This window comes from Actinomadura macra NBRC 14102 (assembly GCF_001552215.1).
GTDB lineage: Bacteria > Actinomycetota > Actinomycetes > Streptosporangiales > Streptosporangiaceae > Spirillospora > Spirillospora macra.
Genome location: NZ_BCQT01000019.1, coordinates 1 through 111809, shown reverse-complemented (window position 1 = coordinate 111809; position 111809 = coordinate 1). Strand labels below are relative to the sequence as shown.

The following is a 111809-nucleotide window of genomic DNA, read 5'->3' as shown; positions in this document are numbered from 1 at the left end:
TACCTGCGTGTCGGAGGTGATCGGTTGGGGGGTGTGTTCGGAGGGTTATACGGGCGGGGGCGGGGTGGGGTTCCGGGTGTGGTCGGGTGGGGGTTTGCGGGCCGTCGGGGCGGGGGCGGGTTGTTAGTGTGGCGGCATGTCGAGGCCGTTGCCCCCGGGTGATCCCGCGCAGTTGGGGCCGTATCGCTTGTCGGCGCGGTTGTCGGAGACGCCGGCGGGGATCGTGTTCCTGGGGGTGGACGGGGAGGGGCGGCGCGCGAGCGTGGCGGTTCTGAACCGGGGCGCGGCGGGGGATGCGGCGGCGCGGGACCGGTTCCGGGCGGCGATCAACGCGGCGGTGCCGGGGCGGGGTGGGGTGCCGGGGCTGGTGCCGGGTGGGCCGGCGCCGGTGGTGGCGGCGCAGCCGGATGGTCCGGCGCCGTGGGTGGCGACGGCGTATGAGGCGGAGCGGGCGGGCGCGGAGCGGTTCTTGGAGCCGGTGTTGTTGGAGGGGTCGTTCCGGGGCCGGTGGGGGCGGCGGGGGCCGGGGTTTCAGCCGTACTGGTTGGGGTCGGGGGAGCCGGCGTTGGATCGTCCGCTGGAGCGGCCGGTTCCGGGGCCGGAGGTGGTGGGGGAGCGGCCGCCGGAGCGGAACTTGGTGGCGGCGGTGCTGTCGTTGGCGGCGGCGTTGGTGGTGCTGGCGTTGCTGATGGGGGTGTTGTTCGCGTGCCAGCCGAAGGCGAAGGAGCCGCCGCCGTTGCCGCCGGAGCCGACGCCGACGGCGCAGGTGCCCTCACCGTCGCGGAAGCCGTCGTCGCCGCGGCCGTCGCCGTCTCCGCCGCCGGTGAGCCCGTCGGCTCCGACGACGCCGGGTCCGTCGCCGTCGGGTGGCGGCGGAGACGACGGTGGTCCGGTCTGACCTGGTTGGCGGCGTTCTGTGGGGTTTGGTGCTGGGTTTTTGCGTTGCGTGGTGGCGTGGGGGTGGGCAGCATGAGGGGATGCTGGAAAGTCTGATCGCTTTCACGGGCGCGGCCGTGCTGATCGCGGTGGCGCCGGGCCCGAGCACAGTCGTGATCATGCGTCAGTCGTTGCGGACGGGGCGCCGCGGCGGGCTGGCGACGGTCCTGGGGAACGAGGCCGGGGTGCTGGTGTGGGGGCTGGCGGCGGCGGTGGGACTGTCGGCGCTGCTGGCGGCGTCGCGGCTGGCCTATGACGGGCTCCGGGTCGCGGGCGCGGCGGTGCTGGTGTGGTTCGGCGTGCGGGCGTTGTGGCGGGCGCGGCGCGGCGCGTCCGGTGACGGGGCGCAGGACCCCGGCATCATGGACGGGATGGACGCGGGCGGCGCCGGTGAGGACCGCGTGTCGGGGTGGCGGTGTTTCCGGCTGGGCCTGGTCACCAATGTCGCGAACCCGAAGGCGGGGGTGTTCGCGGTGTCGTTCCTGCCGCAGTTCGTCCCGGACGGATGGTCGGTGCCGGTGACGCTGGCGGGGTTCTCGGTGCTGTGGGCCCTGATCGACCTGGCGTGGTACGCGGCGGTGGTGTGGCTGGTCGGCTCGGCGCGGCGGGTGCTGGGCCGTCCGGTGGTACGGCGGCGGCTGGAACAGCTGTCGGGCGTGGTGCTGGTGGGGCTGGGAGTGCGGCTGGCCGCCGAGGCCCGGTAGAGCCCACCTGCACGTCCGGCCGCCGGGACGGGTACCCGGCGGGGGAGGAAGCTCATCGAGTCAGGGCACCGGAGGGGGTGGCGGTGGGCAGGCCGCGCGATCGGGGGCGCCGCACCGAACTGCTCGACCAGGTGATCGACTATCTGGCCGCGCACGGCCTGGCGGGGCTGTCGATGCGGCCCCTGGCCGGGCATCTGGGGCAGAGCACGCGGGTGCTGACGCATCATTTCGCCGACAAGGCCGAGCTGGTGGGGGCGGTGCTGGCGCGGCTGGACGAGCTGCAGCGCGAACGGCTGCGGGCGCTGCCGGGCTGGGACGGCGAGCGCCCGATGGGCGAGATCGTCCAGGCGGCGTGGGAGCGGCAGCTGGCCGAGGAGAACCTGCCGTTCACACGACTCGTCCACGAGATCGAGGGTCTGGCGGCGGGCGGGCGGCTGGCGGGTCAGGTGACGCGGCTGCTGGCCGACCGCGTCGAGTTCGTTGCCGCCTCGTTTCGGACACGGGGGGTTACGGACCCGGACGCACGGCATTATGCGACGGTTCAGAACGCGGTGTTCGCGGGTCTGCAACTGGACGTCCTGAACACCGGCGACCGGGCACGCGCAGACGCGGGCATCGCGTGGCTGGCCGCCACCGCCGACGGCTGGGTCGCCGCCGCGCACCCCCGGCGGCCCTCACCGTCCCGGCGGCCCCGGCGGTCCACGCAGGTCACAGCCCCAGGCGACTCGGCTGCCGAGACGGGTGGGGACGGTGGTGCCGAACGTGACGGCGACGGGCGGATGGCGCCCGGGTGACACACCGGTGAAGATCGTGGCCCGCGGGGCGGGTGGTTCCCCGGGAACGCTCACGGACACATGATCGCCCTACCGGGGCGGCGCGCCGTAGCCTTGGGCGATGACCGCACTGGATGACCTCGTCGACCGTTACATGGACGAGCTCGCCGTCCTGGACCCGTGCCAGGCGGCGATCATGGGGATCGCCGGGCAGGACTCCCGTCTGACCGACTACGGCCCCGACGGGCTGGCGGCCCGCGCCGACCTGGCACGCGCCACCCTCGCCCGCCTGGACGCCCTGGCTCCCGCCGCGCCCCCCGCTTCCGCTTCCGCCGCCGGTTCCGGCGGCACCGCGCCGGACTCCCCGCCAAGCACCACCCCCCGAACCGTTCCCGGCACCGCCGCGGGCACCGCGCCAGGGACGGAGGCCGACTGCGACCGGATCGCCGCGGCCGTGCTGCGAGAACGGCTGGAGACCGACCTGGCCCTGCACGACGCCCGTGTCCACGACACGGCCCTGAACACGCTGGAGGGGCCACTACAGCGGCTCCGCATCGCGATCGAGCTGCTGGACCGCGGCCCTGACACCGATTGGGACGCCGTCCGGGGCCGGCTGAGGGCGCTGCCGGGCGCCCTGGACGCGCTGCGCACCGGCCTGGTCGCGGCCTGCCAGAACGGGCGGGTCATCGCGCGCCGCCAGGTTGCCCGCAATGTCCAGGGCTGCCTGGAGACCCCCGGCTGCCTGGCCGAACTCGCCGCCCGGCACGGCGCCGGCCCGCTACGCGCCGAACTGGACGACGCCGTCGCCGACGCGTCCCGGGCGCTCACCGAGTTCGCGGAGTTCCTGTCCGGGGAGCTCGCCGCCCGCGCGCCCGAACGGGACGCGTTGGGCGCCGACCGGTACCAGCTGGGCGTCCGCGACCTGCTCGGCACCACCCTGGACCTGGAGGAGACCTACGCGTGGGGCTGGGAGGAACTGGCCCGGATCGAGACCGAGATGGACGAGGCGGGGGAGCGGATCCTGCCGGGCGAACCGCTGCCGGCGGTGCGCGCCGCGCTGGACGCCGACCCCGCCTACCGCATCCGCGGCGCGGACGCGTTCCGGGCCTGGATCCAGGAACTGGCCGACCGTGCCATCGGCGACCTGGACGGCGTCCACTTCGACATCCCCGAGCCGCTGCGGCGGATCGAGTGCCGGATCCCGCCGGTGGAGTCGGGCGTCTACTACCTGGCGCCCTCGGAGGACCTGTCGCGTCCGGGCAGGGTGTGGTGGACGGTCAAGGACCGTGACCAGGACATCGTGACGTGGACGGTGCCGGGCATCATGTTCCACGAGGGTGTCCCCGGGCATCACCTGCAGCTCGGCGTGACCATCCTGAACACCGGCCTGAACCGGTTCCAGCGGCTGTCCAGCGAGCTGTACCCCGGGTACTGCGAGGGGTGGGGCCTGTACGCCGAACGGCTCATGGGAGAGCTCGGCTACTACCACGATCCGGCGCACCGGCTGGGGATGCTCGCGGGCGGGCAGCAGTTCCGCGCGGCCCGGGTCATCCTGGACATCGGGATGCACCTGGAACTGAAGATCCCCGCAGGCGCCGGCTTTCACGAGGGCGAGCGGTGGACGCCGCAGCTCGGGCTGGAGTTCCTGCGGGCCCACGCGGGCCCCCAGCCGGAGGCGGCGATCAACTTCGAGATCGACCGGTATCTGGGACTTCCGGCGCAGGCCATCGCCTACAAGGTGGGGGAGAAGGTGTGGCTGGAAGCCCGGGAGGTGGCACGCGCCCGCGCGGGCGCGTCGTTCGACCTCAAGGACTTCCACCGCCGCGCACTGGCGCTGGGGCCGATGGGCCTGGACCGGATGCGCGCCGAACTCACCCGCCCCTGACCCGTTTCCTCCGGTATCGGCGCCACCGGCACCGGCTCGCCCCGCAACGAGCCGGTGCCGCAGCGCCCCCGGCCGCCAGACGGCCGGGGGCGCTGCGGGACCCGGCGCCGACCCGCCCCTCCGGCCCCCGCAGCGAGCGGTGCACCGGCCAGGGCCGTCATCGCGGCCCGCCCCGGGAAGGCCCTCACGGGTTGACGGCCACACCCTTGACGAAGGTGTAGTGGAACGTCCCACCCTCACGGGCCGTGGCCTCCAGGTCGGCGATGCCCCGATCAAAGGACCCGGGATCGGTGAGCCCGGCGGCGACGGCCGCGTCACGGACGGCCGCGACCATCGCGATGAACGTGGCACGAGTGAAACCCTCCATCAGCGTCGGCCGCGTCCGGTCGGCGTAGACGGTGCGGGGACGGACCTCGACACGCTCGAACCCGGCGGCCGACAGCAGCGGCTGGAGGCGGCGGCCCAGCAGCGCGTCACCACCCGCGGCGCCCTGCAACCGCACCAGATGGCCGATCGCGGCGCGGGCGGCGGCGCTGTCGGGGTGGAAGAACGCCGACCCGTGGTCGCCCTCGATCACAGTGATCGTCCCGCCGGGCCGCAGGACCCGCCGCACCGCCGCCAGCGCCGCCGCCGGGTCGGGCAGGTGCTCCAGCACGAAACACACGAACACATGATCGAACTCGGCGTCGGCGAACGGCAGCGCGTGCAGGTCGGCGCGCACGAACTCCACCCGCCCGGCGCCCGCTGACAGCCCACCGGCGGCCGGGACGGGGGAGAGGGCCGTCAGACGGGCATGGGCCCGCGCCAACGACGCGGCCGACACATCCACCGCGACCACGTCCGCACCGGGACTGGACGCGGCCAGGTGCACCGTCTGGGCGCCCACACCACAACCGGCCTCCAACACGCGGCTGCCCGGGGGATAGGCGGTCCCGTCGTGCAGCAGCGCCGCAAGGGTGTCGGCCTGATCCCCGAGCCGGCGTGTCTCGTCCTCGGAGTAACCGTGGACATAGCGCCGCGCCGCCCCCGTATGCGTCCCGGTGCGTGTTCCCATGGAGCCCACCGTGGCGCCACAATGGCCTGATGAACAGGTCCAATGATGCGGGCGATGACCGGACCATAACGGGGACCGGCGCGGACTTCCTGCAACTGGACCCCGCCGACGCCCCGCCGGGTGGGCTCTCGGACTGGCTGGCGGGCCGGCTACGCGACGCGATCGGCGACGGCCGGCTCCCGCTGGGCGGCCGCCTGCCGGCCAGCCGCGTCCTGGCCGCGGACCTGGGCGTGTCACGGGGCGTGGTCACCGAGGCATACCAGCGGCTCGTCGACGACGGACACGTCGCCGGACGCGGACGCGGCGGCACCGTCGTCGTCGCCGCACCCCTCGCCCCACCCCCGCCTTCCTCGCCGACACCGCCGCACCCCGCCGCGCCGCCGGCACGAACCGAACTAGCCGACACCACCGACAGCGCCTTCCCCGGCGTTCCGGGCAGCGAGGTGTTCGACGCGCTCCGCGCCGCACCCGCCCGCGTCGACCTGTCACCCGGCGTACCCGACCTGGCGGCATTCCCCCGAGCGGCGTGGCTGCGCGCCGAACGGTCCGTCCTGGCCGAGCTGTCGGCACCCGCCCTCGGCTACGGCGACCCGCGCGGGACACCCGCACTGCGCACCGCCGTCGCGGCGTGGCTGGCCCGCAACCGAGGGATCCGCGCCGACCCCGACGACATCATCATCGTCGCGGGCACCGCACAGGCCCTCGGGCTCCTGGCCCGCGTCCTGACCGGCGACGGCATCCAGGACATCGCCGTCGAAGACCCCGGCTCCCTCGGCACCCGCCAGCACCTGGCGTACTGGGGGATGGGCACCCCACCGATCCCCGTCGACGCCGGCGGCGTCCGCGTCGACCGGCTCCGCGCCTCCGGCGCGCCGGCCGTGCTCCTGACCCCCGCCCACCAGTTCCCCACCGGCGTCGTCCTGGACGGACCCCGCCGCCGGGACCTGATGCACTGGAACGCGGCCGGCGGCATCGTCATCGAGGACGACTACGACGCCGAGCACCGCTACGACCGGCCGCCCGTCGCGGCACTGCGCTCCATGCTCACCGAACGCCTCTTCTACGCCGGAAGCGTGTCCAAACTGCTGGCACCCGCGCTGCGGATCGGCTGGGTCCTCGCGCCACCCGGTCACCGCGACGCGCTCGTGGACGCCAAACGATTCGCCGACCTCGGCAACGCGGCCCTGCCGCAACTGGTCTTGGCGCGGCTGATGGAATCGGGGGAGATGGAGCGGCACCTGCGGCTGCTGCGCCGCCGGCACCGCCGCCGCCGCGACACAATGATCACCGCGATCCGGGCGCACCTGCCCGGCGCGGTCGTCCACGGCGCCGCCGCCGGCTTGCACCTGACCGTCACCTTCCCCGGAACCTTCCCCGACACCGCCCTGGCCGCCGCCGCTCTGGCACGCGGCGTGAAAACCCAGCCACTGTCGTGGCACGGACAGCGCCGCCACCGCCCCGGACTGGTCCTCGGCTACGCCGCCGCGACGCCCTCGAGCATCACCGGGGGCATCGCCGCCATCGGCGACGCCCTCCACCACCTCACCTGACCCCGGCGGCCGACCCTCACCCCGCCGCGATCAACCGCCCCGGGGATCACCGCTACTTAACATAATGTTCATTATCGACCAACGATCAGACCCCGTGAGAAGGGGGCAAGTCGGTCACTTTCGTGCGCCGGTTACACCTGGAGCGTCCGGGAGCTATTTGAGTCGGCGACTCGTCCGGGCCCGGGGATCGGTGAGGTGGCCGGGCGGTTCGCGGCCATCAGCTCAATCGCCCGGATAATCTTGCGTCAAGGTCAAGATCATCAATGTGGGCGGGTCTGGTGGGCCGGCGTCGGCCCGCCTCGGCGGGCCGCGCGGACGGTTCGGACCCACGCCGCGCCGCGCCGACCGGCGCCGAGCATGTCAGAACCTTCGGGGGCGCCGGCTGCCGGATCTGGATGTGGTGGATAGGTGGTGGATGCGGCGCCGGTCAGGGCTTCGGGGTTCTGGTTCTGATACCGAACAGAATTCAGCTTCTGTCTGCTTTACATAGTTTGTTGTCTTTTGTCGGGTTAGGTGAGGGTGATGAAGCGGTGGGCGTTGCGGATGGCGGCGGCGCCCTGGTCGTTGTTGAAATAGACGTAGGCGTCGTCTGCGGGCGCGATACGATGGGCCCAGCTTCTCAGGGCGCGGTCCCCGTACAGCGGCCTCGGGGACGCGGCGCCCTCGTGGAGCCGCAGGTAGAGCCAGTCGGCCGTCCGCCACAGCGGGGTGATCGGCCTGCCGAGGCGGTCGGCCCAGCACAGAGCGGCCCCGCGGCGTTCCAGGACGCGACGGACCTCCCCCGTCCACCAGGACGGGTGCCGGGGCTCCACGGCCACGCGGACGCCGCGGGGGAAGCAGCGCAGGCAGGCATCGAGGCGCTCGGGGGCGCACCGCAGGGTCGGCGGCAGTTGCAGCAGGACGGGGCCGAGCTTGCCGCCCAGTCCCCCGGCGGCGTCCATGAGACGCGCGACGGGTTCCCGCGGGTCGTGCAGCCGTTTCATGTGGGTGAGATACCGGCTGGCCTTGACGGCCATGACGAACCCCGGCGGGGTGGCGTCGCGCCACCGCTCGAACGTGGCGTGGTCGGGCAGGCGGTAGAAGGCGTTGTTGTTCTCCACGGTGCGGAACTCTTGCGCGTAGTGGTGGAGCCAGCGGTGTTGCGGCAGGCCAGAGGGGTAGAGCACGCCGCGCCAGTCGGTGTACTGCCATCCGGACGTGCCGACCGCGACCACGGCTCTCCCTCCCCTCGTCCAGGGTGCTCTACCCGGTCCGTCCAGGATTGAGCGTCACCTCTCCCCCGGGCGTCTGGGCCCGGCGCGGCGGCCGCGGGTTCGTGGTGCCCGTGGCGGTCAGCGATGGGGTTCGAGGGCGCGCATGTAGTCGACGAGGCGGACACCGATCTCGAAGGGGACGTCGGCGGCGTCCAGGTCGGGGTCGGGCCAGGTCTCGGAGATGCGGCGCCAGATGCCGCGGCCGAGGAAGACACCGGTGTCGGGGTCGTCGCCGAGGTCGGGGCGCCAGGCGGCTTCGACGGCGAGGAGGCGGGTCAGGACGGCCTGGTTGTCGGGTTCGGCGGGGTGTTCGGCGTGGAAACCGATCTCCAGGGCGCGGGTGCGGGCGCCGGGGGCGATCTCGGCAGGGATGATCTGGGCCTCGTAGTGCTCGCGTTGCGTCCCGGGGTCGCCGAACCAGGCCTTGAGGCCGTTGTGGCGGACGTGCAGGTGCAGCCGGCCGAGGGCGGGCGGGGCCGCTCCCCGGACGACCTCGCCGACCTGGTCGAACAGATTCCGGTCGGTCACGTTCTGGATCTTATGGGTTTCGTCGGTGGGGAACGGTAGCGTCCGGCGGGTGCGTCCCAGTGATGTCCAGCGGCTGACGGTGACCGAGACGGTCGACCGTTATGTGGAGATGGTCCGAGCGAAGGCGTCGACGGGTGCGCTCGCGCCCGGGACGGCGGAGGTGTATGCGCGAGACGTGGTGACGTTCGCGGCGCTGGCGGGACCTGAACGGGTACTGGACGATCTGTCGGGTGAGGACGTCGACGCGGTGCTGCTGCGGTTCGCCCGCAAGCCGGACGGGCGGCGGTCCCGTCCCGCCAGACCGGAGGCCGAGGCGGCTGCGGTGCCCGGCGGTGAGCGCGCGGGGTCGGGTGCCGGCGCTCCGTCGCAGAGCGCGGCGTCGCAGGCGCGGTTCCGGCGTTCGGTGTCGGCGTTCTTCCAGTACGCGCTGGTCGCGGGCTGGGTGCAGCTGAACCCGATGCAGGCGGTGACGTTGCGTCCCCGGCATCGGGGCGGGCTGCGGGCCGAGCGGCGGGCGTTGACGGCCGAGCAGGCGGAGGGGCTGCTGGGGGCGGCGCGGGAGCTGGTGGAGGTGGCGCCCGCGGCGGGCGGGCGGCCCGATCAGCGGACGGAGTTGCGGGACGGGCTGATCGTGTTGTTGCTGGCGGCGGTGGGTCCGCGGGTGTCGGAGCTGACGCGGGCGAACTCCGAGGACTTCTTCGTGAACGCCGGGACGCGGTACTGGCGGATCTTCGGTAAGGGCGGGCGGACGCGGGACGTGCCGCTGCCCCGCCCGGTGGTGGAGGTGCTGGACGCCTACCTGCGTGATGGCCGCCGGGTGCTGGACCGGGGGCGCGAGCCGCGGGCGCTGCTGTTGTCGTGGCGGGGGCGGCGGTTGGCGCGCGGTGACGTGCAGGCGGTGATCGACCGGGTGCTGGCGCGGGTGGAGCCGGGCCGGCGGCGGGGGGTGACGCCGCACGGGCTGCGGCATACGACGGCGACGCATCTGCTGGCGGCGGCGACGGACATGGACGCGGTGCGGCGGGTGCTGGGGCATGCGGACCTGTCGACGCTGGCGCGTTACCGCGACGAGTTGCCGGGTGAGCTGGAGGCGGCGATGCGGGTGCATCCGCTGCTGGGGCCGGTCGAAGGGCGTCCGCGTCGCGGGTGAGTCGCGGTGAGGTGTGTCGCTGCCGCGGTGACGGCGGGGAGGCGGTGGGTCACCCGTCCGATCTGCGCGGGTCAGCGGTCGTCGTGGGAAGGCCAGATGGCGTAGGACAGGAGGATCGCGGCCCAGATACGGCGTCCCGGTCGCTGTCGGACGCGCGCACCGTCCCCGCAGCCGTGGGGGTCGCGGTGACGGGGGTGGTGGTGGACGCGGTGGTGTCGTCCTGCGGTTGCATGGCGGGCCTCCCTCCACATGTTCGTGTTCGTGCCTGCTTCCAGGGTCGCCGGTGGTGGGAGGCGATGTCGTCCTGCGGGGTGAGGATCCGCCGGTACATCGTTCGCAGGACCCGTGTCCGTCCTGGCGGTGTACTGCCGAAAGTGGGGGTCGGTCCTGGTCTTCCGTCCGATGCGCTCCCGGTGATCGTTTTCTAGCGTCGGGGAGATGGACGGTGTTGTGGAGTTCCTGCACACGGCGGTGACCTCGCCCTGGTTCTATCTGGCGTTGTTCGCGGTGGCCGCGATCGACGGGTTCTTTCCGGTGGTGCCGAGCGAGAGCATGGTGATCACCGCGGGGGTGTACGCAGCGTCGGGCCGTCCGGAGCCGGTGCTGGTGGTGGTGCTGGCGGCGCTCGGGGCGTTCGTGGGAGACCATGTGGCGTATCTGATCGGGCGGGGTTCGGGTGGGCGGTTGACGCGGGGGCTGCGGCCGGGGACGCGGCGGCACAAGGCGTTCGTGTGGGCGCGCCGCACGATGGACGAGCGCGGCGGGATGATCCTGGTCGTGGCGCGGTATGTGCCGGGTGGGCGGACGGCGGTGACCATGACGATGGGCGTGGTCGCGTATCGGCTGCGGTCGTTCTCGCTGTTCGCGGGGATCGCGGCGGTGTCGTGGGCGCTGTATGGGACGGTGCTGGGCTACGTCGGCGGGGTCGCGTTCGAGGACGATCCGATCAAGGGGGTCGCGGTGGGGCTGGGGCTGGCCCTTGCGGTGACCGCCGCGGTGGAGGTCACCCGTTTCCTTCTCCACCGTCGCCGTGCCGCCGCACCGGTGGAGGCCGCTCCCCCGCGCGACACCGCGTCGGAGGATGAGAAGGCCGTAACGAAGACGGGCGTCCGGTAGGGGGCCGCGTCCGGGGTTCTTGTGCGTGGGGAGCACAGGTGCGTGGCGGGCGAAATCGAAGTATCGGGGACGGTGGGGTGGATTCTCGGCGCGTGGGCGCCCTTACGTGACAGGCTTTACGTGTTCGTGAACGTAGAGTGAACTTTGGCGGTCTGTCCGGGATCTCATTTCCTGGAGAGGCCGCCTCGATCGTGAGGGAGAGTATGCGAGCGCCAGACTTCAGTGCCGACCTGTACCGGGACATCACCGGGTTCGCGCACGGCACGCCGTCGTGGGTGCATTCGTTGGCGGAGGTCGGCACGGACGCGGGGCTGCTGCTGTTCGCCGTGCTGTTCGTGGCGGGCTGGTGGCGGGCGCGCGGCGGGGACGCGCGGGCGATGGGGCTGGCGCTGTCGGCGCCGTTGGCGATGGTCGCGGCGTATCTGGTGAGCGAGGTCTCCAAGAGCTACCTGCGGGAGGAGCGTCCGTGCCGTGCGGTGGCGGGTGCGATGAACATCGCGGCGTGCCCGTCGCCGGGTGACTGGTCGTTCCCGAGCAACCACGCGACGATCGCGGCGGGGTCGGCGGCGGCGATCGTGGTGGCGTGGCGGGCGATGGCGCCGCTGGTGCTGCCGCTGGCGGCGCTGATGGCGTTCTCGCGGGTGTTCGTGGGGGTGCACTACCCGCATGACGTGGCGATGGGGTTCGTGGTCGGGGTCGTGGTGGCCCCGGTCATGGCGCTGGTGCTGGTGCGGGTCGCCGAGCCGCTGGTGGAGGTGCTGCGGGGGGTCCCGGCGGGGGTGGTGCTGCTGGGGGCGCGTCGGGTCCCGGTACCTCCGGTGGGGGTGCCGGAGGCAGCGACGGGGCGTCCGGTCGTGCCCGCGGGTGCGGTCGGTGCGCCGCAGGCTGCTCCGGCCGGTGCCCCCGCGGGTGCGGTCGCGGGTGGTGGGGAGGCGGCGGTCACGATGCCGGACGTGATGGGCGGTGTCGGAGGGGGACGTCCGCTCCGGTAGCGCGGGCGCGTTGGCGAGGCCGGGCCGGTCTCTGGGTGGTGCTGCGGCGCCGTCTGGAGGCCGGCCCGCTGGTGTGGTGGGGCCGGCGTGGCGGGTCAGGCATGGCTGTGGTGTGCCCGGGGTGGGCCCTGACGAAAGTGGGGGTCGGACGGCGACGTTCGCGCACTGCGGCGCCCCTCCCCCGCCTCCTAGCTTCGGATCCGTGACGGCACACCACGGACGGGAGGCTCGATGATCACGCTGCGGGGTCTGACGAAGCGGTACGGGGACAAGACCGCGGTGCGGGACCTGACCCTGGACATCGCGCCGGGGCGGGTCACCGGGTTCCTGGGACCCAACGGGGCCGGGAAGTCCACGACGATGCGGATGATCCTCGGTCTGGACCGCCCGTCCGCCGGTGAGGCGCTGGTCGGCGGCCGCCCGTATGGGCGGCTGCGGCACCCGCTGCGGGAGGTGGGGGCGCTGCTGGACGCCAAGGCGGTGCATCCGGGACGGTCGGCGCGCCGGCACCTGTTGGCGATGGCGCGCAGCAACGGGATCGCCGCGGGCCGGGTGGAGGAGGTGCTGGCCACGGTCGGGTTGCAGGCGGTCGCCGGGAAGCGCGCCGGGTCGTTCTCTCTGGGGATGGGGCAGCGGCTGGGGATCGCGGGGGCGCTGCTGGGGGATCCGGCGGTGGTGATGTTCGACGAGCCGGTGAATGGGCTGGACCCCGATGGGGTGCTGTGGGTGCGGCGGTTGATGCGGTCGTTGGCGGCCGAGGGGCGCACCGTGTTCGTCTCCAGCCACCTGATGAGCGAGATGCAGTTGACCGCCGACCAGCTGGTGGTGATCGGGAAGGGGCGGCTGATCGCGGATGCGCCGGTCGCGGAGGTCATCGCGGGCAGTTCCCGCAACGCGGTGCGGGTCCGCAGCCCGAGGTCGCGGGAGCTGGTGGCGCGGCTGGAGGCCGAGGGCGCCGAGGTGAGGCGGGCGGGCGAGGACGCGCTGATGGTGGCGGGCCTGCCGATGGAGCGGGTCGGGCTGATCGCCTACCAGGGCGGGGCGCCGCTGCTGGAGTTGAGTGCGGTGGCCGCCTCGCTGGAGGAGGCGTACATGGAGTTGACGGGCGCGAGCGTGGAGTACGCCGCGCCGCTGCCCGGCGCGGGGACGGGGGCCCGGTGATGACGACGGGGACGCCAGGGACGACGGGTGTGACCGGGGGCCGCGCCGCGGGAACGGGCGCGGGGACGCGGGAGGCGCGCGGCGGGCCGTCGGAGGTGACCGGGGGCGGCACCCGCGGGGCTGTCGCCGCCGAATGGACGAAGATGTGGTCGCTGCGCTCGACCGCGTGGGTGCTGGCCGGTGCGCTGGTGATGATGGCCCTGATCTGCCTGATCAAGGCGTCCTCGACGGTGGCGACCAACAATCACCCCGGTGTCGGGGACCATCCCGCGGGCGTGGTGTCGGCGAGCGGGGTCGCGGCCAGGGCGATGGACATGGTGCAGTTCGTGGTGCTGGCCCTGGCCATCTTGACGCTCACCGGGGAGTACGCGACCGGCAGCATCCGCACGACGCTGCAGTGCGTGCCGGTGCGGTGGCGGATGATGCTGGCCAAGGGGGCGGTGGTCGCGGGGGTGGTGTTCCCCGCGGGGATCGTGCTGACCCTGGTGGGGACGGCGACCGCGGATCCGGTCCTGAAGGAGTGGGGGCGGTTGAGCGGTGGTGATCTGGTGCGGGACGCGGTCGCGTCCGGTGTGTACCTGACGTTGGTGAGCCTGATGATCCTGGGGGTCGCGGCGGTGCTGCGCAGCACCGCCGCGACGCTGACCTCGGCGTTCCTGTTTCTGATGGTGGTGCCGGTCACGCTGGCCAACAGCCGTTCGGAGCTGCTGGTGCGGGTGTCGGACGGTCTGCCCAGCAGCGCGGGGCGGTACTTCCTGGCCGGCGGCGGAGGCCCCTACCCGGGGTCGGTGGGGCTGGTGATCCTGGTGGTGTGGGCGGGTGCCGCCTTGTGGGGCGGGGTGGTGGTCCTGCGCCGCCGCGACGGCTGACCACCTCGCCCCCGTCCCTTTTCGGCCGGGGGCGGGTGGTGCGTGTCAGGCGGTGCCGGGGGGTCAGGGGGTGCGGGGGGTCTCGTCGATGCCGTCGACGAGACCCGCCTCGTAGGCGATCACCGCGGCCTGGACGCGGTTGCGGACGTCCAGGCGGGTCAGGATGGCGCTCACGTACGCCTTGACGGTCCCCTCCACGACGTGCAGCCGCCCGGCGATCTCGGCGTTGGACAGGCCCGCGCCCAGCAGCGCGAGGACCTGCCGCTCGCGCGGGGTGAGGCCGTCGGTGCGTTCGCGGGCGCGGGCGCCGCTGGACATGCGGCCGCCGCTCAGATCCGTGATCACCCGGTGGGCGACCTTCGGGGACAGGTAGGCGGCGCCGTCGGCGACGGCCCGGACGCCGGCGATGAGCTCGCGGGGATCCCCGGACTTGAGCAGGAAACCGCTCGCGCCGCCCGACAGGGCCTGGGCGATGTACTCGTCCTCCCCGAACGTCGTCAGCATGATCACGCCGGTGGCGGGGGCGACGCGGCGCAGCTCGGCCGCGGCGGCCAGGCCGTCCAGCCGTGGCATCCGGATGTCCAGCAAGGTCACGTCCGGGCGGTGGCCGAGGGTCAGCTCGACCGCCTGGTGGCCGTCGGCGGCCTCGGCGACCACCTCGATCCCCGCGTCGGCGGACAGGATCGCCCGGACTCCCGCGCGGATCATCGCCTCGTCGTCGGCGAGCAGAACCCGGATCACTGGCCGTCCTTCCCGGTGGTGCCGCTGGGGTAGGTGTTCTTGCTGGTCAGGGTGCCGTTGGTGAAGCACAGCCGGTAGATGCGGCTGAGGCCCAGCACGTTGGCGTCCGGGCGGTAGTAGCGGCAGTCCGCGCCGGCCGGTTCGGGGTGTTGGAGCCGGATGTCGCCGACGCCGATCGCCTCCCGGGATGGCAGGACCCGCTCCACCCGGGCCTGCGGGTCCCCGACGCGCAGCGCGTCGTAGTCGGCGGGCCGCAGCACCGAGTCGAACGTGGCGGACACGAAGTAGACGACCATCACCGCCGCCAACACCATGATCAACCCGGCGGGGACGGCGATCGCCACGATCAGGCCGCGCCGCACCTGGCGGCGCTCGCGTTCCAGGTACCGCGCCGACTCCGACGCCCACTCCCCCGCGCCCGGGGCGGCGTCGGTGGAAGCGGGGTGGCCGGAGTGGGGGGCGCCGGCGGGTGCGCCGTGGTCGGACACCGCCCGCGGCGCGGCGTCCTGCACCGTCGCGGACGCGTCGGCGGAGGCGGGCGGTGTGGTGGGCAGGTCGGCGACGATCTCGAACCCGCCGCCGGCGGTGGGGCCTGCGCGCAGCGTCCCGCCGGTCAGGCGGACACGCTCGGCCAGGCCCGTCAGGCCGCTCCCGCCGCCGAGCGGCATCAACGGTGGCGCCTTGGGGGGCTCGTTGGTCACGGTCACCCGGACCACCCCGTCCCCGCCGGCGGTCCCGTCAGCGTCGGTGTCTGTTCCGGTTTCTCTGCCGGCGGCCGCGTGCACGGTGGGGCCCAAGGTCACGGTGACGGCGGCGCCCGGGGCGTGCTTGACGGCGTTGGTGATGCCTTCCTGAACGACACGGTGCGCCGCCAGGCCGACCAGCCCGGCCAGCGCCGGGAGCGGGTCGCCGTCCGCGCCGCCGCCGCTGCCCGGGCCGCTGGGCGTGCCGGTGAACGCCAGGCGCACCGGGATTCCCGAGGCGCGGGCACGCTCCACCAGATCGGGGATGCTCTCCCCGGTCGGGCGGATCCGCGGGCCGCCCCGGCCGTCGCCCTCGCCGGCCTCGGCCTCGCCGGCGGTGTCCACCCGCAGCACCCCGATGATCTCCCGCAGGTGCTCGGTCGCCTCGGCCGCGCCGGCGCGCAGTTGCGCCGCCGCGTGCCGGTGCCGCTCGTCCAGCCCGGACGCCACCTGCAGCGCCCCCGCCCGGACCGCGATCAGCGCCAGTTCGTGGCCGAGGGAGTCGTGCATGTCCTGGGCGATCCGGGCGCGCTCGCGCAGCCGCTCCCGGTCGGCGATGATGCGCTGCTCGCGCTCGAGCCGGTCCGCGCGCTCCCACCCGGCGCGCAGCAGTTCCTGGTACTGGCGCCAGTAGCGGCCCACCAGCCAGGGCAGGACGCCCAGCAGCACCAGCCAGATCGTCAGCGGGAACCAGGTCGTCACGTCGATGCCGCGGAGCAGGTTCAGCACCGTCCCGCCGACGAACACCCCGGTGAACACCCACAGCACCGGGCGCGCCCTGGCGGACCGTCGCCCCGCCAGGTAGGACAGGACCGGGATCGCGAACCCGTAGTTGCCGTTCAGCAGGAGCAGCGCCACGACCGCGATCAGCGCCGCCAGCGGCCAGATCCGCGACACCGTGATCGCGGCGAGCAGGATCACCAGGCCGGCGGCCTGGGCCCACCAGGCCCCGTCGGCCTCGATCGGGGTGAGCAGGCCGACCGCGACCGGGAACGCCAGCACCGTGTACAGCACGATGTCCTTGACGAGCATGGACCGGGTCGGGCGTCGTAGCCGTGCCCGCAGCGCGCCCGTGCGCACGTCCCGGGTGAACGTCCGTGCCGCGGTGCTGACGGCGGGTCTGGCCGCGCCGAGGCTCGCGCGTGCGGCCGCTGCCCGGCCGGCCAGGCCCCGCCCGGTGCGCTGGGAGGTGGTCGCCGAGTGGTTCACCCGTCCCACGCTACAAGCCGGTGATCTGCGCTGATACTGCCGAAAGTCAACCAGCCCGCAGCCGGCCCGGACGGTCGTGGCCGCCTGCGGCCGGTGACCGGCCGAGGGTGGGACGGGTGGGCCCGCTGGTACCGCTACGCTGATCATCGGTGCGGTCCCGGCCGGGGGTCGCTGAAGTGCTGAACTACGGTGGGGCCGTGACTGAGACCCGACCGCCCCGACCGGTGCGGGCACCCGGAACCGGCGGGACGGCCGAGCCGGGCGGGAGGGCCCGCCGGACGCGCCGGCAGCGCGTGCCGCTGCGGCCCGGCCCGCTGCTGCTCCGGCCGGGGGACGCTGTCCTCGCGGTGGGTGTTCTGCTGGTCACCCTGACCATGAGCACGATCGTCGAGCGGCCGGGTGGGTGGGCGCGGCCGCCGTTGTCCGGCCTCCACGAGCACAGGGAGGAGATCACGTGATCCGGGTGGCGCTGGCCGACGACCAGACACTGGTACGGGCGGGGTTCCGGTCGATCCTGGAGGGCGAGGACGACATCGAGATCGTCGCCGAGGCCGGGAACGGGGAACAGGCCGTGCGGATGTCCGCCGACCTGCGCCCCGACGTCGTGTTGATGGACATCCGCATGCCCGTCCTGGACGGGCTGGAGGCCACCCGCCGCATCATGACCGACCCGCGGCTGGAGGCCGTGCGCGTCGTCATCCTCACCACTTTCGACCTCGACGACTACGTGTACGGGGCGATCAAGGCCGGTGCCAGCGGGTTCCTGGTCAAGGACACCGAGCCGCCCGAGCTGATCCACGGCGTGCGGGTCGTGGCGCGCGGCGACGCGCTGCTGGCCCCGACCGTCACCCGCCGCCTCATCGCCGAGTTCGCGTCCCGGATCACCGCGCCGCCCCCCGCCACCGAACTGGCGGCGCTCACCGACCGTGAACGCGAGGTCCTGGAGCTGGTCGCGGCCGGGCTGTCCAACGAGGAGATCGCCGGGCGGCTCGTCCTCAGCCCCGCCACCGCCAAGACCCATGTCAGCCGTATCCTGGCCAAGGTGGGGGCGCGGGACCGGGCGCAGCTGGTCGTCCTGGCCTACGAGACCGGCATGATCCGCCCCGGCTGGCTCGGCTGACCCCCCTTCGCCCGGCGCCGCCTCGGCCGGCGGTCGCCCCGAACGGGAAGGGGCCGTGCAACCGGGCCGGTCACCGCGGTGTTGAACGGATGTGACGGTCACGGACGAAGCACTCCCCCACACGCCCGCTCCCGACCCCGATGCCGCCGGCGCGGGGCCGGGCCCGGCCGGCGAGACCACCGGCCCCGCCACCGACGTGGCGGGGCAGGTCACCGCGGCGCTTGCCCAGGATCTGGACGCCGGATTCGCCGTCCTGTACGAGGCGTACCGGGGTGCGGTGTTCTCCACCGCGTTGCGGCTGTGCGGGCGGTGGGCCGAGGCCGAGGACCTGGCCGCCGAGGCGTTCCTGCGCGCCTACCGCGCCCTGTGCGGGTACCCGCCCGAGCGGATCGCGGCGCTGCGGCCCCGCGCGTGGCTGCTGACGATCCTGACGAACCTGTGGCGCAACGGGCTGCGGGCTGCGGCGCGGCGGCCGCCGCCCACGCCGCTGGAGGACGCCCCCGACCCGCCCGACCCCGCCGAGCCCGTCGAGGACGCGGCCGCCCGCCACGAGACCGGACGCGAGCTGGCCGGGCTCCTGGACGCGTTGCCCGCCGCGCAGCGTGCCGCCATCGTCTTGCGGCACGTCACCGACCTGCCCGTCGCCGAGATCGCCGCCGTGCTGGGCCTGCCGGAGGGGACCGTCAAATCCCACATCTCCCGGGGCCTGGCCCGGCTCCGCACGCTCCATCACCCGCAAGGGGGCACCCCATGAACCGCACCGACCCCATCCCCACGATGTCCGCCACCCCGGCCGGTGGTCCGAGCGGCGGCACGGCCCCGCGGCACGGCCGCCCCGCCGACCCGCTGGTGGACGGCCTGGCCGGGCTGGTCGCCGACGCGCCCGACGGGCTGCTGGACCGCATCGCCGCGCGCCGCGTCCACGTTCCCGGCCCCCTGGAGGACCTGCAGGTGGCCTTCACCGACCACGGCATCGCCTACCTGCGCGCCGGGATGGACGAGCCCGCCTTCACCGCCGCGTTCCGCGCCCGGTTCGCCCGGCCGCTGCTGCCCGCCGCCCGCCCGCCCGCCGGGCTGGTCCCGGCGCTGCGCACCGGGCGCCTGGCCGGGCTGCGCCTGGATTTGCGCGGCCTCTCCGACTTCGAGGCCGCCGTGCTGCGCGCCGCCGCCGCCATCCCCCGCGGGCAGACCCGCCCCTACGCGTGGGTCGCCCGGCAGGCCGGACGGCCGAAGGCGGTGCGGGCCGTCGGGTCCGCGCTCGGCCGCAACCCCGTCCCGCTGCTGATCCCCTGCCACCGTGTCACCCGCTCCGACGGCGCCGTCGGCGGGTATGTGTTCGGTGCCGCCGCCAAGGAACGGCTGCTGCGCGCCGAGGACGTCGACCTTGAGGAGCTCGCCGGGCTCGCCGCGCGGGGCGTCCACCTGATCGGCAGCGACAGCACCGGCATCGTCTGCTACCCCACCTGTGCCGACGCCCGCCGCATCACCCCCGCGCACCGGCAGGGGTTCCGCGACCTCACCGCCGCGCGCGCCGCCGGCTACCGTCCCTGCCTGCACTGCCGCCCCGGCCAACCCGAACCCGCATGACCCCACCCCGGCCATGGCACCGACGCGATCCCGGGCACGCTCCACGGGACACGGTCACGGCGACCGCACGGCGCGGGGAACTCGCTGCGGGGTGCGGTCGGCCGATCACCGGCGCATAGATCGACGTCAGGCGGGAATGGGGCGGACTCGTCCACCTGACCGCTGGACGGCCGACGAGGGGGAGTTCACATGCGGGTCGTCGTCATCGGCGCCACCGGCAACATCGGCACCTGCACCGTCCGCGCGCTCGCCGCCGACCCGCGCGTCACCGCGATCACCGGACTGGCCCGCCGCCGGCCCGGCCGGCTGGCCCCCAAGACCGACTGGGTCCAGGCCGACGTCACCGACACCGACCTGGTCCCCCTGCTGCGCGGCGCCGACGTCGTCATCCACCTGGCCTGGCTGTTCCAACCCACCCACCGGCCCGCCGTCACCTGGGACACCAACGCCGTCGGCAGCGCCCGCGTGTTCGACGCCGCCGCCGAAGCCGACGTCCCCGCGCTGGTGTATTCCTCCTCCGTCGGCGCCTACTCCCCCGGCCCCAAGGACCGCGCTGTCGATGAGTCCTGGCCCACCCACGGCTGGCCCGGCGCCGCCTACAGCCGCGAGAAGTCCTACGTCGAACGGCTCCTGGACGCCCACGAGGCCCGCCACCCCGGCCGCCGCGTCGTGCGGATCCGGCCCGGGTTCATCTTCGAACGCCAGACCGCCGCCCAGCAGCGGCGCCTGTTCGCCGGGCCGCTGCTGCCCAGCAGGCTCGCCCGCCCCGGCCTCATCCCCATCGTCCCCGACCTGCCCGGCCTGCGCCTGCAGGCCCTGCACTCCGCCGACGCGGGACGCGCCTTCGCGCTCGCCGCGCTCGGCGAGGCCCGCGGCGCGTTCAACATCGCCGCCGACCCCGTCCTGGACGCCGCCGAACTCGCCGACCTCCTCCACGCCCGGCCCGTCCGCCTGCCCGCCCGCGGGATCCGCGCCGCGCTCGCCGTGGCCTGGACCCTGCACCTGGTCCCCGCCTCCCCCGGCCTGTTCGACCTGGCCCTGCGGGTCCCCCTCATGGACGTCTCCCGCGCCCGCGACGAACTCGGCTGGATCCCCGAACACACCTCCCGCGAGGCGATCGAGGAGTTCCTGGACGGACTGCGCACCGGAGCCGGCCGCGACACCCCGCCGCTGTCCCCCGGCACCGGCGGCCCCGCACGCGCCCGCGAGTTCACCACCGGTGTCGGCCGCGCACCCTGACCGCCCGCCGGCACCCGCACCCGCACCGATCAAGGAGGCCGCCCATGCCGACGATCACACCCGCCCACCTGCACGCCCTGCTGGCCTCCGCCGACCGCGACGCCGCGCTCGTCATCGTCGCGGGACAGGCCGCCGTCGTCCCCGGCGGAGCCGAGGACATGATGGTCATCACCACCCGCAACGCCGTCATCGCCGAACTCGACACCGGCGCCAACGAGGAACAACTCGAAAGCCTCGCCCAGCGCCTCGACGTCGCCCTCGACAGCCTCGGCGGCTGAACGCCCCCGCTCGTCACCGCTTCGTGTCGCCGCGCGGGGAGCGACGAGGCGCGGCCCGCACGTGCGAACGCACCCCGTGCAGGCCGAACAGGATGAGCAACTCGACCACGCCGCCGTCCGCGCTGCCCAGCCAGTGCGGCAGGGACGTGTCGAACTCGGCCGCCTCACCGGCCGACAACCTCAGGTCACGCTCGCCGAGCACCAGCCGCAGGCGCCCGTTGAGCACATACAGCCATTCGAACCCCTCGTGGGTCTGCGGGGTCGGTTCCCGGGGCGCCGGCCGAGCAGGGATGATCATCTTGAATGCCTGCGTGCCACCGGGCCGCCGCGACAGCGGGATGAACACCATCCCGAACCGCCGGATCGGCTTCAGATGGATCCGCGGGTCACCCGTGCGCGGAGCACCGACAAGATCGTCCAATGGGACGTCGTAGGTACGGGCCAGCGGCAGCAGCAACTCCAGGGTCGCCCGGCGCTGCCCGCTCTCCAACCGCGACAGCGTGCTCTCCGACACCCCGGTCGTCGCCGCGAGGCTGGCGAGGGTGATCCCCCGGTCGCGGCGCAGCGCACGCAGCCGCGGCCCCACCGCATCGAGCACGTCCTCTGTTTCGCCGTCCACGACACCACCTTGCCAGAACCGCAAGAATCCGTGCCAGATCGGGGCCGGTCTGGCAAGACTGAGGGCGTCCCGAGTGAGGAGCCCCGATGAACACCACCGACACGATCACCTTCTGGGACGGCGTCTACGCGGCCCGGCCGGCAGTCACCGATCCGCGGCCGAACGACCGTCTCACCGAAACGGTCACGGGCCTGCCGCCCGGCGAGGCGCTGGACCTCGGATGCGGTGACGGCGGCGACGCGCTGTGGCTCGCCCGCCGGGGATGGCACGTCACCGCCGTCGACATCTCGGCCGTGGCGGTCGGCCGGCTCACCGGCCTCGTCCGCTCCCGCGGCCTGCAGGCCCAGGTCGCCGCCCTGCGCCACGACCTGCATGACGCTTTCCCGCAGGGCCGATTCGACCTGATCTGCGCCCACTACCTGCACACCCCCTTCGAGCTGGACAGGGCGACCGTCCTGCGCGCGGCCGCCGACGCGCTGCGCCCGGGCGGGCGGCTCCTGGTCGTCGACCACGGCTCGACCGCACCGTGGTCATGGAACCAGGATCCCGACGCCCGGTATCCGACCCCGCGGCAGGTCGCGGCGGGACTGGACCTGGACCCGGCGACCTGGACGATCGAACGGGCCGACACACCCCGCCGGATCGCGACCGGGCCGGGCGGGCGCACCGCCGAGGTCACCGACCACGTCCTGCTCATCCGCCGCACCACCTGATCGCCGCACCACCTGAAGGAGACCACCATGACCGCCAAGCCCACGGCCCCCCGCCGCCGCGACGCCCCGCCGCCCCAGACCGCACCCAGCGAGGCCGACACCCTGCGCGGGTTCCTGGACTACCTGCGGGCCTGTATCGCCGCCAAGGTCGACGGCGCCCCCGAACCGCAGGTCCGCACGGCCGCGGTGCCATCGGGCACCAACCTGCTCGGCCTGCTCAACCACCTCACGTTCGTCGAAGGCGCCACGTTCCTCGGCGACAACGTCACCAACTGGAAAGCCACTTTCAACGCCGCACCGACCGACAGCGTCGCCGACGTCGTCGACCGTTACCGCACGACGGTCCAGCGCGCGAACAACGTTCTGGACGGATGCACCGACCTCGGCGCACCCGTCCCGCGGCCTCGGCCCGGCCGCCCCGCTCCCAGCGTGCGCTGGGCGCTCGCCCACATGATCGAGGAGACCGGCCGGCACGCCGGTCACGCCGACATCCTGCGCGAACTGATCGACGGAGCCACCGGCCGCTGACCCACAGCTCACCCGTCCCCGTCCCCCCTCCTCGCCCGGGGAGCGGGCCGCCGGCGGGCGCCGTGTGCACCACCACCAGCGACCACCACCCCCGGCAGCACCGGCACCACTCGCCCTGCGGCACCCCGCTCCACGATCATGGTTCCTCCGTGCCAAGACGGACGTCGTGACGCAGGACCCGCTCACGCCCGCTCCACAGCCCCCGCCGCTGCGCCCCTGCCTCCGCCCCTGCCTCCGCTCCCGCCTCTGGTCCGCCACCGGCGCCGGCAGCCGCCAGGCCCGGCAGCCGGCCCCCCTCGGTCTGCCGGGCCAGCATCTCCACCAGCGGCCGCATCCCCCCGCGCGCCGCGTGCCGCTGCCGCCGCGCCCCCGTCCCGGCCCGCCGGACGGCCTCCACCAGCGCGGTCACCTCCGCCAGGTCACCGGCCTCCGCCAGCGCCGGTGCGACCCGGGCGAGCAGGTCCTCCAGCAGGTGCCACGCCGGCACCACGCGCCCGGCACAGATGTCCACCGCCGGGCCGTCCATGCCATGGCGGGCCGCGCTCCACAGCCCCGCCGCGCACAGCTGATCGTCCACCCGCGGCGCCTCCCGCCCCGCCGCCAGCGACGCCAGGGCCGTGCGCACCAGTGCCCGGACCAGCGCCGCCTGCAACACGGCCTCGTCGGCGGTCGCCGCCGCGTCGGCCGCCCGCACCTCCACCGTCGGCCACCGCGGCGAGGGCCGCGCCAGCCAGAACGTCATCGAGGCGTCCACCAGCGTCCCCGACTCCACCAGCATCCCCACCCGGCGGTCGTGGTCGGCCGCCGAGGCCGACCACGGCGGCGTCCCCGCGCCGGGAAACCGCGACAGCTCCACCAGCCGCTGGCTGGCGTAGCCGGAGTCGCGGCCGTGATCGAAGGGGGAGTTGGCCGACAACGCCAGCAGCATCCCCAGCCACGGCCGCAGGTGGTTCACCACCGCCACCGCCGTGTCCCGGTCGGGAACCCCGACGTGCACATGGCAGCCGCATGCCTGGTAGTCCTGCATCACGTGGCCGTACAGGGCGGCGATCCGCCCGAACCGCTCCCCCCGCGCCGGTCGCGGGGGAGCGCCGTCCAGCACCGGCGTGCCCGAGGACACCAGCCGCAGCCCGCCCTCCCGCGCCGCCTCCGCCAGCCGGGCCCGCGCGAACCGCAACTGCGCCCGCAGCCCCGCCAGGTCCCCGCACACCCCCGTCGCCGCCTCCACCTGCGACGCCAGCAACTCCGTCTGGAACGACCCGTCCCACCGGTGTGCGCGTACCCGCGCCAGCACAGCCTCGGCCGCCGAGACGCACTCCCCCGAGCCGTCCACCAGCAGGAACTCCTCCTCCACCCCCAGCGTCACCCCGGGCGCGCCGGGACCCGCGACCACCGCGGTCTCGTCCATGGCCACCCCCCGTCCAACCGGACCCGTCCATTCCGGACATGCCCGATCACGGCCTGCCGTCCCACCACAAACCAAGATCCTTTTGTGGGGGGCGGCGGCCGCGCGGACGCCCACCCCCGGTTCCGATGACCGGATCGTTCCGCATCACGCCGCGATGATGCCTCCCGCGCACCCCCGCCGCGCCGCCATCATCGACCCCATGACCCGTGCGCTCCTCGTCATCGACGTCCAGGAATCCTTCCGCCGCATGCCGCTCTGGCCGGCCGTCTCCGCCCCCGACATCGCCGCCCGCACCGCCCGCCTCGCCGACGCCGCCCGCGCCGCCGGCGACCTGGTCGTGTGGATCCTGCACACCGAACCCGCCAGCGACACCCCCTTCGACCCCGCCTCCGGGCACGTCCGCCTCATCGAGGGCCTGCAGGCCCGCGACGGCGAACCCGTCCTGACCAAGACCTCCCGCAACGCCTTCACCACCACCAACCTGCAGCAACTGCTCACCTCACGCGGCATCCGCGAGGTGCTCGTCTGCGGCATCCAAACCGAACAGTGCTGCGAGACCACCGCCCGCCTGGCCGCCGACCTCGGCTTCACCGTCACCTTCGTCACCGACGCCACCGCCACCTTCCCCATCCCCCACCGCGACGCCCCCGCAGACCGGCCCCTGCCCGAAACGCTCGCCGACCCCGCCACCCTGCCCACCGACCAGATCATCGCCCGCACCGAGTACGCCCTCGCCGGACGGTTCGCCACCATCGCCACCCTCGACTCACTCACCGGGTAGGATGACCGGATCGTGAGCCAGATCGTCTTCCTGCTCGTCCCCGGACTGCACCTGCTCGACCTCGCCGGACCCGCGCAGGTGTTCTCCACCGCCGCCGAGAGCGGCCACCCCTACCGGCTCGCCTACGTCGCCGAACAGGAAGACCTCACCAGCGCCCAGGGCCTGCCCCTGCGGGCCACCACCACCTGGCCCGACCTCACCCCCGCCGACATCCTCATCGTCCCCGGCTGGCACCAGGACCCCACCGGCCCCCACACCGCCCCCATCACCGACGCCACCGCCGAGCGCCTCGCCCGCCACCACGCCGCCGGCGGCCTGGTCGCCAGCGTCTGTGCCGGCGCGTTCGCCCTCGGCCACGCCGGGCTGCTGGACGGCCGCCGCTGCACCACCCACCACCGCCTCCAGGACGCGCTGGCCCGCCGCCACCGCCGCGCCACCGTCGTCCGCGACGTCCTGTACGTCACCGACGACCGCGTCATCACCGCCGCCGGCATCGCCAGCGGCATCGACCTCGCCCTGCACCTGACCGCCACCCGCCACGGCCCCGGCGTCGCCGCCCGCATCGCCCGCGCCATGGTCGTCTACGCCCGCCGCAACGGCGACGAACCCCAGACCAGCGCCATGCTCCGGCACCGCGCCCACCTCAACGACGCCGTCCACCGCACCCAGGACCTCATCGACACCGGCTACACCCGCCCGCTGCCCCTGGCCGGCCTCGCCGCCGCCACCGGCGTCAGCGCACGCACCCTCACCCGCCGTTTCACCGCCGCCACCGGCCTCACCCCCCTGCGCTACCAGCAGGAACTCCGCCTCGAACACGCCGAACACCTCATCGGGCAAGGCGCCACCACCCAGGCCGCCGCCCACGCCGTCGGCTTCACCGACGCCCGCATGCTCCGTCGCCTGCGCGCCGCCACCTCGCCACCGGCCCCACCCCCTGCACCAAAGGCCACCGACACTCCCGTCCAGGCCCTAACCTGACCAGCAGACTCGCCCACCCGACCTGATCAGGGGACCGGTACCTCCACGAAACCCGCGGCGCCCCGCCGGACCCGCGCCCGGCCGCCGGTGACCTCCGCCGCCCACGCCTCGAACGCCGCCACCTCAGCCACCGGCACCACCACCTCCGCCTCCACCCCCGCGCCGTACCGCACAGCGGCCGGCGCCGGCCCCCGCCCATGCAGATCCCCCAGGAAACGCCCCGCCAGCGCGTACTCCACCCCCACCGTCATCCACACCACCGGACGCAACTCCACCAGCCCCACCGCCTCCAGCGCCCCGGCGACCGCCTGCCCGTAGGCGCGCACCAGCCCACCCGCGCCCAGCTTCACCCCACCGAAATAGCGCGTCACCACCGCCGCCGTCCCGGTCAGGCCCCGCCGCAGCAACACCTCCAGCATCGGGACCCCCGCCGTCCCCGCCGGCTCCCCGTCATCGCTGCTCTTGGCGATCTCACCGCGCTCCCCCACCACATAGGCGGTGCAGTTGTGCGTCGCGTCCCGATGCGCCCGCCGGTGCGCCACCAGGAACTCCACCGCCTCCGCCTCCCCGGCCACCCGCGCGAGCGTGCACACGAACCGGGACCGGCGAACCGCCAGCTCATGCGAACCACCACTCCTGATCATCCGCATGGTCACCTCCCGGGGGCCCTCGCGGGGCCGTTTGACATTCCCGCGGGCCGAACCCCAGCGTAGAGGGCATGAACACCCCGACCGATGCGCTGCAGGAGCTCTACCGGCGTTGGCTCTTCGAGGTCTGGACCGGCGCCTTCGACGTCGCCGAGGAGATCCTCACCGCCGACTTCACCGGCCACTGGCCCGGTCTGCGCGTGAACGGCCCCGGTCAGGCCGCCGACCAGGTCCGCCGCTCCCACGAGTACTTCACCGCCGTCCGCACCACCCTGGACGTCGGCCCCGTCATCAGCGACGGCATGATCGCCGCCGGATGGAGCTTCCACGGCACCTACCGCGGCGGCATCCCCGGCGCCACCGCCGCACCCGGCACCCCCATCGCCTTCGCCGGCCACGACATCTTCCGCGCGCGCGACGGCAGGCTCGCCGAATACTGGGTCGTCTCCGACACCCTCGGCATGATGACCGCCCTCGGCGCCTTCAGCTGACCCTGCCAGCACCCCGCCGGCCCCTGCCGCGACCGTCAGTCCCGCGGGAACGGCCACGGATTCGGACGGCACCCGCCCAGCGACTTGGTCTGCTGCACCATCACCGGCGCCCGCACCCCCGCCCCCGGGCACCGCTGGTGCCCATGCCCCAGCGCATGCCCCACCTCATGGTTGATGACGTACTCGCGGTAGGACGCCAGATCCCCGCCATAGGTGACCGCGCCCTCCCCGTACCGGCGCGCGTTGATCACCGAACGGCCCCCGCTGCTGCACGACAGTTCCCCGCCCGTCACCAGCGGCGCGCACATCCGGTCGGTCAGCGCCGGACTCGACAGCGCCACCCGGAACCGCACCGGCCCCCGATCCACCCGCTGGAACCGCAGCACACCGCCCCGCCCCCAGCCGCGCGGATCGTTCAACACCCGGTGCACCTCCGCCGCGAACCCCCCGCCGGCCACCGGCAGCCCCCGCTCCACCTCCACGGTGTACCGGAGGAGGGTCCCGCCCGACGCCCGCGCCGGGACCGCCGTCCCCGGCACCCGCTCGTACCGCCCGCCCGCCGACTCCGGGACCGGCACCCGCGCCGGCTGCCGCCGCCCGTTCACCACCGGACCGGCCGGCGCCGCCAACGCCGACGCCGCCCCCGGCCGTCCGCCCCCCAGACCCGGACGCCCACCGGCGCCGCCACCACCTTCGCCGAGGGCACCGCCCGGACCACCGCCGGAACCAGCGCGATCCCCACCCCCGGCCGCCAGCAGCGCGGCCGCCCCACCCGCCCCGAGCACCACCGCGGCCAGCGCGGCCGCCGCCCCGACCTTCCAGCCGCGCCACCACAGGCCACGCTGCCCCGGACATCGCACAGCGGACGGATCGGTGGGCTCGTGCACGATGCTCCGGTCGGCGTCGGGCACCACAACCGCGCAGCGGAGGCACGGCGCGGACACCCGCCGGCGCCCCGCGCCGCTCCGCCACGCCCCCCGGCCCCCGATGCGCCGCCGGTGCGATGGGATGAACTCCCGGGGATGTAGCCATCGCGGCACCGCCCAAACATGGCCGCCTCACCAGCCGGGCCAAGCGCCGCCGCGCAGGTCAGACCACCAGATCGAGCAGATCCGCGATCGAGGGCACCACCCGGGACGGACGGAACGGGAACCGCTCGATCTCCTCCTTGCGCGTCACCCCCGACAGCACCAGGATCGTCTCCAGCCCCGCCTCCACGCCCGCGACGATGTCGGTGTCCATCCGATCGCCGATCATCGCGGTGCGCTCACTGTGCCCGCCCACCACGTTCAGCGCCGTCCGCATCATCAGCGGGTTCGGCTTGCCGACGAAGTAGGGCTCCACCCCCGTCGCCCGGGTGATCATCGCCGCGACCGCGCCGCACGCCGGCAGCGACCCCTCCGGCGACGGGCCGACCGGGTCGGGATTGGTCGCCACGAACCGCGCGCCGCCCTCCACCAGCCGGATCGCCCGCGTGATCTGCGAGAAACTGTAGGTACGGGTCTCGCCCAGCACCACATAGTCGGGATCGATGTCGGTCAGCACGTAGTCGGCCTCGTGCAGCGCCGTCGTCAACCCCGCCTCACCGATCACATACGCCGCGCCCTCCGGCCGCTGATCGGCCAGGAACCGCGCCGTCGCCAGCGCCGACGTCCAGATCGACTCGGCCGGGACCTCCAGGCCAAGCGCCGCCAGCCGCGCCGACAGGTCGCGCCGCGTGTAGATCGAGTTGTTGGTCAGGATGAGGAACGGCTTACCCGACGCCGACAGCGCCCGCACGAAGTCCTCCGCGCCCGGAACGGGCCGGCCCTCGTGCACCAGGACCCCGTCCATGTCCGTCAGCCAGAACTCGATCGGCCCGCGCTCGGTCATACCCCCATTGTCGCAGGCAAGGATCATCACCGGCACCGGCGTCCCTCCGGGGGCGGGCCCCACCCGCACCGGTAGCGTGATCTTGTGACCGAACACACCACCCCGCGCGCCGGCACGGGCATCCGCGAGATCAACGCGCCCACCGTCCCGCCCGGCCCCGGATACAGCCACGCGGTCTGCATCGACCTGCCCGGACGGCTGATCGTCCTCAGCGGCCAGATCGCCCTGGACGCCGCCGGGAACCTCGTCGGTCCCGGCGACCTGGAGGCCCAGACCCGGCAGGTGTTCACCAACCTGCACGCCGCACTCACCGCCGCCGGCGCCGGCTGGGAACACCTCGTCCGGCTCGGCTACTTCCTGCGCGACGCCCGCCAGGTCGGCATCGTCCGCGCCGTCCGCACCCAGATGCTGCCCGCGGGCCTGTCCCCCGCCGCCTCCCTCATCGAGGTGCCCCGGCTCGTCCGCGACGACCTGCTCGTCGAGATCGAGGCCATGGCCGTCGTCCCCGCCTGACCCCGTCCCCGCCCGACCCCGGCCGGACGCGCGGCGGGGCGCCCCGGACCAGCAGGCCGGGACGCCCCGCACACGCCGGACCGGGACCCTCAGACGTTGACGCCAAAGTCGGAGGCGATGCCCGCAAGGCCCGAGGCATAGCCCTGACCCACCGCGCGGAACTTCCACTCCGCTCCGTTGCGGTACAGCTCACCGAAGACCATCGCCGTCTCGGTCGAGGCGTCCTCCGACAGGTCGTAACGCGCGATCTCGTTGCCGTCGGCCTGGTTCACCACGCGGATGAACGCGTTGCGGACCTGCCCGAAGCTCTGCTGGCGGCCGTCGGCGTCATAGATGGAGACCGGAAAAACGATCTTGGACACCTCGGCCGGGACGGTCGACAGGCCCACCTTGATCTGCTCGTCGTCACCCTCGCCCTCACCGGTGAGGTTGTCGCCGGTGTGCTCGACCGAGCCATCGGGGCTCTTGAGGTTGTTGAAGAACACAAAGTGCTGGTCCGAAAGGACCTTGTTCTCCGCCGAGCACAGCAGGGCACTGGCGTCGAGGTCGAAGTCGGTTCCGGTCGTGGTCCGCACGTCCCAGCCCAGACCCACCACGACGGCGGTCAGTCCGGGAGCCTCCTTCGTCAACGAGACGTTGCCGCCCTTGCTCAGACTGACTCCCACTGTGTCTACCTCCGTATCGGCCGGTGCGGGTGCCTGTCACCCGCGCGGTCTGTAACGAGAACGGTAGCCACCCGACGCGGGTTCCCCCGCATCCTTCGCGAACTCGCGGCGTGGCGTGGCCTTTTCCTCCGCTTCAGACCTCCGTGACCCGCCCACCGGACGAGCCGGAACCCGAACCGGGGCACGATCCGGTGAAGGACGCGGGCGGCGCGGTGACCGCGGCCGGCAACTCGAACGCCGCCACCAGCTCCGCCGCACGCGGCGCCAGCGCCTCGCACGCCCGGCGCCGCAACGCCCACACCTCGTCCAGGACCCCCGGCGCCACCACCCCCTCGTTCAGCAGCTCCCCGGCACGGCGGTCCAGCCAGTTCAGCGCATGCAGACCCAGCACCGGACGCAGCACTGCGGGACCCGACTGCACCGCCGCCGCCACGATCTCCAGGATCATCCGGTCCGCGCACGCTGTCGCCGTCCGCGCCGCCAGCACCAGGTTGTCGTTCCAGGCGGCGAAGGGGTCCCCGCCCGCCCGCAGCGCCGCCTCCACCCGCCCGGCGAGCCGGTCACGCATCCGCCGCTCGGCCTCACGCGCCACAAACAGCCACACCCGCGGGGACTCCAGATCCCCGCCGTCCGGCGGACCCGCCCCGCCGTCCGGTGGGGCGTCCGGTGGGGCGTAGCCGTCCAGGCCGGCCATCGCCCGCGCCGTGTCGTACAGGATCAGCTGGTTGTCCCCACCGGCGCTGGTGTAGGCGTGCGTCAAGCCCCGGTAGGCGTTCAACCGCTCCACCGCCGCGAACCCCGGCGCGCCGCTGTGCACCCGGCACAGCGACACCGTCTCCTGCGCCTGAGCGGTCGTGGCGGCCTTCAGCAACGCCAAGTCCCGGTCGACCGCCGACCAGGGCGCCCACGCCGCCCCTTGCCCAGCCCCCGCCCCGGCTGTCCCCGGCCCGGCCGCGGCCGGCCCTGGCGTCGGCTCTGGCCCCGGTCCGGGCGCCGCGCGCCGCGACGTGACGTGCCCGGCGACCGCCGTCAGCGCGTACGCCGACGCCAGCGCCCCCAGCATCGCCTCCTGCTGGTTGCGGTAGTCGGTCAGCAGCCGCCGCGGCGCCAGCCGCCCCAGCGTGCCGCGGCCCGCCGAGTGCGCCAGCAGCACCCCGGCCGACGCCCGGCACACCGCCGCCGACGCCGAGATCACCGCCCGCCACACCGGCGGCGCGATCCCCATCGACCGTGTCAGCCGCGCCGCCGCCGACCCCGCCGGATCGTGGAACGCTCCGGCGGCGTCGATACGGGCGCCGTCGCGCAGCCACGACTCGTACGGCACCCGCAGGTCCTCCAGCAGCACCGCCGCGTAGTCGACCGGCAGACCCGAGGTCTCCGGCGCCGCCACGACCCGTACCCCGTCCGCGACGGCGCCGCCACCGTCGCGCAGCGGCACCACGAACACGAACACCCCGCGTTCGACGCCCCCGTGCACCAGCGTCGCGTACACCGCGGCGGTCTTGGGGACCTGGGGATGCGCGGTGTTGGTGGGGAACTTGGCGGCCGCCGCGTCCGGGGTGGTCAGCACGAACCCGCCGCCGGAGGGGTCGTGGCGGGCCACGGTCCGCGGCGACAGGTGGCTGTTGCTGCGCCCGACCTCGGTCATCAGCAGCGTTCCGAACGTCTCCATCGACTCTAGCGCCGCGCGTTCGGCCCGCGGCCCCTCCTGCTCCGCGCCGAACCGCAGGATCGGCGCCAGCGCCAGGGTGTAGTGCAGCAGCATGACGTGGAAGAGCGCCGGATCGGCGGTCGCCGCGCGCTCCAGCAGCGCGCACAGCGCCGCGGGATCCTCCAGTAACGCCGCGGCGGGTGGCGCCGCCCGCCCGGCCCGCCGCAGCCGCGCGTAGGTGAGGGCCTGCCGCTCGCGGGCGGTCAGCCCGTCGGGATACTCGACGCAGTCCGGCGGGACGGCCTTCGCCAGCCACGCCCGCGCCCGGCCGTCCAGGGACGGGCCGTGCACGAACTCCAGCAGGCCCTCCGGCACCCTGCCGGCATGGGCGCCAGGATCGATGCCCGAGCCTGCGCCGAGGTCACCGCCGATGTCCGGGGCGGGATTCGAGGAAGGATCCGGGGCGGGGGCAGGTGCGGGATCACCGGTGGTGTCGCTGCCATCGGTGTCGCTGCCATCAGTGGCCATCGTGGTCCTCCTGTTCACGGTCACTGTCCGGGGCGATGCCCGCCGCGGACTTGCCGGGCCCGGGCGCGGCCAGCGCGTCCCCGTGCGCGTCTCCTGGGAGGCCTCCGGGAGCGTGGTGAGCCACCCGGCCCGACGTCCCGGACGGCTCCCGGCCCGCCGCCGTCTGGCGCGACCGGGAGCGCAGCGGCGCCAGCGTCCGCGCGCCGGGCACTGACAGCCGCGCGCACTCGCACAGCGCGCTGCCCGGGCCGGCCTCGGTGAACACCGTGGCGCCCGCGGCGTGCACGGCCCGCAGGGCCTCCGGCAGCCGTACCGGCCTGACGATGCAGTCGGCCAGTGCCCGGTGCAGGTCGTCGGCGTCGGTGTAGGCGCCACCGCGCACCGGGGAGTGCACCCGCACCTCCAGGGTCCGCTGCGGGAACCCGCGGATCATCTCGTACCACTCCTGGTCGGCGCCGGCCATCGCCGGATGGTGCGACAGGTAGGGCACCGCGAGCCGCACGGCCCGCACCCCCCGCCGCGCGGCGGCCGCCAGCACCGCCTCCAGCGGCCCGGCGGGGCCGCTGACCACCGTCACCGACGGCGCGTTCAGGCAGGCCACCACCACCTGCGGCGCGCCCGCCGCCCTGATGCAGTCGCGGGTGCCGTCCTCGCCGGCCTCCAGCAGCCCCATCCCGCCGCCCGCGCCGCGGCGCGCCAGCACCTCCACCAGCCCGGTGGCCATCCGGGCGCCGTCGGCGACGCCGAACGCCCCCGCGCACACCAGTGCGGCGATCTCCCCGAAACTCTGCCCGACCGCGTGGGCGGGCTGGATGCCGGCCGTCCGCAGCGCCCGGTCGACCGCGACCGACGCCGCGTACCCGCACAACTGCGCGACGCCCGGGACGCGGACCGCCGCGCGGTAGTGGGACGGGTCGTCCAGCAGGATCGTGCGCAGCGACGGCCAGCGGGGCGGCAGGCCTTCCTGTGCCGCGTCCAGGACGTCGGCGACGGCGCGGGCGGCGGCCGGTCCCCAGCGGGCCGCCGACAGCAGGTCGGGTACTCCCGTCGAGCCGGTGCCGGCGAACAGGAAGGCACAGACGTCGTCGGGCTTGAGCTCCTCGGCCGGACGGAAAGAGAAGAACATGCCGGGTCTCCTTACCTGAACGGAAGGCTCTCTTTTCTTTTCGGCTGAAGGCCGTTGAACAAGCAGTTATAGAACAAAAACCCCGAAATGGGATTATTCATTCAAGGGATCAGGCCGGCAACCGTCAGTTGTACGAACGCGTGGCGCCGTGCGGGGGGAGAGAGCGGACGGCCACCCGCCATGCGGGCGCGGCCGACGCGCCCGCTACCCGGCTCAGAGCGGACCACGACCCCGGCCCCGCGCCGGCGGAGGGAGCGACCCATGACCTGGCAACAGGCAGGCCGGCGGAGGGCTGACCAGCGGCGGGCGGTGCGACGGCGGGAAGTACGGCACCGGGCCCGCCCCCCGCAACCCGGCTGGGCGATCCGGGGCACCGGCTCCTACCTGCCCTCACAGCACGTGCCCAGCAGCGACCTCGCCCTCGCGATGGGCCTGGACCCCGACTGGATCGAACGCCGCACCGGCATCCGCCGACGGCACCTCGCCGCCGCCGGACAGGCCGCCTCCGACCTGGCCGCGGCGGCCGCCCGGCGTGCGCTGGAGCAGGCCGGGCTCACCCCCGCCGACCTCGGCCTTATCGTGCTCGGCACCTCCACCCCCGACGAACTCGGCCCCTCCACCGCCTGCCGCGTCCAGGCGCTGCTGGGCGCCCACCGCGCCGCCGCATTCGACGTCTCCGCCGCCTGCACCGGGTTCGTCTTCGGGCTGCAGGCCGCCGTGGGCTGGCTGTCCACCCAGCGCGGCGCCGCCCCCTACGCGCTGGTCATCGGGGTCGAGGTGTACTCCCGGTTCCTCGATCCGGCCGACCGCGCCACCACGGCCCTGTTCGGCGACGGCGCCGCCGCCGCGGTGGTCGGGCCCGTGCCCTGGCCCTACGGGATCGGCCCGATCACCCTCGGCTCGGACGGCGCGCACGCCGGTGACGTCCTCATCCCCGCCGGCGGCAGCCGCGCGCCCGCCAGCCCCGGCACCCTGTCGGCGCTCGGGCACACCATCCACATGGACGCGCGGGCCGTCCGCGACTTCATCGAGCGGATCTTCCCGCGGCTGGTCGCCGAAGCGTCCGAAGCCGCCGGGATCAAACCCGCGGACCTGGCCCTGGTCGTCCCGCACCAGCCCAACCCCCGGCTGGTCGCCTCGCTGGCCGCCCAGGCCGGCCTGGACCCCGGGCAACTGGCGATCGCAGGCCGCGACGTCGGTAACATCGGCGCCGCCAGCCTCCCCCACGCCCTGGACACCGCCGTGCGCACCCGCGGCATCCGACCCGGCGAACTGGTCCTGCTCGCCGGCTTCGGCGCCGGCCTGACCTGGGGGCACACCCTCATCACCTGGCCCCCGCCCGCAAACCCCGGCGGGAACTGAACGCACATGAACGCGGTGGACGGCCCGGGGCCGCGCGGGCCCGGGCCGTCCACCGCACCGGGGGCAGAGTCAGCGCCGCAGCGCGCGCAGCAGACCGCGGGTCTCGGGGCGGCGGTCCCAGGCGATCGCGGCGAACACCAGCGCCAGCACGGCCGGCATCACCGCCAGCGGCGGGTCCAGGGCCAGGATCTGGGCGAGCACGGCGCCGATCATCACGCCGATCAGCCCCGTCGCGGCGAGCCCGGCCAGCCGCGGTACCACCAGCCCGATCGCCCCGGCCGCCTCCACCACACCCGTCACGTACCGGAACCACTGACCCCAGCCGATCTTGGTGAAGCTCTCCACCGCGTCGGACTGGCCGGCGAGCTTCGGCATCGCCGACACAAAGAACAAGAACGCCGCCAGCAGGATCTGGGCGCCCCACAGCACCTTGCGGCGGGTACTGAGGCTCGTACTGCGGCTGGTGTTGCGGCGAGTACCGCGGTGGTCGGTGTCGGAGGTGGCGCTGACGCCGTGGTTCGTGGTCATGGCGGTGGTCCTTCCGGGCGGTACCTGTCCTCGGTGCCTGTCATCGGCCTTCACTAACGCGTCGCACGGCCGCCGCCCGGATCGACATCCGCCTCGATTTTTCTTCGAACTTTCTTTCCGCCCCGCTCACCACTCCGACAGCACCAGCGCCTGGACGGCCAGCGCCGTCACCGCCTGCGCCGCCAGCCACCACCGCGCCCACTGCCCGCCCGGCCAGGCCAGCGGCACCGCCGCCGGCAACCACGCCGCGAACGGCAACCAGATCCGCTCCACCTCCCCTTTGACCACCCCCGACACATCCAGCGCGAGCATCCCCACCAACGCCGCGCACACCGGCAAAGCCACCCCCACCCCCGGCGCGCACGCGCGCGTCCCGGACAAGAGCGCACGCGGCCCCCGCCGCAAGGCCACCCGGACCGCCCGCCCCACCACCGCGAACGTCCCGGGCAGCGCGTAGGCGACGGCGGGCCCGGCCAGCAGCCCCAGCACCGCCAGATCCGCGAACACGAAATAGGAGTAGGACCGCCGCGCCGACCCGCGGCTGATCAGGTAGGTGTCCAGGGTGGCGCGCACCCCCTCCGGCCACCAGAAACCCGCCGCGGTCAACGCCGCCGGAACCACCACCAGCCCCACCGAGAGCCCGACCAGCACGGCCGGCCGGGGACGGCACAGCACCAGCACCACCAGCGGCACCGCGAACAAGGGCAGCAGCCCGTAACTCAGATAGGGCAGGCAGCCCAACAGCAGCCCGCCCGCCGCCGCCACCCCCACCGCGCGCCACACCCCGCCGCGCCCGCGACGGCGCCGCCGGGCCGCCAGCGCCACCAGCGCCGTCCCCCACGCACCCACACCCAGGAACAACGCGTCCATCGCGGTCGCGATCCACAACGCCGGAGGCGCCAGCACCAGGAACGGCACCGCCGCACGCGCCGCCCCCTCACCCGCCACGCAGCGCAGCGTCACCGCGATGGCCGCCATCGCCGACGACCCCGCCGCCACCACGAACGCCGCCGCCCACCCCGTCCCCCCGAACCCCGCCTCCTCCAGCAGCCACAGCACCAGCGTCGGCAGCGGCGGATGCCCCCGCACATGCGTGGTGTAGCCGCCGAGCCGCTCGGTGAACGTCCGCACCCACGCCAGCGGATCCGGCCGCACCTGCGCCAGGCCCGCCGGATACTCCGTCGGCGCCTGCAACGGCCCGGCCAGCGCCCCCGGCCCGTCGCTCACCGCCAGCGCCACCGCCCACAGCGCCGACCCCGCCCACGCCACCGGCGGCAGCCACCGCCACGCCAGCCGCGCCGCCACCGGCGGCAGCACCGCCACCGCGACCGCCGCGACCGCCACGGCCGGGAGCATCGGCCACACCAGCGGCCGCTCCCGCGCCCGCGCGTGCAGCGGCGGCAGCGCGTCCTCGGTGGCCAGTCCCGCCCGCCGCAGATGCCAGCCCACCGTGAACGCCGCCGCGATCCCCGCCGCCCACACCGCCACCGCCACCCACCCCGGCCACCGGCCCCCCGCGGACGCCACGGCCCCGGCGACCGACCTGCGCGCGTCGGCGACCGTCACCGCCGCGGCCCCCCGTCCTCCCGCCGCGCACCGTCCCGCGCCCCAGCCCGCCGTGAAGCGGGGGGCCTGCGCCGGCGCCGCCCGGCCCACCACCGCGCCGCACCCGCCAGCACCGCGGCCGCCGCGATCAGCGACAGCACGACCGTAAGGTTGCGCCCATACGGCAAGGGCAACTGGGACGGGACGTCCGCGCGGCGGCCGTACCCGAGCACCAGCGGCAGCGCCACCGCGCTCACGCAGCCCGCCACGATGAGCGCCACCCGCACCGGAGGCCGCCACGCGGCCGGCAGCAGACCCGTCGCCGCCCCCGCGACCAGCACCGCCGGCACCAGGACACCGTCGTGCAGCACCGCCGCACCCACGAACCACACCGCCCAGCCCGCCACCCCGACATCGGCGACGACGCCGCGCAACCCCACCCCGATCAGCGCCAGGCCCGCCACGTACATCACGACCCGTCCCTTCACAGGACCACCACCCGGTGCACCCACTTGGTCTGCATGACGCCAGGACGGTCGGGCGCGATCAGCCGGCACGGATAGCCGTGATCCAGGTCCAGCGGCGCACCGTTCAGCCGCAACGCCAGCAGCGTGAGCGGGTCACGCCAGTGCGCCGGCGCGACCCGCGACGTCCGGTAGCGGCCGCCGCGCTCCAACGACTCCACCCGCACCTGCGCGTCACCGTCCACCCCCGCCAGTTCCAACACGTCACGGAGCCGGACACCCTCCCACATCGCCTCGGCGCTCCAGCCCTCCACGCACGCGATCGGCAGCCGCGCCGCGTGCGCCGGCAGCGCCCGCAGGTCCGCCAACGACAGCGTGACCTCCCGCGCGACGCGTCCGGTCACGATGAGCCGGTACTCCGGATCGCGCGCCGCGGCGCCCACCCCCGCGCCGAAGGCCGACTTGTTGACCGGCAGGCCCTGCGCCCCCACCCCCGGACGGCGCGGCGCCAGCACCGCCAGCCGCGCCAGCGGCGAGAACGCCTCCCCCACCGTGGTCAGCACGATCGCGCCGCTCGCCGCCGCCACCCCGAGCAGGAACCCGCGCCGCCCGACCGCGTCCCCCGGACGGGTCATCACCGTACGGCGCACCTTGTGCCACTCGTCGGCGACGTGGATCAGCAGAGCGCCGATCAGGATGTAGGCCGTCCAGTAGTGCGCGGTGGTGAAGAAGAACGGGAACGCATACCAGTAGGAGATGTTCAAGATGCCGGTGACGAGCTGGAACAGCGCCCCGCCCACCAGCAGGAACACCAGCAACCGCCGGACACCGTCGGCCGCCGAACGCGCCGGCGGCCATTGCAGCAGCTTGGGGTAGACCGTCCACAGCTTGGCCAGCAGCAACGGCACCGTCGCCAAGCCGCCGATCACGTGCAGGCCCTGGGTGACCCGGTACAGCCCCACCGGCCGCGACGGCCACTGCGCCCACCCCGGCGGATGCTGCATGAAATGGCTGACCAGCCCCGTCGCGAACGAGGTCAGCACGCTGACGCCGAGCGCGATGCCCAGCCACGCCGCGACCCGCTCGTCGTGCAGCCGGCTGCTGAACCGGGCCGGCAGCTCCGTCAGCGCCCGCACCGCCCTGCGTGCGGCGGGCGGCGGCGTGAACGCGGCCGCGGTCAGGAACGCAGGGCGACGAACCACCGGCCCGCCTCCTCCCAGAATCCCGTCACCGTCGCCGCGCACCCCGCGGCCAATCCGGCGACCGCGTCCGCGGGGACATGCGCCCAGGCGAACCATTCGCCGACCGACCGGTGTGAACGCAGCCGCAGCGGCTCCACGCGCGCACCACCGCCCGGTGGATCCACCTCCAGCAGCACCCGCCCACCCGGGACCGGCAGCGCCAGGACGCGCCGCAGCAACGCTTCGGGATCGCCGCCGATGCCGATGTTCCCGTCGGCCAGCAGCACCGTGTCCCACCGGCCCGCCCCCGGCACACGCCCGAACACATCCCGGCACAGCGCCGGCCCGCCCGCCGCGACCGTCAACGCCACCGCGGATGGGGCGACATCGATGCCCAGCACCGGGATCCCGCGGCGCGCCAGCGCCACCGTCAACCGGCCCGGCCCCGATCCCACGTCCAGCGTCGCGCCCGCGCACCGCGCCAGCAGCCCCCCGTCCCCCGGACGCAGCCGCAGCCAGTCCTGAACGGGCAGCGGCCGGCGGCGCCCGTCGGCGTGCTCGATCTCCACCGGCGGGCCGCCCCGCAGCGCCTCCTCGTACAGTGCGCCGATCATGCCGGGACCGTCCGTGGCCCCAGCGCCCGCACCGCCGCCGCGAACCGGCCGTCCCGCGCGCACGCGGCCACCGTCGCCGCGTCGGCCGCGGTGTCGACATCGATCAGCTCCGGCAGCGTGCCCACCCGCAGCCCCGCGGCCAGCAGGCGCCGCAACTGCGCCGCCCCCGTACCCGGCCGCGACATCGGCACTCCCCGCAGCAGCGCCGCATCCGGGCGGCGCAACCCCAGCAGCCAAAAGCCGCCGTCGGCCGCCGGGCCGAACATCGCGTCCCGGCGCGCCAGGCCCCGGCAGGCGCGCCCCAGCAGCGCCGGCGTCACCTGCGGGGTGTCCATCCCGATCAGGACCAGCGGGCGCCCGGCATAGGCGTCGGTGAACGCGTGCGCCAGCCGCTCGTCCAGCCCGCCGCCGCGCTGCGCCAGCACCACGAACCCCTCCGGCAGCCACGGACCCGGCGCGCCCTCCAGCACCAGCGTCCGCCGCACCGCCCGCGCCGCCGCGACCGCCGCCAAGGTGTCACGCAGACACGCCTCGGCCAGCGCCGCCGCCTCGACCGGCGTGTAGGCGGGGCTCAGGCGCGTCTTGACCCGCCCGGGGACCGGTTCCTTGGCGATGACGACCAGGTCGGCGGCCGGTCCGCCGGTCACGATGCGACCTGCCCCAGCACCCGCCGCATGTCGCGGACGGCGCGGACCGTCCCGCCCAGCGTCCCGGTCACCTTCGAGGACCCGACGCGGGGCCGGTAGGCCACGTCCACCTCCCCGATCCGCCACCCCGCCCCGGCGGCGCGCAGCACCATCTCCAGCGGATACCCGAACCGCCGGTCCGCAAGGTCCAGCGCGAGCAGGTCCGCCCGCCGCGCGGCGCGCATCGGCCCCAGATCGCGCAGCCGCGTCCCCGCCCGCCGGTTCAGCGACCGCACCAGGACCGCGTTGCCGAGCCGGGCATGCGGCGGCCACGCGCCCCGGCCCACCGGGCGCCGCCGCCCCAGCACCAGCGCCGCACCCGCGGTCCCCGCCGCGGCCTCCAGCCCGCCCAGCGCCGCCACCAGCCGCGAAAGCTCGGCCGGATCCAGCGAGGCGTCGGCGTCCATGACGCACACGACCTCGGTGCCGGCGGCCAGCAGCCCGGCATGGCAGGCGGCGCCGAACCCGCGCGCCGGCGCCGCGACGACACGCGCGCCATGCTCGGCGGCCACGCCCGCCGAGCCGTCGGTGGAGGCGTTGTCGACCACCAGAGCCCGGAAACCGTCCGGCATCCGCGACAGCACCCAGGGCAACGCCGCAGCCTCGTTCAGACACGGCAGAATCACATCGATCACGAATCCGACGCTACTTTCGGTGACGGGTGAACAACCCTTACGAACTGGTGACGGGCCGCCGCGCGAACTCGGCCATGCCGTCGGTGAACGCCACCGACGCGCTGAAGCCCAGCTCACGCCGGGCACGGTCGGGGCGGGCGACGATATGCCGCACGTCCCCGAGCCGGTAACCGCCGGTGACGCGCGGGTCCGGCCCGCCGAACGCGGCCGCCAGCGCCGCCGCCATCTCGCCGATGCTGCGGGGCTCACCGCTGGCGATGTTGTAGGCGCGCGACCCGCCGGGTCCCACCGGGCGGCCCGGACCGGCCGGGCCCGAAGACGGGGCGGTGACCCGCTCCAGCGCCAGCACGTTGGCGTGCGCGACGTCGCGCACGTGCACGAAATCGCGGCGCTGCGCCCCGTCTTCGAACACCAGCGGCGCCCGCCCGGCCAGCAACCGGGACCGAAACAGCGCCGCGACCCCCGCGTACGGGGTGTCACGCGGCATCCGCGGCCCGTACACGTTGTGGTACCGCAGCGCCGCCACCGACCCGCCGGTCATCCGCGCCCACGACGCGGCCAGATGCTCCTGCGCGAGCTTGGTGTCGGCGTAGACGTTGCGGGGATCGGCCACCGCCTCCTCGCCGACGACACCCGGCCGCAGCGGCTCACCACACTCAGGGCATTCCGGGTCGAACCGCCCCGCCCGCAGCGCCCCCTCCGGACGCGGGCCCGGACGGACCCCACCGTGCCGGACGCAGGTGTAGGCGCCCTCCCCGTACACCACCATCGAGGACGCCAGCACCAGCGCGCCCACCCCCGCACGGGCCATCTCCGCCAACAGCACCGCGGTGCCCTGCACATTCACCGCCGTGTACCGCGGCAGATCGGACACGTCCACGCCCAGCCCCACCACCGCGGCCTGATGGCACACCGCGTCCACGCCCTCCAGCCGACGCGCCACCGCCCCGGCGTCGCGGACGTCGGCGGGCTCCCCGCCCAGGCCGTCCGGCCGCGGGTCCAGCCCGCGGACCCGGTGCCCCGCAGCCGTCAACGCGGCGGCGATATGTGAACCGATGAACCCGGCCGACCCGGTGAGCAGCACGTCCATGGGGACGAACGTAGGCCGCCGGGCGCCCCCGCGAAGGCCCTGAACGGCCCGTCGGCGCTCCTTGTTCGAACCTTGTAAGAATGTCGACCCGCGGTAGGGACGGACGGCCGCGTCTTCGGCGTCCCCGGCGTCCCCTACCGGCTCCGCGTGCCTCCTGCCCGCCGTTACCGCCCTGACCCGCCGGACCCGACAGCCAGGTGCGCGGACAGCGCGGCGAGCGCACGATCCACGTCGTCTTCGGTGGTGGACAGGTGAAACGAGCACCGCAGCCGCCCCGCGCGCACCGAAGCGATCACCCCGTCGCGGCGCAGCGCGTCGGCGGTGCCGTCCGGGACCGGGACCGACACGATCGCCGAGTCGCCCGGCGGGAGCCCCAGCCCGGCCTGGAAACGGCGGGCCAGCGCCACATCGTGGTCGTGGACGGCCGCCACACCCACTCCGGCCAGCAGTTCCAGCGCGGGCGCGTGGCCCGCCCAGCACTGCCAGGCCGGGGAGATGTCGAACCGCCGGGCGTCCGCGGCCAGCCGTAGCGGCAGCCCGTAGATGGAGTCCCAGACATCCTCGCCCGCGTACCAGCCCGCCGCCAGCGCCGAAAGCCCGGCGAGCGCCTCCTCGGTACCGGTGAAAAAGCAGGTACCGCGCGGCCCCATCAGCCACTTGTAGCCGCTGCACACCAGCCAGTCCACGGCTGCGGCGGGCACCGGCAGCCACCCCGCCGCCTGCGTCACGTCCAGCAGGATCCGCGCCCCGTGCCCGCGCGCCGCCGCGATCAGCTCCTCCAGCGGCGCGATACGGCCGTCGGACGACTGCACCGCCGACACCGCCACCACGTCCACGTCCGCGCGTACCGCCTCGGCGATCCGCTCCAGCGGCACCGACCGCACCACCACTCCCCGCCGGGCCGCGAACGGGAACAGCAGCGAGGTGAAGTCCCCGTCGGCGACCAGCACGACCGCGCCGCGCGGCAACGACGCCGCCACCAGCCCCACGAAATAGGACGCCTGGGGTCCGCACGCCACCCGCGCGGCCGGCACCCCCAGCAGCCGGGCGAACGCCGCACGGGAGCGGGCCACCGCCTCGTCCAACTCGGTCGGGACCATCAGCCCCGCGGCCCGGTCCCGCTCGGCCGCCAGCATCGCCTCGTGGGCGGCGAGCGGCGGCAGGCCATAGGTGGCGGTGTTGAGGAAGGCGACGCCGGCACCGAACTGCCGCTGCGCCTCCCGGATCGAAATGCCCATGCCCCCGATCATCGACGACCAGCAGGCATAGGACAAAGTACGGTCTTCTTGGTGGCCCATCAATGGTGTCGATACCTTGCGGGCATGCTCGACCTGCATCGCGGCCGGATCCTGCGCGAGGTCGCCCGGCTCGGCTCCATGACCGCCGCCGCCCGATCCCTCGCCTACACCCAGCCCCCTGCGCGAGGACCCCATCCGGATCGCGATCCCCGCCGCTCGCCGCGGCCGGCCCCCTGCGGCTGGAGGACCTGGCCGGCGAGATCTGGGCGTCGGGCTGCGCACGCTGCCGCGACTACCTGCGCTGGGAATGCGGCAAGGCCGGATTCGTGCCCGACATCCGCTTCGCCACCGAGGACCACGTCGCCCTCCAGCGGCTCGTCGCGCGCGGCCTGGCGGTCACCGCCCTGCCCGCCATGGCCCTCGGCCTGCACAGCGAACCGGGCGTCGCGCTGCCGCCCGCACCCGGCCTCGGCAGCCGCCGCGTCAGCGCGCTGATCCCCGCCGGACCGCGACCACCCGCCGTGGTCGCGCTGCTGGACGAACCCGCCGCCCTCGCCCTGCCATCCGCCCTCTCCCCCGCACCTCCTACCGCAGCCCCTACCGCAGCCCCTGGCGCGGTCCCGGCGCGGCGGCGCGCGGCGCCGGTCAGCCGCCCGGCAGATGCCGGTGCAGAGCCGTGAGCCGGTCGGCGGCGGCCAGCACCGCCTCGGCCAGCGCCGGCATCCGGTCGGCGCCGAACCGCACCGCCGGGCCCTGCAACGCCACCGCCGCGAACACCCGCCCCGAGCCGTCGCGCACCGGCGCCGCCACCGCCCGGACCCCGACGATGCGCTCCTCCTCGTTGAGGGAGAACCCCCGCTGCCGGACGCGCGCCAAGTCGCCCTCCAACTCCGCCCGGGTGGTGAGGGTGGAGGGGGTGTAGCGGGGCAGCCGCTCCGGCAACGTGACCACGCCGTCCTCGAACGCCAGCAGCGCCTTGCCCATCGCGCACCCGTGGATCGGGTTGCGCGCCCCCGGCGGCTGGTCGTAGCGCAACGGATGCGCCGAGGGCAGGTGCAGCAGTACCGCGACCTCGTCACCGACCCGCACGCCCAGGCTCACCGCCTCACCCGTCCCATCGCGCAGCGCGCTCAGCTCCGGCTGCAGCAGCGTGGCGCCCATCCGCTCCAGCGCCAGCCGGCCCAGGATCGCGGCGGTCGGGCCAAGGTAATACCGGTCGCTCAGCGCGTCGCGCCCGAGCATCCCGGTGTCGTGCAGAGCGCGCACGATCCGGTGCGCCGTGCTGACCGACAGCCCGAGCCGGTGCGCGACCTCCGTCGGTGTCTGCCGCGCCACACCCTCGAACGACCGCAGGACCGCGATGGCGCGGTCCACCGACTGCGTCCCCGGCTTGGGCCGCTCCGCCGCCCCGTGCGCGCCGCTCTCCTCAGTCACGGCCCCCATCCTCGCACCGGAACCGGCAGGCCCGCCGCGGGGGGCTACTGCCGCAGGCAGGCACAGAACGGATGCCCGGCCGGGTCGGTGAGGACGATCCACCGGTCGCCGCCGGGCTGGAAGTCCGGCCTGCCCCCGCCGAGCTCCCGCACCGTCTCCTCGGCCTTGACGAGGTCGTCGACATAGAAGTCCAGATGGAACTGCTGCGGGCGCTCCTGGCCCGGCCACTGCGGCGCCCGGTGCTCGGCGACGCCCTGGAAGTACAGGTCCAGGCCGTTCGGCAGCTTCACCGCGGCGGCCTCGGCGGTGCTGTAGGTGACCTCCCCGCCGGTCAACGCGCCGTAGAACGCCGCCAGCGCCGGCGGCTCCGGGCAGTCGAGGTTGACAGCGATGAACTCCGCGATACCGGACATGGCACTCCTTCGCGTCCTGAAGATGATGCGTCCACGCTGCCAGCAGAAACTGACAACCCCTGTCAGGTACACGCCCCTCTCGGGCACATCACCCTCCGGCCCGCCGCCCGGTCACCGGCGGCCGGCGGCGCGCAGGAGACGACGGCCCACCTCGGCGAGGTGCTCGGCCAACTCCGGCGGCTCGCGGACCTCGAAATCCAGGTCCAGGAACGCGATGCGCAGCGCCGTCCACTCCAGCGAGTCGGGTGCGGTGCGCAGCGTGCAGGTGCGGTCGTCGACGGGCTCGACCTCCGCCCCGGTCACCCGGAACCGGTCGATCAGCTCCTCGGCGGAGGCGTGCACGGTCAGCACCGCCGGACGGACCGGCCGCGACCCCGCCAACGACCGGGTGACGAACGCCGCGGCATCGGCCGCGGGCAGCTCACGCGGCGGGCACCTCACACCGGTCGGGCGCGGGTCGCCGATCCGGTCGACGCGGAACGTCCGCCAGTCCCCGCGGCCGACGTCCCAGGCGACCAGGTACCAGCGGCGCCCCGCCGAGACCAGCCCGTAGGGCTCCACCAGGCGACCGGTCTCGGTGTCGTCGCGGTCCCGGTAACCAAACCGGAGCCGCTCGCGGTCACGGCAGGCGACGGCCAGCACGCTCAGCGCCGCCGGATCCACCGCCGGCCCGGCGGGCGCGCCGGTCAGCGGCGTGGTGGCGGCGTGCAGCGCGTTCACCCGGCGCCGCAACCGGTCGGGCAGCACCTGCTCCAGCTTGGCCAGGGCCCGCACGGAGGTCTCCTCGATTCCCGCCACCGCTCCCCCGGCCGCGCCCCGCAACCCGACCGCGATGGCGACGGCCTCCTCATCGTCCAGCAGCAGCGGCGGCATCGCGGTACCGGCCTCCAACCGGTAACCGCCGGTGGCGCCCAAGGCCGCGTGGACGGGATAACCGAGATCGCGCAGCCGCTCGACGTCACGTCGGACGGTGCGGGCGCTCACCCCGAGCCGCTCGCGCAACTCCGGGCCCGACCACTCACCGCGCGCCTGCAGCAGCGACAGCAACCGCAGTAGCCGGCCTGAAGTGGTGTCACTCACGCCCTCCAGCATGCCACCCAATGAGGCCAGAAATTGACCTCATTGGCTCCTAGCGTGGACGCATGAGCACAGCCCACACCCGCGCCGGCAGCATCGTTGTCACCGGCGCCAGACAGAACAACCTCAAGGACGTCTCCCTGCGCATCCCCAAGGAGCAGATCGTCGTCTTCACCGGGGTCTCGGGCTCGGGCAAGTCCTCGATGGTGTTCGGCACCGTCGCGGTGGAGTCCCAACGGCAGCTCAACGAGACGTTCACCTGGTACGTCCGCGACCGGCTGCCCAAGCACGAACGGCCCGACGCCGACGTCATCGACCACCTCGCCCCCGCCGTCGTCGTCGACCAAAGGCCCATCGGCGGCAACGCCCGCTCGACCGTCGGCACCATCACCGACATCTACTCGATCATGCGGGTGCTGTTCTCCCGGCACGGGACGCCCAGCGCCGGCGAGGCCGGCGCCTACTCCTTCAACGACCCGCAGGGCATGTGCCCCCACTGCGACGGCCTCGGCCGCGTCGTGCGCGTCGACCTCGACCGGTTCCTCGACACCGCCAAGACCCTCAACGAGGGAGCGGTGAACTTCCCGCCGTTCGGCGTCGGGACGTTCGTATGGCAGCTGTACGCCGAATCCGGGCTGTTCGACCCCGACAAGCCGCTGCGCGACTTCACCACCGAGGAATGGGACACGCTGCTGCACGGCAAGGGGTTCCGCGTCCCCCGCCTCAACCGGACCGGGTCGATGGGCCACAACGCCTACGAGGGCCTGGTCGAGCGGTTCGCCCGCCTCTACATCAAGCGCGACCTCAACACCCTGACGGGCCGCAACGGCCAGGCGGCCCGCGCCGTCGTCCGCGAGGACACCTGCCCCCAGTGCCACGGCGCCCGGCTCAACCGCGCCGCGCTCGCCACCCGGATCGGCGGCCACAGCATCGCCGACCTGAGCCGGATGGAGATCGGTGACCTGACCGCGGCGCTCTGCGAGATCACCGACCCGATCGCCGCGCCGATCGCCCGCGCCGCGGTGACGCGGCTGCGGCGGCTGCACGACATCGGCCTCGGCCACCTCAGCCTGCACCGCGAGACCCGCACCCTGTCGGGCGGCGAGGCACAGCGGCTCAAGGTCGTCCGGCACCTGGGCTCCAGCCTCACCGGGATGACCTACATCTTCGACGAGCCCAGCGCAGGACTGCACCCCCGCGACGTGGACCGCCTCAACCGCCTGCTGATCCAGCTGCGCGACAAGGGCAACACGGTGCTGGTGGTCGAGCACGACCCCGGCGTCATCCAGATCGCCGACTATGTGATCGACATGGGACCGGGCGCCGGTGCCCACGGCGGTGAGGTCGTCTACACCGGCACGGTCGACGGCCTGCGCGCCGCCGACACCCCCACCGGCCGATGCCTGCGCCGCACCACCCCGGTCAAGGACACCGTCCGGGAACCCGACGGCTGGATGACCGTCACCGGCGCCCGCACCCACAACCTCAAGGACGTCACCGCCCGGCTGCCCACCGGCGTGCTCACCGCCGTCACCGGAGTCGCCGGGTCGGGCAAAAGCACCCTGATCATGGACGAGCTCGCCGCCCGGCACCCCGACGCGGTCGTGGCCGGCCAGTCGGCCATCGCCGCCTCCCGCCGCTCGACCCCGATCACCTTCATCGGCGTCATGGACCCCCTCCGCCGCCTGTTCGCCAAGGCCAACGGCGTGGGCCCCGGCCTGTTCAGCCACAACTCCACGGGCGCCTGCCCGGCCTGCGACGGCGCCGGCGTCATCGTCACCGACCTAGCGTTCATGGACCCCGTCACCACCACCTGCGAGCTGTGCCGGGGCCGCCGCTACCGCGCCGAGACCCTCGGCCACACCCTGCACGGAAGGACGATCGCCGACGTGCTGGAGATGACCGCCGAGCAGGCCCTCGGCTTTTTCACCGGCGACGGCGCCGAACGGGGCATCGCCGCCCGCCTGCGCGCCCTCAACGACGTCGGCCTGCACTACCTCACCCTCGGGCGGACGCTCACCGGCCTGTCGGGCGGCGAGCGGCAGCGCATCAAGCTGGCCGTCGAACTGCACCGCACCGGCGCCGTCTACATCCTGGACGAGCCGACCACCGGCCTGCACATGGCCGACGTCGGTGCCCTGCTCACCCTGCTCGACCGGCTCGTGGACGCCGGCAACACCGTCATCGTCATCGAACACGACCGGGACGTCATCAAGCACGCCGACTGGGTCGTCGACCTCGGCCCCGGAGGCGGCCGCCACGGCGGCGAGGTCGTCTTCGCCGGCACCCCCGCCGCGCTGCTGTCCCACCCGTCCTCGGTCACCGCCGCCTTCCTGCGCACCGACCTCACCGGCGAAGCACCACCCGTCAACCGCTGAGCGACGCGAACACGCCCACGCCGACGGAGGCGGACGGCTGCCGCGGCGCCGCAGCGGGAGCGCCGGCGAGGAGCCGCCGGGAGCCGCAGGGCCCTGGGCGTCCGCCGGGCGGCCCGTAGGCTCGGCGACCATGAACGATGCGGCCCGCGAGGGCATACCCGACGCGCCCCCGCCCGCCCCCGCCGCGTACCTGTCCGGTCTGTTCTCGCTGGAAGGCCGTGTCGCCGTCGTGACCGGCGGCAGTTCCGGGATCGGCCGCGCCATCGCCGGGGCGCTGGCCCGCTCCGGCGCGTCCGTGGTGGTCGTCGCGCGCCGCGAGACCGAGCTGGCCGCCACCACCGCCGAACTCGCGGCGCACGGCTGCCGCGCCGCCTGGGTCAGCGCCGACCTCGGCACCCGCGACGGAGTCCGCACGGCGGCCGAGGATGCGGCGGCGGCGTTCGGCGAACCCGACATCCTCGTCAACGCCGCCGGGATCAACCTGCGGCCCCCGATGGACGACCTCGGCGAGGACGTCTGGGACGCGACCATGGCCGTCAACCTCGACGCGCCGTTCCTGCTCGGCCAGCGGTTCGCCCCCGGCATGGCCGGGCGGGGCTACGGGCGGCTCATCCACATCGCCTCCCAGCAGGCATTCCGCGCGTTCGTCACCAGCGGCGCCTACGGGGTGTCCAAAGCGGGCCTCGTCGCGCTCGCCCGGTCACAGGCCGAGGCATGGTCGAGCCGCGGCGTCACCGCCAACACCCTCGTGCCCGGCGTCGTGCTGACCCCGCTGAACGCCCGCATCTCCGCCGATCCCGCCCGCGCCGAGGCCCTCGCCGCACGCACCATGACCGGCCGCAACGGCCTGGCCGACGACTTCGCCGGCGCCGCGGTGTTCCTGGCGGGCCCCTCCGCCGGCTACGTCACCGGGCAGGCGATCTTCGTGGACGGCGGTCTCTCCGTCCACTGACCTCCCCGCCTCCGGGCCTACGCGGGCCTCACGACCACAGGCCGGTCATCGCGACCGCCTCCTGCGGATCGGAGGCGTGCAGGACGCCACCGGGCGGGCGGCCGTCCTCGTCCTGGACGTGCCAGCCGCCCAGCTGCACCACCGGGACCCGCCCCCGGCGCATGGCGAGCGCCAGCTCCGACAGCGTCCCCCACGACCCACCGACCACGATCACCGCGTCGGCGGCGTTCACCAGGACGGTGTTGCGCCCCTGCCCCATCCCCGTCGGCAGCGCGACCGTCAGGTCCGGGCCCGCGCCGGCCCGATCGGCCGCCGACAGCACCCCGACCACGATCCCGCCCGCCGAGCGCGCACCCGCCGCCACGGCGGCCATCACCCCGCCGTACCCGCCGCACAGCACCACCGCCGAACGCGCGGCCAGCAACCGGCCGGTCTCCTCGGCCTGCCGCCACTGCGGCGCCGAGCACCGGCTCGGCCCGCACACCGCCACCTGGACGGCCATGCCCGGCTACTCCGCGCCGTGCTCGCCGGCCAGATCCTCGATCCTGCCGGCCAGATCGAAGTCCTTGCCGGTGAGACCACCCGCGCTGTGAGTGGTGAGCGCGAACCGCAGGGTGCGCCACCGGATGTCGATGTCGGGATGGTGATCGGCGTCCTCGGCGGCGCGTGCCACCGCCGCGACCAGGTCGACCCCCGCCAGGAACGAGGGCGCCGTCACCTCCCTGCGGATCTCGTCGCCCGCGCGGGTCCAGCGGGGCAGCGCACGCAGGCGGTCGGCCACGGCGGTGTCGTCGAGCGTGTCGGCCATCGGGGCTCACTCCCGTTGTCGTCGGCGTGATGACCACTGCCCTCCGAGTACATCACGCCGCGTACATCACGCCGCCCCCGGCGCCAGGTCGTACAGGGTGGCGCCACCGACGGTGGTCGCGGTGAAGGTCGCCGCCACCCACGCCGTGATCCGCTGCGCGGCGTCGCTGCCGCCCGTGCCAGGCCCACCGCCGCGGCCAACCCGTCCGTGAGGATCACCGGGGCCAGCCAGGGGTTCCAGCCCGACGCCCGCCCCAGCAGCACGTACGCCCACACCGACGTCACCGCGACCGCCAGCGGCAGCGCCACGGCCGCCACAGCACCGCCGCGCCCACAGCACCGCCGCGCCCATGCCCACCAGCGCCGCGACCGCCGGGGCGAGCGCGACCGTGTAGGGCTCATGGAAGATCCCCCGCATGAAGCTGAAGACCGCCGCGGTGACCAGCAGCCACCCGCCCCACAGCGCGAACGCGGCCCGCACGGGATCGGGACGGGGCGAGCGGCGCGTCGCCCACAGGCCCGCCGCCAGCAGGATGAGCGCGGCGGGCAGCAGCCAGGCGATCTGACCGCCGATCGCGGGACCGAACATCCGGTCCCACCCGGCGTCCTGGTCGAGGTTCCCGAGACCGCCGGTCTCCGCACCGTTCAGACGTCCGAGGCCGTTGTAGCCGAGCGCCACCTCCAGCACCGAGTCATGCTGCGAGCCGCCGACGTAGGGCCGCGACGACGCGGGCACCAGCGCCACCGCCGCTACCCACCACCCCGCCGACACCAGCAGCGCGGCACCGGCCAGCAGCAGCTGCCACAGCCTGCGCCTGACCGGCGTCGGCGCCGTCACCGGGTAGACCACCGCGAACACCGGCACCACCAGGAACGCCTGGAGCATCTTGGCCAGGAACCCGGCTCCCACACACGACGCGGCGAACACCAGCCACCGGGTGCTCGCGTCCTCCTGCGCGCGGGTCATCCCGTAGGCGCCGAGCGTCAACAGCAGCACCAGCAGCGCGTCGGGGTTGTTGAAGCGGAACATCAGCGCGGCCACCGGCGTCACTGCCAGCGCCGCCCCCGCCAGCAGGGCCGCCCACGCCGGGAACCGGCGCCGGACGGCCGCGTGCAGCACGCCGACGGTGGCCACACCCATCAACGCCTGCGGGACGAGAATGCTCCAGGAGTTCACCCCGAAGATCCGCGCGGACAGCGCCACCGGCCACAGCGCACCGGGCGGCTTGTCGACGGTGATGGCGCCGGCGGCGTCGGACGAGCCGAAGAGGAACGCCTTCCAGCTCACCGTCCCCGCCTGGACCGCCTCCGAATAGAACGCGTTCGCCCACCCGGACGCGCCCAGGCCCCACACGTACAGCACACCCGTCGCCGACAGCGGCGCCAGCAGCGCGGGCCGCGCCCGGGACGGGTCGTCGACCCGGCCGCGCCACAGCGCCGTGGCCCTGCCCGTTGTCCGTTGCAGGGTTGTCACGATCAGCCCAGCCTGTAGAGCCGTGCGCCCCACGACTGCGCGTCCCCGGAGCCGCCGTACTCGCTCGCCTGGACCGGGGTCCCGTTCTTCTGGACCCAGGCCGTGACGTCGGAGCCGCCGCCGTCGGGGCCCACGCCAGCGCGCCCGCCGACCAGCACGTAGTGGAGCCTGCCCTCGGCGACGTACCGCTGGAGCTTGGCGACCGTCATGGCGGGGTCGCGGCCGGTGAAGCCCCCCATGGCGATGACCGAACGTCCGGTCTGCAGGATCATCGAGGACGCCTCCTGGGCGCTGGACACCGCGACCAGCCAATCGGCCGATCCCTGATTCTTCTCCAAATAGTCGATCATCCGTGCGGAGACACCTCCGCCAGGCCCTCCGGCCAGCCCGCCGCCGGGTGCGTTGCCGGCACCGTCGCGGGCAAGGCCGGCCCCACCGGGAGGCATGCCGGCAGGTCCGCCTGCTCCGGGCGGCCCGCCGCGTCCCATCGGACGGGCACCGGGCCCGCCGACCCCTTCCCCAGACGTCGGCCCGGCCAGCGGGTTCGTGGCGTTGGACGTGGCGGACGCAGCCGACACCGCGTAGGCGCCCGGCCCGGACAGGCCCGCCACAGCCGCGAACACGAGCCCCGCGGCGATCAGCCGGGGAACCGTTCGGCGGCCCAGCCGGCCCAGCACCAGCCCCAGCACGGCGAGCACGGTCGCGGCGGCGATCAGCCAGCGCAGCCACGGGTTCCAGGACGGGGTCCGCTCCAGCAGCGCGAACGCCCACGCGCCCGTGACCGCGATCCCAGCGGGCAGCACCCACGACCACGCGGCCGACCGCCGGTACGCCCCGTACAGCACGACGGCGCCGCCTCCGGTGAGCGCGGCGATCGCCGGGGCCATCGCCGTGGAGTAGTACGGATGGAAGGTGCCCTGCGCGAAGCTGAAGACGGCGTAGTGGACGGCCAGCCAGCCGCCCCACAGCAGCAGCGCGGCGCGCGCGAGGTCGGTACGGGGCCGCCGCAGCAGCAGGACGAACACGGCCACGAACGCGATCACGGCGAACGGCAGGAGCCAGGAGATCTGGCCACCCAGAACGTCGTTGAACAACCGTCCCGCCCCGGACCGGCCGCCGAAGCCGCCGCCCATCCCGCCGCTGCGCCCCCCGCCGGGACCGGTGCCCTCACCGACTACCCGGCCAAGGCCGTTATAGCCGATGACCAGGTCCCACACGCTGCCGTCGGTGCTGCCGCCGATGAAGGGCCGGCTGCCGGCGGGCAGGGCGTCCACGACCAGCATCCACCACGCGCTCGACACCGCCAGCACCGCGCCCGCCGCCACCAGATGCGCGACCCGCCGGAGCGGCCCGGCCCGTCCGGCCACCAGGTAGACCAACCCGAACACCGGGACGACCAGGAACGCCTGGAGCATCTTGGTGTTGAAGCCGCAACCGACGACGAACGCCGCCAGCAGCAGGGGCCGCACGCGCCCGGTCTCGACGGCGCGCTGGCACGCCCAGGCGGCCAGCACCAGCAGCAGGACCAGCAGCGTGTCGGGGTTGTTGTCACGGTTGATGGCGACGGTGATCGGCGTCAAGGTCAGCACGGCCGCGGCGATCACCGCCGCGGGGGGACCGAACGCGCGCCGCACCGTCGCGTACAGGACCGCGACCGCCGCGACGCCCTCCAGCACCTGCGGGAGCAGCAGACTCCACGTCCCGAATCCCAAGACCCGCGCGAACAGGCCCATCACCCACAGCGCCAGCGGCGGCTTGTCGACGGTGATGAACGACCCGGAGTCCAGCGCACCGAAGAAGAACGCCTTCCAGCTCTGCGTCCCGCTCTTGACGGCGGCCGAGTAGTAGGAGTTGGCATACCCGGACTTCGACAGCCCCCACGCGTACAGGGCGAACGCCAGGACGAGCAGCGCCCACAGCGCGGGGCGCGCCCAACGCGGATCCCCCGGTGGCCCGAGGAACAGCCGCCGCGTCCGTCCACCCCGGGCGGGCTGGTCCCGCTCGGGCGGCGCGGTCATGCTCTGCGTGGCGGTCATGACGGTGTTCCTCCGGCCTTCTCAGCGGACGTGGCGGGCACGCCGGGCAAGGGCGCCCGGTCCTGCGCCGTGCCGCGTGGACGCAGACGGCGCGGGTGAAAGATCCACGCCCGCATGAGCAGGAACCGCACCAGCGTCGCCACCCCGTTCGCGGCGACGAGCGCCGCGACCTCGACGGCGCGGGAGGCGCCGGGCGCGGCGGCGTGCAGCAGCGCCAGGCCGCCCGTGCTCAGCGCCAGGCCGAGCAGGAACGCCAGCCCGCCTTCGAGTTGCTGGCGGAACGCGCGCTCGGCGCCGGTGACCCCGAAGGTGAAACGGCGGTTGGCGGCGGTGTTGCCGATCGTGGTGACCACGAGCGACAGCGCGTTCGCCCACAGCGGCCCCGTGACCATCCGCAGCAGGACGAACAGGACGAGCTGCGCGGCGGTGCTGATCACGCCGATGACGGCGAAGGCCGGCAGCTGTCGCGCCATCCCGGCGGGCAGCTCGGGCCGCGCCCGGCCGACCGGGGCGCCGAACGCCCCCGTCAGCATCCGGCGCGCGACGCGGGCCATGCCGCGCAGATCGTCGCGGGCAGTGCGTACCACGTCCACGCGGCTGTCGGGGTCGTCCACCCAGTCCACCGGCACCTCGTGGATGCGCAGCCCGTTGCGCTCGGCCAGCAGCAGCAACTCGGTGTCGAAGAACCACTCCTCGTCCTCGACCGACGGCAACAGCGCCTGGACGATCTCGGTGCGGGCGGCTTTGAACCCGCACTGCGCGTCGGTGAACCGTGCGGCGAGGGTCGTGCGCAGCAGCAGGTTGTAGCAGCGGGAGATGACCTCCCGGCGAGGACCGCGCACGACGGCCGAGCCGCGGGTGAGGCGGCTGCCGATGGCCAGGTCGCTGTGCCCCGACAGCAGTGGAGCGACCAGCGGCAGGAACGCGTCCAGGTCGGTCGACAGGTCCACGTCCATGTAGGCGACCACGTCGGCGTCGCTGGTGCTCCAGACGTGCCGTAGCGCCCGCCCGCGCCCCTTGAGGTCCAGCCGGACGGCCTGGACGTGCGGGAGCCGCGCCCTCAGTTCCTCGGCGGCCCACCACGTCCGGTCCGTGCTGGCGTTGTCGGCGATCGTGATCCGGAAGGGATAGGGAAAGGTGTCGTGGAGGTAGGCGTGTAGCCGCTGCACGCTCGCCGCCAGGACCCGTTCTTCGTTGTGGACGGGGATGACGACCTCGACCAGCCGCCCCCGCCCGCCGCCGTCCGGCGCAGGTGGGGGCGGCCCGGCGGGCGTGCCCCGTTCGCTGACAAGGTGACTCATGGGGACGAGGCTGGCCAGCGGGCGTGGGAGGCCCCTGAGCCGTTCATTAATGCCGCATGAGAAACCGCCGGCCTTACCTGAGCGTCCCGCAGAGGGGCTCCAGGGAGGCGGGGGCACCGGGCCCGCCAGGACCTGGTGAAGCCCGAGGCGGTCGGGCTCCCCGCCGGGTGTTCGGCGTCAGGTGTTTGGCGCCGGGTGACCGGACGGCGCCGTCAGGAAACCACGGCGTTGGCGGGGTCAGCGCCCCTCCCGCACGCCTGCGGCCCTTGACCTGCTTGCGTCCCGCCTCAGTCGGCGAGGTCCGGTGTTCCCGGGAGGCGGACGCGGGCGAGGGTACCGCCGCCGGTGGCCGGGTCCAGGTCCACCCGCCCGCCACACTCCTCCACGACCCGGGCCACGATCGACAGGCCCAGCCCCGACCCGGGCAGGCTGCGCGCCGACGGTGAACGCCAGAACCGCTCGAACACATGGGGAAGGTCCTCGGCGGGGATCCCGGGCCCGTGGTCGCGGACGGTCAGCTCCCCCGCCTTCAGACCGACCTCGACCGTGCCGCCGGGCGGGCTGAACTTGACCGCATTGTCCAGCAGGTTCACCACGGCGCGCTCCAGCGACGCCGGGTCGCCCATCACGTACCAGGGCTGCGCGGCGGCCTCGACGGCCAGACCCGGACCGCGCAGCCTGGCGCGCTCCACCGCGCGGGCCACCACCTCGTGCAGCGCGACCGGCTCGCGGACCGGTTCGGCCTCGGCGGGACGGGCCAGCTCCAGCAGATCCCCGACCAGGCTCGACAGCTCCCGCATCTGCGCCTTCACGCTCACCAGCAGCCGGTGCCGGGTGTCGGCGGGCAGGACGCGGCCGCTGGCCTCGGCGCGCAGCAGCAGATCGATATTGGTGCGCAGGCTCGTCAGCGGCGTGCGCAGCTCATGTCCGGCGTCGGCGATGAGCTGCCGCTGCCGCTCGCGGGAGGCCGCCAACGCGGCGGTCATGCTGTTGAACGAGCGGCTCAGCCGGGCGATCTCGTCCGTTCCCTCCTCGGGGATGCGGGTGCCGAGATCCTCGGTGCGGGCGATGTGCTCGACGGCGCCGGTCAGCTCGTCCACCGGCCGCAGCGACGCGCGAGCGATCATCAGCCCGGCGCCCGCGGACACCAGCACCCCCAGCGCGGTGACCGCCACCAGCAGCAGCGCGAGGTTGTCGAGCGGACCCTCCACCTCCTTCAGCGAGATCGCGAACGACACCGCGAACGGCACGCCTTCCGGGGTCCGGAACGACCGCGTCAGGATGCGCACGTCGATCTGGTCGCCGGCGGAGGTGACGCCGGTCCCGTCGTGCACGGCGCGCTCACGGGCACCCCGGGCGACCGCGGCGTCGGCGCCGGTCACCACCAGCGTCCCGGCGCCGGGCAGGGTGCACGCGCGCCCCCGCACGTCCACCACCTGTGTGATCTCCGCGGGTCCGGGGAGGGACGGCCCGGTGCCGGCCTGCGCGTCGGAGCGGCAGGACACCAGCGCCGCCCCGAGATCGCGTTCGAAACGCTGCATGCGCGGCGGCATGCCGCCCTCCGGCGCCGGCGGCCCGCCCACCGCGCCCAGCCTGCGGTCCAGCTCGTGGTAGAGCTGGTTGCGGGTCAGGTACCAGCTCGCGGTGGCGCAGGCGGCGACCGCCAGCGCCACCGCCGCCGCGGTCAGCAGCGCCAGCCGGGCCCGCAGCGTCAGCCGGCCGGCCACCGGCCACCGCCGGATCACGGTGGCGCCGCCTGGCGCAGCACGTACCCGACGCTCCGGACGGTGTGCAGCACCCGCGGCATCCCGCCCGCCTCGGTCTTGCGCCGCAGGTACATCACATACACGTCCAGGGAGTTGGAGGCGGGCTCGAAGTCGAACCCCCACACCGTCTCCAGGATCTGCTCGCGGGTGAGGACCTGCCGGGGGTGGGCCAGGAACATCTCCAGCAGCATGTACTCGGTGCGGGTCAGCCCCAGCGGCCGGCCCGCACGGGTGACCTCGCGGGTGAGGGTGTCCATGCGCAGGTCGCCGAAGGCCAGGACCTCCTCGCGGCGCGGCCCCGCGGCGGCCAGGGCACCGCGCCGCAGCAGCGCCCGCACACGCGCGAGCAGCTCATCCAGCTCGAAGGGCTTGGCCAGGTAGTCGTCGGCGCCGGCGTCCAGCCCGGTGACGCGGTCGCCGACCATGTCGCGGGCGGTCAGCATCAACACCGGCATCGTGGCGCCGAGGGCGCGCAGCCGCCGGCACGTGGTCAGGCCGTCCATCCGCGGCATCAGCACGTCCAGCACCACCAGATCCGGGGGTTCGCGCTCGACCCGGTCGAGCGCCATCGCCCCGTCCGCGGCCTCGACGACCGTGTACCCCTCGAACGTCAGGCTGCTGGACAGCGACTCCCGGACGGCGGGCTCATCGTCCACGACCAGTATCCGTGCGGGCGACGCCCCCCGCCTGTCGGGCTCCATGCACTCACCGTAAACACTCCCGGTGGCGGCTCCGGCCACCGGACGGCGTTTCTCATCGTCCTCTCAGGAACTTCTGAGGCCGGGTTCAGCGGCGGGCCCGCCGGGCGCGGGCCGGGTCGCGGTGATCCAGGTGGTCTTCATGACGTCGACGACCACGTCCCGCGCGACGTCGAGCATCAGCTCGCGCAGTGCGTCCTTCATCGCCAGCCGCAGCGCCTCGCGCATCAGCCCGGCCATCACGGCCTCGATCGCGGTGGCGGCGGTCCGGGCGGCCAGCCGCAGGGCCAGCTCGGCCGCGGTACGGGCGACGGCGCTGCCCGCGGCCGCGACCACCAGGTCCCCGGCCGAACGCGCGGCCTCGCTTCCGGCGGCGCGCGTGGCGAGATCGGCCGCCGCCCCGGCGAGCGGCGCCAGTTCGGGCGAGCCCGCGGCGTCCCGCGCCCGGTCGCGTAGCGCGCCGCCAAGGCCGAGGGCGGCCTCGCGGGCGGTCTCCCGGACGACCCGGACCATCAGGGGCCGGGCCATGTCCATCGCGACCTCGACCGCGACGTCGGCGACGGCGTCGAAGGCGCTGTCGACCACGATCTTCGTGGCGGCCTGCACGGCCGGAGCGGCCGCGGTGCGGCCCGCCACGTCCAGCGCGGTGGCGGTGGCCGCGCGGGCGAAGGGGTTGCGGGTGGCGAGCCGGCGCGCGGCGACGGCCATCGGGTGCTGGGCGGCCTGTTCGGCCAGCGTCATCGCGGTCGCGGTGACCTCGAACGCGGTTCCGGTCACGGGGTTGGTCCCGGCGGCGGCGCGGGCCTCCAGCACCGCCCGCTCCGCCGCCGCCGACGCGATCTTGACTGCGGCGTCGCGGGCGGCCTGCTCGATGACGCGCATCGCGGGCGTGCCCGACAGCTGCTCGACGAACCGTGCCGCGGCCACGGACGCGGCGTCGCGGGCGACCTGCCGGACCGGTTCGCTCACGGTCCCGGCGAGGCGGGCCGCGCCCGCCGCGGCCGGCACCAGCCCCTCGACGAACTCCTCGATGCGCTCGGCCGCCGCCCGGTCCAGCCGGTCCAGCCGGGCGGCCGGGTCGGCACCGTCCTCACCGTGCCTGGCCAGGGCTTCCCCGCCTGCCGGCTCGACCTTCTCGTCCACGACCACGCCCCTATCACGGTCCGGCTCCTTAAATCACCTTAACTTTTCTTTGCCGTCTTCACTCCTCCTCCGGTGCGCGAGGGTCAGGGCCCGGCCCGGAACCCGGCGCCAGGGCGGCGCGGATAACCAGTGGCCCCGCGCGGGGGCGGCCGTTATCCTTACGGCGGAACGCGAAGGAGGTGGGGATCATGGCCGTCATTGCGGTGGCTGCTGCCCGCAGCACTCAGCCAGTCCTCATCTCCCGGGCCACCGGCTGACCTGACCGCCCACCGTCGCGGCATCCTCGCCGGGGCCCCTTCACACAAGGGTTCCGAACCGTTGTCTTTCACATCCACAGGATCGTCCCCTCTCGCCGCCTACGGCTGGGACGAAACCCTGGAGAACGATTTCGCCTCTCGTCGCGCCGCCGGGCTGGCGCCTGCCCGCGTCATCGCGGTCGACCGCGGCCTGTGCGACGTGGCCACCGAGAACGGCCTGCTCCGGGCCGAGACCGGCCCGGTCGCCACACCCGATCCCATCGCCGCGCCGTGCACCGGCGACTGGGCCGTGCTGCGGCCCGGCGACCACCCTGATGACCGGCCGGTCATGGCGGAACTGCTGCCCCGCCGGACCGCGATCGTGCGGTCCACGGTCTCGCGCGAGTCGCGCGGGCAGGTCCTGGCCGCCAACGTCGACACCGTCGCCATCGCCGTCTCCCTCGCCGACCACCTCGACCTCGGCCGCGTCGAGCGGCTGCTGGCGCTGGCCTGGGAGAGCGGCGCCCGGCCGGTCGTCGTGCTGACCAAGGCCGACTCCCTGCCCGGCACCGCCGAGGCCGAGGCCGCCGTGGCCGCCGCCGCGCCGGGCGTCGACGTCGTGGCGTGCAGCGCCACGACCGGGGACGGGGTGGACGCGGTCGCGGCCGTCCTGCACGGCACCGTGGTGCTGGTCGGCCCGTCCGGCGCGGGCAAGTCCACGCTGGGCAACGCCCTGCTGGGCGCCGAGGCGCTCGCGACCGGCGCCGTCCGGGAACGGGACGGCAAGGGGCGGCACACCACCGTCCGCCGTGACCTGCTGCCGCTGCCGGGCGGCGGCGTCCTCATCGACACGCCCGGCCTGCGCCGCGTCGGGCTGTGGGACGCCGCCGAGGGCCTCCAGCAGACCTTCGCCGAGATCGAGGAACTCGCCGCCGCGTGCCGGTTCGGCGACTGCGCCCACGAGGGCGAGCCGGGGTGCGCCGTGCTCGCCGCCGTCGAGGACGGCGGGCTGCCTGCCCGGCGCCTGGTCAGCTACCGCAAGCTGATGCGCGAGAACGCCTGGATCGCCGCGCGCAGCGACGCCCGGCTCCGCGCCGAGCAGCGCAACCGCTGGAAGGCCGTCTCCAAGGCGCAGCGGCAGATGTACAGGGAGCGCGGGAGGGACCGGTGACCGCGAGGGAGCACGCCTGGAAGGTCAGACCGGAGACGGGCGCGGACACGGCGGCGGTGCGCCGCGTCGTGCTGGCGGCGTTCCCGACCCCGCTGGAGGCGGACCTGGTGGACGCGCTGCGTGCGGACGCGGCGTGGCTGCCCGGCCTGTCCTTCGTCGCCGAGACATCCGGTGGGGAGGTCGGCGGGTATGCGCTGCTGACCCGGTGCCGGGTCGGCGGGGACGAGGCGCTCGCGCTGGCCCCGGTGGCGGTTCTGCCCTCCCACCAGCGCACGGGCGCGGGCGGTGCCGCGGTCCGCGCGGCGCTGGACGCCGCGGCGGGGCGCGGCGAACGGCTCGTGGTCGTCCTCGGGCATCCGGAGTACTACCCGAGGTTCGGGTTCGGCCGGGCGTCCCGGCTCGGGATCACCGCGCCCTTCGAGGTCCCGGACGAGGCGCTGATGGCGCTGGTGTTCAGCGGTGCCGGACCCGTCCCCGCCGGGACGATCGAGTACCCGGCGCCGTTCGGCGTCTGACACCCCGGCTCCGCGGCCCCCCGGCGCCCCCACGGCGCCGGGGTCGCGGAGCCCCGTCAGCGGCCCCGGTACTGGTAGGTGCGGATCGACAGCGGCACGAACACCGCCAGCAGCACCCCCGACCACAGCAGCGACGCGGTGACCGGGTGCGCGACCGCCCACGCCACGTCCCCGGTGGGCGCGCCCGGGTTGCCGAACAGCTCCCGGGACGCGGCGGTGAGGGCGCTGACGGGGTTCCAGTCGGCGGCGGCTCGCAGCACGGCGGGCATCCCGCCGGTCGGCACGAACGAGTTCGACAGCATCGTCACCGGGAACACCAGCGGGACGAGCTGGTCGGCGGTCTGCTCGTTCTTCACCATGAGCCCCAGGTAGCAGCCCGCCCAGCTCAGCGCGTACCGCATGAGCGCCAGCAGCAGGAACGCCTCGACGGTCGGCACGAACCCGCGGTGCGCCCGCCAGCCGACCAGCAGCCCGGCCGCCGCCATGATGAGCAACCCGAGGACGCCGTTGAGGATCTCGGCGCCGGTCTGCCCGAACGGCACCGCCGACCGGGCCATCGGCATCGAGCGGAACCGGTCCATCACCCCTCGGGAGGCGTCGGTCGCGACCCGCATCGTGACCGACATCACCGAGGTGTAGGTGACCATCGCGAACAGGCCCGGCATCAGGTACTCGCGGTACCCGCCGCCTCCCGGCACCTCGATCGCGCTGCCGAACACGTACCCGAACAGCACGACCATGATCGCGGGAAAGATGAGTGCGACGACGAGCTCGCCCGGTTCCTGACGGAGGCGGCTCAGCTCGCGCCCGATCAGCGTGGAGCCGTCGGCGAAGGTCCAGCGCAGGCGCCCGGCCCACGACGGCCGCCGCGCGGAGAGGGTCGGCGCGGTCATCGGACGACCTCCTCGCGCCGTCCGGCGTCCCTGTCCCCGGCAGGGCCGGTCTCGTCGTCGGTGCCGGCCTTCGCGGGACGGCCGGTGAGGCGCAGGAACACCTCGTCGAGGGTGGGACGTCTCAGCCCGACGTCGCCGACGGCGACCCCGGCGCGGTCCAGTTCGCGGACGACGTCGGTGATCCGGACCGTCCCGGAGGCGAGGGCGACCGACAGCCGGTCCCCTTCGAGCGCCGGATAGGCGCCGGCCAGCCGGTGCAGGACGGTCACGGCGCCGGGCGCCGCCGCGGGATCCGCCAGGACGACGTCGAGCCGGTCGCCGATGGAGGCCTTCAACTGGTCGGGGGTGCCGGTGGCGATGACGCGGCCGTGGTCGACGACCGCGATGTCGTCGGCGAGCCGGTCCGCCTCGTCCAGGTACTGGGTGGTGAGCAGGACGGTGGTGCCGTCGGCGACCAGTTCGCGGACGCTGTCCCAGATCTCGCCGCGGCTGCGCGGGTCCAGGCCGGTGGTCGGCTCGTCCAGGAACAGCACCTGGGGGCGCAGGATGAGGCTGGCGACCAGGTCAAGGCGGCGGCGCATCCCGCCGGAGTAGCCGCTCACCGGACGGTCGGCGGCGTCCAGCAGCCCGAACCGCTCCAGCAGCTCGTCCGCGCGGCGGCGGGCGTCCGCGCGGGACAGATGGTAGAGCCGACCGAACAGCCGCAGGTTGCCGCGGCCGGTGAGCTTCTCGTCGACGGCGGCGTACTGCCCGGCCAGCCCGATCCGGGCCCGCACCCGGTCGGGCTCCCGCGCGACGTCATGGCCGGCGATGCGGGCGTGTCCGGAGTCGGCGTCGGCGAGCGTCGCGAGGATCCGCACCGCCGTCGTCTTGCCCGCCCCGTTCGGGCCGAGAAGTCCGCACACCGTCCCCGCGGGGACGGACAGGTCCAGCCCGTCCAGGGCCCGGGTGGCGCCGAAGCGCTTGCGCAGCGCCTCGGCGACCACGATCGGTTCGTCCACCATCACAACCTCCATTGGGTACACCGTACGCAGGCGATGGGGTTCAGGGTAAGCAACTGGGTACGATGTACGCAACTAGGATCTCAGGGGGTGGGGTCGTTCGGCCCCCAGATGAACGAGGGGGGTGCCGTGTCGGGCGGCGAGCACGTCAGCATCTGGTCGGTTCCAGAGCGCCAGGGCCGCGGGCCCCGGCCCGCCTACAGCCGCGGCCAGATCACCGAGGCCGCCGTGCGGATCGCCGACGCCGACGGGCTGGAGGCCGCGTCGATGCGCCGCATCGCCGCCGAGCTCGGCACCGGCGCGATGTCGCTGTACCGGTACGTGCCCAGCCGCGACGACCTCATCGAGCTGATGTACGACCACGTCGTGGGCCAGCCGGACCTCCCGGACCGCCCCACCGGCGACTGGCGCGCCGACCTGACGCTCGTGGCCCGCAACACCCGCGAGACGCTGCTGCGCCACCCCTGGGTGGCCGCGTTGCACCGGTCCCGGCTCACCTACGGCCCGAACCAGCTGCGCCTGCTGGAGTTCACGCTCGGCGCGCTGGACGTGGGCATCCCGGTCGACGAGATGCTCACGCTGGTCGGGATGCTGAACGGTTACATCGAGCTGGACGTGCGCGGCGAGCTGGAGTGGCAGCGCGAGTACAAGCGCAGCGGGCTGACGCCCGAGGACTGGATGATGCGGACCGTCCCGCGAGTGCGCGAGCTGATGGACAGCGGCGACTACCCCATGTTCACCCGCATCATCGTCGACGCCCGCATCCCTCACATGAGCAACGACGAGCAGTTCGAATACGGGCTCAGCCGCGTCCTGGACTGCATCGCCTCCGCCCTCCCCGGCTCCTAGGGCCGGCACATGCTGTGGGGACGAGAGGCAGACCGGGCCGCGATGGAAGGGCTGATCACCGGGGCGCGCGAGGGGCTCGGCGGCGTGGTGGTGGTGCGCGGAGAGGCGGGCATCGGCAAAACGGCACTCCTGGACGAGGGCGCCGCGATGGCCGCGGGGCTGCGCGTCCTGCGTGCGACCGGGGCGGAGACGGAGGCGGAACTCCCGTTCGCCTCGCTGCACATGCTGCTGCGCCCCGTCCTGCCCCGAGTGGAGGCGCTCCCGCCAGGGCAGGCACGAGCGCTGCGAACCGCGCTCGGCCTAGGCGGCGAAGAGGGCGAAGGCGGCACGGACGGCACGGACCGGTTCCTGATCGGGCTGGCGGTGCTGACCCTGCTGTCAGACGTGGCGACCGAACAGCCGGTGCTGTGCCTGATCGACGACGCGCACTGGCTCGATCCGGCATCGGCGGACGCGCTGCTGTTCACCGCCCGCCGGCTGGACACCGAGGCTGCGGCGATCGTGTTCGCGGCCCGCGACGGCTTCACCGCCCCCGGCCTCCCCGAGCTGCCGCTGGCCGGCTTGGACCGCCCGCAAGCCGCCGCGTTCCTCGCCGATCAGGCACCCGACCTGGCCGCCGCGGTCCGCGACCGGGTCATCGACGAGGCGGCCGGCAACCCGCTCGCCCTCCTCGAACTGCCCGCCGCCCTCAGCGCCGGAATACGCGCGGGCCACACCGTTCCCCCGCCCGCGCTGCCGGTCTCCGCCCGTGTGCAGGCCGCGTTCGGCACCCGGATCGAGAAGCTGCCACGGCCGTCGCGGCTGGCCCTGTCGATCGCCGCCGCCGAGGGCACCGGCGAGCTGGCGACGGTGCTGCGCGCCGCACGGACACTCGGCGCGGCGCCCGCGGACCTCGACGCCGCCGAGCGCGCCGGTCTGCTCCGGCTCACCGAGACGCGGGTGGAGTTCCGGCACCCGCTCGTCCGCGCGGCGGCCTACCAGCGCATGCCGCTGACCACACGGCTGGCCGTGCACGGCGCCCTCGCCGAGGTGTCCGGCGGCGCCCGCAGGGCCCTGCACCGCGCGGCGGCTTCCCCCGAACCGGACGAGAGCGTGGCCGCCGAACTCGAGGCGTCCGCCGACGCTGCGCGCGGACGCAACGCGCCCGCGGCCGCCGCGTCCCTGTACGAGCACGCCGCGCGGCTCAGCCCGGCCGACGGCGACCGGACGCGGCGGCTGATCCGCGCCGCCCAGTCGGCGATCACCGGGGGCCGCACCGGCCATGCGGCGGACCTGGCCGAGCGGGCGGCCGCCCGCCGGCTCGGCCCGGTGCCGCTCGCCGAGGTCGCCATGGTCCGCGCGACGGCGGAGTTCGAGCGGGGCGCGCCGGTGGGCACCGCCCGGTACCTGGCCGACAGCGCCGCCCAGGTGGCCGAGGCGGACCCGGGGCTGGCGTTGACGCTGCTGGTCATGGCGGCGGGCAACGCCTGGTCCACGGGCGAGGACGGCGAAGTGCGCCGGGCGGCCGGCCTCGCCGCCGGGATCGGCGCCGCCACCGCCGGAACCTGCGTCACCCGCGCCGCTGGGACGACCGCCTCGGTGGCCACTGCGCTGGTGGGCCTCGGGCGCCTCGCCGCCGGGGACACCTCGTCCGGTGCGCCGCTGCTGCGGAGCGTGGTCGCGGCCGCACACGCCGATCCGCCCGGCAGCCTCATCGCGCGGCTGCTCGTCCTTGCCGTGGCCCTGCTGGTCGGCGATGACGAGGCGGCGGCGCAGCTGGCCGCCGCCGACGTCGCGCACGCCCGCCACCGTGGCCTTGTCGGAGCACTGCCCACGACGCTGCAGGTCGTCGCGCAGACGCAGGTGGCGGCGGGGCTGCACCGCGACGCCGCGGCGACGGCGGCCGAGGCCCTCGCGCTCGCCCGCGAGACCGGCCAGCGTCACCGCCAGGGGCGGCTCGCCGCCCTCACCGCCCGGATCGCCGCGATCGAGGGCGAGCAGGAACGGTGCCGGGAGCTGGCCGCCGAGGCCGCGGAGTCGGTGGCCGAGGCCGCCGCGGAGGGCGCCTGCGCGCTCGGGCTCCTGCACCTGGGCCTCGGACGGCATGAGGACGCGCTGCACGTCCTGGAGGAGACCGCGGCCGGGCCCGCCCGCCGTACCGCCACCGTGATGTTCGCGGCGGCCGACCTGGCCGAGGCGGCGGTGCGCGCCGGGCAGCTGGAGCAGGCGCGGGCCGCGGGCGAGCGCCTCACCGCGTGGGCGGCCGTCCTCGACCGCCCGTGGATCTCGGCGGTCGCGCTGCGCTGCCAGGCCCTATTGGCGCCCCGCGACGAGACCTTTCAGGCGGCGCTCCACCTGCACACCGCCGGCGGACGGCCGTTCGAACACGCCCGCACCGCACTGACATACGGCGAGTGGTTGCGCCGCGAGCGGCGCCGCTCGGACGCCCGTGCCCCGCTCCGCTCCGCCCTGTCGATCTTCGAGCGGCTCGGCGCCACGCCCTGGGCCGACCGTGCCCGCGGCGAGCTGCGCGCCACCGGCGAGACCGCGTCCGGCCCGCCCTCCGGCGACGACCCGCTGGCCCGGCTCACCCCGCAGGAGCTGCAGATCGTCCGGCTCGCCGCGTCCGGCGTCGCCAACCGTGACATCGCGGCGCAGCTGTTCCTCAGCCACCGGACGGTCGAGTACCACCTCTACAAGGCCTATCCCAAGCTCGGCGTCACATCACGGACCGAGCTGGCGCGCTTCTCCTGACGCCCCGCCACCGTGACTACGGTGATGTCACGGATTCGGCGCCCCGCCCGCGCCACCTAGCTTCGTGATCGTCGGAACGGCCGATCAGGGAGCACGCGATGAGCAGAGCGATCGTTTTCGAAGAGCCGGGCGGGCCCGAGGTGCTGCGCCTCGCCGACGTGGCGGAACCGCAGGCCGGGCCGGGGCAGGTACGCGTCATGGTAAGGGCGGCCGGAGTGCAACCGTTCGACGTGGCGGTGGTCGAGGGCTGGCTGCCCGCCGGGGCGGACGCCGCCTACCCCCGCACGCCGGGCAACGAGTTCGCCGGGGTGATCGACCGGCTCGGCGAGGGCGTGACGGGATTCGCCGTGGGCGACGAGGTGCTCGGCTTCACCGTCCTCAACGCCTATCGCGAGCATCTGGTGATCCCCTCCGAGCAGGTCACCGCCAAGCCGCCCGGGATGCCGTGGGAGGTGGCGGGCGGGTTCACCGCCCCGGCCCAGACGGCCTACAACTCCCTGGAGGAACTGGAGGTAGGTGAGCACGACACGCTCCTGGTGCACGGCGCGGCGGGTGCGGTCGGCACGGTCGCGGTGCAGCTCGGACGGCTGTGGGGCGCGACGGTGATCGGCGCCGCGCGCGAGACCCAGCACGACTACCTCCGGTCGCTGGGCGCCCTGCCCGTCGACTACGGCGACGGTTTCACGGGCCGGGTACGCGAGCTGGCACCCAACGGGGTGGTGACCGCTGCCCTGGACGGCGTCGGCGGCACCGCCCTGGACGCGACACTGGAACTGGTCGAGGACCGCTCCCGCATCATCACCCTGTACGACCACGACCGCGCCGCCGCCCTGGGCGTCCGCCTGTCCCCCGCGCGGCGCACCGCCGCCCGGTTGGCCGACATGGTGGCCCTGTACACGCGCGGCGAGGTGAAATGGCACATCCACCGGACATTCCCGCTGGAGCGGGCCGCCGACGCGCACCGCGCCTACAAGGCAGGCGGCATCCGCGGCAAGATCGTCCTGACGGTCGACTGACGGTGCGGGAAAACCACAAGGCCGGTGCCGCCTGAGAGCGGAGGTCGGCACCGGCCCTGAGTTCGTGGGCTGATTCAGAGGGTCACTTCCGGGAGGTCACTTCAGGCCGTCGTCCACCGCCTTGGTGAGGACGCCGGGATCGCCCGACATCTCCCAGATCATGGCGCCGAGCAGGCCCTTGCTCTTCAACCAGGCCATCTTCTTGCCGATCGACCAGGCGTCGTCGAACGTCCACCACTGGCCGTTGTTGCCGGTGTAGCAGGTGGTGGCGATCGCCTGTTCGTCATGGTTGATCGTGCAGTTGGGCACGCTGGCGAGCAGGTTGCTGTACCCGCGGGTTCCGGCCTCTTCCTGGAATTGGCCGGGCGCCGCGCCCTTGGCGTCCTGCCAATCGCCCTTCTTGCCGCCATCGGTCACGTTCTGCCAGCCACGTCCGTAGTAGGCCAGCCCGATGGTGATCTTGCGTGGGTTCACGCCGGCGTCCAGGTACGCCTTCACCGCGTTCTCGACGCTGAAGTGGAACGGGTACGGGTCGTCGGTGTCGGTGTAGAGGTTGCCCTGGTGCCCGGTCCGGTTCGGCTCCCAGGAGTTGTCGCTGCCGGCGCCGTGGAAGTCATAACCCTGGACGTTGAAGATGTCCATGTACTTGGCGACCTCGGCGAGCTCCCAGCCGGCCTCGATCTTCGCGGGGTCGGCGGGCGTGAAGGCGGTCAGGTCGTAGCGCTTGCCGGTGCTCTTGGTCATCTCGTCGAGCTGGCGCCGGAACTCGGCGATGAGCAGCGTGTTGTTCTTCTTGTCGTCCTTGCCGATGTGGTTGCCTGCGTGGCCCTCGGCGCCCGGCCACTCCCAGTCCAGGTCGATGCCGTCGAAGATCCCGGCGGCCGTGCCCGGCCCGCCGGCGCCGTTGTAGTCCGGCAGGTTGCCCTTGATGTAGGTGTCCAGGCAGGAGGCGACGAACTTCTTGCGGCTGGCGTCGGTGGCGGCGACGTCGGAGAAGTACTTGGAGTACGTCCAGCCGCCGATCGAGATCAGCACCCGCAGCTTGGGGTACTTGGCCTTGAGCTTCTTCAGCTGGTTGTAGTTGCCGCGCAGCTTCTCCCAGCCGGAGTCGGCCTGGCCGTCCACCGACTGCCCGGCGCTGAAGGGACGGCCGTAGTCGGCCTCGGCGTCGCCCGCGCCGTCACCCTGGCTCGGGTCCTGCGGGTTGGACGTGGTTCCCTTGGTGACGCCCTGCAGGCAGGTCAGGTTCTTCGGATCGATGTTGGCGAACGCGTAGTTGATGTGGGTCAGCTTGGCCGCGTTGCCCGTCGTGTCGAGGTTCTTCACGAAGTACTGGCGGCCGTAGATGCCCCACTGGACGAAGTAGCCGACGCGCGCGTACCCGTTGGCGACCAGGTCGTCGGTGGTCACCTTCACCACCGAACTCGCGGCCGACACGTTGTCGTAGACGTCGCGGGCCTGGACGGTGAAGGAGTAGGCGGTGGACGGGGACAGCCCCGCCACGGTCGCCGTCGTCCCGGTCACCGTCGTGGCGACCTTCCCGTCCACCAGCACGTCGTAGTTGGCCACGCCCGACTTGTCGGTCGAGGCGGTCCACGCGAGCTTGACGCTGGCCGAGTCCTTGCCGGTGCTGCGCAGCCCGCTCGGGACCGACGGCGCCTCGGTGTCGTCGGCCGGGTCGTTGGTCTTGGCGGTCACCGCCTCGCTGGCGGGCGACAGGGTGCCCTTGCGGTCCCGGGCCTTGACCGTGAACGAGTACTCGGTGTTGGGCGTCAGGCCCGTGACCGTGGCGTTGGTCTCGGGCACCGTCGTCGCGAGCGCCGAGCCGTTGTACACCTCGTACGCGGTGACCGGCAGGCTGCCGGGCTTGGCGGCGTCCCAGGTGAGCGAGACGGTCTTGGTCGTCTTCACCGGGGCCTTCAGGCCGCCGGGCGCGCTCGGCGCGGTGTCGGCCGAGCCGTCGCAGTTGACGTCGTTGACACGGCAACTCGTCGGCTGCGCGCCGGACTGGCTGACGGTGAACGTCGGGCTGTAGGGCTCGGTCGTCCGGCCCGCACCGATCGTGGCGTTGAAATAGGCGGGGCTGAGGGTGACCGTCCGGCCGCTCTGGGCGATCGTGCCGTTGTCGGCGCTGCTGGCGGTGACGCCGGCGGGCAGGTCGAACACGACGGACCAATTGGTGATCGTCGCCGCGGAGTTGTTGGCGACGATGAACTTGGCGCGCGATCCCTCGACCGAGTAGGCCGCGGTGACGCCCGCCGCGGCCGGCGGTGGTGCACCCGTTCCGTCGCAGTTCGCTCCGTTCAAGGTGCACTTAGTGGGATTCGCAGCGGAGCTGAGCGTGAACGAGGGGCTATAGGGCTCGGTGCTTCCGCCCGCGCGAAGGGTGCTGATGTAGTGGGCGGGGGTCAGCGTCACCTTCGTCCCATTCTGGGTGAGGCTGGCGTTCTGGGGGTTGCTCGCGGTCACCCCCGAGGGGAGCTCAAAGGCCAGCGTCCAGTTGCTGGCCGAAGCGGACCCGGGGTTGCTGACCACGTACTTCCCGGTGGTGCCGGAAAGGGTGAACTCCGCGGTCAGGCGGTCGACGGCCCGCGCCGGCGCGACGGCCAGCGCGGACACGACGACGAGGGTGAGCAGGGCACTGATCAATCGGCGCATGCGTACACCTACTTCTGGGATGGGTTGTGCGGGGAGCGGGGGCCGAGGATGGTCAGCATCCGCGTGATCTGCGCCGACCGGGAGCGGTCGACGTTCTCGGCCAGCCGACGGGTCCACGCGTCCTGGCCGCCGCCGGTCTCCATCCGCGCCATCTGGACGGCGTCGTCCTGATGGGCGATCAGGAGGTTGAGGAACGCACGCTCGAACCGGTCGGCGGGGGTCCGGTCCAGCGCGTCCAACTCGGCCTGGGGGGTCACGGGCATTCCGCCGTGCGCGGCGTGCGCGTGCGCCGGCGCGGTCGGCGGCCGCCGCCACTCCCGCAGCCGGGCCGCCATGTCCTTGACCTCCCTGAGTTGCGTACTCTCGATCGCCGCCGCCAGCGTCGCGACCTCCGGGCGGACGGGACGCCCGCGGGCCAGCCGCACCAGGCGCACGCCCTGCCCCTGATGCGGGACCATCATCTGCAGGAACATCACGTCCGTGGCGTTGAACCCGCGCCCGCCGCGAGCCCCGGCGGGGCCGGACGGCGAACCGCCGGCGACCCCGCACTGGAGGGCCAGCAGCAGGACGCCCGCGGCGAGCAGGGCCAGTGCGCCGTACCTCATGGCGCCGCGCTCAGGCCGTCCGCCAGAGCGCGGCGGTGGACGCGGGCTCCCAGCCGGAGATCGCGGTGTGCGGCTGCAGGCACTCGTAGGTCACACCGTTGTAGGTGACCTTGTCGCCCGCGCTGTAGGCGGTCCCGGCCGTCCATGTGCCGCTCGCCGGCGGAGTGGTCGGCGGTGGCGAGGACGGCTGCGCGGTCGGGGACGGGGTCGCCGGCGGTGTGGTGGGCGGGGTGGGCGTGTTGGTGCCGCCGAAGTCCACGTCCGAGCAGGTGTAGAACGCCTCGTTGCTGCCCATGACCCGCTGCCAGATCGAGTAGATCAGGTGCCGGCCGGTGCGCGGCGGGATGGTCAGCGTCCACTTGGTGAACGTCGTCGGGTTCTGCTTGGTGAAGGTCTGCAGGTGCACCAGATCCGCCCAGCGCAGCGGCTGCGAGGGGTCCCAGCCGTCGCGGGTGATGTAGTACTCGAAGTTGCTGGCCGCATGCGGCGCTGTCGCGTGGTAGGTGATCGTGAGCGGGCCGGGGGTGATCTGCTTGGCGGGCCAGTCGGTGCGCTGCAGGTCGAGGCCGCGGTACTTGGGCCGCCCCGCGCTGCACAGCTGCCCGTCCGGGATGAGCTCCCGGTGCCGCCCGCCGGCGTCCAGGATCGAGACGCCGTTCCAGTCGTAGAACGCCTGCGTGCCGGCGACCGCGACGGCCGCCTTGCACGCCTCGGAGCTCGGCTTCTCCGGCCCCTCCTCCTTGCAGACGTAGACACGACTCGGCGGGTCGGACATCGATCCATGCGCGTTGGCGGGCGCCGCGGGGGCCAGCACGGCGACCGCGGACGCGGCCGGCACGGCCGCCGCCGCGACGGCGACCTTCGCTCGGGGTGATCGCATCGTGTTCCTTCCAAATGGGGGTGGGGGCGTTCCGGAGCGATGCTCGGGGTCTCACGGAAGCGCGTCGAGGAACGGCCTGTGGGCCTTCATGAACTCCCAGTTGAAGTAGCGGTCCCAGTTGATGGACCAGGTCATCAGGCCGCGCAGCGCCGGGGACGTCCCGCCGCGCAGCGTGTACGACCCGCATCCCTGCCCCTTGACCAGGCAGTTGACCGCCTGCTGCACCTGCGCCGGCGACGTGTGCCCGTTGCCCGCGCTGACCGCGGCCGGCACCCCGAAGCCGATCTGCTCGGCACGCAGCCCCGGGAAGGTCTGGCCGGTGTTCGCGACCGGGAACCCGGCCTTCACCATGTCGGTCATCGCGATGTGGAACTCGGCGCCGCCCATCGTGTGGTACACGCCGTCCAGCCCCATCACCGGCCCGGAGTTGTAGTCCTGGACGTGCAGCACCGTCAGCGCGTCCCGCATCGCGTGGATCACCGGCAGGTAGGAGCCGGTGCGGTTGTCCGCGCCGCCGTTGCCGCCGTAGAACTGGTGGCCGACCTGCACGAAGAACGTCTCCGGCGCCATCGTCAGGACGAACTTCTCCCCGTACTTGGCCTTGAGCGTCTTCAACGCCGAGATCAGGTTGACGATCACCGGGGTCTTGGGATTGCGGAAGTCGGTGTCGCCGGAGTTCAGGTACAGCGAGTGGCCTTCGAAGTCGACGTCCAGCCCGTCCAGCCCGTACCGGTCGATGATCTCTCCCACCGACCGGACGAAGGCGTCCCGCGCGCCCGTCGTGGTGAGCTGCACCTGGCCGTTCTGGCCGCCGATCGAGATCAGCACCTTCTTGCCCTGCGCCTGCTTCGCGCGGATCGCCGCGATGAAATCGGCTTCGCTCTCCACGTTCGGGCACTCGCTCGCCGGGCAGCGATTGAAGCGGATGTCGCCGGAGGTCACCGACGTGGGTTCGCCGAAGGACAGGTTGATGATGTCCCATGCCGCCGGGACGTCGGCCATCTTGATGTATCCCGAGCCGTTGGCGAAGCTCGCGTGCAGGTACCCGATCAGCGCGTGCTTGGGCAGCCCCGTGTCGGCGCATCCGCCGGTCGTCCCGCTGACGGCGTCGGACTTGGCCGACTCGCCCGCCTCGTTGTACGCCGCGACGGTGTAGCTGTGGGTGCCGCACGCCGCGAGACCCGACAGTGTCGCGCCCGTACCGGTGACGGTCGCCCGTACCTCCGAGCCCTCGTAGACGCGGTAGCCGGTCACGGTCCCCGAGGCGGCGGCCCACGACAGGGAGATCGAGTCGTTGGTGACGGACCCCAGCTTGGGCGCGTCGGGCCGGCCCGGCACACCCGCCTGCGGGCTGCCGGGACCGTCCAGTTCCACGTCGTCTGCGTGGTACGTTCCTGCGCCGAACCAGCCGTGCAGATAGATCTGCGCCGATTTTTGGTCGGCTCCGGTCGTGAACGACAGCGACAACTTGGTGTAGGCCGACGACGACGGAGTCCAGGTGGAGGCCCCGCCGGTCACGCCCAGGTACACGTAGGTTCCGCGCACCCAGGCGGTGAGGATGTAGGCGGTGTTCGGCTGGACGCCGACCGTCTGCGAGCACTGCCCGGTGTCGCCCGCGGTGACGCCGCCGGCCAGCGCGTAACCACCCGTCCGCACCGGCGTGCTCACCACCGATCCGCCTCCCGCGCAGGACCAGCCGTTCAGCGACCCGGTCTCGAAACCGGCGTTGGACAGCACGTTCTCCGCCTGCGCGGGGCCGTTCCCGGTGCCGACCAGCAGGCCGGCGACCAGGACCGCCAGGACCCAGATCTTCCTCATGTCGGCCCCTCTACGGCAGCGTGTTCAGGTGCGGGCGGATGGTCCTGGCGAACCCGCCGCCGTTGGTGACGTCCCAGTTGATCGACCAGGTCATCGCGCCGCGGATGTCGGGGTAGGTGCGCGTCGGCTTGTAGTTGCCGCACCCGGTGCCCTTGGCCAGGCAGTCCAGCGCGTTGTTGACCATTCCCGGCTGGACGACGCCGCCGCCCGCCGCGCCCGCCCCGGCCGGCAGGCCGAGCGCCACCTGATCGGGGCGCAGCCCGTTCTCCAGCTGGATGCAGGCCAGCCCGGTCATGAAGTCGACCGTCCCCTGCGAGTACACCTTCTGGTCGCAGCCGAGCATCGCGCCGGAGTTGTAGTACTGCATGTGGACGACCGTCAGGATGTCCTTGATCTTCAGCGCGAGCTGGAAGTAGGAGCCGCCCGTGGACTGCATGTCGATGGTCTGCGGCGCCATCGTGATGATCAGGTCGGCGCCGGCCTTGGACCGCAGATCGCGCAGCGCCTGCCCCATGTAGGTCGGGTTGAGCCCGTTCTCCAGGTCGATGTCGACGCCGTCGAACCCGTACTGGGTCATCAGCGCGTGCACCGAGTTGGCGAACGCGGTGGCCGACGAGCCGCTCGCGACCTGGATGGAGCCCTTCTCGCCACCGACCGACAGGATGACCTTCTTGCCCTTGGCGTGCAGCGCCGCCACGTCGGCCTTGAACTGATCGTTGGTGTACCCGCCGAGGGACTTCGACAGCCCCGGGTCGACGGCGAAGGAGACCTCACCGGCCTTGGAGGTCGCCTCACCGAACGCCACCGCGACGAGGTCGTAGTCGTTCGGCACGTCCGACAGCTTCAGCTCGCGCGCCGGGTTGTCGAAGTTGTGCCAGTACCCGGTAAGGAAATGCTTGGGCAGCGGCCCGGTCGCGCAGCCGCCGGTCGTGCCGGTGACCACGGCGCTGCCCGCCGACTCGCCCTTCGCGTCATAGGCCTTGATGGTGTAGCTGTGCGTGGAGCACTTCTCCAGGCCGTCCAGCGTCGCGGTGGTGCCGGCGACGGTCGTCCGCAGGTCGGTGCCCTCGTACACCCGGTATCCGGTCGGCGTCCCGCTGCCGGCCGACCAGGCGAGCGCGAGGGAGGTGTCGGTGCGTCCGGTGACGCTCGGCGCCCCGGGGGCGCCGAGCCCGCCGGGCTCACCCGGACCACCCGAACACGGCTGGCCGTTGAACTTGCAGTTCTCCGGAGCTCCCGGCCCGGTCCCGGAGAACCCGAACGTCACCGACTTGCCCGGCGCGAGCGAGCCGTTGTACTCGCGGTTCCGGAACGTGTGGTGGGACCCGTCCTTGGTCAGCAGGGCGTCCCAGTACGCGCCGACGCTCGTCCCGGACGGGAGGTCGAACTCGACCGTCCAACCGTCGACGGCCGAGCCCGAGGCGTTGGCGAGGGTGAACTTGCCCTCCCACCCGGTCCCCCAGTCGGCGGACTTGGCGAACGTCGCGGTAGGCGCGTCGGCGCGGGCGCCGAGCGGCAGGACCAGGACGAGCAGCAGGGCGGCGAGGACGCTGAGAACGGTGCGGGGACGCAACACTCACTCCATGGCACGGTAGGGAAGCTGGCGGGAATTCCCCCGAACCCCGAGTCAGGCGCGAAATGAACAGTAAGGTTTCCTATAAATTTGAGAGCACGTTAACCAGCGCCTCCGCGCCCGGCAAGACCCCGGGCTCGCCGCTGGAGCGCCTCCAAGGAACCACCGCAGGTAGCACGCCGAACCAGCCCCGCCGGGCGGGAATCTTGGCACGAATCACCAAGAAATCCCTGCCACACCAGCACATCAGACCAAACCAGAGCCTCCACCCCTAACCCCACCAGCAACAACGCCCCAAAAGCGGATGCCCCTCCTACTTCCCATCCGTCGGCTCCGGTTGCCGCGCCTTCAAGAGAGAGTCGATCTCGGCTCACGGCGCCGTCCACCTTCGCTGCGCCTCTGGCCGCACCACCGTCTCACCGTCCCGCCCACCCGGGGCGCTGAGTCCGCGGGGTGACGCGTGGTTCAGGGCGTCAAGTAGGTGGCCAGCCAGGTCAGGGCGGGAGGCTGGCGGTACTCGACGGCGAAATGGCCGCCGTCGAACAGCTCGAAGTGGACTCTGTCATCGGGGACGCCTGCCGTGGCGATGGCCTGGCGGAAGGCCAGGGCACCGAGGTCGAGGAACCATTCGTCGCGGGTTCCGGCGTCGATCCAGATGGCGCGCATGGCGCGCAGCGCCTCGGCGTGGTCGGGAGCCATGCGGACCGGGTCCCAGTCGAGCCACCGCTGCCAGATTCGTGGACGCAGCGCGCCGGTGATCGGGTCGAAGGGCAGTTGCGGCATGCCGTCGTCGGCGGGCGAGAAGCAGGCCGACACACCGAGGATCTCCAGCAGCCGCATGTCCTCCGGCTTGGTGAAGGACACGCGGGAACGGAAATCGTCCCACCACCGGAAGATGTCGCCGTCATAGGCGCGCAGATGGCGGGCGGCGTGCAGGAAGTGGGGAATGTACTGGGCCTCCGACAGCGAGTCGCCCGAGTGGGCGGCGAACGCGCCGAAGAGGTCGGGCCGCAGCATCGAGGTGATCGCGGCCCCCAGACCGCCGCTTGACTTGCCCGCTATGGCGCGATGGTCACGGTCGGGGAGAGTCCGGTACCGGGCGTCCACCCACGGCACGATCTCCTCGCACAGGTAGGAGTGGTAGCGGCCGGTCCCCAACGAGTCGATGTACTGGCTCCCGCCGTAGGTGGTCCAGGCGTCCACGAAGACCAGGATGGCCGGCGGCGCCTCGCCTCTCGCGAACAGGCCGTCAGTCGCCACGGGGACCGGTGTGCGATACGCGGCCTGGTTGCTCCACGCCGCGAGGGTTCCGGTGAATCCCAGCAGGAGGTAGACGGACGGATACCGGCGTCCGTCGCCGTCGTAGCCGGGGGGTGTGTAGACCCACAGCGGTCTACGGTGCGGGTCGCCCAAGGGGTTTCCGCGCAACAGCTCGCTGTCGATGGTGTGCTCGTCGACGCGTCCGGCCAGGCCGGCTGGCCATCGAGACATCGGGAACCTCCTCAGTCGGGAACGCGGCGACATTACTACGATTTCGAAATTTTCGAAATGGTACTATTTCGGCCATGGCGCAGGACTCGATCGACCGGCACATCGCCTTCTGGTCCCGCGAGGTCACCGACCTCGATCCCGACGTGGAAGGGGCCGTCACCCGCATGCAGATGCTCGTCCACCATCTGCGCCGGCACCGGGAGGCCGCGCTCGCCGTCCAGCGTCTGAGGGGGTGGCAGTACGACATCCTGTGGCGGCTCCGCTCGGCCGGCCCTCCCTACGAGGGCACCCCCTCCTGGCTCGCGGAGGCGCTGGACGTCCCGCCGGCTACCCTCACCAGCCGCCTGGACCGGCTGGAGCGGCAGGGGCACATCGCCCGCGCCGGCGACCCCGCCGACCGCCGCCGTCTCCTGGTCCGCCTCACCGAACAGGGCCAGGACGCCTGGCTGGCGGTCATCCGCGAGCAGACCATCGCCGAGCACGCGCTGCTGGACTGCCTGACCGGCGCCCAGCGCCGTCAGCTGGCCGAACTGCTGCGCGCGGTCGTCGTCGCCGCCGAGGGCCAGGGACCGCCGCTGATGCCCGTCCCCGACACCGCGTCCTGAGCGGCCGTGGCATGGCCGCCGTTTCGCACGACGGGCCTCGATCGGCGGCACACGATCATCGGCCCCGGGCGGCCGCCGTGGCTCGCGCGGCCAAGCCGCGGAGGTGGGTGCGGAGTTCGGGCGGGTCGTGCACCTCGAACTCGCAGCCGAGCATGAGGAGGCGGGCGGCGAGCCATTCGAGGGTGTCGGCCCGATGCCGGAGATGGCACCGGCCGTCATCGAGCGGCCGCACGTCCTCGGAGGCGGCACCGAGTCGCGCGATGACCTGGTCGGCGGGCAGGTGCACCGTCACCTCGGCACGATAGGTAGGGGCGAGAGAGAGCAACTGGCGCTTGAGGAACGCGGCGGCGTCGCCGCCGGGAACGGCGCGAGGGGTTCGGCGCTGGCCGGTGGGATGGGGGTCGACGATGCGGTCAACGCGGAACGTGCGCCAGTCGTCGCGGTCCACGTCGTAGGCGATGAGGTACCAGCGCCGGCCTGTCGGGACGATGTGGTGCGGCTCGGCCAGGCGGCGGGTGGGGGTGCCGTCCCCGGACAGGTAGGTGAAGCGGACGCGCTCGCGGTTGGCGACGGCGGCGGCGAACGTGGCCAGGTGCGCGGGATCGACCGTGGTCGCCTCCGCGCCGAGCCAGGACAGCGGGACGGTGGCCGCGCCCAGAGAGGCGACGCGGTGCCGCAGGCGGGAGGGGAGGACCTGCTCCAGCTTCGCCAGGGCGCGGGCCGAGACCTCGCCGATGCCGTCGACGGGGTGTCCGGTGGCGGTGCGCAGGCCGACCGTGATGGCCACGGCCTCCTCGTCGTCCAGCAGCAGGGGCGGCATCGCGGTGCCGGCGACCAGGCGGTACCCGCCGTCGGGGCCCTTGGTCGCCTCGACGGGGTAGCCGAGCTCGCGGAGCCGTTCGATGTCGCGGCGGACGGTCCGGCCGCTGACGGCCAGGCGTTGCGCGAGCTCGCCGCCAGGCCATTCGCGGGGCGTCTGGAGGAGGGACAGCAGGTTCAGCAAGCGCATCGACGCGTCGGCCATATCTCCAGCATGCCGCAGCTTAGGACAAAACCTGGCCTAAATCGCTCCTAGTGTTGGCCCCCTGTGGCGCGGTGTCAGGGAGCAAGGAGGAGCTGATGTCGAAGGCAGGGAAAGCGCTGTCGTGGGCTCAGGTGTGCGCGCGGCGGCTGGACCGCCACGCGTTGACGGTCGCGTCGTCGGACGGTGCGGCGCGGGTCGTGGCGGACGTCGCCGGCGTCCACGCCCAGGTGATGTCGGCGGCGGAGTTGGGGATCGGCATGCGGATGGACGGCGCCACTCGCATGGACGTGCGGAAGGCACTGTGGGACCAGCAGACCCTCGTCAAGACCTACGGCCCCCGGGGAACGGTGCACCTGCTCCCGGCGCAGGACCTGCCCATGTGGGTGGGGGCGCTGTCGGCGCTCCCGCCCGCGACGAGCCCCTTCCCCGATCCGGTGCGGATGACGCCGGAGCAGACCGCCGCGGTGGTCGCGGCGATCGGCGCCGCCCTCGCGGAGGCCGACATGACCGTGGACGAGTTGGGCGAGGCCGTGGTCGAGCGGACCGGGCCGTGGGCCGGAGACCTGGTGATGCCGGCGTTCCAGACCTTCTGGCCACGGTGGCGGCAGGCCATGGCACTCGCGGGCAGCCAGGGCGCGCTGTGCTTCGGACCGGCGCGGGGACGGAAGGTCACCTACTCCAGTCCGCGTCGGCGAATCCCCGGCTTTCGCCCGATGGAGGCCACGGGGGCGCTCGGAGGGATGGTGGAAACCTATTTGCACGCCTACGGTCCCTCGACGCCGGAACGGTTCGCGCACTGGCTGAACGCCCCCCGGCCGTGGGCGGCGGAGCTGTTCGCGTCCCTCGATCTGGAGCCGGTGGACGTGGAGGGCTCGACCGCCTGGGTCGCCGCCGGGGACACCGGCGCGCCGCAGGAGCCGGCAAGGGGCGTGCGGCTGCTGCCCTACTTCGACGGCTACGCCTACCGGGTCGGCAACCAGCCGTCCTCGCTGCTGTATCCGGGACGCGCGTCCGATCGGGCCCTGCCCGGCAACTTCCAGATGATGCTGGTGGACGGCGTCGTCGGGGGCGTGTGGCACCAGCGGCGCTCCGGCCGCCGGATCGACGTGACGGTGGAGCCGCTCGTCCCGTTCGGGCGGGCGCGACGCGCGCAGTTGGACGAGCAGGTCGAGCGCGTGGCGCACGTCCTGGAGGCCCGTCCGGAGCTAACGGTGGGCCCCGTCACGGTCGGCGGCCACGCCTAGATCGAAGCGCCACTCGTTGGAGCGCATGATGTGGCCGGGCGGGTACTCGAAGTCACACTCCCCCACCAGGACGAACCCGGCCTTGCGGCAGACGCCGTTGGACGCCACATGCTCCACGGACGGGAAGGCGTGCAGGTAGCGGCGCCCGCCGCGGTCGCGGGCGGCGGCGACGACCTCCCGGACGGCGGCGACCGCGACGCCCCGACGCTGGAACCCCGGCAGGACGCTCCAGCCGCTCTCGTAGACCGGCTCGTCCCGCCAGTCGCGCGACCAGAAACCGACCGTGCCGGCGGGCTCCCCGTCGGCGACGATCCGGTACATCTGGCCGCCGATGTCGTCGCTCCGCAGGTAGCGCGCGTGACGCACGCGTACCTGCTCCTCGGTCTCGGGGCCGCCGAGGTGCTCCTTCATCTCGGGGGCGTTGACGCGGCGCAGCAGGTCGAGGTCGTCCTCGGACCACGGCTGGATACGCACACTCGGCATCGGTGATCTAGTGCGTGCTTGTTGGTGATGCGCTGTCATGTTCGGTGGCCGTCGGCCTCATGCGCAGGAGTTGCAGTGCGGCGTGGGAGGGGTCGCCGACCGGGGCGCTGTACATGAGGATGCGGTGGCCTGAGCCGTCGGCCAGGGTCAGGGTTTCGAGTTCGAGGATGAGTTCTCCGACCTCGGGGTGTCGTAGGTGCCGCGTGCCGTAAGCGTGGTTGGCGACCGGGTGCCTGGACCACAAGGCGGAGAACTCCTCGCTGTTCAGGGACAGATCGCCGATCAGTTCGGCCAGCTCACGGTCGTTGTTGTCGCGGCCCGCCGTGATTCTGAGGGAGGCCACGGCGCAGGCGGCCGCGGTCTCCCATCGGGGGTAGAGGTCACGGTGGTGCGGATCCAGGAACAGCATCCCGGTCAGGTTCGGGCGATCCGCGGGGCGGTCGGGGGCGTCGGGGTCGAGGTGCCCGGCGAGCAGTTGGTGGCCGAGCGTGTTCCAGGCCAACACCTCGGTGCGGGTGCCGATGACGATGGCCGGTACGTCGCTCAAGGCGTCGAGAAGCCGGCGCGTACCCGGACGCGCGGTCGCCGGTTTGGCCGGACGACGAGGCCTGGCCGGGGCGGGCCGGACCAGGGTGTGCAGGTAGGCGCGTTCGGCATCGCTCAGCCGGAGTGCGTCGGCCAGGGCCTCGATCACCGATGGTGACGCCTGGTGACTTTGCCCCTGCTCCAGCCGGGTGTAGTAGGTCACGCTCACCCCGGCGAGCTGGGCGAGTTCTTCGCGGCGCAGCCCGGGGACCCGGCGAGCGCCGTAGGAGGTGATGCCCACGTCCCCGGGCGTCAGCCTGCCGCGGCGGGTGCGCAGGAAGTCGCCGAGCGTTGTGCCTTCGCGCATGCGTCCATTGTGCCTTCGCTGCCGGTTGTGTGCCTGGCCCTCCCGGTGCCAGGCAACAGCTGAGTACCCACGCCAGGGTGTGGCCGCCGGCCCCCGGTGTGGCGACAGTAAGTACCGCATGCGGCTCCACGCATCGAATCGCGCAATGCGGTGGGCCCCGGACGGCTGCCCCACCGTTCCCGGTCGGGCAGGCCCCGAGGTCCTGGTGCGTGATGTGACATGGGACATCGCCTAGTCGACACAGGAGATCGAAATGCAGGTCGCCATTTCCGCGCGAGCGCTTTCACCGGCTGACTCGTGGTCGCGAAACTCGCTCGCAGATGACTGACGTCATGAAGTACTGGACGATGAGCGCGGCCGGCCGCGACAACCTCGAACTCGCCGAAGGTCCGATCCCCACACCGGCGCCGGGACAGATCCTGGTGAGGGTCGCCGCAGTCGCGCTGAACTTCCGCGACCACCTGGCGATCGACGACGGGCTCACCATGATCTTCCCCGAGCCCGAGCCCTTCGTACCAGGCTCGGACATGGCCGGAGTGGTCGCCGCCATCGGCGCGGGTGTCGATCGGTTCACGCCGGGCGATCGAGTGATCTCCACATGCCTTCCGGACTGGATCGACGGCCCTGGCCCCGGCAACGCACGCCTTGGCGGACCCGAAGCGCTCGGCAGCGGGCACTACCCCGGCGTTCTGGCCGAGTATGCGCTTCTGAACCAGAACTGGGCGGTGCGCGCTCCCGACGGCCTCAACGACGCCGAGGCGAGCACGCTCCCGATGGCCGGGCTGACCGCCTGGAACGCCCTCATCGAAAACGGACACCTGCGCGCGGGTCAGACCGTGGTGGTGCAGGGCACGGGCGGAGTCGCTCTGTTCGGCCTGCAGATCGCGGCCGCGCACGGCGCCGAGGTGATCGTGATCTCAGGCGACGACGCCAAGCTCGCAGACGCCAAGGCCCTGGGCGCTGCCCACGGGATCAACAGAACCACGAGCGATTGGGTCGAAGCCGTCTACTCCCTCACCGATGATCAGGGCGCCGACCACATCCTCGAAACCATCGGCGGTCACCATCTGGCGCGTTCGATCGAGGCCGCCGCGGTCGGCGGCCGCATCTCACTGATCGGCATCCTCAACGGCTATGAGATCTCCGGCGGCATCGCGCACCTGGCCCGCAAGAAGCTGACCATCGACGGCATCCAGGTCGGCCACCGCCGCGCCCTTGAGAACCTCGTCCGCGCCGTCGACCGGATCGGCATCAGTCCGGTCATCGCCTCCCGATACCCACTCGCCGACCTGCCGTCCGCCCTTGATCATCTTGACCGCGGGGCCTTCGGCAAGGTCGTCGTAACCGTCGCATGACGCCATACCGCGAGGTCAGGGAACCACGTTGGACAACGAAACGCCGCGACAGGTCACAGAAGTGGTCTGGTGAGGTGATCGGCGCTGCCCCCGCGCCACTCGATGAGGAAGAGGCTGGCGTCGTCGCTGGTGATGCCGCCTCTTTCCCGCTTGAGCGTGTGGGAAAGGTCCCGCACCATCTGCTGCACGGTCACGCTGGCGGGCCCGACGCGTTCAATGGTGGCGATCAAGCGCTCCTCACCGAACTGTTCCCCGCCGGCGGTGTGCTCTTCGACGAGCCCGTCGGTGTAGGCCAGGACCCGGTCGCCGGGGCGGAGTTGTTCACTGTTGACCTGAGGTGTCGAGCCACCGAATCCGACCGGCAGCGTGCCGGGACCCTCCAGCGTGCCGATGACACGGTGGTCACGGATCAGCATCGGCGCCGGGTGACCGGCGTTGACCCATTCCAGGTGCCCCCTCCCGATGTTCAGGCGCATCATCTGCGCGGTGACGAACTGATCGGGACCGAACTGCGCGTCGATGGCGGTGTCCATGAACGAGTACAGCTCGGCGAGGCCGGCTTCATAGCGCCTGGCGTGCCGATAGGCGCCCACGGCAACGGTGGCCAGTACGGCGGCGTTCAGGCCGTGGCCCATCGCGTCGATCATGGCGAAGTGCAGGATGTCGTCGTTGAGGGCGTAGTCGAGGCTGTCGCCTGCGACGTCATAGGCGGGTTCCAGGATTCCGGCGACGGCGACCTGCGGCGTCGTCATGGTGAGCGGGGGCAGCAGCGACCATTGGATCTCCGCGGATACGCTCATCGGCTCACGCCGTCGTGTCAGAAAGAACTGGTCGGTGTAGCTGTTCTTGGTCACCAGCATGTCGGCGACCAGGCCCGCGAGCCGCCGCAGCAACCTGCGGTCGTCGTCATTGACCTTGCGCAAGGTCAGGGCCATCACGCCGATCTCGTCACTGCCGTCCAGCAGCGGCAGGAACATGCGTATGCCGTCGGTCTGCGGGTGTTCGACCACGGTCTCCGACAGAAACGCACGCCCTGCGGGGGAACCCTCCAGGGGCAGTGGTTCACCGCCAGTAAGGCCCCTGCCCGGCAGCGGCACGAGTGACACCTGGGCATAGTCCTGCAACAGGATCGAGACGTCCCGGCCGCCGATCGCGCGCACCTCCTCGGCGACCAATGGAGCGATGAGCTGCGGCGGCATCTCGTGCGCCCGGTCGAGCAGTTGTCCGAGCAACCGCTCACCGAACCCCTCATGCCGGTCTACCGCGTTCTCTGGCCACCCCATCAGCTCCCCCTCAGCCGACTATGCCCCGCGACGCATCGATGACTCCACGTAGCCGGGAATGCCTCACTCGAACCGGGTTGCGGAACACCCCCATCGGGGCGTGAGGGCGCGTTCGTTGCGATCGCTTGCACCACGCTGGTCCGGAAGGCCCGCTGCCGCGATGATCGTCGCTCTCACCCGAGAGCGGATCCTGGGTCGACGCCGGTGAGGTCGACGCTTGCATCCCATATGCGGGCGGAGAGGGTGCTGTCGGCCAGTTGGCCTCGGAGAGATTCGAGCCTGGGCTTGCCGTGGAACCCGAGCATGCGGGGGGCCCACATCTGGCCGCCGTGAACGGACGGGTCGAGTACCGCTCGGACGGCGGGCCACGCCGCGGCTTCCTTGCCCTGCAGGACGAGACCGGCAGGCAGGCTGCGCAGCCGCTGTCCGATGCTTCGGGCGTGCACCGGCGGCCGGGACGGGGTGAGGGAGTCCAGCGCGCCGCCGGGGTGGTTCACCACGCTCAGCGTCGTGCTGCCGGCTGCACGCAGGCGGCGGTCGAGCTCGAAACCGAACAGCATCTGCGCCAGCTTCGACCGGGCGTAGGCGCGCTTTGGCTGGTAGTCCCGGCTGCTCTGGAGGTCGTTCAAATCCAGCCGCGTGGATTTCCCCACGAAGCTTCCGGTGGTGACGACCAGAGATGCCGGCGTGGCCGTGAGCAGGGGCATCAGCCACCGGATCAGCACGAAGTGCCCGAGGTGGTTGGTGCCGAACATCAGCTCGTGGCCCTCTGAGGTCAGACGCCGCCGTCGCTGGTCGAGCAGAACGCCGGCGTTGCACACGACCGCGTCGAGACGGTCGTCCTCCAGCGCGTCCACCGATGACTTCAGCGAGGAGAGGTCGGCGAGGTCCAGTCGGAGGTTGCGCAGGTCCGCGCCGGGGACGCGGGAGCGGATCGTGGTCATCGCGGCTTCGGCCTTGGTGGTATCGCGGCTGCCGAGGATGACGGTGGCCCCGGCGCCGGCCAGTTGCTCGGCAACGAAGTATCCGATGCCCGCGTTACCGCCGGTGACCAGGAAGGTCTTGCCCTCGGCGCGCCCGGCAACGCGCGGAGGGAGTCTCGATCCTGCAGGCTCTGCACGGGTTCCTCGCCACGCGGGGCCCCTTCGACCCCGCGCCCGATCCCGAGTCCAGCCGCGTCGCCGAACTCGTGATCTCCACGCCGACTCTGCGGGCCTACGCCAGGTCTCTGTGGACCAGTTGCGAGGCCGCGCTCGCTCACGCCATCGCCGAGCAGACCGGCCGCGACGCAGGCGACGTCTCCCTGCGCATACTCGCGCGCTACGTCCTTGAAATCCCCGATCTCGCAGGCACCGAGCCGGACCCACCAGCCGCGCTCACCGCCGCGTTCACCCACCTCCAACGCGGCTGGCCCGACCTTTGAACCCACTCCGTCACCCCGCGACAGCCGTTCGGCTGGGTGACCATTCACAGGCGGGGGCGCGTCACCGTGTTCTCTCCACATTCCATTGAATGGAAAGCTGATGTTCCCCCACGCCCGCGGCATGGTGAGGCTTGGGGAGGGGATCTGTGCACCCTGCGGATCTTCGCGCGCCCCACCTGAGGAGGAACGATGACGCTGCTCGATCCCGGCCTGTGGACCGGCAAGATCTTTGACGGCGGCTGGGTCGCCGGGCGGGGTGGCGTCTACGACGTCGTCGAGCCCGCGACCGGCGGCACGCTCGGCACCCTGGGCCAGGCCGACGGCGCGGACGTCGCCGGCGCGGCGTCGGCGGCCGCGGCGGCGCAGCGGGCCTGGGCGGCCCGTCCCTACGAGGAGCGTGCGGCGATCCTGCGGCGCGCGGGCCGGCTGTTCGAGGATCATGCCGAGGAGATCCGGGACTGGATCGTCCGCGAGGCGGGCTCGATTCCGCCGAAGGCCGATCTGGAGACGCATTTCGCCGCGAACCTGTGTTACGAGTCGGCGGCGCTGGCCTCGCATCCGCAGGGCCTGGTCCTGCCGTCGGCGCAGCCGCGCTGGAGCCTGGCGCGGCGCCGTCCCGCCGGGGTGGTGAGCGTCATCTCGCCGTTCAACTTCCCGCTGATCCTGTCGATGCGCTCGGTGGCGCCGGCGCTGGCGCTGGGCAACGCGGTGCTGCTCAAGCCCGATCCTCGCACCGCGGTCTGCGGCGGGGTGGTGCTCGCGCGTGTGTTCCAGGAGGCGGGGCTCCCCGAGGGGCTGCTGCACCTGCTGCCGGGCGGCCGCGAGGCCGGCGAGGCCGTCGTCGCCGCGCCGGAGGTGCGGGTGGTGTCCTTCACCGGCTCCACCGCGGCCGGACGCAAGATCGGCGAAGTGTGCGGGCGGCTGCTCAAGCGTGTGCACCTGGAGTTGGGCGGCAACAACGCGCTGATCGTGCTGCCTGGCGCGGACGTGTCCAAGGCGGTGTCGGCGGGCGCGTGGGGTTCGTTCCTGCACCAGGGCCAGATCTGCATGACGACGGGCCGGCACCTCGTCCACGAGAGCCTGCACGAGGAGTACGTCGCCGCGCTGGCCGACAAGGCCGACAAGTTGCCGGTCGGCGACCCGGCGGCAGGACCGGTCGCGCTGGGTCCGATCATCGACGAACGTCAGCTCGCACATGTGGACGAGTTGGTCCGCGGCACGGTCGAGGCGGGCGCGCGGCTGGCGGCGGGCGGGACCCACGAGGGCCTGTTCTACCGTCCGACGGTGCTCGCGGAGGTCAGCCCGGAGATGCCCGCGTACGCGCAGGAGGTGTTCGGTCCGGTCGCGCCGGTGGTGCCCTTCGCGACGGTCGACGACGCCGTCGCACTGGCGGCCGACAGCGAGTACGGCCTGTCGCTGGGCATCCTCGGCGACGTCGGCCAGGCCATGAAGATCGCTGACTCCGTTCCGACCGGGCTGGTCCACATCAACGACCAGACCGTGAACGACGAGCCCGTCGTCCCGTTCGGCGGCCTGGCCGCCTCCGGCAACGGATCGCGGTTCGGCGGGCCGGACGCCAACATCGAGGCGTTCACCGAGACGCAGTGGGTGACGATGCGCCCCGAGATCGCGCCGCATCCCTTCTGACCGGGCGTCACGACGCGAGGCCGGGTCGGACGACCCGGCCTCTCAGATCATTTCGGGATGGCCCAAGTGGCGGGCCTTGCCCGTCTCGCGCAGCCACCGCCGCTCGTGCTCGCCCGTCTCGCTCGCGGGACTGGCGGTCATCTCCAGCGCACCGACGTGGCCGACCAGTTCGTCGCCCGGTTCGATCACGAGCTTCTCGTAGTGGGGAGGCCACCTCAGCATCAGCTTGCGGCCACAGGTCGGGCACGCCCATTCCTCGTAGCCGGACTCCTCGGTTCTGACCATCCGCATCTCATGCACTCTGCGCAAGACGGCCCTCCTCACCGCTGGTCCCACGCCGCGGTGATCTCGGCGAGGTCCCGGTCTCCGGTACGCCTACCGTCATAGCCCTTGACAGCGTCTTTAAACGGCTTTGCCCCCTCTGACCTGCCCGGATGCCGTGTCGGGAGGTTCAGGGCCCGGATCGGCGGGTCAGGGCGGCATGGACTGCGGCACCGATCTCGGCGACGGCCTCGGCGGGACGGCTGGCGAACGACCCCCACCCGAGGAAGCCGTGGTCCAGACCCGTTCCGGTGATCAAGGTGACCGGTACTCCCGCCGTCCGCAGCCGCGCCGCGTGCTCCTCGGCCTGCGGGCGCAGCCGATCGTATTCCGCCGTCGCGATCAACGCCGGGGGGAGGCCGCCGGGATCAGGGTCCAGCAGCGGCGACACGTCCGGGCGGGCGCGGTCGACGCCGCGCAGGTAGACCTCCAGGACGCTCCTTACCTCGGGCGGGGGAAGGACCAGCCCGTCGGGGTCGGGCAGGTCGGGCGGCTCCTCCCGCAAATCGAGCGCCGGATAGAGCAGCACCTGCAGGCTCGGCCGGGCCGGTCCCGCTGCCCGCAGGAGGGACGCGGCGGTCGCGGCGAGCTGCGCGCCCGCGCTGTCGCCCGCCACACCGAGGCGGGCAGGGTCGAGCCCGAGCCTGGCGGTGTGGGACGCGGCCCAGCGGACGGCGGCGACGGCGTCGTCCAGTGCCGCCGGGAAACGATGCTCGGGCGGCCTGCGGTAGCCGATCGACAACCAGCCGACGCCGCTCGCCAACGCGAGCGCCCGCACCACGGGGTCGTAGCTGTCCACATCGCCCAGTGCCCAACCGCCGCCGTGGAAGTACACCAGCCCGGGGACCGGCCCGTCGCCGGCGGGACGGTACAGGCGGGCGGGCAGGGGCCCGGACGGGCCGTCCACGGTCAGATCTTCGACCACGCCGACGGGCGGGCGGGGGCTGCGTGCGAGGTCGGCGGCGTGCTCGCGGCGCGCGTCCTCGATCGTGTGGTCCCGCCCCGGTGCCATGGTCGCCGCGGAGCCGGCGGCCAGACGGCGGCGCATGTAGGCGAGGTACTCGGGATCGCGGCCCATGGCACCCCCGTGACGGCCGGGTGGACGTTCCTCAGCCTACGGCGCCCGGAAAACCCGGTGGAGGTCACGGCGAGGTGCCGATACCCTCACCTGGTGTTCGGATCTGTAGCGAACGCGGTCCTGGGGACCGCCCACGCCGCCTACATCCGGCCGCGTGCGCGCCGTCCGGCCCTGGACCGCCCAGTGCGCGCTGACGCCTGACCCTCCGCCGGGCCCCATACCCGCCGGAACGCCGCGCCGCTACGGGCGCGGCACCACGAATGCCTCCACGTGAGTGGATCATCACACCGTGGCGTGCGTTCCGCGGCCACCGGCGGACGCCACGACTCGTGACGGCCGGCGTCACGGGCTGGCATCGATGGTGAGGACCTAGGAAGTCTCGGCGGAGATGTCTGAGGTGTGCGCGGCCCGGGATCGCCTACGCACCGGCGCGGGTGCGGCACTAGGGCTCGGGTGATGTCGAGTGGTCAGGCCAAGGTGAGGAAGAGCTTCTCCAGTTGGGCTCGGTCGACGGCGGCCTGGGCCGGGTCGTCGCCCTGGATGACGCACTGCTCCAGACCGGTGGCGATAATCTTGAATCCGGCTCGATTCAGGGCCCGGGACACCGCAGCGAGCTGGTTGATCACGTCCTTGCAGTCGCGCTCGTTCTCGATCATCTGGATCACGCCGCCGAGCTGGCCCTGCGCGCGCTTGAGTCGCAGGATGACGTCGGCCAGTGAATCTCGCTCCAGCTCCATGGGACCTCCTCCCCGATTACCCCCTAGGGTATCTCGCCCGGCCGTCTGCGGCACCCGGTCAAGGCCTCCCGGCCTGCGGACCCGCGGCCACATTGGATACCCCCTAGGGTATTTGCCGATCGTGCCGATCGCGAGCTAACCTGATGATAGGGAGATACCCCCCGGGGTATCTGTACACGAGGAGGGGCACGTTGATCGAGATCGTTTCCATTGACACGCCCACCCTGGGCGACCGCGGGTACCTGGTCACCGACGCTCGGGTGGCGTTCGTGGTGGATCCGCAGCGCGACATCGACCGGGTCCTGGACCTGGCGGCCGCGCGAGGCGTCACCGTCACCGACGTGTTCGAGACCCACATCCACAACGACTACGTGACCGGCGGGCTCGCGCTCGCACGGGCGACCGGGGCCACCTACCACGTCAACGCCGCGGACCCGGTCGCGTTCGACCACCACCGGGTGGACGATGGTGACGTCATCGAGATCGGCGAGGAGATGCGCCTCCGGGCGATCGCCACGCCCGGCCACACCTTCACCCACCTGTCGTATGTGCTGGAGGCGCCGGGCCGTGCTCCCGCCGTGTTCACCGGTGGGTCCCTGCTGTACGGGTCGACCGGCAGGCCCGACCTGCTCGGCCCGGACCACACCGACGCGCTCGCGCGCGCCCAGTACGCCTCGGCGCACCGGCTGGCGCGCGAGCTTCCCGAGGAGGCGGAGATCTTCCCCACGCACGGGTTCGGCAGCTTCTGCTCCGCCACGCAGTCGCAGGCCACCGCGTCCACCCTCGGCGAGGAGAAGAGCGCGAACCCGGTACTGACCCTGCAGGAGCACGAGTACGTCGAGACGCTGCTGGCCGGGCTCGACGCCTACCCGGCGTACTACGCCCACATGGGCCCGGCCAACACCGCCGGCCCGGACGCCCCGGACCTGTCCGAGCCGCGCCGCGCCGGCGCCGCGGAGATCCGCGACCGGATCGACGCCGGCGAATGGGTGGTGGACCTGCGCACCCGCACGGCCTTCGCGGCCGGGCACACGGCCGGCGCCCTCAACTTCGGGCTCGACGGCGCCTTCGCCACCTACCTCGGCTGGCTCATCCCCTGGGGGACCCCGGTGACCCTGCTGGGCGAGACGGCCCAGGACGTCACCACCGCCCAGCGGGAACTGGTCCGCATCGGCATCGACCGGCCCGCCGCTGCCTCCACCGGCGGCCCGCACGACTGGTCGACCGGCGCGCCGAAGACCCTGCCGACGGCGACGTTCGCCGACCTGGCGTCCGTCCGCCACCACCGCCCCGTCGTGGTCCTGGACGTGCGCCGCGACCAGGAGTGGGCCAGCTCCCGGATCGACGGCGCCGTGCACGTTCCCCTGCACGACCTGCTCCGGCGCCTGGACGACGTCCCGCCGGGAGAGGTCTGGGTGCACTGCCAGAGCGGCTACCGGGCGTCCATCGCCGCCTCGATCCTGGCCGCCGCCGGACGGCACGTCGTGGCGATCGACCAGGACTATCGCGCCGACTCCCTCACCTGCCTCCCCATCATCGCGGCCGCCTGACACCAAGGAGACCTCAGATGCCCTTCACCCCTGCACAGCTCGACGCCACGGCACTCCGTGAGCGGCTGGCGCTGCCCGATCCGCCGCGGCTGCTGGACGTGCGCACACCCGCCGAGTTCGCCTCCGTGCACATCCCCGGCTCGTACAACGTCCCGCTCGACCTGCTGCGCGAGCACCGGGACGAACTCGGCCGCCACCTCGGCGAGGTCGTGCTGGTCTGCCGCGGCGGCGCCCGCGCGGCCCACGCCGAACGCGCCCTGAGCGAAGCCGGGCTGGCCAACGTGCACGTCCTGGACGGCGGCATCACCGCCTGGCAGGCGTCGGGCGCCCCGGTGAACCGCGGCCGCGCCGCTTGGGACCTGGAACGCCAGGTCCGACTGGTCGCGGGCGCCCTGGTCCTGGCCGGGGTCCTCGGCGGCCTCGTCGTGCCCGTCCTGCGCTGGCTGGCCGCCGCGATCGGCGCCGGGCTGACCATCGCCGCGCTGACCAACACCTGCACGATGGGGATGCTGCTGGAGCGTCTGCCCTTCAACCGGGGACCGGTGTGCGGCACCGACGTCATCGAGCGCCTCATCCGCGACGGGGGCCCTGGATGACCCTCGTCCTGACTCTCGCCGCGGCGGTCGCCGTCGGCGTCACGCTGGGCCTGCTGGGAGGCGGCGGGTCGATCCTGACCGTCCCCATCCTGGTCTATCTGGCGGGTGCCGCCCCGGAACCGGCGATCGCGATGTCCCTGTTCGTCGTCGGCGCGACCAGCGCGATCAGTGTGCTCCCGCACGCACGCGCGGGTGGCGTGCGCTGGCGCACCGGCCTGCTGTTCGGCGCCGCCGGCATGGCGGGCGCCTACCTGGGCGGACGCCTCGCGGCGTTCCTGCCCGCCGCAGTTCTGCTGGCGGCATTCGCCGTCATGATGGCGATCACCGCGATCGGCATGCTGTGCCGCGGCCCCCGCGCTTGCGACCAGCCCCCCGATGACGCCCCGCGCCCGCGCCCGATCGTTCGGACCCTGCTCACCGGCGCCGCGGTCGGGCTGGTCACCGGCCTGATCGGGGCGGGCGGCGGGTTCCTGATCGTGCCCGCGCTGGTCCTTCTGGGCGGGCTGGCGCTGCCCGCCGCCATCGGCACCTCGCTCCTGGTCATCTCCGCGAACTCATTCGCCGGCCTGGCCGGACACCTGCAGAACGTCCACCTCGACTGGCGCCTCACCCTCGCGGTCACCGCAGCCGCCGTGGCCGGAAGCCTCGCCGGCTCCCAGCTCACCGGCCGCGTCGACCCCGACCGGCTCCGGCAGATCTTCGGCTGGTTCATCGTGGCCATGGCGCTGTTCCTGCTCACCAAACAGATCCCCGACGGGCCGCGTCACGCGCTGCTGAGCACACCACCGGGCTGGGGGATCTTCGCCGTAACGCTGGCAGCCTCGCTCACCGGAGCATCGCTGTTGTGCCACACCCTCCGCCCTCGCCCTGAGCAGGGTCGCCCGGCCTAGGCCAAGAGCGCCCGGGCGCCCATCGTGCCATGACGCAACTCCCCGAATGCGCTACCGCCCCGACCAGCCGCAGTCGGCCAGCATGGCGGGTGGGGACACGTTCGGGAGAGGGTCACCCGCCCAGGTCGTGGAGGGAGACGTTGGGTCACGACGCGCTCAGCGCTTTACCAAGAACGCGAATGCGTGAGGGTACGGGACACCACACGCGACCACGGCTGAACAAGCCCTGGAGAACAAATACACCGGACGCGGCCGCACTTCCCACACACCGGAACACCCATGACATCCTCCTTCAAAGGGGGGTGCTTACCCATCCCTTTACCCGCCATTACCCGATTAACCGGAAACCCGCGTCCGTGCGCTTCGGTGTTGGGCAGGACTGCGGAGTCGCGATCGGGAAGGCGGTGAGCCAGGCGCTCCTCAGATGACGGCATCCGGAGACGACCGCTCAGCGCTCGGGGAGCAGCGTCCCGAGCGGGCCCAGATCGAGGTTGAGGTCGTGGTCGTCGAGGCCGAAGTGATCCTTGAGTTTGACCATCGCCTCGTCCAGCCGCATCAGTGCCAGGCCGAGCCGTTCGACCTGCTCGGCCGTGAGGTCGCCGCCCTCCGCGCGGCGCAGTGCCTGCCGCTCCATCAACTGGCGGATCAGCTCGACCAGGGTGAGGACGAGCTTCACCAGGTCGCGTTCCACCGTCTCGGGGTCGGTGCGCAGGCGCTGCGCCACCCGCGAGGAAGAAGACGGTCCGGGCCCGCGGGCAGACACGGCCCGGACCGGGCCATGGGGGGCCGCGCCGTCGCCGCGGCCGGCCAGGACATCGTCGGTGAACCGGTCCCCTTCCTGGGGGTCGCTTACCGACACCTCACCTGTGACGGGCTCTCGACGCGTCCGGCTCATGACTCCTCCTCGGGCAGGATCTCGTCGCGGATCGTGGTGATCAGAGCGCGCAGCGACACCTGCACGAGGTCGACGTCGGCGACCGAGATGACCAGGTCCCCCACGATGACGACGCCGCCCGCCAGCAGCCGGTCGAGCAGGTCGACCAGAGCGATGCGCTGCATCGGGGCGCCGCCGCCGGTGTCCAGGGCCGCCGTCACGGTGCCGTGTCGGGCGTCACGTCGGCGTCGATGAAGGAGTACGGCGGCCACGGCCCCGTCACCTCCAGCTCGACGCCCTCGATGTGGCCCGAGGCCGCGCGGGTCGCCGCGAGGAAGGCCGCCTCCCGCTCTTCGTCGAGCAGGTAGGCGACGTTGAGGATCTGTGTGCCCTCCCGTCCCGACAGCCGTGGGTCCTGCGGTGGATGGTGCCGTGAGGCGATGGCGTGCTCCGCGAGTTCGGCGTGCAGGCCGGCGGCCCGCTCGGCCATCCGGCGCCCCGCGTCCTCGCGGCGGCGGTGCTCGTCCTGACGGCGCCGCAGGTACGCCGTGCCGGACCCGGGCGGAGGGAACTGGGAGCCGGTGGGGGGCTCGGTTCTCGGCGCGAGCCCCCCACCGGGGCCTGTTCCGGCCGGCTCGGCGGGCGGCTCCGGGCTCGCGTACACCTTGACGCCCCACTCCGAGCGCCCGGCGATGCCGTCCAGCACCTCACCGAAACGGTCGCGCTGGGTCGCGAGGATCTCCGCGACCCGCGCGTCGTCGCGGTAGAGGGTCGCGATCCGCACCGGCGCGGTGGGCGCGGCGTGTGCCGCCCGGTCCACCACGTCGTGGTGGGCGCGGGCGGTCTCCTCCAGCCACGCCAGATTCTCCAGGTTGGCGCGCAGGGCGGCCTCGCCGTAGTCGTCCAGCCGGACGGTGCTGACCAGCGCGGTCAGCCCACCCGCGACGACGCCGCGGACGGCCGCGCCCGACACGCCCGAGGTGCCGCCGAGCGCGGCCGGGTCGAGCCCACGGGCCACCCCGTACAGGTAGACGGCGGTGCCGGTCATGAGCCGTCCTCCTCTCGTGAGGTCGCCTGGCCGGCTTCGAGCGCGGCGAGCCGCTCGCGCAGCAGCCGGTTCTCCTCCAGCAGCGCGCTCTCCGAGTCGCTCTCCGCCCGTCCGTCGACCTCGCCGTTCTTGTGTCGGGCGCGCGACGACAGCGACGGATCGTGTTCCCACCAGTCGATGCCCATCTCCTTGGCGCGGTCGACCGAGGCCACCAGCAGCCGCAGCTTGATCGTCAGCAGCTCGATGTCCAGCAGGTTCACCCGGACGTCCCCGACGATCACGATGCCCTTGTCGAGGATGCGTTCCAGCAGGTCGGCCAGGTTCGCCGACTGCTGGCCCGGCGGCCCGGACATCGATCGCGCCGGCGGCCGTCCGCCGGTCCAGGAGATATCGCTCAACGTTTCTCAGTCCCTCTCCACTCGTCCGCGGGGGTAGCGGCGGGCGCGGCGGTAGGCGACCAGCTCGCCGTCGGCGTCCACCTCGGTGTCGTAGACCGCGAGGATGTCGGCGGAGTCGGGGATGCGGTGGGTCTCCACCACCTCCACCGTGATGCGCCACCCCTCGCCGGCGCGCTCCACCCCCACGATGCTCTCGGCACTGCGGCCGGTCATCGCGGTGACGTGTTCGGCCGCGCGCTTGGCGGCCTCTGCCGCGGACATCATCACTGGTCTCCTCGCTACAGGCCCCGCGCGCGGCCCTCGTTGAGCCGGCGGATCAGGTCCTCTTCCCGCGCGGCGGCCTCCTCCTCGGTGATCTCACCGCTGGCCACCTCGTCGGCGACCTGCTGCATCTCGGCGGCGATCCGTCCCGGGTCGTACAGCTGCGCCTCCGCCTGCTCGGTGAGCACCCCCGCCATCCAGACGACGCCGCGGACGGGCGCCAGCGGCAGCGTGACCAGCCCGGTGAAGAAGCCCATCCGTTCACGCCTCCGGGACGAAGTCGTAGGGCGGCAGCGGTCCGATCAGCCGGATGCGGACGCGTTCGGAGTGCGCCTCGCCGAGCTTGTCCACAGCCCGCTCGAAGTCCGCGCGCCGCCCCTGATCGACCAGGAACGAGGCGTCCAGCACGTCCTCCTCGCGGGCGGGCGTCTTACGGACGAACGCCTCCGCGCCGGGTGCCGCGGCCTCCAGCAGCGCCTGCCCGTCGTGCTCGCGGCGGCGTTCCATCGCTCGGGCGATCAGCTCGCCGAGCCGGACACGGTCGTAGTAGACCGCGTCGGCGGCGTCGGCGGGGACCTCCCGCAGCCGCGCCGCCAGCTCGGCGACCTCCGGCTCATCCTGCATGATCTCGGCGAGTACCGCGTCCTGGACGTAGGTGGCCTTCACCCGCATCTCGACCCGGCCCTCCAGCTGGTCCAGGACCTGTCCGAGCCGCTCGGCGTTGCCGGCCAGCAGATCCTTCTCCACCGCCGCTCGGTCCGACAGCGCCGCGCCGAATCGGAACGGCACGACCGCGACCCCCGCGTCCAAGAGGGTGTTCAGCACCCGCTGGTGCGCGACCAGGTCCGCGCGCTCGCCGAGCGCGCGGCCCGCGGGCAGGTCGCTGATGACCGCGGCGCAACGGCCGCCGTCACCGGCCGCAGTCACAGGACGGTCGTCCAGGCCGGTGATACCGGAGGGGATTTCCGCTCCGGCGTGGATGACCCCGTACACGTACTGCGGGGTGGGGCCCTGGGGCTGCGGCGTCGTCATTCGTCGTCCTCCTTCTTGCGGGACGAGCGGCGTCGCGCGGGCTGCTTGCCCTCGTCCTCGTCCTCCTCGGAGTCGTCGGACGAGCCGAAGGTCTCCTTCAGCCGTTCCTGGGCACCTTCGAGGGCGCCCTTCGTCTTCTTCTTCGCGCCGGACTCCTGCATGCCCTCGACGAACTGCGGCAGCCCCTGGGAGGTGCCGTCGTGGGCGATGTCGAGCCGGTTGACCGCCTCGGCGAAGCGCAGGTAGGTATCCACGCTGGCCACGACGATCCGCACGTCGACGGTGAGGATCTCGATGCCTACCAGTGACACTCGGGCGTACAGGTCGATGACCAGACCTTTTTCAAGGATCAGGTCCACGACGTCAGCCAGGCTGCTGCCCGTGCCGCCGCGCTGGACGGTACTGCTGCCCGAGGTCTGCTGGGCGATCGGCCCAGTCATCTCATCCACTCCTTGGGGGGTTGGGGGTATTGATGTGGCTTGTGGGGATTTGATCGTTCCTTCGCCCCTGTACCCGCACTGATCTCGCTAAACGGGGCACCACGTTCCGGTCACCCGCGGGCATCAGGTCAGCGCTTGCGCGCCACCCGCCGCCCGACGACGACCGCGGCGCCGGCGGCCGCCACCACGGGGGCGGCCTTCAGGAGCCGGCGCAGCGTCATCAGCCGCGTGAGCATCGCGACACGTCCGGGCAGGGCCGTGACTTGCCCGCCGACCTTGGCGCCGGCCTGACCGGTCTTCTTTCCGACCTGGCCGGTCTTCTTTCCGACCTGCGTAGCGCTCTTCTGAGCGTTCCTCGGCGTGTCCTTGGCCGCATTTCCGGCCTGCTTCACGGTGGGGGGTTTCATGCTGCGTTCCTTCTATCTCGGGGATCGGCCTTCCACTGTCGGCCGCCTTTGCGGCCGCGTCCGCGCTGTACCCGACCCAGCGAGGACAAACCCGGGGGTTGGTCGGTGGGCAGGTAGCGGGCGCCGGCGCGTCCGGGTGTTGTGTCCAGGTCCAGGTCGTAGCGCAACGGTTGGAACCGTCTGGTGGGGTGTGCGGTGCGCCTGAGGACTGGATGGACCGCCCTCTCACTGCCGGCCTACGATCCCGGTAGAGTTAGCGAACAGTCATTCACAAACTGGAGGCGCGCATGACTCCCGACCGACCGTTCACCGCCTCGGTCTTCATCGCCACCAGCCTGGACGGGTACATCGCCCGCGCCGACGGGGACATCGAGTGGCTCACCAGCCGAGGAGAGCAAGCGAGCGACGCCGGCTACGAGGAGTTCGCCGCCGGCATCGACACGCTGGTGATGGGACGCGGCAGCTACGAGAAGGTCCTCACTTTCGGGGCGTGGCCCTACGCGGGAAAGCGGGTGGTCGTACTGAGCACCCGCCTTCCCGAGGACGCGGATCCGCGCATCACCGTCGTCCGTGACCTGGACGCGCTGGTGAAGGACCTTGCCGCCCACGGGGCGCGTCACGTCTACGCCGACGGCGGCCGGGTCGTCCAGGCGTTCCTGCGCGCGGGCCTGCTGGACGACCTGACGGTCACCACGATCCCGGTCCTGCTGGGCGGCGGCCTTCCGCTGTTCGGCGCCCTCGACCGGGACATCGACCTGGCGCACCGGTCGACCCGGGTCCTCGGCGCGGGCCTCGTCCAGTCCACCTATGCCATCGCACGCGGCTGAGTCACCGGAGGCGACTCCGGCGCATCACGGGTAGTAGCCCTCGACCGGCACGGCTGCCTCGTCGGGCAGCGCCGGGCCGTCCAGGCGAACGCCCAGGCCCGTCACCGGCGGCGGCTTCAGCGCGGCCAGTTGCTCGGCCGACAGCGCGAACACCACCCGGCCGAGCCCGGAGCGCTCGATCGCGCCCGCGCACATGCCGCAGGGCTGGCAGCTGGTGTACATCGTCGCCTCAGCGGCGGCCGCGGGATCGAGTTCGCGGCCCGCCCACCGCGCGAGCTTCAGCTCGGGGTGCGCGGTGATGTCGGAGTCGGTGACGCTGGAGTTGCGCTCCTCCACCAGGACGGCGCCGTCGCCGCCGACCAGCAGCGACCCGAACGGCGGATTCCCTCCCTCACGCGCCGAGATGGCCAGTTCCAAGGCCCTGCGTAGGAAACGCACATCGTCGTCGGTCATGGAGTCTCCGTCCGTCACGCCCCCGGCGACGCCGCCGGGACGACCATGATCCCTGGTGGCGTTCATACGGTCCACAACCGGCGCTTGCGGTAATGCGGCTCCCACGTCAGCCGGTTGTGCTCCCGGACGGCCTTCGGCAGGGCCGTCAGGAACCGGCTCCGCTCGATCGGCGCGATCCCGTCGACGATCCACGGAACGAACAGTGTCATCCAGGCTCCGCACTCGCGGCGGACCGAGTCGCCGAACCCGCGCCACTCCTCCGACCCCAGCACCGACTCCGCCAGCGGCAGCGCGCTCATCTCCTCATGGCGCAGATGCATCTCCAGCCCGGCCCCGAGTCCCCGGACGGCGTCCACCAGATCCCCGCCGTCCTCCAGCGCCGCGTCGACCGCCACGAGCAGCGGCTCGATCCCGGTGTGCTCGGCCTCCATCTCCGCGAGCACACCCAACTCGGCGCGCCGGCCCTGCACCGCCCGTGCGACACGGGGCCACAGCAGGGTGTCCTCCACCTGGTGGTGCAGGTGAAGCTGCTCCTTGAAGTTCTCCCAGCCGGCACGGACGTGCGGGGCTCGGGCCTTGCCCGCCGCCGCGGCCGCCGCGAGCCGCTCCAGATCACGGCGGAGGGCGTCGTGCGCCGCGTGGACGACGGCGAGACGGTCCGTCCGCTGCGGCAGGGGCGCGAAAGTCTCCATACCTTGAAGAGGGGCACGACGCCCCCGATGTGACGTCGGCGGCGAAACCGAGACGTACCTCACAGGCCGCCCGGTGTCGGGTTGGCGCCGGTACGGGCGATGGCGGCTTCGATACCGTCCAGGACCAGCGCGAGCCCTCCGTCGAACGCCTCGCGGGCCGCCTGCTCCAGATAGGGGACGGTCTCGTCCGCCGCCTCGGGCGGGGGCCCCTCGGTGTCCAGCCACACGGTCGTGGGGAACCGGTCGGCGAAGTCGGGGACGAGGTTCTGAAGGACCCCCGTGCGGGAGTACCACCACTCCTCCTCCGACTTCCCCGTCGCCCGCACTGCCTGCCGTGACTCGGCCACGGTCTGCGCGGAGCCGCGCACCACGCTCGACAGCGTCGACACCGCACGCCGCACGTCGGGCGCGCCGAGGCCCGTCTTGGACAGGACGTTCAGGAGCGTTTCCAGGGCCCGGTACTCGTTCGGCCCGAGTACCGGACGCGCCTGGGAGACCTGCAGCATCCACGGGTGGCGCAGGTAGAAGGCCCAGGAGTCCTCCGCCCAGGACATGATCGCCGCCCGCCAGCCCGCGCCCGGGTCGTACGCGGCGGGCAACTCGGCGAGCGCCCGGTCATACATCAGGTCGACCAGCTCGTTCTTGCCTGGGACGTAGGTGTACAAGGCCATCGCCGTTCGTCCGAGGCGCTCCCCGACCGCGCGCATGGACAGCGCCCCCATTCCCTCGGCGTCGGCGACGGCGATGGCGGCGACCACGATCGCGTCCACGGTCAGGCCCGGTTTTGGGCCGGGACCGGACGGCCGCTCCCCCGGACGCCACAGCAGGTCCATCGTGCGACGGGCGTCGCCCTGCCCGGCGAAGACGACCAACTTGCAACTCCTTATGCCGTAAACTAACGTTCCTCCAGCTCATCTCTTTACAGCCTAAGCCATACGCAGCCGAAGGAACGTGATGACCCAGCCAGCGCCGGCCCCCCGGACGGCCGCCGACAGTCACGACGTCATCGAGGTCCGCGGGGCCAGGGAGAACAACCTCTCCGACATCGACCTGGACCTCCCCAAACGTCGCCTCACCGTGTTCACCGGCGTGTCGGGATCGGGCAAGTCGTCCCTGGTGTTCGCGACGATCGCGGCCGAGTCGCAGCGCCTGATCAACGAGACCTACACCGCGTTCATCCAGTCGTTCATGCCGAATCTCGGCCGTCCCGACGTCGACTCGCTGCGCAACCTGAGTGCGGCGATCATCGTCGACCAGGAGCGGATGGGCGCCAACTCGCGCTCCACCGTCGGGACGGCGACCGACGCGCACACGATGCTGCGGATCGTCTTCAGCCGGCTCGGCGAGCCGCACGTCGGCACCTCCACGGCGTTCAGTTTCAACAACGCCGAGGGCATGTGCCCCGAGTGCGAGGGCCTCGGCCGGGCCACCCAGATCGACATCGACGAACTCGTCGACCGGGACCTGTCGCTGAACGAGGGCGCCGTCACCGTCCCGAACTTCGCGGTCGACTCCTGGTACTGGAAGGTCCTCGCGGGGTCCGGCTTCGTGGACCCGGACGTCAAGCTCCGCGACTACACCGACGAGCAGTGGAACGACTTCCTCTACAGGCCGGCCACAAAGATCAAGAACAGTGGCATCAACACCACCTACGAGGGCTTGGTGGTCAAGGTGCAACGGCTCTACCTCGGCAAGGACAAGGAATCCCTCCAGCCCCACATCCGCGCGTTCGTCGACCGCGCCGTCGCCTTCAGCATCTGCCGCGCGTGCGACGGCACCCGGCTGGCGCCCGCCGCGCTGGACAGCAAGGTCGGCGGTCTCAACATCGCCGAGTGCTCGGCCATGCAGATCAGCGACCTCGCCGAATTCGTCCGCGGCATCGACGACCCGTCCGTCGCGCCGGTGCTGGCGACGCTGCACGACACCCTGGAGGCCCTCGTCGAGATCGGCCTGGGCTATCTGAGCCTGGACCGGGAGTCCACCAGCCTGTCGGGCGGCGAGGCGCAACGGGTGAAGATGGTCCGGCACCTGGGCTCCAGCCTCACCGACGTCACCTACGTCTTCGACGAGCCGACGATCGGACTGCACCCGCACGACATCCGGCGGATGAACAACCTGCTGCTTCGGCTGCGGGACAAGGGCAACACCGTCCTGGTCGTCGAGCACAAACCCGAGACGATCGAGATCGCCGACCATGTCGTGGACCTCGGTCCCGGCGCGGGCGCGGCGGGCGGCCAGGTGTGCTTCACCGGCGACGTCTCGGGGCTCCGCTCGTCCGGCACCCTGACCGGCCGCCACCTCGACCACCGCGCCCGACTGCGCGAGCGGGTCCGCGAGCCCGCCGGGCACCTGGCGATCGAGGGCGCGAACCTGCACAACCTCAAGAACGTGGACGTCGAGATCCCGCTCGGCGTGCTGACCGTCGTCACCGGCGTCGCCGGGTCCGGCAAGAGCTCGCTGATCCACGGATCGCTGCCCGGACGCGAGGGCGTCGTGGTCGTCGACCAGTCCGCGATCCGCGGCTCCCGGCGCAGCAATCCCGCCACCTACACCGGCCTGCTCGACCCGGTCCGGACGGCCTTCGCCAAGGCCAACGGCGTCAAGGCCGCCCTGTTCAGCGCCAACTCCGCGGGCGCATGCCCCGCCTGCAAGGGCATCGGCGTCATCTACACCGACCTCGCGATGATGGCCGGGGTCGCCTCGGTCTGCGAGGAGTGCGAGGGCAAGCGCTTCACATCCGAGGTGCTCACCTACAAGCTGCGCGGCAAGGACATCAGCGAGGTGCTGGCGATGCCGGTCGCCGAGGCACGCGCGTTCTTCACCGGCGGCCAGGCCCGCGCCGTCCTGGACCGGCTGGCGGACGTCGGCCTCGGCTACCTCGGCCTCGGTCAGCCGCTCACCACGCTGTCCGGCGGCGAGCGGCAGCGGCTCAAGCTGGCCATCCACATGGCGGAGAAGGCCGCGACCTACGTGCTGGACGAGCCGACCACGGGCCTGCACCTCGCCGACGTCGACCAACTCCTCGCCCTGCTCGACCGGCTCGTGGACGGCGGCAACACCGTCATCGTCATCGAGCACCACCAGGCCGTCATGGCGCACGCCGACTGGATCATCGACCTCGGGCCCGGCGCGGGCCACGACGGCGGCGAGGTCGTGTTCACCGGCACCCCCGCCGACCTGGTGGCCAAGGGCGACACCCTCACCGCCCACCACCTGCGCGAATACGTCGCCTGACCGGCCACCCTGGCTCGTCTGGCCGGGCGCTCCACCCGGTCAGACGAGCCAGGCGCCGTCGCGCATCAGGTCGCGCCCCGCCAGCTCGTTCACCTCGCGCCACGCCTGAAGCCTGTCCGGGCGTACGCGGAAATAGGTGTAGGAGATCGTCTGCGCGCGGGGGTCGAACCCGGTCTTGGCCGCGAAGGCGACGCCGAGGTCCTCGGAGATCTCCTCGTCCGGGACCGGCTCGGCCGTACCCTCGATGAGGACGACGTCACGGGTCCGCCCCACCCCGAGCCGCACCTTGCCGGACGACCGCAGGTTCCGTCCGGTCGGGGTGCCGCCCGGCGTGGCGATCAGCAGGGTCGCTCCCTCCCAGAAGAACGACAGCGGCACCATGTACGGCGTCCCGCTCGCGGGATCGGCCGTGGTCACCCAGGCATCGACGTCGTTCTCCAGCCGGTCGAGCACATCCTGCTTGCGCTGCTCGGCCGTCCGTGCGGGCGGGGTCATCTGCGTCAGCCTCCTGATCGTCTTCGTCCGTCACCAGGATGGCCCATCGGGGTGGCCCCCTGTGATGGAGCCCCTTCACTAGGTCGTTGGACGTCCTAGAAGCCGGGCATCATGGGAACATGCGCGATCCCTCCGGACGGCTGCTGCGGCTGCTGTCCCTGCTGCAGACCCCGCGCGAGTGGTCGGGTACCGAACTCGCCGAGCGCCTGGACGTCACCACCCGTACCATCCGCCGCGACGTCGACCGGCTGCGCGAGCTCGGCTACCCCGTCCACGCCACGCACGGCAACACCGGCGGCTATCGGCTGACCGCGGGGACGGCGATGCCACCGCTGCTGCTGGACGACGACGAGGCGATCGCCATCGTGCTCGGCCTGCGCACCGCAGCCACCATCGCCGTCGAGGACACCTCACTGCGCGCCCTGGCCAAGCTGGAGCAGGTCCTCCCCCATCGCCTTCGACACCGCGTGGCCGCGCTGTCCCAGGCGGCGGTCGCGTTGCCGCCGCAGGACCGTGGCGTCCCGCCGGCCGATCCCGACCTCCTCGCCGCCCTCGCCGCCGCCTGCGTGATCCACGAGCAGGTCCGCTTCGCCTACACCCGCGCGGACGGCGAGGCCACTCGGCGCCTGGTACAGCCGCACCGGCTGGTGGCCGCCGGCCGGCGCTGGTACCTGGTCGCCTATGACGAGGATCGCGCGGACTGGCGCACCTTTCGCGTCGACCGGATCTCCGCACCGCACCGTACGGGTGTCCGCGTCCCGCCCCGCGAGCTTCCGGGCGGGATGGACGCGGTGTCGTGGGCGATGGACTCCCTGGCCGGGGGCTCCGGTACGATCCGCGCCCGGCTGCGCCTGCACGTCCCCCTGGCCGAGGCCTCCGAACATGTCACCGCCTGGCAGGGCTTCCTGGAACCCCTCGACGACCGCTCGTGCCTGCTGCACACCCAGTCGGACTCGATGCACTTCCTGGCCTACCGGATCACGCTGCTGACCGTCGACTACACCCTCCTCGACCCGCCCGAACTGGCCGAGCACCTGGCCGCCATCGCGCACCGGGCGACCCGCGCCATCGAGTCCTTCACCTGTTGAGGATCTCCTGTAAGCGAGGCAGGTCGATGGCGTCCGCCGAAGTAGCCCGCCGTCGGCGAGCCCGACCGTCTGCACGCGGTCAGCGAAGGGAACTGTCGCCGAGCGATTCCAGGAGCGTGCGCAGAAGCCCCGCCAGCAGGTCGCGGTCGTCCGGGTCCAGGGAGTCCAGCAGGCGCGCCTCGTTGGCGGTGTGCAAGCCGACGACCTCGTCCACCAGCGACAACCCGTGCGGGGTCAGGCGGATGCGCACCGATCGGCGGTCCGAGGCGTCGCGGACGCGCTCGACCAGCCCGCGGGCCTCCATCCGGTCGATCCGATTGGTGATGGCTCCGGAGGTGACCATCGCGGCCTTCAGCAGCGCCCCGGCGGTCAGCTCGTAGGGCGCACCGGCGCGGCGCAAGGTGGCCAGGACGTCGAACTCCCAGTTCTCCAGACCCTGCCGGGCGAAGAAGTCCTTGAGCTCGCGGTTCAGGACGAGCTGCAGCCGTGAGATCCGGCCGATGACGCCCATCGGCCACACGTCAAGGTCGGGCCGTTCGCGCCCCCACTGGGCCAGGATCTCGTCCACCGCGTCGGCCATCCCCACCTCCCCATTAGCTCAATGTTGAGATTATCAACCGGCGGGGACCTGCGGGCGACAACCACGATAGGCGGTGCAATTACGGCCCTCCCGCCGGTGCTCCCCTCCGGCAGGCGCTTCGCGAGGCGCCCCACTGGGACTGGCAAGCCACCCCCTGATCCCATCGTCGTGCCCCTGGCATCGTCACGACAGGGGCACCAGGCCGGTGTAGTCGGCGTCCCCGTGGTCCTCGACACCGTCGGGCAGAATCCCTGGTACGTCTGAGCAGGGCGAACTCGGGTTCGGCAGGCCGGTGAGCCGGTGTTCACCAGCTGATTCCGGCCGCCACCGGCAGGTGGTCGCTGCCGGTAGCCGGCAGTACCCACGAGCTCTTCAGTTCCACGCCGCGGACCAGGATCTCGTCGGCGCGCACCACTGGGAAGGACGCCGGCCAGGTGAAGCCGAAGCCGTTCCCGGCCGCCTTCTGGGCCGGGTGCATCTTCGAGGTGATGTCGTTGAACGCGCGATCGTCCATGGTGCCGTTCAGGTCGCCGAGCAACACGACCTGCTTGTTCTTCTCGGCGGCGATGGCCTTGCCGAGCGCCTGCACACCTATGTTCCGCGAGCCCGTCCAAAAGCCCGCTCTGGGATTCACCCGTACGGACCCCAGGTGGGCCACGTACACCGCCAGTGGCCCGTGGTCCGTGGCCACCACGCTCCGCAGCGCCCTGTTCGGGCCCATCCTTGTCTTAGCCCGTATGGTTCCCGCCAGCGGCCCGTAGTTCGTGATGTCGATCGGCTGGGCGTCCGACAGCGGCAGCTTGCTCCACAGCCCGACCGTGCCCAGCACCGAGTGGTACGGGTACGCCTTCGCCAGTTCGTTCTCGTACGTGGCCCTGGCCTCCTGGGTCAGTTCCTCTAGTGCCAGCACGTCCGTTCCGGAGGTGGCCAGGTCGCGGGCGGTGCCGACCGGGTCGGTGTTGGCGGCGCCGACGTTGTGGCTGGCCATGGTGAGGTCGGCACCCGGGCGGGACTTGTCGCTGAGCACCTCGCCGAAGAGGTACACCCACACCACGACAGGCAGCAGCAGCGCGGCCACCGCGGAGGCGGAGCGGCGCCACAGCGCCCCGGCCAGCAGCACCGGAATGCCGAGACCGAACCATGGCAGGAAGGTCTCCACCAGGCTGCCGAGGTTCCCGGGCCAGTTCGGGATCTTCGCGTGCAGCAGCATGAACAGGCCCAGCAGCGGCGCCAGCGCTGCGAGCACAAGGCCACGCCTCCAGGGCTCCGGTCGAGAGGTGACCAGGATCGCTCGGCGGACGCCCGTGCGCCAGCGGCCGGCACCGCCCTGTCCGGACTCTGCCCTGTCCACCAGATCCTGTGCTTGCATACTGTCAGTCACTTCCGCATCCTGGGGTCCTGGGTGGGGTCGGCGTACATGCGCGGGCAGCCGTGATCGATCGCCTCGCGGCGCAGTTCGTAGTGCCAGGACTCGTTCCTGTAGATCTGACACAGCCCGTACTCGGCCCCGTGTGTCGACAGCCACGCCGTGGCATCGGAATGCCCAATGTCCACCGCTTCTCCTTTCACGTGAAGTGAGGTCTCCGCAGTCGAGACCCATCGAGCGGCCTCTTGCTCGGAGCCGTACTTGGAAACCGCTTCGCGCAGAAGCTGATTCTGGTATGCCGGAGACCGCCAGCCGCTGTTGACGTAGAATTTGATGTTGTCATTCGCGGCGTCCAGCGCGGCCTGGCGAAGAGCCTTGAGAAGGTCGGTATCAAGGTTGGTCACGGCCGGAATCGCTTCGGCGAAAACTGTGACACCCTCGGGTACGACACCGTCGGCCTCACCAAGCGGACCACGGTGTTCACTGCGAGGTCCCTTCTTTCCGGGCGCATCACGTTGGACATTGCGCGGAACTTTCGACGACGATGCGGTGGGGAAAGAATGCGACGCGGCCGAGGAATGCGGGGAACTCCTTGACTGATAGCCAAGGACCGCACTGATCACCACGATGACGAACACTAGGCCGATGCCGAGAATCCGGCAAACTCTACGGGATGCTTTACGTGTCGAGGCCGGTATTTGGTGCATGATGCCAGTCAAGACAGCGCGAAGTTGCCAGCACGTATGAAATTTTCGATACGCAGACGATATACGCCGACCCATAGCATCGATGGCATGCGTCTGTTGATCGCCGAGGACGAACCCTGGATCAGCGCGCCCCCCCGGCGCCGGCTACCGCATCGACACGCAACCGGAGGCCGGACGCGAGGGAGGAGACCGTGGATAGAGCGCCTGGGCTGAGCGTTCGCCTCAAGTTCACGCTCAGCTACGCCGGATTCCTCGTCCTCGCCGGCGCCCTGCCGCTCGCGGCAGCGTGGATCTTCATCCTGCGCCACCTGCCCAAGTACACGGGTGTCGACGGAGGTGTGCTGATCCGCTCGACCCTCCTGCACGACTTCGCCTCGGCCTCGGCCGCGGTGCTGGTCGTCCTGCTGATGGTCGGCCTCGGTGGCGGATGGGTGCTCGCCGGCCGGATGCTCGCCCCGCTGACCCGCATCACCGACGCCACCCGCATGGCCACGAACGGGTCACTCTCTCACCGAATCCGGCTACCGGGCCGCAAGGACGAGTTCCGTGAACTCTCCGACGTCTTCGACGGGATGCTCGAACGGCTCGAAGTGCACGTCGCAGAACAGCGGAGATTCGCGGCCAACGCCTCGCACGAGTTGCGCACCCCGCTGGCGATCTCGAAGGCGCTTCTCGACGTGGCCCGCACCGATCCGGAACACTGCACCGGCGAAGTCATCGAACGTCTCCACACCGTCAACACCCGGGCGATCGACCTTATCGAAGCATTGCTCCTGCTCAGCCGTGCCGACCAGCGGTCCTTCACCCGGGAACACGTCGACCTGTCCCTTCTGGCGGAAGAGGCCACCGAGACGCTCCTCCCCCTGGCGGAAAAACGCGGCGTCACCATCGAGACTTCTGGTGACATCACCCCCACCATCGGATCGCAAGCGCTCCTGCTGCAGCTGACCGTAAATCTCCTGCAGAACGCGATCGTCCACAATCTGCCTGGCCAGGGCACCGTATGGCTGAATACACGCGTCTGTCCCAAGACCGTGGTACTCACTGTCGAGAACACCGGCGAGAAGCTCACCCCGCAGCTGGTTTCGACGCTCACCGAACCCTTCCAGCGTGGCACCGAGCGCATACACACCGACTACGCAGGCGTCGGCCTCGGCCTGGCGATCGTCAAGACCATCACCGAGGCACACGACGGAAAGCTCACACTCACCCCGCGCTCTGCCGGCGGGATCCGCATCACCGTGGAACTACCCGTGGTAGCCGCACACCTGTGAAGAGCAGGGAATCACACCGCCGTCGTCGCCGCCTGGGCGAGGCCATCGCCGCGGGTCAGACGACAATCCGGTGGACTCTAGGCGATTGCCACCGGAGCTCCTCGCAGGCCGGGGGCCAAGGCGAAGGTGACCATGACGGACGCCGCCGCCAGCACCGCGATGGCCGTCGAGGGGGAGGTCACCTCGGCGACAGCGCCCGCGATGGCCGCGCACACGCCCTGCATCGCGAGCATTCCGGAGCCGTGCAGACCGAGCGCGTGCCCGCTCAGCTCGTCCGGCGTCAGGGCCATCAACCTGTCCTGCAGCAGCAGCGTCGCCGAGTACCCCACGGTGGCGAGGGTGACGGCCGCGACCGCGATCGGGAGCGCCGGTTGGAAGACGAAGAGCAGGTGCGGGGCCGCCAGCAGCAGCCGCAGCGGGGCATCGAGCCTCCTGCGCCAGCTCTGCGGGACGAACCGCCCGGTCAGGGTGTCCCCCGCCAGCATCCCGAACGCGGCGAAGGCGAACAGCACTCCCGCGTGATCGGGTGCGTAGGGGACGTAGAGGGACTCGCAGCCGACGATCAGCCCGTTGGGCACCCACAGGGCGAGATAGACGTAGCGGCGGGGCCTGGACGACCACAGTCGCGCGTTGTTCCGCCAGGTGTCCGCGGCCGACAGGCGGCCGGCCGCGCGCGGGCGGCGGCGGGTGAGGCCAAGGCGAGCGACTGCTGCGGCGACCAGATACAGGACCGCGCCCGCGAGCAGCGTGCCACGTGCCGACAGGGTGGCCACGAGCACGCCGCCGACCGCGAACCCGAGGATCTGCATGGCGCCGACCGACATGTTGAGCACCGAGCGGCCGAGCAGGTAGCCGTCCCGCGCGAGCATCTCGTTGAGCAGCCCGTAGCGCACCCCGCCGCCGAGCGACGCCGTCACCCCGAGGACCAGCAGGATGGCGAACACCCCCCACACCGGCATCCCGGGGATGGCCTGCGCTGCGGTGCCGAGACCGAACAGCAGCGCCAGGCCGCTCAGCGCGGCGCGCGGGGGAAGCCGGTCGGCCGCGGCCAGCAGCGTGGTCGCGCCGATCAGCTGGGCGAGCGAGGGGCCGAACATGGCCAGCGACGACAGCAGCGGCGACCCCGTCAAGGAGTAGACCATCGTGCCAAGGGCCAACCCGCTCACCGTCTGCGCCGCGACCTGCGCGGCGGAGGTGAGGAAGAGCGATGTGAACTCAGGCGTCCGGAAGAGTTCCCGATACGTGCGCATGGCCGGAGTCTCCGGGCCACCGTCGCGCGGCCGGTAGAGTTTCGCGGGGGTGCGAAACCATGGGGTGGTGGGACCTCAGCGCGGACACACTCGTCGGGAGCCGGTTCCTGGTGTCCCCGCTGGCCGAGACGATCGCGACATTGAAGATGCTGGAGCGGGGGACGGCGGCGCATCCGGCCGAACGTTCCTGGCTCGACCTGCACCTGCCCGCCTATCGGAAACGGTTGGCCGGCGACCCCCTCACGGCCCTGACCATACGGTCCGCTCTGGGACGCACCTGGAACGCGGACTACCTCACTCCCCCGCCTACCCACGGGGGCGAGGCCACCTTCGCTGAGGAGGTGCGGACCGTCCGGGAGGCGTCCCCCGGCGGCGCCCGCGAGGATCTGACCGTGTCACTCGGCGGCCCGCTGCCGGCTGAACTGCACCGCGACGACCTTCCCGAACGCACCGCCGGACTGTTGGAGTGGGTGTGGACCCACGCCGTCCTCCCCGATTGGACGCGGCGCCGGCGCATCATCGAGGCGGACGTCGTCGCCCGCACCGCACAGCTGAGCCGGGGCGGCTGGGCCGAGGCGCTGGATGGACTGCGGCCCGGCATGCGCTGGCTCGGCGGAAGCCGGCTGCAGGTCAACACCCACGACTACCCGCCGCGCCGGATCTCGGGGGCACGGCTGATGTTCGTCCCGGTGACTCCACGCCACGGATGGGTCTCCTGGGACGAGACATGGCGGCGGTTCGCCATCGTCTACCCGTGTTCGGGCACGCTCGCCGAGGTGGGCGCCCCGGTGCCGGAGGCGCTCGGCAGGCTGCTCGGGACCTCGCGGGCGGGCGTGCTCGTCCTGCTGGAGACTCCGAAGAGCACCACGCAACTGGTCGCGCTCACCGGCCAGGGACTCGGCTCGGTGGGACGCCACCTGAGGGTCCTGCTCGACGCGCGGCTGATCGAGCGACGCCGCGCCGGGCGGTCGGTGCTCTACTACCGCACGACCGCCGGCGAGATCCTGGTGGCGGCCCAGCACGACAACTGATGGTCGGTGCCGGTCGTCATCGGCCAGATCAAGGACGTCCAGGTGACGCAGATCACCTTGCCTTCACACTAGGTGTGAAGGTTCCAGCATGGCCGCATGTCGACCGTCGCGGCGGCGGGCCGCGCCACCCGGCCGGCGATGCCGTGGCCGCGGCTCATGGCCCTGTTCACCGCGGCGTTCACCGCCGTGATGACCGAGTTGCTGCCGCGGATGAGCGAGGCCCTGGACGTGCCGGAAGGCCGGGTCGGCTTCCTCGTGACCGGCTACGCCACCGCGTCCTTCGCCGCCGCGATCCCGGTCACCGCCGCGCTGCGCGGGCTGTCCCGCCGTCCTGTGCTGATCGGGACACTCGCCGGGTTCGCGGTGTGCAACGCCGTGACGGCCGTGTCCTCGTCCTACGTCCTGACGTTCGGCGCTCGGCTGTTGGCCGGCGTCATGGGCGGGACACTGTGGGCGATGCTCGTCGGGTACGCGGCGCGAATGGTGCCCGCCGAGCGGCGCGGCCGCGCCATCGCGGTGGTGCTGGCGGGCATCACCGTCGCGCTGTCCCTGGGCATCCCCGCCGGGACGGCCGTCGCCTCCGCCCTCGGCTGGCGCGCCACCTTTGCTCTGCTGGCCGCCCTCGGCATCGTGCCCGCCGGCTGGGTCAGGTGGAAGGTCCCGAACTTTCCCGGCGAGCCGCCCACCGAACGGACGCCGTTGCGCCGCGTCGCCACACTGCCCGGTATCCGCTCCGTCCTGTTGGTCACCCTGCTGTTGTTGCTGGGCCATCAGGTCATGTACACCTACATGGCGCCGTTCGCCGACCAGGCCGGCTTCGGACGTGCCGGACTCGTCCTGCTGGTCTTCGGGCTGTCGACGGTCGGAGGGGTCTGGCTCACCGGCGTCCTCATCGACCGGCTTCTCCGGACGACCCTGGTATGCGCGCTGCTCCTGCTCGCGGCCTCCATGCTCACCTTGGGGCTGGCCGGTGATGTGCCCGCCGTCCTGCTGGCCACCGTCGCGGTCTGGGGCGTCGCGTTCGGCGGCGCGCCGACACTGATCCAGACCGCGCTGGTGAACGCCTCGGGGACGGTCGACGCCGATGTCGCCACATCCATGCAGACGACCGTCTACAACGCGGGGATCGCGGGCGGCTCGCTTCTCGGCGGCGTTCTGCTGGAGGGCACCGGCTCCGACGCCCTGCCCTGGACGGCGCTGCCGCTCGTCGCCGCGTCCCTGGCCGTCGTGATCACCGCGCGTCGCCACGCGTTCCCATGACGGATGACCGAAGTCGTCCAGCGGGGAAGGCGGCCCAGCGGGCATGCCGTCGAACGGCCCTCGACCAGCAGACGCAACCGTCCGGCAAGGACGCGCTCGTACCGAGCGATTGTCCAGATCTCCTTCCCAAGGAGCCTCCTCGTGTGGGTGACTTGACGTTTTCCTCAGGACATGCGATTCTGAATGCGGGATCAAGGTTGACAGTACATTTATGAGTGGACATCTGTCTGCGCTGTGCTTTATGCTGCCCCTTCGCGCTCGCCTTGGTATCCCACTCTTCCGTACCGGCTGTGATGCCGTCTGGCGTGCGCGTGCTCAGTCCGCCGCGAGCCCTCGGAAGGACACCTGTTGGCAGCCTCGCTCAACGCCTCCGCCGTATCCGCTGGTCCCCGTCGCGTCTCTTTCGCGCGCATCCAGGAGCATCTCGAAGTTCCTGACCTTCTCGCCGTGCAGACCGAGTCCTTCGACTGGCTGCTCGGGAACGACAGGTGGCAGGCCCGGGTCGATGAGGCACGTCAGGCCGGAGGCGGAAACGTCCCGGACGAGTCGGGCCTCGAAGAGATCTTCGAAGAGATCAGCCCGATCGAGGACTTCTCCGGGACCATGTCCCTCTCGTTCCGCGATCACCGGTTCGAGCCGCCCAAGTACTCCGTCGAGGAGTGCAACGACAAGGACATGACCTACTCCGCCCCGATGTTCGTCACGGCGGAGTTCATCAACAACACCACCGGTGAGATCAAGAGTCAGACGGTCTTCATGGGCGACTTCCCGCTCATGACCCCCAAGGGCACCTTCATCGTCAACGGCACTGAGCGTGTCGTGGTCTCGCAACTGGTCCGTTCGCCCGGCGTCTACTTCGACCGCAACCTGGACAAGACGTCCGACAAGGACATCTATAGCTGCCGGGTCATCCCGTCGCGGGGTGCCTGGCTTGAGTTCGAGATCGACAAGCGCGACAACGTCGGTGTGCGTATCGACCGCAAGCGCAAGCAGCCGGTGACGGTGTTGCTGAAGGCGCTGGGGTGGGACGAGGCGCGTATCCGTGAGCGTTTCGGGTCGTATGAGTCGATCAACGTCACGCTGGAGAAGGACCACACCTCCGGTCAGGACGATGCGCTGCTGGACATCTACCGCAAGCTGCGGCCGGGTGAGCCGCCGACCCGTGAGTCGGCGCAGACCCTGCTGGAGAACCTGTACTTCAATCCCAAGCGGTACGACGTCGCCAAGGTCGGCCGATACAAGATCAACAAGAAGCTCGGTCTCGACCTGGACATGAACCAGGGCACGCTGACCGAGGACGACATCGTCTCCACGATCGAGTACCTCGTCCGCCTGCACGCCGGCCAACAGGAGAGCTCTGTCGGCGGTGCCCCTGTGCCGATCGAGGTCGATGACATCGACCACTTCGGCAACCGGCGTCTGCGCACGGTGGGTGAGCTGATCCAGAACCAGGTCCGGTTGGGTCTGGCGCGGATGGAGCGGGTCGTCCGGGAGCGGATGACCACTCAGGACGTCGAGGCGATCACGCCGCAGACCCTGATCAACATCCGGCCGGTCGTGGCCTCCATCAAGGAGTTCTTCGGCACCAGCCAGCTGTCCCAGTTCATGCAGCAGAGCAACCCGCTGGACGGGTTGACGCACAAGCGTCGCCTGTCGGCGCTGGGTCCGGGTGGTCTGTCGCGTGAGCGGGCGGGCATGGAGGTCCGGGACGTGCACCCGTCCCACTACGGCCGGATGTGCCCGATCGAGACGCCCGAGGGTCCCAACATCGGGCTGATCGGGTCGTTGGCGGCGTTCGGGCGGGTCAACCCGTTCGGGTTCGTGGAGACCCCGTACCGCAAGGTCACCGACGGTGTGGTGACCGAGCAGATCGACTACCTCACCGCCGACGAGGAGGACCGCTACGTCATCGCGCAGGCCAACTCGGCATTGGCGGATGACGGCTCGTTCATCGAGTCCCGCGTGCTCATCCGCAAGAAGGGCGGCGAGGTCGAGTTGGTGGGCCCGCGTGATGTCCAGTACATGGATGTCTCGGCGCGGCAGATGACCTCGGTGGCCACGGCGATGATCCCGTTCTTGGAGCACGATGACGCCAACCGGGCGTTGATGGGTTCCAACATGCAGCGGCAGTCGGTGCCGTTGCTGCGCAGCGAGGCGCCGCTGGTGGGGACCGGTATGGAGTACCGGGCCGCGACCGATGCCGGTGATGTGATCACTGCGGACAAGGCCGGTGTGGTGGAGGAGGTGTCGGCTGACTACGTCACGGTGATGAACGATGACGGCACCCGCAAC

Annotated in this window: 112 protein-coding genes; 46 read left to right on the top strand and 66 right to left on the bottom strand. The window is 72.7% G+C overall.

The features are described from left to right. Nucleotides 1-136 precede the first annotated feature (136 nt). The 4 genes from AMA02S_RS44770 to AMA02S_RS30165 all read left to right on the top strand — a co-directional run bounded on the left by AMA02S_RS44770 (nucleotide 137) and on the right by AMA02S_RS30165 (nucleotide 4298). Entirely contained in the window at nucleotides 137-898 is a 762-nt protein-coding gene (locus AMA02S_RS44770; protein ID WP_067464897.1) for a hypothetical protein, read from the top strand. A 79-nt stretch (nucleotides 899-977) separates the two neighbouring features. Then, nucleotides 978-1640, top strand: coding sequence for a LysE family translocator (locus AMA02S_RS30175; RefSeq protein WP_067464894.1), 663 nt, complete (start codon nucleotides 978-980; stop codon nucleotides 1638-1640). Between the two features lie 83 nt (nucleotides 1641-1723). After that, nucleotides 1724-2434, top strand: coding sequence for a TetR family transcriptional regulator (locus AMA02S_RS30170; RefSeq protein WP_084265791.1), 711 nt, complete (start codon nucleotides 1724-1726; stop codon nucleotides 2432-2434). A gap of 100 nt (nucleotides 2435-2534) precedes the next feature. Further along, a complete protein-coding gene (locus AMA02S_RS30165) occupies nucleotides 2535-4298 on the top strand; it encodes a DUF885 domain-containing protein (RefSeq protein WP_067464888.1) in 1764 nt (587 codons plus the stop codon). A gap of 184 nt (nucleotides 4299-4482) precedes the next feature. On the opposite strand, the gene AMA02S_RS30160 is transcribed toward AMA02S_RS30165, so the two are convergent. Next, a complete protein-coding gene (locus AMA02S_RS30160; RefSeq protein WP_067464886.1) occupies nucleotides 4483-5352 on the bottom strand; it encodes a methyltransferase domain-containing protein in 870 nt (289 codons plus the stop codon). Between the two features lie 29 nt (nucleotides 5353-5381). Between AMA02S_RS30160 and pdxR the strand changes: the two genes are divergently transcribed. Further along, nucleotides 5382-6902 (top strand): MocR-like pyridoxine biosynthesis transcription factor PdxR, encoded by a 1521-nt coding sequence (pdxR, locus tag AMA02S_RS30155; protein WP_067464883.1) that lies wholly within the window; start codon nucleotides 5382-5384, stop codon nucleotides 6900-6902. A 509-nt stretch (nucleotides 6903-7411) separates the two neighbouring features. Here pdxR and AMA02S_RS30150 read toward each other — a convergent pair. Both AMA02S_RS30150 and AMA02S_RS30145 read right to left on the bottom strand, forming a co-directional pair. Continuing rightward, entirely contained in the window at nucleotides 7412-8116 is a 705-nt protein-coding gene (locus AMA02S_RS30150) for a DUF72 domain-containing protein (protein WP_067464875.1), read from the bottom strand. 117 nt (nucleotides 8117-8233) lie between these two features. Beyond that, nucleotides 8234-8683, bottom strand: a complete 450-nt coding sequence (locus AMA02S_RS30145; RefSeq protein ID WP_067464872.1) for a hypothetical protein — start codon at nucleotides 8681-8683, stop codon at nucleotides 8234-8236. A 49-nt stretch (nucleotides 8684-8732) separates the two neighbouring features. Between AMA02S_RS30145 and AMA02S_RS30140 the strand changes: the two genes are divergently transcribed. The 5 genes from AMA02S_RS30140 to AMA02S_RS30120 all read left to right on the top strand — a co-directional run bounded on the left by AMA02S_RS30140 (nucleotide 8733) and on the right by AMA02S_RS30120 (nucleotide 13971). After that, entirely contained in the window at nucleotides 8733-9833 is a 1101-nt protein-coding gene (locus AMA02S_RS30140; RefSeq protein WP_067464869.1) for a tyrosine-type recombinase/integrase, read from the top strand. Nucleotides 9834-10271: 438 nt separating this feature from the next. Further along, nucleotides 10272-10949 carry a DedA family protein gene (locus AMA02S_RS30135; protein WP_067464866.1) on the top strand — a complete coding sequence of 226 codons (678 nt, stop codon included), beginning with the start codon at nucleotides 10272-10274 and terminating at the stop codon, nucleotides 10947-10949. Nucleotides 10950-11152: 203 nt separating this feature from the next. Further along, nucleotides 11153-11941 (top strand): phosphatase PAP2 family protein, encoded by a 789-nt coding sequence (locus AMA02S_RS30130; RefSeq protein WP_067464863.1) that lies wholly within the window; start codon nucleotides 11153-11155, stop codon nucleotides 11939-11941. 231 nt (nucleotides 11942-12172) lie between these two features. Further along, complete coding sequence (locus tag AMA02S_RS30125; protein ID WP_067464860.1) at nucleotides 12173-13102, top strand: ATP-binding cassette domain-containing protein; 930 nt, start codon at nucleotides 12173-12175, stop codon at nucleotides 13100-13102. 29 nt (nucleotides 13103-13131) lie between these two features. Next, nucleotides 13132-13971, top strand: coding sequence for an ABC-2 transporter permease (locus AMA02S_RS30120; protein ID WP_084265744.1), 840 nt, complete (start codon nucleotides 13132-13134; stop codon nucleotides 13969-13971). A 63-nt stretch (nucleotides 13972-14034) separates the two neighbouring features. Here AMA02S_RS30120 and AMA02S_RS30115 read toward each other — a convergent pair whose 3' ends face one another. Together AMA02S_RS30115 and AMA02S_RS30110 are read right to left on the bottom strand one after the other, a co-directional pair. Continuing rightward, the gene (locus tag AMA02S_RS30115) at nucleotides 14035-14712 is read right to left on the bottom strand and encodes a response regulator (RefSeq protein ID WP_067464857.1); all 678 of its coding nucleotides are present in this window, start codon (nucleotides 14710-14712) and stop codon (nucleotides 14035-14037) included. Next, nucleotides 14709-16664, bottom strand: coding sequence for a sensor histidine kinase (locus AMA02S_RS30110; RefSeq protein WP_067464854.1), 1956 nt, complete (start codon nucleotides 16662-16664; stop codon nucleotides 14709-14711). Before AMA02S_RS30110 ends, AMA02S_RS30115 begins: the two co-directional genes overlap by 4 nt. A gap of 197 nt (nucleotides 16665-16861) precedes the next feature. Between AMA02S_RS30110 and AMA02S_RS42225 the strand changes: the two genes are divergently transcribed. The 6 genes from AMA02S_RS42225 (at nucleotide 16862) to AMA02S_RS30085 (ending at nucleotide 20888) form a co-directional block, all read left to right on the top strand. Next, nucleotides 16862-17122, top strand: coding sequence for a hypothetical protein (locus AMA02S_RS42225; RefSeq protein WP_157430908.1), 261 nt, complete (start codon nucleotides 16862-16864; stop codon nucleotides 17120-17122). Continuing rightward, nucleotides 17119-17784, top strand: coding sequence for a response regulator (locus AMA02S_RS30105; RefSeq protein WP_067464851.1), 666 nt, complete (start codon nucleotides 17119-17121; stop codon nucleotides 17782-17784). Before AMA02S_RS42225 ends, AMA02S_RS30105 begins: the two co-directional genes overlap by 4 nt. A 91-nt stretch (nucleotides 17785-17875) precedes the next feature. Beyond that, complete coding sequence (locus AMA02S_RS30100; protein WP_245667897.1) at nucleotides 17876-18538, top strand: RNA polymerase sigma factor; 663 nt, start codon at nucleotides 17876-17878, stop codon at nucleotides 18536-18538. Further along, nucleotides 18535-19371: a methylated-DNA--[protein]-cysteine S-methyltransferase gene (locus tag AMA02S_RS30095; RefSeq protein ID WP_245667896.1), complete on the top strand. Its 837-nt coding sequence runs from the start codon at nucleotides 18535-18537 to the stop codon at nucleotides 19369-19371. Before AMA02S_RS30100 ends, AMA02S_RS30095 begins: the two co-directional genes overlap by 4 nt. 189 nt (nucleotides 19372-19560) lie before the next feature. After that, on the top strand, nucleotides 19561-20610 hold the full coding sequence (locus AMA02S_RS30090) for an NAD-dependent epimerase/dehydratase family protein (RefSeq protein WP_067464848.1): 1050 nt from the start codon (nucleotides 19561-19563) through the stop codon (nucleotides 20608-20610). A gap of 44 nt (nucleotides 20611-20654) precedes the next feature. Further along, the gene (locus AMA02S_RS30085) at nucleotides 20655-20888 is read left to right on the top strand and encodes a hypothetical protein (RefSeq protein ID WP_067464843.1); all 234 of its coding nucleotides are present in this window, start codon (nucleotides 20655-20657) and stop codon (nucleotides 20886-20888) included. Between the two features lie 13 nt (nucleotides 20889-20901). Here AMA02S_RS30085 and AMA02S_RS30080 read toward each other — a convergent pair whose 3' ends face one another. Further along, entirely contained in the window at nucleotides 20902-21507 is a 606-nt protein-coding gene (locus tag AMA02S_RS30080) for a helix-turn-helix domain-containing protein (RefSeq protein ID WP_067464840.1), read from the bottom strand. Between the two features lie 86 nt (nucleotides 21508-21593). On the opposite strand from AMA02S_RS30080, the gene AMA02S_RS30075 reads away from it, so the two are divergent. Beyond that, a complete protein-coding gene (locus AMA02S_RS30075) occupies nucleotides 21594-22220 on the top strand; it encodes a class I SAM-dependent methyltransferase (protein ID WP_067464837.1) in 627 nt (208 codons plus the stop codon). A gap of 27 nt (nucleotides 22221-22247) precedes the next feature. Then, a complete protein-coding gene (locus AMA02S_RS30070; protein WP_067464834.1) occupies nucleotides 22248-22748 on the top strand; it encodes a DinB family protein in 501 nt (166 codons plus the stop codon). A gap of 136 nt (nucleotides 22749-22884) precedes the next feature. Here the strand turns inward: AMA02S_RS30070 and AMA02S_RS30065 are convergent, their stop codons facing one another. Then, nucleotides 22885-24156 carry a carboxylate-amine ligase gene (locus AMA02S_RS30065; protein ID WP_067464831.1) on the bottom strand — a complete coding sequence of 424 codons (1272 nt, stop codon included), beginning with the start codon at nucleotides 24154-24156 and terminating at the stop codon, nucleotides 22885-22887. A gap of 199 nt (nucleotides 24157-24355) precedes the next feature. Here AMA02S_RS30065 and AMA02S_RS30060 point away from each other — a divergent pair, with 199 nt between their 5' ends. Both AMA02S_RS30060 and AMA02S_RS30055 read left to right on the top strand, forming a co-directional pair. Beyond that, the gene (locus AMA02S_RS30060) at nucleotides 24356-24937 is read left to right on the top strand and encodes a cysteine hydrolase family protein (protein WP_067465604.1); all 582 of its coding nucleotides are present in this window, start codon (nucleotides 24356-24358) and stop codon (nucleotides 24935-24937) included. 12 nt (nucleotides 24938-24949) lie between these two features. After that, nucleotides 24950-25918: a GlxA family transcriptional regulator gene (locus tag AMA02S_RS30055; protein WP_067464828.1), complete on the top strand. Its 969-nt coding sequence runs from the start codon at nucleotides 24950-24952 to the stop codon at nucleotides 25916-25918. 26 nt (nucleotides 25919-25944) lie between these two features. On the opposite strand, the gene AMA02S_RS30050 is transcribed toward AMA02S_RS30055, so the two are convergent. Then, nucleotides 25945-26568, bottom strand: a complete 624-nt coding sequence (locus AMA02S_RS30050) for an IMPACT family protein (protein WP_067465601.1) — start codon at nucleotides 26566-26568, stop codon at nucleotides 25945-25947. Nucleotides 26569-26636: 68 nt separating this feature from the next. Here AMA02S_RS30050 and AMA02S_RS30045 point away from each other — a divergent pair, with 68 nt between their 5' ends. Further along, on the top strand, nucleotides 26637-27056 hold the full coding sequence (locus AMA02S_RS30045; RefSeq protein ID WP_067464825.1) for an ester cyclase: 420 nt from the start codon (nucleotides 26637-26639) through the stop codon (nucleotides 27054-27056). A 35-nt stretch (nucleotides 27057-27091) separates the two neighbouring features. On the opposite strand, the gene AMA02S_RS44385 is transcribed toward AMA02S_RS30045, so the two are convergent. Then, nucleotides 27092-27970 carry a DUF3152 domain-containing protein gene (locus tag AMA02S_RS44385; protein WP_245667895.1) on the bottom strand — a complete coding sequence of 293 codons (879 nt, stop codon included), beginning with the start codon at nucleotides 27968-27970 and terminating at the stop codon, nucleotides 27092-27094. A gap of 175 nt (nucleotides 27971-28145) precedes the next feature. After that, nucleotides 28146-28928: an HAD-IIA family hydrolase gene (locus AMA02S_RS30035; RefSeq protein WP_067464821.1), complete on the bottom strand. Its 783-nt coding sequence runs from the start codon at nucleotides 28926-28928 to the stop codon at nucleotides 28146-28148. A gap of 84 nt (nucleotides 28929-29012) precedes the next feature. On the opposite strand from AMA02S_RS30035, the gene AMA02S_RS30030 reads away from it, so the two are divergent. Beyond that, nucleotides 29013-29441, top strand: coding sequence for a RidA family protein (locus tag AMA02S_RS30030; protein WP_218005164.1), 429 nt, complete (start codon nucleotides 29013-29015; stop codon nucleotides 29439-29441). An 89-nt stretch (nucleotides 29442-29530) separates the two neighbouring features. Here the strand turns inward: AMA02S_RS30030 and AMA02S_RS30025 are convergent, their stop codons facing one another. From AMA02S_RS30025 to AMA02S_RS30015, 3 genes are all read right to left on the bottom strand, one after another. Next, on the bottom strand, nucleotides 29531-30106 hold the full coding sequence (locus AMA02S_RS30025) for a TerD family protein (protein ID WP_067464818.1): 576 nt from the start codon (nucleotides 30104-30106) through the stop codon (nucleotides 29531-29533). A gap of 133 nt (nucleotides 30107-30239) precedes the next feature. Further along, nucleotides 30240-32285 (bottom strand): acyl-CoA dehydrogenase, encoded by a 2046-nt coding sequence (locus tag AMA02S_RS30020; protein WP_084265742.1) that lies wholly within the window; start codon nucleotides 32283-32285, stop codon nucleotides 30240-30242. Beyond that, nucleotides 32275-33411 (bottom strand): ACP S-malonyltransferase, encoded by a 1137-nt coding sequence (locus AMA02S_RS30015; protein ID WP_067464816.1) that lies wholly within the window; start codon nucleotides 33409-33411, stop codon nucleotides 32275-32277. Before AMA02S_RS30015 ends, AMA02S_RS30020 begins: the two co-directional genes overlap by 11 nt. 261 nt (nucleotides 33412-33672) lie before the next feature. On the opposite strand from AMA02S_RS30015, the gene AMA02S_RS30010 reads away from it, so the two are divergent. Continuing rightward, nucleotides 33673-34773, top strand: coding sequence for a 3-oxoacyl-ACP synthase III family protein (locus AMA02S_RS30010; RefSeq protein WP_084265741.1), 1101 nt, complete (start codon nucleotides 33673-33675; stop codon nucleotides 34771-34773). Between the two features lie 69 nt (nucleotides 34774-34842). Here AMA02S_RS30010 and AMA02S_RS30005 read toward each other — a convergent pair whose 3' ends face one another. The 9 genes from AMA02S_RS30005 to AMA02S_RS29965 all read right to left on the bottom strand — a co-directional run bounded on the left by AMA02S_RS30005 (nucleotide 34843) and on the right by AMA02S_RS29965 (nucleotide 42754). Further along, complete coding sequence (locus AMA02S_RS30005) at nucleotides 34843-35301, bottom strand: DoxX family protein (protein ID WP_084265740.1); 459 nt, start codon at nucleotides 35299-35301, stop codon at nucleotides 34843-34845. Between the two features lie 126 nt (nucleotides 35302-35427). Beyond that, nucleotides 35428-36867 (bottom strand): hypothetical protein, encoded by a 1440-nt coding sequence (locus AMA02S_RS30000; RefSeq protein ID WP_157430907.1) that lies wholly within the window; start codon nucleotides 36865-36867, stop codon nucleotides 35428-35430. Then, entirely contained in the window at nucleotides 36864-37334 is a 471-nt protein-coding gene (locus AMA02S_RS29995; RefSeq protein WP_084265738.1) for a hypothetical protein, read from the bottom strand. Before AMA02S_RS29995 ends, AMA02S_RS30000 begins: the two co-directional genes overlap by 4 nt. Then, nucleotides 37331-38512 (bottom strand): molybdopterin-dependent oxidoreductase, encoded by a 1182-nt coding sequence (locus AMA02S_RS29990; protein WP_245667894.1) that lies wholly within the window; start codon nucleotides 38510-38512, stop codon nucleotides 37331-37333. The genes AMA02S_RS29995 and AMA02S_RS29990 overlap by 4 nt, the downstream gene beginning before the upstream one ends. Continuing rightward, a complete protein-coding gene (locus tag AMA02S_RS44380) occupies nucleotides 38488-39105 on the bottom strand; it encodes a class I SAM-dependent methyltransferase (protein WP_067464813.1) in 618 nt (205 codons plus the stop codon). The genes AMA02S_RS29990 and AMA02S_RS44380 overlap by 25 nt, the downstream gene beginning before the upstream one ends. Continuing rightward, a complete protein-coding gene (locus AMA02S_RS29980) occupies nucleotides 39102-39752 on the bottom strand; it encodes a TIGR04282 family arsenosugar biosynthesis glycosyltransferase (protein ID WP_157430905.1) in 651 nt (216 codons plus the stop codon). The genes AMA02S_RS44380 and AMA02S_RS29980 overlap by 4 nt, the downstream gene beginning before the upstream one ends. Beyond that, nucleotides 39749-40426 (bottom strand): glycosyltransferase family 2 protein, encoded by a 678-nt coding sequence (locus AMA02S_RS29975; protein WP_218005163.1) that lies wholly within the window; start codon nucleotides 40424-40426, stop codon nucleotides 39749-39751. Before AMA02S_RS29975 ends, AMA02S_RS29980 begins: the two co-directional genes overlap by 4 nt. Before the next feature lie 37 nt (nucleotides 40427-40463). Then, nucleotides 40464-41516 (bottom strand): NAD-dependent epimerase/dehydratase family protein, encoded by a 1053-nt coding sequence (locus tag AMA02S_RS29970; RefSeq protein ID WP_067464810.1) that lies wholly within the window; start codon nucleotides 41514-41516, stop codon nucleotides 40464-40466. A gap of 164 nt (nucleotides 41517-41680) precedes the next feature. Further along, the gene (locus AMA02S_RS29965) at nucleotides 41681-42754 is read right to left on the bottom strand and encodes an aminotransferase class V-fold PLP-dependent enzyme (protein ID WP_245667893.1); all 1074 of its coding nucleotides are present in this window, start codon (nucleotides 42752-42754) and stop codon (nucleotides 41681-41683) included. A gap of 62 nt (nucleotides 42755-42816) precedes the next feature. Here AMA02S_RS29965 and AMA02S_RS40765 point away from each other — a divergent pair, with 62 nt between their 5' ends. Then, complete coding sequence (locus tag AMA02S_RS40765) at nucleotides 42817-43434, top strand: LysR substrate-binding domain-containing protein (protein WP_084265737.1); 618 nt, start codon at nucleotides 42817-42819, stop codon at nucleotides 43432-43434. Here AMA02S_RS40765 and AMA02S_RS29955 read toward each other — a convergent pair. The 3 genes from AMA02S_RS29955 to AMA02S_RS29945 form a co-directional block, all read right to left on the bottom strand. Further along, nucleotides 43400-44188, bottom strand: coding sequence for an IclR family transcriptional regulator (locus AMA02S_RS29955; RefSeq protein ID WP_169806917.1), 789 nt, complete (start codon nucleotides 44186-44188; stop codon nucleotides 43400-43402). The genes AMA02S_RS40765 and AMA02S_RS29955 overlap by 35 nt on opposite strands. Nucleotides 44189-44232: 44 nt before the next feature. Then, nucleotides 44233-44601 (bottom strand): VOC family protein, encoded by a 369-nt coding sequence (locus AMA02S_RS29950; protein WP_067464799.1) that lies wholly within the window; start codon nucleotides 44599-44601, stop codon nucleotides 44233-44235. A gap of 111 nt (nucleotides 44602-44712) precedes the next feature. Beyond that, nucleotides 44713-45681, bottom strand: a complete 969-nt coding sequence (locus AMA02S_RS29945) for a helix-turn-helix transcriptional regulator (RefSeq protein ID WP_245667892.1) — start codon at nucleotides 45679-45681, stop codon at nucleotides 44713-44715. Nucleotides 45682-45743: 62 nt separating this feature from the next. Between AMA02S_RS29945 and AMA02S_RS29940 the strand changes: the two genes are divergently transcribed. Then, nucleotides 45744-48056: an ATP-binding cassette domain-containing protein gene (locus tag AMA02S_RS29940; RefSeq protein ID WP_067464793.1), complete on the top strand. Its 2313-nt coding sequence runs from the start codon at nucleotides 45744-45746 to the stop codon at nucleotides 48054-48056. Nucleotides 48057-48186: 130 nt separating this feature from the next. Further along, nucleotides 48187-49008, top strand: a complete 822-nt coding sequence (locus AMA02S_RS29935) for an SDR family NAD(P)-dependent oxidoreductase (RefSeq protein WP_067464790.1) — start codon at nucleotides 48187-48189, stop codon at nucleotides 49006-49008. A 28-nt stretch (nucleotides 49009-49036) separates the two neighbouring features. Here the strand turns inward: AMA02S_RS29935 and AMA02S_RS29930 are convergent, their stop codons facing one another. The 8 genes from AMA02S_RS29930 to AMA02S_RS29895 form a co-directional block, all read right to left on the bottom strand. Beyond that, nucleotides 49037-49510 carry a TIGR00725 family protein gene (locus AMA02S_RS29930; RefSeq protein WP_067464787.1) on the bottom strand — a complete coding sequence of 158 codons (474 nt, stop codon included), beginning with the start codon at nucleotides 49508-49510 and terminating at the stop codon, nucleotides 49037-49039. A gap of 6 nt (nucleotides 49511-49516) precedes the next feature. Continuing rightward, nucleotides 49517-49816: a 4a-hydroxytetrahydrobiopterin dehydratase gene (locus AMA02S_RS29925; protein WP_067464777.1), complete on the bottom strand. Its 300-nt coding sequence runs from the start codon at nucleotides 49814-49816 to the stop codon at nucleotides 49517-49519. 66 nt (nucleotides 49817-49882) lie between these two features. Next, entirely contained in the window at nucleotides 49883-51289 is a 1407-nt protein-coding gene (locus AMA02S_RS29920) for an ArnT family glycosyltransferase (RefSeq protein ID WP_067464775.1), read from the bottom strand. 2 nt (nucleotides 51290-51291) lie between these two features. Continuing rightward, entirely contained in the window at nucleotides 51292-53325 is a 2034-nt protein-coding gene (locus AMA02S_RS29915; protein WP_245667891.1) for an ArnT family glycosyltransferase, read from the bottom strand. Then, on the bottom strand, nucleotides 53322-54626 hold the full coding sequence (locus AMA02S_RS29910) for a bifunctional glycosyltransferase family 2/GtrA family protein (protein WP_084265736.1): 1305 nt from the start codon (nucleotides 54624-54626) through the stop codon (nucleotides 53322-53324). The genes AMA02S_RS29915 and AMA02S_RS29910 overlap by 4 nt, the downstream gene beginning before the upstream one ends. A gap of 287 nt (nucleotides 54627-54913) precedes the next feature. After that, complete coding sequence (locus AMA02S_RS29905) at nucleotides 54914-56353, bottom strand: sensor histidine kinase (protein WP_218005162.1); 1440 nt, start codon at nucleotides 56351-56353, stop codon at nucleotides 54914-54916. Between the two features lie 14 nt (nucleotides 56354-56367). Then, nucleotides 56368-57093 (bottom strand): response regulator transcription factor, encoded by a 726-nt coding sequence (locus AMA02S_RS29900; RefSeq protein ID WP_067464770.1) that lies wholly within the window; start codon nucleotides 57091-57093, stop codon nucleotides 56368-56370. 63 nt (nucleotides 57094-57156) lie between these two features. Continuing rightward, on the bottom strand, nucleotides 57157-58233 hold the full coding sequence (locus tag AMA02S_RS29895) for a hypothetical protein (protein WP_157430904.1): 1077 nt from the start codon (nucleotides 58231-58233) through the stop codon (nucleotides 57157-57159). Nucleotides 58234-58551: 318 nt separating this feature from the next. Here AMA02S_RS29895 and rsgA point away from each other — a divergent pair, with 318 nt between their 5' ends. Next, nucleotides 58552-59640 carry a ribosome small subunit-dependent GTPase A gene (gene rsgA, locus AMA02S_RS29890; RefSeq protein ID WP_067464764.1) on the top strand — a complete coding sequence of 363 codons (1089 nt, stop codon included), beginning with the start codon at nucleotides 58552-58554 and terminating at the stop codon, nucleotides 59638-59640. Next, a complete protein-coding gene (locus tag AMA02S_RS29885) occupies nucleotides 59637-60155 on the top strand; it encodes a GNAT family N-acetyltransferase (protein ID WP_067464753.1) in 519 nt (172 codons plus the stop codon). Before rsgA ends, AMA02S_RS29885 begins: the two co-directional genes overlap by 4 nt. Before the next feature lie 56 nt (nucleotides 60156-60211). Here the strand turns inward: AMA02S_RS29885 and AMA02S_RS29880 are convergent, their stop codons facing one another. Beyond that, on the bottom strand, nucleotides 60212-61048 hold the full coding sequence (locus tag AMA02S_RS29880) for an ABC transporter permease (protein ID WP_084265735.1): 837 nt from the start codon (nucleotides 61046-61048) through the stop codon (nucleotides 60212-60214). Further along, nucleotides 61045-62064 (bottom strand): ATP-binding cassette domain-containing protein, encoded by a 1020-nt coding sequence (locus AMA02S_RS29875; protein WP_067464751.1) that lies wholly within the window; start codon nucleotides 62062-62064, stop codon nucleotides 61045-61047. The genes AMA02S_RS29880 and AMA02S_RS29875 overlap by 4 nt, the downstream gene beginning before the upstream one ends. 96 nt (nucleotides 62065-62160) lie before the next feature. Here AMA02S_RS29875 and AMA02S_RS29870 point away from each other — a divergent pair, with 96 nt between their 5' ends. The 3 genes from AMA02S_RS29870 to AMA02S_RS29860 all read left to right on the top strand — a co-directional run bounded on the left by AMA02S_RS29870 (nucleotide 62161) and on the right by AMA02S_RS29860 (nucleotide 66647). After that, nucleotides 62161-62898, top strand: coding sequence for a TetR/AcrR family transcriptional regulator (locus AMA02S_RS29870; protein WP_245667890.1), 738 nt, complete (start codon nucleotides 62161-62163; stop codon nucleotides 62896-62898). A 9-nt stretch (nucleotides 62899-62907) separates the two neighbouring features. Next, the gene (locus AMA02S_RS29865) at nucleotides 62908-65631 is read left to right on the top strand and encodes an ATP-binding protein (RefSeq protein WP_067464748.1); all 2724 of its coding nucleotides are present in this window, start codon (nucleotides 62908-62910) and stop codon (nucleotides 65629-65631) included. Nucleotides 65632-65729: 98 nt separating this feature from the next. Further along, nucleotides 65730-66647: a quinone oxidoreductase family protein gene (locus AMA02S_RS29860; protein ID WP_067464746.1), complete on the top strand. Its 918-nt coding sequence runs from the start codon at nucleotides 65730-65732 to the stop codon at nucleotides 66645-66647. Between the two features lie 96 nt (nucleotides 66648-66743). Here the strand turns inward: AMA02S_RS29860 and AMA02S_RS29855 are convergent, their stop codons facing one another. The 6 genes from AMA02S_RS29855 to AMA02S_RS29830 form a co-directional block, all read right to left on the bottom strand. Beyond that, nucleotides 66744-69305 (bottom strand): glycosyl hydrolase family 18 protein, encoded by a 2562-nt coding sequence (locus AMA02S_RS29855; RefSeq protein ID WP_084265733.1) that lies wholly within the window; start codon nucleotides 69303-69305, stop codon nucleotides 66744-66746. A gap of 8 nt (nucleotides 69306-69313) precedes the next feature. Beyond that, nucleotides 69314-69910, bottom strand: a complete 597-nt coding sequence (locus tag AMA02S_RS29850; protein WP_067464743.1) for a DUF305 domain-containing protein — start codon at nucleotides 69908-69910, stop codon at nucleotides 69314-69316. Nucleotides 69911-69920: 10 nt separating this feature from the next. Next, a complete protein-coding gene (locus AMA02S_RS29845) occupies nucleotides 69921-70790 on the bottom strand; it encodes a lytic polysaccharide monooxygenase auxiliary activity family 9 protein (protein WP_067464740.1) in 870 nt (289 codons plus the stop codon). Nucleotides 70791-70841: 51 nt separating this feature from the next. After that, nucleotides 70842-72608 (bottom strand): chitinase, encoded by a 1767-nt coding sequence (locus tag AMA02S_RS29840; RefSeq protein WP_067464737.1) that lies wholly within the window; start codon nucleotides 72606-72608, stop codon nucleotides 70842-70844. A gap of 10 nt (nucleotides 72609-72618) precedes the next feature. Continuing rightward, nucleotides 72619-74184, bottom strand: a complete 1566-nt coding sequence (locus tag AMA02S_RS29835) for a chitinase (protein WP_218005161.1) — start codon at nucleotides 74182-74184, stop codon at nucleotides 72619-72621. A gap of 462 nt (nucleotides 74185-74646) precedes the next feature. After that, a complete protein-coding gene (locus AMA02S_RS29830) occupies nucleotides 74647-75672 on the bottom strand; it encodes an alpha/beta hydrolase (RefSeq protein ID WP_067464731.1) in 1026 nt (341 codons plus the stop codon). A 74-nt stretch (nucleotides 75673-75746) separates the two neighbouring features. Here AMA02S_RS29830 and AMA02S_RS29825 point away from each other — a divergent pair, with 74 nt between their 5' ends. Next, the gene (locus tag AMA02S_RS29825; protein ID WP_067464728.1) at nucleotides 75747-76277 is read left to right on the top strand and encodes a MarR family winged helix-turn-helix transcriptional regulator; all 531 of its coding nucleotides are present in this window, start codon (nucleotides 75747-75749) and stop codon (nucleotides 76275-76277) included. Nucleotides 76278-76332: 55 nt separating this feature from the next. On the opposite strand, the gene AMA02S_RS29820 is transcribed toward AMA02S_RS29825, so the two are convergent. Further along, nucleotides 76333-77301, bottom strand: coding sequence for a helix-turn-helix transcriptional regulator (locus AMA02S_RS29820; protein WP_067464725.1), 969 nt, complete (start codon nucleotides 77299-77301; stop codon nucleotides 76333-76335). A 95-nt stretch (nucleotides 77302-77396) separates the two neighbouring features. Here AMA02S_RS29820 and AMA02S_RS29815 point away from each other — a divergent pair, with 95 nt between their 5' ends. Further along, a complete protein-coding gene (locus tag AMA02S_RS29815) occupies nucleotides 77397-78545 on the top strand; it encodes a winged helix DNA-binding domain-containing protein (RefSeq protein ID WP_067464722.1) in 1149 nt (382 codons plus the stop codon). Here AMA02S_RS29815 and AMA02S_RS29810 read toward each other — a convergent pair. Together AMA02S_RS29810 and AMA02S_RS29805 are read right to left on the bottom strand one after the other, a co-directional pair. Continuing rightward, nucleotides 78507-79028 carry a GNAT family N-acetyltransferase gene (locus tag AMA02S_RS29810; protein ID WP_067464719.1) on the bottom strand — a complete coding sequence of 174 codons (522 nt, stop codon included), beginning with the start codon at nucleotides 79026-79028 and terminating at the stop codon, nucleotides 78507-78509. The genes AMA02S_RS29815 and AMA02S_RS29810 overlap by 39 nt on opposite strands. A 7-nt stretch (nucleotides 79029-79035) precedes the next feature. Beyond that, nucleotides 79036-79920, bottom strand: coding sequence for a helix-turn-helix transcriptional regulator (locus AMA02S_RS29805; protein WP_067464716.1), 885 nt, complete (start codon nucleotides 79918-79920; stop codon nucleotides 79036-79038). A gap of 320 nt (nucleotides 79921-80240) precedes the next feature. Here AMA02S_RS29805 and AMA02S_RS29800 point away from each other — a divergent pair, with 320 nt between their 5' ends. After that, entirely contained in the window at nucleotides 80241-81275 is a 1035-nt protein-coding gene (locus AMA02S_RS29800; protein ID WP_067464714.1) for a zinc-dependent alcohol dehydrogenase family protein, read from the top strand. 53 nt (nucleotides 81276-81328) lie between these two features. Here the strand turns inward: AMA02S_RS29800 and AMA02S_RS29795 are convergent, their stop codons facing one another. Further along, nucleotides 81329-82558: a PP2C family protein-serine/threonine phosphatase gene (locus tag AMA02S_RS29795; RefSeq protein WP_067464712.1), complete on the bottom strand. Its 1230-nt coding sequence runs from the start codon at nucleotides 82556-82558 to the stop codon at nucleotides 81329-81331. 173 nt (nucleotides 82559-82731) lie between these two features. Beyond that, nucleotides 82732-83613 (bottom strand): SDR family NAD(P)-dependent oxidoreductase, encoded by an 882-nt coding sequence (locus AMA02S_RS29790; RefSeq protein WP_067465560.1) that lies wholly within the window; start codon nucleotides 83611-83613, stop codon nucleotides 82732-82734. 47 nt (nucleotides 83614-83660) lie between these two features. On the opposite strand from AMA02S_RS29790, the gene AMA02S_RS43040 reads away from it, so the two are divergent. Then, nucleotides 83661-83981 (top strand): acyl-CoA-like ligand-binding transcription factor, encoded by a 321-nt coding sequence (locus tag AMA02S_RS43040; protein ID WP_218005173.1) that lies wholly within the window; start codon nucleotides 83661-83663, stop codon nucleotides 83979-83981. Between the two features lie 189 nt (nucleotides 83982-84170). Then, the gene (locus AMA02S_RS29780) at nucleotides 84171-85628 is read left to right on the top strand and encodes a benzaldehyde dehydrogenase (protein ID WP_067464709.1); all 1458 of its coding nucleotides are present in this window, start codon (nucleotides 84171-84173) and stop codon (nucleotides 85626-85628) included. Between the two features lie 42 nt (nucleotides 85629-85670). Here the strand turns inward: AMA02S_RS29780 and AMA02S_RS29775 are convergent, their stop codons facing one another. The 3 genes from AMA02S_RS29775 to AMA02S_RS29765 all read right to left on the bottom strand — a co-directional run bounded on the left by AMA02S_RS29775 (nucleotide 85671) and on the right by AMA02S_RS29765 (nucleotide 87764). Continuing rightward, on the bottom strand, nucleotides 85671-85937 hold the full coding sequence (locus tag AMA02S_RS29775) for a hypothetical protein (protein WP_169806916.1): 267 nt from the start codon (nucleotides 85935-85937) through the stop codon (nucleotides 85671-85673). Between the two features lie 142 nt (nucleotides 85938-86079). Continuing rightward, nucleotides 86080-87027 (bottom strand): alpha/beta hydrolase, encoded by a 948-nt coding sequence (locus tag AMA02S_RS29770; protein ID WP_067464705.1) that lies wholly within the window; start codon nucleotides 87025-87027, stop codon nucleotides 86080-86082. A 467-nt stretch (nucleotides 87028-87494) separates the two neighbouring features. Beyond that, nucleotides 87495-87764 (bottom strand): metal-sensitive transcriptional regulator, encoded by a 270-nt coding sequence (locus AMA02S_RS29765; RefSeq protein WP_067464703.1) that lies wholly within the window; start codon nucleotides 87762-87764, stop codon nucleotides 87495-87497. Nucleotides 87765-87955: 191 nt separating this feature from the next. Between AMA02S_RS29765 and AMA02S_RS29760 the strand changes: the two genes are divergently transcribed. The 3 genes from AMA02S_RS29760 to AMA02S_RS29750 are packed head-to-tail and all read left to right on the top strand — an operon-like array spanning nucleotide 87956 to nucleotide 90800. Continuing rightward, complete coding sequence (locus AMA02S_RS29760) at nucleotides 87956-89314, top strand: MBL fold metallo-hydrolase (RefSeq protein WP_067464701.1); 1359 nt, start codon at nucleotides 87956-87958, stop codon at nucleotides 89312-89314. 17 nt (nucleotides 89315-89331) lie between these two features. Continuing rightward, nucleotides 89332-89910 carry a rhodanese-like domain-containing protein gene (locus AMA02S_RS29755; RefSeq protein WP_067464700.1) on the top strand — a complete coding sequence of 193 codons (579 nt, stop codon included), beginning with the start codon at nucleotides 89332-89334 and terminating at the stop codon, nucleotides 89908-89910. Continuing rightward, complete coding sequence (locus AMA02S_RS29750) at nucleotides 89907-90800, top strand: sulfite exporter TauE/SafE family protein (RefSeq protein ID WP_067464699.1); 894 nt, start codon at nucleotides 89907-89909, stop codon at nucleotides 90798-90800. The genes AMA02S_RS29755 and AMA02S_RS29750 overlap by 4 nt, the downstream gene beginning before the upstream one ends. 448 nt (nucleotides 90801-91248) lie before the next feature. On the opposite strand, the gene AMA02S_RS29745 is transcribed toward AMA02S_RS29750, so the two are convergent. From AMA02S_RS29745 to AMA02S_RS29705, 9 genes are all read right to left on the bottom strand, one after another. Continuing rightward, nucleotides 91249-91695 (bottom strand): gas vesicle protein K, encoded by a 447-nt coding sequence (locus AMA02S_RS29745; protein WP_084265732.1) that lies wholly within the window; start codon nucleotides 91693-91695, stop codon nucleotides 91249-91251. Then, nucleotides 91692-91895: a gas vesicle protein gene (locus AMA02S_RS29740; protein ID WP_067464695.1), complete on the bottom strand. Its 204-nt coding sequence runs from the start codon at nucleotides 91893-91895 to the stop codon at nucleotides 91692-91694. The genes AMA02S_RS29745 and AMA02S_RS29740 overlap by 4 nt, the downstream gene beginning before the upstream one ends. Further along, nucleotides 91892-92722, bottom strand: a complete 831-nt coding sequence (locus AMA02S_RS29735) for a GvpL/GvpF family gas vesicle protein (RefSeq protein ID WP_067464691.1) — start codon at nucleotides 92720-92722, stop codon at nucleotides 91892-91894. Before AMA02S_RS29735 ends, AMA02S_RS29740 begins: the two co-directional genes overlap by 4 nt. Further along, nucleotides 92719-93120, bottom strand: coding sequence for a gas vesicle protein (locus AMA02S_RS29730; RefSeq protein WP_439951616.1), 402 nt, complete (start codon nucleotides 93118-93120; stop codon nucleotides 92719-92721). The genes AMA02S_RS29735 and AMA02S_RS29730 overlap by 4 nt, the downstream gene beginning before the upstream one ends. Before the next feature lie 6 nt (nucleotides 93121-93126). Continuing rightward, nucleotides 93127-93384 (bottom strand): gas vesicle protein GvpO, encoded by a 258-nt coding sequence (gene gvpO / locus AMA02S_RS29725; RefSeq protein WP_067464689.1) that lies wholly within the window; start codon nucleotides 93382-93384, stop codon nucleotides 93127-93129. A 14-nt stretch (nucleotides 93385-93398) separates the two neighbouring features. Then, nucleotides 93399-93638 carry a gas vesicle protein GvpG gene (locus tag AMA02S_RS29720; protein ID WP_067464684.1) on the bottom strand — a complete coding sequence of 80 codons (240 nt, stop codon included), beginning with the start codon at nucleotides 93636-93638 and terminating at the stop codon, nucleotides 93399-93401. Nucleotides 93639-93642: 4 nt separating this feature from the next. Further along, nucleotides 93643-94413: a GvpL/GvpF family gas vesicle protein gene (locus AMA02S_RS29715; RefSeq protein ID WP_067464681.1), complete on the bottom strand. Its 771-nt coding sequence runs from the start codon at nucleotides 94411-94413 to the stop codon at nucleotides 93643-93645. Then, nucleotides 94410-94853, bottom strand: a complete 444-nt coding sequence (gvpJ, locus tag AMA02S_RS29710; protein WP_067464679.1) for a gas vesicle protein GvpJ — start codon at nucleotides 94851-94853, stop codon at nucleotides 94410-94412. Before gvpJ ends, AMA02S_RS29715 begins: the two co-directional genes overlap by 4 nt. Nucleotides 94854-94981: 128 nt before the next feature. Then, nucleotides 94982-95260 carry a hypothetical protein gene (locus tag AMA02S_RS29705; RefSeq protein WP_067464672.1) on the bottom strand — a complete coding sequence of 93 codons (279 nt, stop codon included), beginning with the start codon at nucleotides 95258-95260 and terminating at the stop codon, nucleotides 94982-94984. Between the two features lie 287 nt (nucleotides 95261-95547). Here AMA02S_RS29705 and AMA02S_RS29700 point away from each other — a divergent pair, with 287 nt between their 5' ends. Next, complete coding sequence (locus AMA02S_RS29700) at nucleotides 95548-96087, top strand: dihydrofolate reductase family protein (RefSeq protein WP_067464670.1); 540 nt, start codon at nucleotides 95548-95550, stop codon at nucleotides 96085-96087. A gap of 24 nt (nucleotides 96088-96111) precedes the next feature. On the opposite strand, the gene AMA02S_RS29695 is transcribed toward AMA02S_RS29700, so the two are convergent. The 3 genes from AMA02S_RS29695 to AMA02S_RS29685 form a co-directional block, all read right to left on the bottom strand. After that, nucleotides 96112-96540: a nucleoside deaminase gene (locus AMA02S_RS29695; protein WP_067465558.1), complete on the bottom strand. Its 429-nt coding sequence runs from the start codon at nucleotides 96538-96540 to the stop codon at nucleotides 96112-96114. Nucleotides 96541-96602: 62 nt separating this feature from the next. After that, nucleotides 96603-97232: a hemerythrin domain-containing protein gene (locus AMA02S_RS29690; protein ID WP_067464668.1), complete on the bottom strand. Its 630-nt coding sequence runs from the start codon at nucleotides 97230-97232 to the stop codon at nucleotides 96603-96605. 59 nt (nucleotides 97233-97291) lie between these two features. Next, nucleotides 97292-98104, bottom strand: coding sequence for a TetR/AcrR family transcriptional regulator C-terminal domain-containing protein (locus AMA02S_RS29685; RefSeq protein WP_067464666.1), 813 nt, complete (start codon nucleotides 98102-98104; stop codon nucleotides 97292-97294). An 82-nt stretch (nucleotides 98105-98186) separates the two neighbouring features. Here AMA02S_RS29685 and AMA02S_RS29680 point away from each other — a divergent pair, with 82 nt between their 5' ends. Then, the gene (locus AMA02S_RS29680; RefSeq protein ID WP_067464664.1) at nucleotides 98187-100466 is read left to right on the top strand and encodes an ATP-binding cassette domain-containing protein; all 2280 of its coding nucleotides are present in this window, start codon (nucleotides 98187-98189) and stop codon (nucleotides 100464-100466) included. Nucleotides 100467-100505: 39 nt separating this feature from the next. Here AMA02S_RS29680 and AMA02S_RS29675 read toward each other — a convergent pair whose 3' ends face one another. Beyond that, a complete protein-coding gene (locus AMA02S_RS29675) occupies nucleotides 100506-100961 on the bottom strand; it encodes a pyridoxamine 5'-phosphate oxidase family protein (RefSeq protein ID WP_067464660.1) in 456 nt (151 codons plus the stop codon). A gap of 119 nt (nucleotides 100962-101080) precedes the next feature. Between AMA02S_RS29675 and AMA02S_RS29670 the strand changes: the two genes are divergently transcribed. Next, nucleotides 101081-102049 (top strand): helix-turn-helix transcriptional regulator, encoded by a 969-nt coding sequence (locus AMA02S_RS29670; protein ID WP_067464656.1) that lies wholly within the window; start codon nucleotides 101081-101083, stop codon nucleotides 102047-102049. Nucleotides 102050-102128: 79 nt separating this feature from the next. Here the strand turns inward: AMA02S_RS29670 and AMA02S_RS29665 are convergent, their stop codons facing one another. The 3 genes from AMA02S_RS29665 to AMA02S_RS29655 all read right to left on the bottom strand — a co-directional run bounded on the left by AMA02S_RS29665 (nucleotide 102129) and on the right by AMA02S_RS29655 (nucleotide 104633). After that, a complete protein-coding gene (locus AMA02S_RS29665) occupies nucleotides 102129-102629 on the bottom strand; it encodes a MarR family winged helix-turn-helix transcriptional regulator (protein ID WP_067464654.1) in 501 nt (166 codons plus the stop codon). A 304-nt stretch (nucleotides 102630-102933) separates the two neighbouring features. Further along, nucleotides 102934-104010 carry an endonuclease/exonuclease/phosphatase family protein gene (locus tag AMA02S_RS29660; protein WP_157430903.1) on the bottom strand — a complete coding sequence of 359 codons (1077 nt, stop codon included), beginning with the start codon at nucleotides 104008-104010 and terminating at the stop codon, nucleotides 102934-102936. Next, nucleotides 104007-104633 carry a M15 family metallopeptidase gene (locus tag AMA02S_RS29655; RefSeq protein ID WP_067464652.1) on the bottom strand — a complete coding sequence of 209 codons (627 nt, stop codon included), beginning with the start codon at nucleotides 104631-104633 and terminating at the stop codon, nucleotides 104007-104009. Before AMA02S_RS29655 ends, AMA02S_RS29660 begins: the two co-directional genes overlap by 4 nt. 407 nt (nucleotides 104634-105040) lie before the next feature. Between AMA02S_RS29655 and AMA02S_RS29650 the strand changes: the two genes are divergently transcribed. Beyond that, complete coding sequence (locus tag AMA02S_RS29650; protein ID WP_281181934.1) at nucleotides 105041-105976, top strand: sensor histidine kinase; 936 nt, start codon at nucleotides 105041-105043, stop codon at nucleotides 105974-105976. Between the two features lie 77 nt (nucleotides 105977-106053). Here AMA02S_RS29650 and AMA02S_RS29645 read toward each other — a convergent pair whose 3' ends face one another. Continuing rightward, nucleotides 106054-107226: an MFS transporter gene (locus AMA02S_RS29645; RefSeq protein ID WP_067464648.1), complete on the bottom strand. Its 1173-nt coding sequence runs from the start codon at nucleotides 107224-107226 to the stop codon at nucleotides 106054-106056. A gap of 59 nt (nucleotides 107227-107285) precedes the next feature. On the opposite strand from AMA02S_RS29645, the gene AMA02S_RS29640 reads away from it, so the two are divergent. The 3 genes from AMA02S_RS29640 to AMA02S_RS29630 all read left to right on the top strand — a co-directional run. Next, a complete protein-coding gene (locus tag AMA02S_RS29640) occupies nucleotides 107286-108257 on the top strand; it encodes a helix-turn-helix domain-containing protein (protein ID WP_067464646.1) in 972 nt (323 codons plus the stop codon). A 96-nt stretch (nucleotides 108258-108353) separates the two neighbouring features. After that, nucleotides 108354-109517 (top strand): MFS transporter, encoded by a 1164-nt coding sequence (locus AMA02S_RS29635; RefSeq protein ID WP_067464644.1) that lies wholly within the window; start codon nucleotides 108354-108356, stop codon nucleotides 109515-109517. Between the two features lie 348 nt (nucleotides 109518-109865). Continuing rightward, a partial coding sequence (locus AMA02S_RS29630) for an RNA polymerDNA-directed RNA polymerase subunit B (RefSeq protein ID WP_501162065.1) occupies nucleotides 109866-111809 on the top strand: 1944 nt, incomplete at its 3' end.

Bases quoted from the DNA above. Each gene is read 5' to 3' on its own strand.
- AMA02S_RS44770 (WP_067464897.1), top strand. From the start codon at position 137: ATGTCGAGGCCGTTGCCCCCGGGTGATCCCGCGCAGTTGGGGCCGTAT.
- AMA02S_RS30175 (WP_067464894.1), top strand. From the start codon at position 978: ATGCTGGAAAGTCTGATCGCTTTCACGGGCGCGGCCGTGCTGATCGCG.
- AMA02S_RS30165 (WP_067464888.1), top strand. From the start codon at position 2,535: ATGACCGCACTGGATGACCTCGTCGACCGTTACATGGACGAGCTCGCC.
- AMA02S_RS30160 (WP_067464886.1), bottom strand. From the start codon at position 5,352: ATGGGAACACGCACCGGGACGCATACGGGGGCGGCGCGGCGCTATGTC.
- pdxR (WP_067464883.1), top strand. From the start codon at position 5,382: ATGAACAGGTCCAATGATGCGGGCGATGACCGGACCATAACGGGGACC.
- AMA02S_RS30135 (WP_067464866.1), top strand. From the start codon at position 10,272: ATGGACGGTGTTGTGGAGTTCCTGCACACGGCGGTGACCTCGCCCTGG.
- AMA02S_RS30130 (WP_067464863.1), top strand. From the start codon at position 11,153: ATGCGAGCGCCAGACTTCAGTGCCGACCTGTACCGGGACATCACCGGG.
- AMA02S_RS30125 (WP_067464860.1), top strand. From the start codon at position 12,173: ATGATCACGCTGCGGGGTCTGACGAAGCGGTACGGGGACAAGACCGCG.
- AMA02S_RS30095 (WP_245667896.1), top strand. From the start codon at position 18,535: ATGAACCGCACCGACCCCATCCCCACGATGTCCGCCACCCCGGCCGGT.
- AMA02S_RS30090 (WP_067464848.1), top strand. From the start codon at position 19,561: ATGCGGGTCGTCGTCATCGGCGCCACCGGCAACATCGGCACCTGCACC.
- AMA02S_RS30085 (WP_067464843.1), top strand. From the start codon at position 20,655: ATGCCGACGATCACACCCGCCCACCTGCACGCCCTGCTGGCCTCCGCC.
- AMA02S_RS30075 (WP_067464837.1), top strand. From the start codon at position 21,594: ATGAACACCACCGACACGATCACCTTCTGGGACGGCGTCTACGCGGCC.
- AMA02S_RS30070 (WP_067464834.1), top strand. From the start codon at position 22,248: ATGACCGCCAAGCCCACGGCCCCCCGCCGCCGCGACGCCCCGCCGCCC.
- AMA02S_RS30065 (WP_067464831.1), bottom strand. From the start codon at position 24,156: ATGGACGAGACCGCGGTGGTCGCGGGTCCCGGCGCGCCCGGGGTGACG.
- AMA02S_RS30060 (WP_067465604.1), top strand. From the start codon at position 24,356: ATGACCCGTGCGCTCCTCGTCATCGACGTCCAGGAATCCTTCCGCCGC.
- AMA02S_RS30050 (WP_067465601.1), bottom strand. From the start codon at position 26,568: ATGCGGATGATCAGGAGTGGTGGTTCGCATGAGCTGGCGGTTCGCCGG.
- AMA02S_RS30045 (WP_067464825.1), top strand. From the start codon at position 26,637: ATGAACACCCCGACCGATGCGCTGCAGGAGCTCTACCGGCGTTGGCTC.
- AMA02S_RS30035 (WP_067464821.1), bottom strand. From the start codon at position 28,928: ATGACCGAGCGCGGGCCGATCGAGTTCTGGCTGACGGACATGGACGGG.
- AMA02S_RS30020 (WP_084265742.1), bottom strand. From the start codon at position 32,285: ATGGCCACTGATGGCAGCGACACCGATGGCAGCGACACCACCGGTGAT.
- AMA02S_RS30015 (WP_067464816.1), bottom strand. From the start codon at position 33,411: ATGTTCTTCTCTTTCCGTCCGGCCGAGGAGCTCAAGCCCGACGACGTC.
- AMA02S_RS30010 (WP_084265741.1), top strand. From the start codon at position 33,673: ATGACCTGGCAACAGGCAGGCCGGCGGAGGGCTGACCAGCGGCGGGCG.
- AMA02S_RS30005 (WP_084265740.1), bottom strand. From the start codon at position 35,301: ATGACCACGAACCACGGCGTCAGCGCCACCTCCGACACCGACCACCGC.
- AMA02S_RS44380 (WP_067464813.1), bottom strand. From the start codon at position 39,105: ATGATCGGCGCACTGTACGAGGAGGCGCTGCGGGGCGGCCCGCCGGTG.
- AMA02S_RS29970 (WP_067464810.1), bottom strand. From the start codon at position 41,516: ATGGACGTGCTGCTCACCGGGTCGGCCGGGTTCATCGGTTCACATATC.
- AMA02S_RS29965 (WP_245667893.1), bottom strand. From the start codon at position 42,754: ATGGGCATTTCGATCCGGGAGGCGCAGCGGCAGTTCGGTGCCGGCGTC.
- AMA02S_RS40765 (WP_084265737.1), top strand. From the start codon at position 42,817: ATGGTGTCGATACCTTGCGGGCATGCTCGACCTGCATCGCGGCCGGAT.
- AMA02S_RS29950 (WP_067464799.1), bottom strand. From the start codon at position 44,601: ATGTCCGGTATCGCGGAGTTCATCGCTGTCAACCTCGACTGCCCGGAG.
- AMA02S_RS29940 (WP_067464793.1), top strand. From the start codon at position 45,744: ATGAGCACAGCCCACACCCGCGCCGGCAGCATCGTTGTCACCGGCGCC.
- AMA02S_RS29935 (WP_067464790.1), top strand. From the start codon at position 48,187: ATGAACGATGCGGCCCGCGAGGGCATACCCGACGCGCCCCCGCCCGCC.
- AMA02S_RS29930 (WP_067464787.1), bottom strand. From the start codon at position 49,510: ATGGCCGTCCAGGTGGCGGTGTGCGGGCCGAGCCGGTGCTCGGCGCCG.
- AMA02S_RS29925 (WP_067464777.1), bottom strand. From the start codon at position 49,816: ATGGCCGACACGCTCGACGACACCGCCGTGGCCGACCGCCTGCGTGCG.
- AMA02S_RS29915 (WP_245667891.1), bottom strand. From the start codon at position 53,325: ATGACCGCCACGCAGAGCATGACCGCGCCGCCCGAGCGGGACCAGCCC.
- AMA02S_RS29910 (WP_084265736.1), bottom strand. From the start codon at position 54,626: ATGAGTCACCTTGTCAGCGAACGGGGCACGCCCGCCGGGCCGCCCCCA.
- AMA02S_RS29900 (WP_067464770.1), bottom strand. From the start codon at position 57,093: ATGGAGCCCGACAGGCGGGGGGCGTCGCCCGCACGGATACTGGTCGTG.
- AMA02S_RS29880 (WP_084265735.1), bottom strand. From the start codon at position 61,048: ATGACCGCGCCGACCCTCTCCGCGCGGCGGCCGTCGTGGGCCGGGCGC.
- AMA02S_RS29875 (WP_067464751.1), bottom strand. From the start codon at position 62,064: ATGGAGGTTGTGATGGTGGACGAACCGATCGTGGTCGCCGAGGCGCTG.
- AMA02S_RS29870 (WP_245667890.1), top strand. From the start codon at position 62,161: ATGAACGAGGGGGGTGCCGTGTCGGGCGGCGAGCACGTCAGCATCTGG.
- AMA02S_RS29865 (WP_067464748.1), top strand. From the start codon at position 62,908: ATGCTGTGGGGACGAGAGGCAGACCGGGCCGCGATGGAAGGGCTGATC.
- AMA02S_RS29860 (WP_067464746.1), top strand. From the start codon at position 65,730: ATGAGCAGAGCGATCGTTTTCGAAGAGCCGGGCGGGCCCGAGGTGCTG.
- AMA02S_RS29855 (WP_084265733.1), bottom strand. From the start codon at position 69,305: ATGCGCCGATTGATCAGTGCCCTGCTCACCCTCGTCGTCGTGTCCGCG.
- AMA02S_RS29850 (WP_067464743.1), bottom strand. From the start codon at position 69,910: ATGAGGTACGGCGCACTGGCCCTGCTCGCCGCGGGCGTCCTGCTGCTG.
- AMA02S_RS29845 (WP_067464740.1), bottom strand. From the start codon at position 70,790: ATGCGATCACCCCGAGCGAAGGTCGCCGTCGCGGCGGCGGCCGTGCCG.
- AMA02S_RS29840 (WP_067464737.1), bottom strand. From the start codon at position 72,608: ATGAGGAAGATCTGGGTCCTGGCGGTCCTGGTCGCCGGCCTGCTGGTC.
- AMA02S_RS29830 (WP_067464731.1), bottom strand. From the start codon at position 75,672: ATGTCTCGATGGCCAGCCGGCCTGGCCGGACGCGTCGACGAGCACACC.
- AMA02S_RS29825 (WP_067464728.1), top strand. From the start codon at position 75,747: ATGGCGCAGGACTCGATCGACCGGCACATCGCCTTCTGGTCCCGCGAG.
- AMA02S_RS29820 (WP_067464725.1), bottom strand. From the start codon at position 77,301: ATGGCCGACGCGTCGATGCGCTTGCTGAACCTGCTGTCCCTCCTCCAG.
- AMA02S_RS29815 (WP_067464722.1), top strand. From the start codon at position 77,397: ATGTCGAAGGCAGGGAAAGCGCTGTCGTGGGCTCAGGTGTGCGCGCGG.
- AMA02S_RS29810 (WP_067464719.1), bottom strand. From the start codon at position 79,028: ATGCCGAGTGTGCGTATCCAGCCGTGGTCCGAGGACGACCTCGACCTG.
- AMA02S_RS29805 (WP_067464716.1), bottom strand. From the start codon at position 79,920: ATGCGCGAAGGCACAACGCTCGGCGACTTCCTGCGCACCCGCCGCGGC.
- AMA02S_RS29800 (WP_067464714.1), top strand. From the start codon at position 80,241: ATGACTGACGTCATGAAGTACTGGACGATGAGCGCGGCCGGCCGCGAC.
- AMA02S_RS29795 (WP_067464712.1), bottom strand. From the start codon at position 82,558: ATGGGGTGGCCAGAGAACGCGGTAGACCGGCATGAGGGGTTCGGTGAG.
- AMA02S_RS29780 (WP_067464709.1), top strand. From the start codon at position 84,171: ATGACGCTGCTCGATCCCGGCCTGTGGACCGGCAAGATCTTTGACGGC.
- AMA02S_RS29770 (WP_067464705.1), bottom strand. From the start codon at position 87,027: ATGGGCCGCGATCCCGAGTACCTCGCCTACATGCGCCGCCGTCTGGCC.
- AMA02S_RS29765 (WP_067464703.1), bottom strand. From the start codon at position 87,764: ATGGAGCTGGAGCGAGATTCACTGGCCGACGTCATCCTGCGACTCAAG.
- AMA02S_RS29755 (WP_067464700.1), top strand. From the start codon at position 89,332: ATGCCCTTCACCCCTGCACAGCTCGACGCCACGGCACTCCGTGAGCGG.
- AMA02S_RS29750 (WP_067464699.1), top strand. From the start codon at position 89,907: ATGACCCTCGTCCTGACTCTCGCCGCGGCGGTCGCCGTCGGCGTCACG.
- AMA02S_RS29745 (WP_084265732.1), bottom strand. From the start codon at position 91,695: ATGAGCCGGACGCGTCGAGAGCCCGTCACAGGTGAGGTGTCGGTAAGC.
- AMA02S_RS29735 (WP_067464691.1), bottom strand. From the start codon at position 92,722: ATGACCGGCACCGCCGTCTACCTGTACGGGGTGGCCCGTGGGCTCGAC.
- gvpO (WP_067464689.1), bottom strand. From the start codon at position 93,384: ATGATGTCCGCGGCAGAGGCCGCCAAGCGCGCGGCCGAACACGTCACC.
- AMA02S_RS29720 (WP_067464684.1), bottom strand. From the start codon at position 93,638: ATGGGCTTCTTCACCGGGCTGGTCACGCTGCCGCTGGCGCCCGTCCGC.
- AMA02S_RS29715 (WP_067464681.1), bottom strand. From the start codon at position 94,413: ATGACGACGCCGCAGCCCCAGGGCCCCACCCCGCAGTACGTGTACGGG.
- gvpJ (WP_067464679.1), bottom strand. From the start codon at position 94,853: ATGACTGGGCCGATCGCCCAGCAGACCTCGGGCAGCAGTACCGTCCAG.
- AMA02S_RS29705 (WP_067464672.1), bottom strand. From the start codon at position 95,260: ATGAAACCCCCCACCGTGAAGCAGGCCGGAAATGCGGCCAAGGACACG.
- AMA02S_RS29700 (WP_067464670.1), top strand. From the start codon at position 95,548: ATGACTCCCGACCGACCGTTCACCGCCTCGGTCTTCATCGCCACCAGC.
- AMA02S_RS29695 (WP_067465558.1), bottom strand. From the start codon at position 96,540: ATGACCGACGACGATGTGCGTTTCCTACGCAGGGCCTTGGAACTGGCC.
- AMA02S_RS29690 (WP_067464668.1), bottom strand. From the start codon at position 97,232: ATGGAGACTTTCGCGCCCCTGCCGCAGCGGACGGACCGTCTCGCCGTC.
- AMA02S_RS29680 (WP_067464664.1), top strand. From the start codon at position 98,187: ATGACCCAGCCAGCGCCGGCCCCCCGGACGGCCGCCGACAGTCACGAC.
- AMA02S_RS29675 (WP_067464660.1), bottom strand. From the start codon at position 100,961: ATGACCCCGCCCGCACGGACGGCCGAGCAGCGCAAGCAGGATGTGCTC.
- AMA02S_RS29670 (WP_067464656.1), top strand. From the start codon at position 101,081: ATGCGCGATCCCTCCGGACGGCTGCTGCGGCTGCTGTCCCTGCTGCAG.
- AMA02S_RS29665 (WP_067464654.1), bottom strand. From the start codon at position 102,629: ATGGCCGACGCGGTGGACGAGATCCTGGCCCAGTGGGGGCGCGAACGG.
- AMA02S_RS29645 (WP_067464648.1), bottom strand. From the start codon at position 107,226: ATGCGCACGTATCGGGAACTCTTCCGGACGCCTGAGTTCACATCGCTC.
- AMA02S_RS29640 (WP_067464646.1), top strand. From the start codon at position 107,286: ATGGGGTGGTGGGACCTCAGCGCGGACACACTCGTCGGGAGCCGGTTC.
- AMA02S_RS29635 (WP_067464644.1), top strand. From the start codon at position 108,354: ATGTCGACCGTCGCGGCGGCGGGCCGCGCCACCCGGCCGGCGATGCCG.